The 111,458-nt window shown below is 63.6% G+C and carries 106 protein-coding genes, 1 tRNA gene and 1 pseudogene (2 of these 108 only partly in view); 54 read left to right on the top strand and 54 right to left on the bottom strand.

Going from position 1 to position 111,458, the window contains the following annotated elements; genetic code table 11:
- Both ACIGJE_RS20830 and ACIGJE_RS20825 read left to right on the top strand, forming a co-directional pair.
- Window positions 1–912, top strand: partial view of a thymidylate synthase gene (locus ACIGJE_RS20830; RefSeq protein ID WP_367623204.1) — the 3' portion only. It extends 42 nt beyond the left edge of the window; only the last 912 of its 954 coding nucleotides appear in the window; its start codon lies beyond the left edge, outside the window; it ends in the stop codon at window positions 910–912.
- 10 nt (window positions 913–922) lie between these two features.
- Complete coding sequence (locus ACIGJE_RS20825) at window positions 923–1,432, top strand: dihydrofolate reductase (protein WP_415081556.1); 510 nt, start codon at window positions 923–925, stop codon at window positions 1,430–1,432.
- Between the two features lie 124 nt (window positions 1,433–1,556).
- Here ACIGJE_RS20825 and ACIGJE_RS20820 read toward each other — a convergent pair whose 3' ends face one another.
- On the bottom strand, window positions 1,557–2,627 hold the full coding sequence (locus ACIGJE_RS20820; RefSeq protein WP_311941563.1) for a YwqG family protein: 1,071 nt from the start codon (window positions 2,625–2,627) through the stop codon (window positions 1,557–1,559).
- Window positions 2,628–2,953: 326 nt separating this feature from the next.
- Between ACIGJE_RS20820 and ACIGJE_RS20815 the strand changes: the two genes are divergently transcribed.
- The 6 genes from ACIGJE_RS20815 to ACIGJE_RS20790 all read left to right on the top strand — a co-directional run bounded on the left by ACIGJE_RS20815 (window position 2,954) and on the right by ACIGJE_RS20790 (window position 9,883).
- The gene (locus ACIGJE_RS20815; RefSeq protein WP_311941560.1) at window positions 2,954–4,717 is read left to right on the top strand and encodes an acetolactate synthase 3 large subunit; all 1,764 of its coding nucleotides are present in this window, start codon (window positions 2,954–2,956) and stop codon (window positions 4,715–4,717) included.
- Between the two features lie 129 nt (window positions 4,718–4,846).
- Window positions 4,847–5,383 (top strand): acetolactate synthase small subunit, encoded by a 537-nt coding sequence (gene ilvN, locus ACIGJE_RS20810; RefSeq protein ID WP_202908416.1) that lies wholly within the window; start codon window positions 4,847–4,849, stop codon window positions 5,381–5,383.
- A 149-nt stretch (window positions 5,384–5,532) separates the two neighbouring features.
- A complete protein-coding gene (ilvC, locus tag ACIGJE_RS20805; RefSeq protein ID WP_311941555.1) occupies window positions 5,533–6,552 on the top strand; it encodes a ketol-acid reductoisomerase in 1,020 nt (339 codons plus the stop codon).
- A 140-nt stretch (window positions 6,553–6,692) separates the two neighbouring features.
- Window positions 6,693–7,988 carry an MFS transporter gene (locus ACIGJE_RS20800; protein WP_415081560.1) on the top strand — a complete coding sequence of 432 codons (1,296 nt, stop codon included), beginning with the start codon at window positions 6,693–6,695 and terminating at the stop codon, window positions 7,986–7,988.
- Between the two features lie 260 nt (window positions 7,989–8,248).
- Window positions 8,249–8,518, top strand: coding sequence for an usg protein (locus tag ACIGJE_RS20795; protein WP_068282234.1), 270 nt, complete (start codon window positions 8,249–8,251; stop codon window positions 8,516–8,518).
- Window positions 8,519–8,575: 57 nt separating this feature from the next.
- The gene (locus ACIGJE_RS20790) at window positions 8,576–9,883 is read left to right on the top strand and encodes a class I SAM-dependent methyltransferase (protein WP_311941549.1); all 1,308 of its coding nucleotides are present in this window, start codon (window positions 8,576–8,578) and stop codon (window positions 9,881–9,883) included.
- Between the two features lie 27 nt (window positions 9,884–9,910).
- Here the strand turns inward: ACIGJE_RS20790 and ACIGJE_RS20785 are convergent, their stop codons facing one another.
- Entirely contained in the window at window positions 9,911–11,170 is a 1,260-nt protein-coding gene (locus tag ACIGJE_RS20785) for an FAD-dependent oxidoreductase (RefSeq protein ID WP_483678634.1), read from the bottom strand.
- A gap of 321 nt (window positions 11,171–11,491) precedes the next feature.
- On the opposite strand from ACIGJE_RS20785, the gene ACIGJE_RS20780 reads away from it, so the two are divergent.
- The 4 genes from ACIGJE_RS20780 to ACIGJE_RS20765 all read left to right on the top strand — a co-directional run bounded on the left by ACIGJE_RS20780 (window position 11,492) and on the right by ACIGJE_RS20765 (window position 15,997).
- Window positions 11,492–12,529: a sugar ABC transporter substrate-binding protein gene (locus ACIGJE_RS20780; RefSeq protein ID WP_149251383.1), complete on the top strand. Its 1,038-nt coding sequence runs from the start codon at window positions 11,492–11,494 to the stop codon at window positions 12,527–12,529.
- Window positions 12,530–12,754: 225 nt separating this feature from the next.
- Entirely contained in the window at window positions 12,755–14,281 is a 1,527-nt protein-coding gene (locus tag ACIGJE_RS20775) for a sugar ABC transporter ATP-binding protein (RefSeq protein ID WP_311941539.1), read from the top strand.
- Between the two features lie 81 nt (window positions 14,282–14,362).
- Window positions 14,363–15,406, top strand: coding sequence for an ABC transporter permease (locus ACIGJE_RS20770; protein WP_394308094.1), 1,044 nt, complete (start codon window positions 14,363–14,365; stop codon window positions 15,404–15,406).
- 273 nt (window positions 15,407–15,679) lie between these two features.
- Window positions 15,680–15,997 carry a putative hemolysin gene (locus tag ACIGJE_RS20765; protein ID WP_415081567.1) on the top strand — a complete coding sequence of 106 codons (318 nt, stop codon included), beginning with the start codon at window positions 15,680–15,682 and terminating at the stop codon, window positions 15,995–15,997.
- 78 nt (window positions 15,998–16,075) lie between these two features.
- On the opposite strand, the gene leuA is transcribed toward ACIGJE_RS20765, so the two are convergent.
- On the bottom strand, window positions 16,076–17,782 hold the full coding sequence (gene leuA, locus ACIGJE_RS20760) for a 2-isopropylmalate synthase (protein WP_483678633.1): 1,707 nt from the start codon (window positions 17,780–17,782) through the stop codon (window positions 16,076–16,078).
- A gap of 382 nt (window positions 17,783–18,164) precedes the next feature.
- Here leuA and ACIGJE_RS20755 point away from each other — a divergent pair, with 382 nt between their 5' ends.
- Window positions 18,165–18,422, top strand: coding sequence for a hypothetical protein (locus ACIGJE_RS20755; protein WP_415081571.1), 258 nt, complete (start codon window positions 18,165–18,167; stop codon window positions 18,420–18,422).
- Window positions 18,423–18,431: 9 nt separating this feature from the next.
- Here ACIGJE_RS20755 and ACIGJE_RS20750 read toward each other — a convergent pair whose 3' ends face one another.
- From ACIGJE_RS20750 to pdxY, 3 genes are all read right to left on the bottom strand, one after another.
- A complete protein-coding gene (locus ACIGJE_RS20750) occupies window positions 18,432–19,136 on the bottom strand; it encodes an NUDIX hydrolase (protein WP_415081573.1) in 705 nt (234 codons plus the stop codon).
- Complete coding sequence (locus ACIGJE_RS20745; RefSeq protein WP_415081575.1) at window positions 19,129–20,031, bottom strand: PhzF family phenazine biosynthesis protein; 903 nt, start codon at window positions 20,029–20,031, stop codon at window positions 19,129–19,131. The genes ACIGJE_RS20750 and ACIGJE_RS20745 overlap by 8 nt, the downstream gene beginning before the upstream one ends.
- A 175-nt stretch (window positions 20,032–20,206) precedes the next feature.
- A complete protein-coding gene (gene pdxY, locus ACIGJE_RS20740) occupies window positions 20,207–21,055 on the bottom strand; it encodes a pyridoxal kinase PdxY (RefSeq protein ID WP_311945013.1) in 849 nt (282 codons plus the stop codon).
- Between the two features lie 245 nt (window positions 21,056–21,300).
- Here pdxY and ACIGJE_RS20735 point away from each other — a divergent pair, with 245 nt between their 5' ends.
- Window positions 21,301–22,311, top strand: coding sequence for a S1C family serine protease (locus tag ACIGJE_RS20735; RefSeq protein WP_394309425.1), 1,011 nt, complete (start codon window positions 21,301–21,303; stop codon window positions 22,309–22,311).
- Between the two features lie 29 nt (window positions 22,312–22,340).
- Here ACIGJE_RS20735 and ACIGJE_RS20730 read toward each other — a convergent pair whose 3' ends face one another.
- The 7 genes from ACIGJE_RS20730 to ACIGJE_RS20700 all read right to left on the bottom strand — a co-directional run bounded on the left by ACIGJE_RS20730 (window position 22,341) and on the right by ACIGJE_RS20700 (window position 31,802).
- Entirely contained in the window at window positions 22,341–23,237 is an 897-nt protein-coding gene (locus ACIGJE_RS20730; RefSeq protein WP_415081580.1) for a hypothetical protein, read from the bottom strand.
- 393 nt (window positions 23,238–23,630) lie between these two features.
- Window positions 23,631–24,467, bottom strand: a complete 837-nt coding sequence (locus ACIGJE_RS20725; RefSeq protein WP_367623192.1) for a methyltransferase, TIGR04325 family — start codon at window positions 24,465–24,467, stop codon at window positions 23,631–23,633.
- A gap of 321 nt (window positions 24,468–24,788) precedes the next feature.
- The gene (locus ACIGJE_RS20720) at window positions 24,789–25,532 is read right to left on the bottom strand and encodes an outer membrane protein (RefSeq protein ID WP_415081584.1); all 744 of its coding nucleotides are present in this window, start codon (window positions 25,530–25,532) and stop codon (window positions 24,789–24,791) included.
- 435 nt (window positions 25,533–25,967) lie between these two features.
- Window positions 25,968–26,762: a 5-deoxy-glucuronate isomerase gene (gene iolB, locus ACIGJE_RS20715; protein WP_311945137.1), complete on the bottom strand. Its 795-nt coding sequence runs from the start codon at window positions 26,760–26,762 to the stop codon at window positions 25,968–25,970.
- A gap of 129 nt (window positions 26,763–26,891) precedes the next feature.
- The gene (gene iolE / locus ACIGJE_RS20710; protein ID WP_415081587.1) at window positions 26,892–27,782 is read right to left on the bottom strand and encodes a myo-inosose-2 dehydratase; all 891 of its coding nucleotides are present in this window, start codon (window positions 27,780–27,782) and stop codon (window positions 26,892–26,894) included.
- Window positions 27,783–27,890: 108 nt separating this feature from the next.
- On the bottom strand, window positions 27,891–29,717 hold the full coding sequence (gene iolD, locus ACIGJE_RS20705; protein ID WP_415081781.1) for a 3D-(3,5/4)-trihydroxycyclohexane-1,2-dione acylhydrolase (decyclizing): 1,827 nt from the start codon (window positions 29,715–29,717) through the stop codon (window positions 27,891–27,893).
- A gap of 165 nt (window positions 29,718–29,882) precedes the next feature.
- Complete coding sequence (locus tag ACIGJE_RS20700; RefSeq protein ID WP_311935516.1) at window positions 29,883–31,802, bottom strand: bifunctional 5-dehydro-2-deoxygluconokinase/5-dehydro-2-deoxyphosphogluconate aldolase; 1,920 nt, start codon at window positions 31,800–31,802, stop codon at window positions 29,883–29,885.
- A gap of 375 nt (window positions 31,803–32,177) precedes the next feature.
- On the opposite strand from ACIGJE_RS20700, the gene iolG reads away from it, so the two are divergent.
- Window positions 32,178–33,164, top strand: a complete 987-nt coding sequence (iolG, locus tag ACIGJE_RS20695; RefSeq protein WP_415081589.1) for an inositol 2-dehydrogenase — start codon at window positions 32,178–32,180, stop codon at window positions 33,162–33,164.
- A gap of 132 nt (window positions 33,165–33,296) precedes the next feature.
- Here the strand turns inward: iolG and ACIGJE_RS20690 are convergent, their stop codons facing one another.
- Window positions 33,297–34,130 (bottom strand): MurR/RpiR family transcriptional regulator, encoded by an 834-nt coding sequence (locus tag ACIGJE_RS20690; RefSeq protein ID WP_311935512.1) that lies wholly within the window; start codon window positions 34,128–34,130, stop codon window positions 33,297–33,299.
- A 173-nt stretch (window positions 34,131–34,303) separates the two neighbouring features.
- Complete coding sequence (locus tag ACIGJE_RS20685; RefSeq protein ID WP_311935511.1) at window positions 34,304–34,501, bottom strand: hypothetical protein; 198 nt, start codon at window positions 34,499–34,501, stop codon at window positions 34,304–34,306.
- A gap of 172 nt (window positions 34,502–34,673) precedes the next feature.
- On the opposite strand from ACIGJE_RS20685, the gene ACIGJE_RS20680 reads away from it, so the two are divergent.
- Window positions 34,674–35,816, top strand: a complete 1,143-nt coding sequence (locus ACIGJE_RS20680) for a Gfo/Idh/MocA family protein (RefSeq protein ID WP_311935509.1) — start codon at window positions 34,674–34,676, stop codon at window positions 35,814–35,816.
- Between the two features lie 72 nt (window positions 35,817–35,888).
- Here the strand turns inward: ACIGJE_RS20680 and ACIGJE_RS20675 are convergent, their stop codons facing one another.
- Together ACIGJE_RS20675 and ACIGJE_RS20670 are read right to left on the bottom strand one after the other, a co-directional pair.
- Window positions 35,889–36,362 carry a hypothetical protein gene (locus tag ACIGJE_RS20675; protein ID WP_311935507.1) on the bottom strand — a complete coding sequence of 158 codons (474 nt, stop codon included), beginning with the start codon at window positions 36,360–36,362 and terminating at the stop codon, window positions 35,889–35,891.
- A 286-nt stretch (window positions 36,363–36,648) separates the two neighbouring features.
- Complete coding sequence (locus ACIGJE_RS20670; RefSeq protein ID WP_311935505.1) at window positions 36,649–37,209, bottom strand: GNAT family N-acetyltransferase; 561 nt, start codon at window positions 37,207–37,209, stop codon at window positions 36,649–36,651.
- A gap of 839 nt (window positions 37,210–38,048) precedes the next feature.
- Here ACIGJE_RS20670 and ACIGJE_RS20665 point away from each other — a divergent pair.
- Window positions 38,049–38,975 carry a PfkB family carbohydrate kinase gene (locus tag ACIGJE_RS20665; RefSeq protein ID WP_311935503.1) on the top strand — a complete coding sequence of 309 codons (927 nt, stop codon included), beginning with the start codon at window positions 38,049–38,051 and terminating at the stop codon, window positions 38,973–38,975.
- A 270-nt stretch (window positions 38,976–39,245) separates the two neighbouring features.
- On the opposite strand, the gene ACIGJE_RS20660 is transcribed toward ACIGJE_RS20665, so the two are convergent.
- The 3 genes from ACIGJE_RS20660 to ACIGJE_RS20650 form a co-directional block, all read right to left on the bottom strand.
- Complete coding sequence (locus ACIGJE_RS20660; RefSeq protein ID WP_311935501.1) at window positions 39,246–39,584, bottom strand: hypothetical protein; 339 nt, start codon at window positions 39,582–39,584, stop codon at window positions 39,246–39,248.
- A gap of 181 nt (window positions 39,585–39,765) precedes the next feature.
- Window positions 39,766–40,515, bottom strand: a complete 750-nt coding sequence (locus ACIGJE_RS20655) for an arginyltransferase (RefSeq protein ID WP_367623185.1) — start codon at window positions 40,513–40,515, stop codon at window positions 39,766–39,768.
- A 114-nt stretch (window positions 40,516–40,629) separates the two neighbouring features.
- Complete coding sequence (locus tag ACIGJE_RS20650; RefSeq protein WP_367623184.1) at window positions 40,630–41,967, bottom strand: branched-chain amino acid ABC transporter permease; 1,338 nt, start codon at window positions 41,965–41,967, stop codon at window positions 40,630–40,632.
- Between the two features lie 195 nt (window positions 41,968–42,162).
- Here ACIGJE_RS20650 and ACIGJE_RS20645 point away from each other — a divergent pair, with 195 nt between their 5' ends.
- On the top strand, window positions 42,163–42,444 hold the full coding sequence (locus ACIGJE_RS20645) for an Rdx family protein (protein ID WP_068298899.1): 282 nt from the start codon (window positions 42,163–42,165) through the stop codon (window positions 42,442–42,444).
- A gap of 9 nt (window positions 42,445–42,453) precedes the next feature.
- Here the strand turns inward: ACIGJE_RS20645 and hemB are convergent, their stop codons facing one another.
- Entirely contained in the window at window positions 42,454–43,491 is a 1,038-nt protein-coding gene (gene hemB / locus ACIGJE_RS20640; protein WP_311935494.1) for a porphobilinogen synthase, read from the bottom strand.
- Between the two features lie 247 nt (window positions 43,492–43,738).
- Here hemB and ACIGJE_RS20635 point away from each other — a divergent pair, with 247 nt between their 5' ends.
- From ACIGJE_RS20635 to thiL, 9 genes are all read left to right on the top strand, one after another.
- The gene (locus ACIGJE_RS20635) at window positions 43,739–44,146 is read left to right on the top strand and encodes a DUF6163 family protein (RefSeq protein ID WP_068298904.1); all 408 of its coding nucleotides are present in this window, start codon (window positions 43,739–43,741) and stop codon (window positions 44,144–44,146) included.
- A gap of 291 nt (window positions 44,147–44,437) precedes the next feature.
- Window positions 44,438–45,682 (top strand): L,D-transpeptidase family protein, encoded by a 1,245-nt coding sequence (locus ACIGJE_RS20630; RefSeq protein WP_483678632.1) that lies wholly within the window; start codon window positions 44,438–44,440, stop codon window positions 45,680–45,682.
- A gap of 179 nt (window positions 45,683–45,861) precedes the next feature.
- Window positions 45,862–47,157: a serine hydroxymethyltransferase gene (gene glyA / locus ACIGJE_RS20625; RefSeq protein WP_311935489.1), complete on the top strand. Its 1,296-nt coding sequence runs from the start codon at window positions 45,862–45,864 to the stop codon at window positions 47,155–47,157.
- A 143-nt stretch (window positions 47,158–47,300) separates the two neighbouring features.
- Complete coding sequence (gene nrdR / locus ACIGJE_RS20620) at window positions 47,301–47,777, top strand: transcriptional regulator NrdR (protein WP_311935487.1); 477 nt, start codon at window positions 47,301–47,303, stop codon at window positions 47,775–47,777.
- A 118-nt stretch (window positions 47,778–47,895) separates the two neighbouring features.
- Window positions 47,896–49,035 (top strand): bifunctional diaminohydroxyphosphoribosylaminopyrimidine deaminase/5-amino-6-(5-phosphoribosylamino)uracil reductase RibD, encoded by a 1,140-nt coding sequence (ribD, locus tag ACIGJE_RS20615; RefSeq protein WP_415081600.1) that lies wholly within the window; start codon window positions 47,896–47,898, stop codon window positions 49,033–49,035.
- Window positions 49,036–49,038: 3 nt separating this feature from the next.
- Window positions 49,039–49,674: a riboflavin synthase gene (locus ACIGJE_RS20610; RefSeq protein ID WP_415081602.1), complete on the top strand. Its 636-nt coding sequence runs from the start codon at window positions 49,039–49,041 to the stop codon at window positions 49,672–49,674.
- A gap of 152 nt (window positions 49,675–49,826) precedes the next feature.
- Entirely contained in the window at window positions 49,827–50,354 is a 528-nt protein-coding gene (locus ACIGJE_RS20605; RefSeq protein WP_082980224.1) for a 6,7-dimethyl-8-ribityllumazine synthase, read from the top strand.
- The gene (gene nusB, locus ACIGJE_RS20600; protein ID WP_367623179.1) at window positions 50,351–50,812 is read left to right on the top strand and encodes a transcription antitermination factor NusB; all 462 of its coding nucleotides are present in this window, start codon (window positions 50,351–50,353) and stop codon (window positions 50,810–50,812) included. The genes ACIGJE_RS20605 and nusB overlap by 4 nt, the downstream gene beginning before the upstream one ends.
- A 14-nt stretch (window positions 50,813–50,826) precedes the next feature.
- Complete coding sequence (gene thiL, locus ACIGJE_RS20595) at window positions 50,827–51,813, top strand: thiamine-phosphate kinase (protein ID WP_415081605.1); 987 nt, start codon at window positions 50,827–50,829, stop codon at window positions 51,811–51,813.
- Window positions 51,814–51,981: 168 nt separating this feature from the next.
- Here the strand turns inward: thiL and ACIGJE_RS20590 are convergent, their stop codons facing one another.
- Window positions 51,982–53,529 (bottom strand): esterase-like activity of phytase family protein, encoded by a 1,548-nt coding sequence (locus tag ACIGJE_RS20590; RefSeq protein WP_483678631.1) that lies wholly within the window; start codon window positions 53,527–53,529, stop codon window positions 51,982–51,984.
- A gap of 409 nt (window positions 53,530–53,938) precedes the next feature.
- Between ACIGJE_RS20590 and ACIGJE_RS20585 the strand changes: the two genes are divergently transcribed.
- The 4 genes from ACIGJE_RS20585 to ACIGJE_RS20570 all read left to right on the top strand — a co-directional run bounded on the left by ACIGJE_RS20585 (window position 53,939) and on the right by ACIGJE_RS20570 (window position 60,095).
- Window positions 53,939–56,089: a sodium-translocating pyrophosphatase gene (locus ACIGJE_RS20585; protein WP_311935473.1), complete on the top strand. Its 2,151-nt coding sequence runs from the start codon at window positions 53,939–53,941 to the stop codon at window positions 56,087–56,089.
- 95 nt (window positions 56,090–56,184) lie between these two features.
- Window positions 56,185–57,093: a LysR family transcriptional regulator gene (locus tag ACIGJE_RS20580; protein ID WP_394308129.1), complete on the top strand. Its 909-nt coding sequence runs from the start codon at window positions 56,185–56,187 to the stop codon at window positions 57,091–57,093.
- 86 nt (window positions 57,094–57,179) lie between these two features.
- Window positions 57,180–57,620: an NIPSNAP family protein gene (locus tag ACIGJE_RS20575; RefSeq protein WP_483678630.1), complete on the top strand. Its 441-nt coding sequence runs from the start codon at window positions 57,180–57,182 to the stop codon at window positions 57,618–57,620.
- 201 nt (window positions 57,621–57,821) lie between these two features.
- A complete protein-coding gene (locus tag ACIGJE_RS20570; protein ID WP_415081612.1) occupies window positions 57,822–60,095 on the top strand; it encodes an FdhF/YdeP family oxidoreductase in 2,274 nt (757 codons plus the stop codon).
- A gap of 28 nt (window positions 60,096–60,123) precedes the next feature.
- Here ACIGJE_RS20570 and ACIGJE_RS20565 read toward each other — a convergent pair whose 3' ends face one another.
- Window positions 60,124–60,717: a TetR/AcrR family transcriptional regulator gene (locus ACIGJE_RS20565; RefSeq protein ID WP_415081614.1), complete on the bottom strand. Its 594-nt coding sequence runs from the start codon at window positions 60,715–60,717 to the stop codon at window positions 60,124–60,126.
- A gap of 305 nt (window positions 60,718–61,022) precedes the next feature.
- Here ACIGJE_RS20565 and ACIGJE_RS20560 point away from each other — a divergent pair, with 305 nt between their 5' ends.
- From ACIGJE_RS20560 to ACIGJE_RS20550, 3 genes are read left to right on the top strand one after another with little or no spacing between them, the layout of a single operon-like run.
- Window positions 61,023–61,520 carry a (2Fe-2S)-binding protein gene (locus ACIGJE_RS20560; protein WP_311935463.1) on the top strand — a complete coding sequence of 166 codons (498 nt, stop codon included), beginning with the start codon at window positions 61,023–61,025 and terminating at the stop codon, window positions 61,518–61,520.
- Entirely contained in the window at window positions 61,517–62,575 is a 1,059-nt protein-coding gene (locus ACIGJE_RS20555; protein ID WP_483678629.1) for an FAD binding domain-containing protein, read from the top strand. The genes ACIGJE_RS20560 and ACIGJE_RS20555 overlap by 4 nt, the downstream gene beginning before the upstream one ends.
- Window positions 62,568–64,832 (top strand): xanthine dehydrogenase family protein molybdopterin-binding subunit, encoded by a 2,265-nt coding sequence (locus tag ACIGJE_RS20550; protein WP_415081619.1) that lies wholly within the window; start codon window positions 62,568–62,570, stop codon window positions 64,830–64,832. The genes ACIGJE_RS20555 and ACIGJE_RS20550 overlap by 8 nt, the downstream gene beginning before the upstream one ends.
- A gap of 144 nt (window positions 64,833–64,976) precedes the next feature.
- Here ACIGJE_RS20550 and ACIGJE_RS20545 read toward each other — a convergent pair whose 3' ends face one another.
- From ACIGJE_RS20545 to ACIGJE_RS20515, 7 genes are all read right to left on the bottom strand, one after another.
- Entirely contained in the window at window positions 64,977–66,608 is a 1,632-nt protein-coding gene (locus ACIGJE_RS20545; RefSeq protein ID WP_415081621.1) for a phytoene desaturase family protein, read from the bottom strand.
- A 126-nt stretch (window positions 66,609–66,734) separates the two neighbouring features.
- A complete protein-coding gene (locus ACIGJE_RS20540; protein WP_367623169.1) occupies window positions 66,735–67,391 on the bottom strand; it encodes a MerR family transcriptional regulator in 657 nt (218 codons plus the stop codon).
- A 307-nt stretch (window positions 67,392–67,698) separates the two neighbouring features.
- Window positions 67,699–68,016, bottom strand: a complete 318-nt coding sequence (locus tag ACIGJE_RS20535; protein WP_105862006.1) for an integration host factor subunit alpha — start codon at window positions 68,014–68,016, stop codon at window positions 67,699–67,701.
- A 255-nt stretch (window positions 68,017–68,271) separates the two neighbouring features.
- Complete coding sequence (locus ACIGJE_RS20530; protein WP_415081624.1) at window positions 68,272–69,249, bottom strand: beta-ketoacyl-ACP synthase III; 978 nt, start codon at window positions 69,247–69,249, stop codon at window positions 68,272–68,274.
- Window positions 69,249–70,322, bottom strand: a complete 1,074-nt coding sequence (gene plsX / locus ACIGJE_RS20525) for a phosphate acyltransferase PlsX (RefSeq protein WP_311935449.1) — start codon at window positions 70,320–70,322, stop codon at window positions 69,249–69,251. Before plsX ends, ACIGJE_RS20530 begins: the two co-directional genes overlap by 1 nt.
- Before the next feature lie 245 nt (window positions 70,323–70,567).
- Complete coding sequence (locus ACIGJE_RS20520; RefSeq protein ID WP_367623168.1) at window positions 70,568–71,107, bottom strand: AAA family ATPase; 540 nt, start codon at window positions 71,105–71,107, stop codon at window positions 70,568–70,570.
- Between the two features lie 142 nt (window positions 71,108–71,249).
- Window positions 71,250–72,614 (bottom strand): L-serine ammonia-lyase, encoded by a 1,365-nt coding sequence (locus ACIGJE_RS20515; protein ID WP_415081627.1) that lies wholly within the window; start codon window positions 72,612–72,614, stop codon window positions 71,250–71,252.
- A gap of 147 nt (window positions 72,615–72,761) precedes the next feature.
- On the opposite strand from ACIGJE_RS20515, the gene ACIGJE_RS20510 reads away from it, so the two are divergent.
- Window positions 72,762–72,837 (top strand) — tRNA-Thr (locus ACIGJE_RS20510).
- Window positions 72,838–73,029: 192 nt separating this feature from the next.
- Here ACIGJE_RS20510 and ACIGJE_RS20505 read toward each other — a convergent pair.
- Entirely contained in the window at window positions 73,030–73,467 is a 438-nt protein-coding gene (locus ACIGJE_RS20505; protein ID WP_311935441.1) for a VOC family protein, read from the bottom strand.
- An 896-nt stretch (window positions 73,468–74,363) separates the two neighbouring features.
- On the opposite strand from ACIGJE_RS20505, the gene ACIGJE_RS20500 reads away from it, so the two are divergent.
- Window positions 74,364–74,948: a TetR/AcrR family transcriptional regulator gene (locus tag ACIGJE_RS20500; RefSeq protein ID WP_311935439.1), complete on the top strand. Its 585-nt coding sequence runs from the start codon at window positions 74,364–74,366 to the stop codon at window positions 74,946–74,948.
- Between the two features lie 43 nt (window positions 74,949–74,991).
- Here the strand turns inward: ACIGJE_RS20500 and ACIGJE_RS20495 are convergent, their stop codons facing one another.
- The 5 genes from ACIGJE_RS20495 to ACIGJE_RS20475 form a co-directional block, all read right to left on the bottom strand.
- Window positions 74,992–75,522: a metallophosphoesterase gene (locus ACIGJE_RS20495; RefSeq protein WP_367623166.1), complete on the bottom strand. Its 531-nt coding sequence runs from the start codon at window positions 75,520–75,522 to the stop codon at window positions 74,992–74,994.
- A gap of 72 nt (window positions 75,523–75,594) precedes the next feature.
- Complete coding sequence (gene thrS, locus ACIGJE_RS20490; protein WP_415081747.1) at window positions 75,595–77,547, bottom strand: threonine--tRNA ligase; 1,953 nt, start codon at window positions 77,545–77,547, stop codon at window positions 75,595–75,597.
- 64 nt (window positions 77,548–77,611) lie between these two features.
- Window positions 77,612–77,911, bottom strand: a complete 300-nt coding sequence (gene yidD / locus ACIGJE_RS20485) for a membrane protein insertion efficiency factor YidD (RefSeq protein WP_415081749.1) — start codon at window positions 77,909–77,911, stop codon at window positions 77,612–77,614.
- Between the two features lie 43 nt (window positions 77,912–77,954).
- Window positions 77,955–78,284 carry a hypothetical protein gene (locus tag ACIGJE_RS20480; protein ID WP_311935428.1) on the bottom strand — a complete coding sequence of 110 codons (330 nt, stop codon included), beginning with the start codon at window positions 78,282–78,284 and terminating at the stop codon, window positions 77,955–77,957.
- Between the two features lie 360 nt (window positions 78,285–78,644).
- On the bottom strand, window positions 78,645–79,082 hold the full coding sequence (locus ACIGJE_RS20475; protein WP_311935426.1) for an iron-sulfur cluster assembly scaffold protein: 438 nt from the start codon (window positions 79,080–79,082) through the stop codon (window positions 78,645–78,647).
- 146 nt (window positions 79,083–79,228) lie between these two features.
- Here ACIGJE_RS20475 and folE point away from each other — a divergent pair, with 146 nt between their 5' ends.
- From folE to hisI, 3 genes are all read left to right on the top strand, one after another.
- Window positions 79,229–79,876 carry a GTP cyclohydrolase I FolE gene (gene folE / locus ACIGJE_RS20470; protein ID WP_311935424.1) on the top strand — a complete coding sequence of 216 codons (648 nt, stop codon included), beginning with the start codon at window positions 79,229–79,231 and terminating at the stop codon, window positions 79,874–79,876.
- A 148-nt stretch (window positions 79,877–80,024) separates the two neighbouring features.
- Window positions 80,025–81,656 carry an NADP-dependent glyceraldehyde-3-phosphate dehydrogenase gene (locus ACIGJE_RS20465; RefSeq protein WP_483678628.1) on the top strand — a complete coding sequence of 544 codons (1,632 nt, stop codon included), beginning with the start codon at window positions 80,025–80,027 and terminating at the stop codon, window positions 81,654–81,656.
- 40 nt (window positions 81,657–81,696) lie between these two features.
- Window positions 81,697–82,107, top strand: coding sequence for a phosphoribosyl-AMP cyclohydrolase (gene hisI / locus ACIGJE_RS20460; RefSeq protein WP_483678627.1), 411 nt, complete (start codon window positions 81,697–81,699; stop codon window positions 82,105–82,107).
- Between the two features lie 6 nt (window positions 82,108–82,113).
- On the opposite strand, the gene ACIGJE_RS20455 is transcribed toward hisI, so the two are convergent.
- The 3 genes from ACIGJE_RS20455 to ACIGJE_RS20445 form a co-directional block, all read right to left on the bottom strand.
- Window positions 82,114–82,452, bottom strand: coding sequence for an ArsR/SmtB family transcription factor (locus tag ACIGJE_RS20455; protein ID WP_311935419.1), 339 nt, complete (start codon window positions 82,450–82,452; stop codon window positions 82,114–82,116).
- Window positions 82,439–82,885 (bottom strand): SRPBCC family protein, encoded by a 447-nt coding sequence (locus ACIGJE_RS20450; RefSeq protein WP_311935417.1) that lies wholly within the window; start codon window positions 82,883–82,885, stop codon window positions 82,439–82,441. The genes ACIGJE_RS20455 and ACIGJE_RS20450 overlap by 14 nt, the downstream gene beginning before the upstream one ends.
- A gap of 72 nt (window positions 82,886–82,957) precedes the next feature.
- On the bottom strand, window positions 82,958–84,262 hold the full coding sequence (locus tag ACIGJE_RS20445; protein ID WP_394308156.1) for an MFS transporter: 1,305 nt from the start codon (window positions 84,260–84,262) through the stop codon (window positions 82,958–82,960).
- Window positions 84,263–84,373: 111 nt separating this feature from the next.
- Here ACIGJE_RS20445 and ACIGJE_RS20440 point away from each other — a divergent pair, with 111 nt between their 5' ends.
- Entirely contained in the window at window positions 84,374–84,976 is a 603-nt protein-coding gene (locus tag ACIGJE_RS20440) for a class I SAM-dependent methyltransferase (protein WP_483678626.1), read from the top strand.
- Between the two features lie 140 nt (window positions 84,977–85,116).
- Entirely contained in the window at window positions 85,117–86,013 is an 897-nt protein-coding gene (locus ACIGJE_RS20435; RefSeq protein ID WP_483678625.1) for a cation diffusion facilitator family transporter, read from the top strand.
- 16 nt (window positions 86,014–86,029) lie between these two features.
- Here ACIGJE_RS20435 and ACIGJE_RS20430 read toward each other — a convergent pair whose 3' ends face one another.
- The 4 genes from ACIGJE_RS20430 to ACIGJE_RS20415 all read right to left on the bottom strand — a co-directional run bounded on the left by ACIGJE_RS20430 (window position 86,030) and on the right by ACIGJE_RS20415 (window position 89,069).
- On the bottom strand, window positions 86,030–86,506 hold the full coding sequence (locus ACIGJE_RS20430; RefSeq protein WP_483678624.1) for a DUF2867 domain-containing protein: 477 nt from the start codon (window positions 86,504–86,506) through the stop codon (window positions 86,030–86,032).
- 113 nt (window positions 86,507–86,619) lie between these two features.
- Window positions 86,620–87,324: a L,D-transpeptidase gene (locus ACIGJE_RS20425; RefSeq protein ID WP_483678623.1), complete on the bottom strand. Its 705-nt coding sequence runs from the start codon at window positions 87,322–87,324 to the stop codon at window positions 86,620–86,622.
- A gap of 397 nt (window positions 87,325–87,721) precedes the next feature.
- On the bottom strand, window positions 87,722–88,639 hold the full coding sequence (locus ACIGJE_RS20420; protein WP_311935405.1) for a hypothetical protein: 918 nt from the start codon (window positions 88,637–88,639) through the stop codon (window positions 87,722–87,724).
- Window positions 88,640–88,670: 31 nt separating this feature from the next.
- Window positions 88,671–89,069, bottom strand: coding sequence for a transcriptional regulator (locus tag ACIGJE_RS20415; RefSeq protein ID WP_483678622.1), 399 nt, complete (start codon window positions 89,067–89,069; stop codon window positions 88,671–88,673).
- Between the two features lie 108 nt (window positions 89,070–89,177).
- Between ACIGJE_RS20415 and ACIGJE_RS20410 the strand changes: the two genes are divergently transcribed.
- The 4 genes from ACIGJE_RS20410 (at window position 89,178) to rpsI (ending at window position 92,410) form a co-directional block, all read left to right on the top strand.
- Window positions 89,178–90,392: an MFS transporter gene (locus tag ACIGJE_RS20410; protein ID WP_415081761.1), complete on the top strand. Its 1,215-nt coding sequence runs from the start codon at window positions 89,178–89,180 to the stop codon at window positions 90,390–90,392.
- Between the two features lie 291 nt (window positions 90,393–90,683).
- On the top strand, window positions 90,684–91,262 hold the full coding sequence (locus ACIGJE_RS20405; protein ID WP_311935399.1) for a nitroreductase family protein: 579 nt from the start codon (window positions 90,684–90,686) through the stop codon (window positions 91,260–91,262).
- A gap of 208 nt (window positions 91,263–91,470) precedes the next feature.
- Complete coding sequence (gene rplM / locus ACIGJE_RS20400) at window positions 91,471–91,932, top strand: 50S ribosomal protein L13 (protein WP_311935397.1); 462 nt, start codon at window positions 91,471–91,473, stop codon at window positions 91,930–91,932.
- A gap of 4 nt (window positions 91,933–91,936) precedes the next feature.
- On the top strand, window positions 91,937–92,410 hold the full coding sequence (gene rpsI, locus ACIGJE_RS20395; protein WP_068289830.1) for a 30S ribosomal protein S9: 474 nt from the start codon (window positions 91,937–91,939) through the stop codon (window positions 92,408–92,410).
- 56 nt (window positions 92,411–92,466) lie between these two features.
- Here the strand turns inward: rpsI and ACIGJE_RS20390 are convergent, their stop codons facing one another.
- Window positions 92,467–93,522: a LacI family DNA-binding transcriptional regulator gene (locus ACIGJE_RS20390; protein WP_415081764.1), complete on the bottom strand. Its 1,056-nt coding sequence runs from the start codon at window positions 93,520–93,522 to the stop codon at window positions 92,467–92,469.
- Window positions 93,523–93,818: 296 nt separating this feature from the next.
- Between ACIGJE_RS20390 and ACIGJE_RS20385 the strand changes: the two genes are divergently transcribed.
- Together ACIGJE_RS20385 and ACIGJE_RS20380 are read left to right on the top strand one after the other, a co-directional pair.
- Window positions 93,819–94,001 (top strand): hypothetical protein, encoded by a 183-nt coding sequence (locus ACIGJE_RS20385; protein ID WP_311935390.1) that lies wholly within the window; start codon window positions 93,819–93,821, stop codon window positions 93,999–94,001.
- Window positions 94,002–94,258: 257 nt separating this feature from the next.
- On the top strand, window positions 94,259–95,404 hold the full coding sequence (locus ACIGJE_RS20380; protein WP_415081767.1) for an AAA family ATPase: 1,146 nt from the start codon (window positions 94,259–94,261) through the stop codon (window positions 95,402–95,404).
- A 27-nt stretch (window positions 95,405–95,431) separates the two neighbouring features.
- On the opposite strand, the gene ACIGJE_RS20375 is transcribed toward ACIGJE_RS20380, so the two are convergent.
- Both ACIGJE_RS20375 and ACIGJE_RS20370 read right to left on the bottom strand, forming a co-directional pair.
- Complete coding sequence (locus ACIGJE_RS20375) at window positions 95,432–95,830, bottom strand: (R)-mandelonitrile lyase (RefSeq protein WP_311935386.1); 399 nt, start codon at window positions 95,828–95,830, stop codon at window positions 95,432–95,434.
- Window positions 95,831–96,010: 180 nt separating this feature from the next.
- Window positions 96,011–96,529: a PRC-barrel domain-containing protein gene (locus tag ACIGJE_RS20370; RefSeq protein ID WP_367623159.1), complete on the bottom strand. Its 519-nt coding sequence runs from the start codon at window positions 96,527–96,529 to the stop codon at window positions 96,011–96,013.
- Window positions 96,530–96,715: 186 nt separating this feature from the next.
- Between ACIGJE_RS20370 and speB the strand changes: the two genes are divergently transcribed.
- The 4 genes from speB (at window position 96,716) to ACIGJE_RS20350 (ending at window position 100,979) form a co-directional block, all read left to right on the top strand.
- Window positions 96,716–97,699, top strand: a complete 984-nt coding sequence (speB, locus tag ACIGJE_RS20365; RefSeq protein ID WP_415081770.1) for an agmatinase — start codon at window positions 96,716–96,718, stop codon at window positions 97,697–97,699.
- Window positions 97,696–98,769: a phosphoribosylformylglycinamidine cyclo-ligase gene (gene purM / locus ACIGJE_RS20360; RefSeq protein WP_483678621.1), complete on the top strand. Its 1,074-nt coding sequence runs from the start codon at window positions 97,696–97,698 to the stop codon at window positions 98,767–98,769. Before speB ends, purM begins: the two co-directional genes overlap by 4 nt.
- On the top strand, window positions 98,766–99,401 hold the full coding sequence (purN, locus tag ACIGJE_RS20355; protein ID WP_311935377.1) for a phosphoribosylglycinamide formyltransferase: 636 nt from the start codon (window positions 98,766–98,768) through the stop codon (window positions 99,399–99,401). Before purM ends, purN begins: the two co-directional genes overlap by 4 nt.
- Before the next feature lie 78 nt (window positions 99,402–99,479).
- Window positions 99,480–100,979, top strand: a complete 1,500-nt coding sequence (locus ACIGJE_RS20350) for a hypothetical protein (protein WP_483678620.1) — start codon at window positions 99,480–99,482, stop codon at window positions 100,977–100,979.
- 1 nt (window position 100,980) lies between these two features.
- Here ACIGJE_RS20350 and ACIGJE_RS20345 read toward each other — a convergent pair whose 3' ends face one another.
- From ACIGJE_RS20345 to ACIGJE_RS20310, 8 genes are all read right to left on the bottom strand, one after another.
- Window positions 100,981–101,394 (bottom strand): DUF3592 domain-containing protein, encoded by a 414-nt coding sequence (locus ACIGJE_RS20345; RefSeq protein ID WP_311935373.1) that lies wholly within the window; start codon window positions 101,392–101,394, stop codon window positions 100,981–100,983.
- Between the two features lie 226 nt (window positions 101,395–101,620).
- Complete coding sequence (locus ACIGJE_RS20340; protein ID WP_311935371.1) at window positions 101,621–102,067, bottom strand: DoxX family protein; 447 nt, start codon at window positions 102,065–102,067, stop codon at window positions 101,621–101,623.
- Between the two features lie 93 nt (window positions 102,068–102,160).
- On the bottom strand, window positions 102,161–102,625 hold the full coding sequence (locus ACIGJE_RS20335; RefSeq protein WP_311935369.1) for a tetratricopeptide repeat protein: 465 nt from the start codon (window positions 102,623–102,625) through the stop codon (window positions 102,161–102,163).
- A 33-nt stretch (window positions 102,626–102,658) separates the two neighbouring features.
- Window positions 102,659–103,633 carry an MBL fold metallo-hydrolase gene (locus tag ACIGJE_RS20330; protein WP_311935367.1) on the bottom strand — a complete coding sequence of 325 codons (975 nt, stop codon included), beginning with the start codon at window positions 103,631–103,633 and terminating at the stop codon, window positions 102,659–102,661.
- Between the two features lie 159 nt (window positions 103,634–103,792).
- Entirely contained in the window at window positions 103,793–104,611 is an 819-nt protein-coding gene (locus ACIGJE_RS20325; protein ID WP_483678619.1) for an inositol monophosphatase family protein, read from the bottom strand.
- Complete coding sequence (locus tag ACIGJE_RS20320; RefSeq protein WP_367623151.1) at window positions 104,608–105,342, bottom strand: FadR/GntR family transcriptional regulator; 735 nt, start codon at window positions 105,340–105,342, stop codon at window positions 104,608–104,610. The genes ACIGJE_RS20325 and ACIGJE_RS20320 overlap by 4 nt, the downstream gene beginning before the upstream one ends.
- A gap of 163 nt (window positions 105,343–105,505) precedes the next feature.
- Window positions 105,506–107,386: an autotransporter outer membrane beta-barrel domain-containing protein gene (locus ACIGJE_RS20315; protein WP_483678618.1), complete on the bottom strand. Its 1,881-nt coding sequence runs from the start codon at window positions 107,384–107,386 to the stop codon at window positions 105,506–105,508.
- Between the two features lie 566 nt (window positions 107,387–107,952).
- Complete coding sequence (locus ACIGJE_RS20310; protein WP_367623149.1) at window positions 107,953–108,612, bottom strand: GntR family transcriptional regulator; 660 nt, start codon at window positions 108,610–108,612, stop codon at window positions 107,953–107,955.
- A 161-nt stretch (window positions 108,613–108,773) separates the two neighbouring features.
- On the opposite strand from ACIGJE_RS20310, the gene dctP reads away from it, so the two are divergent.
- The 3 genes and pseudogenes from dctP to ACIGJE_RS20295 form a co-directional block, all read left to right on the top strand.
- Entirely contained in the window at window positions 108,774–109,814 is a 1,041-nt protein-coding gene (gene dctP / locus ACIGJE_RS20305; protein ID WP_367623148.1) for a TRAP transporter substrate-binding protein DctP, read from the top strand.
- Between the two features lies 1 nt (window position 109,815).
- A pseudogene (locus ACIGJE_RS20300) lies at window positions 109,816–110,331 on the top strand (TRAP transporter small permease); the annotation flags it as partial.
- Window positions 110,332–110,427: 96 nt separating this feature from the next.
- On the top strand, window positions 110,428–111,458 hold the 5' portion of the coding sequence (locus ACIGJE_RS20295; RefSeq protein WP_367623430.1) for a TRAP transporter large permease. The gene runs 313 nt beyond the window's last position; the window shows 1,031 of its 1,344 coding nt (coding positions 1–1,031); its start codon is at window positions 110,428–110,430; its stop codon lies beyond the right edge, outside the window.

Raw genomic sequence — 111,458 nt, 5'->3', positions numbered from 1 at the left:
CTCGACCTCCTCGACCGCGTCTGGCGCGAGGGCACGCCGCGGGTCGACCGCACCGGCGTCGGCACGCGCGCTCTGTTCGGGCAGAGCCTGCGTATCGACCTGTCCGACGGCACGCTTCCCCTGCTCACCACCAAGCGGGTGTCCTGGAAGACGATCGTGCGCGAGTTGCTGTGGTTCCTCGACGGCGGCACCAATATCCGGCCGCTGCTGCAGAACAAGGTGACGATCTGGACCGATTGGCCGCTCGCCAAATATCGCAATGCAACCGGCGAGGCGATCAGCCAGGAGGATTTCGAGGCGCGGATCGTGGCCGACGAGGCCTTCGCCGAGCGCTGGGGCGACCTTGGCCCGGTCTATGGTGCGCAGTGGCGCCATTGGCCGCTCTTCGTGCCGACCGATGTCGAAGGCGAGGAGGGGCTCTATCGCCGGGACCCGAAAGGGATCGACCAGATCGCGCGGCTGGTGCACGACATCAAGCACAATCCGACCTCGCGACGGCTGATCTTCACCGGCTGGAACGTGGCCGAGCTCGACGGGATGGCGCTGCCACCCTGCCACACCACCTATCAATATTTCGTCGCCGACGGGAAGCTCTCCGGTCTGTTGCACCAGCGTTCCTGCGATGTCGGCCTCGGTGTGCCCTATAACCTCGTCACCGCTTCGCTGCTGATCCGCATGCTGGCCCAGCAATGCGACCTCGAGCCCGGCGAGTTCGTCTGGTTCGGCGGCGACGTGCATGTCTACCAGAACCATGGCGATCTCGTGCGTGAGCAGTTGAGCCGCACGCCCAAGCCCTGGCCCACGCTGCGCTTTGCCCGCAAGCCTGCCTCGATCCTCGACTACAGATTCGAGGATTTCATCGTGGAAGGCTACGAAGCCCATCCGGCGATCTCCGCGCCGATCGCGGTGTGAACGGCAAGCCATGAGCGTTCCCGTCATCATGGTCGCCGCGATGGCCCGCAACCGTGTCATCGGCGTCGACAACGGGCTGCCGTGGCATATGCGCTCGGATCTCAAGCAGTTCCGGGCCGCCACCATGGGCAAGCCCCTGATCATGGGTCGCAACACCTATCAGTCGATCGGACGCCCCTTGCCGGGGCGGCGTACCATCGTGGTGACGCGCGACCCCTCGTTTCAGCCCGAGGGAGTGGACGTGGTTGATAGTCTGGAGGCGGCTCTCAGGCGCGGACAGCAGGTCGCGACCGAGATGAAGGCCGACGAAGTCGTCATCGCGGGCGGAGCCGCCATCTACGCCCAGGCCCTGCCACGGGCCAGCCGCCTGCTGCTCACCGAACTCGACCTGGAGGCGCAGGGTGACGCCGTCTTCCCCGCACTGCCGGCCGGAGAATGGCGCGAGGTATCGCGCACGCCCCACCCGCGCGGCGAGGGCGACGATGCCGGTTTCGAGGTGGTGGCGTGGGAGCGCATCTGAGTCTGCGACGTCACCGCCAACTTGAGTTGGGGTCTATGGCCGGAAATAACTGACGCTCTACCCCTGTCATGCCCGGCGATGACAAAGGTCGAGCTAGCTCGTTTCGTTCATGGACGGGTGAATCCTAGGTCTGCTGGTAGACGGCGACCACCTCATCGAAACGGCGCTGTTCGAGATCTTTTCGGCGCATCAGGAAGTAGACGGTGCCTTCGCCCCAGGCGCCGGCGCTCCAATCGGCGAGGTCGAGCTGGAACAGCAGTACCCAATCATGGGCTGCCGCCATGACGGCGGAGCGTTCCTTCTTCCATTCGTCCGACGACAAATGCTGCTTGCCGAATTGCGAGACAATGACGGCATCGTAGCGGGGATCGTCCTGTTCCGGCTGCGGGCTGCCCAGGAGTTGCTGCCGGTGCCAGCGTCCTGCCGGCTTGAGCTTGCCGCCGGCGGTGAGCGCCTCGCCATAGGCCTCCTCGAAGCTCTGTCCGTTCTTGCCGCTTTGCGTTCCTTCGGCCGCCGAATAGGCGGCATTGAGTTTGGCCGATGCCTCCATCTCGATGGCACTGGGATCGGGCAGGCTCAGACTGGCACGCAGGGTCATGCCGCGTTCGGGGGCTTCATAGTTGCTGCCTTCCGCCTGCGATGGTTCAGGCAGTTTGTACTTGGCCCGGTTTTCAGCGGCGTCGCGGCGCGCCTTCTCAGCCGCCCGCGCCAGGTCTTCGGGCATGGCCAGCGTGGCGAGCTTGTTCCGCGGTGCCCGATCCCAGATCACCTTGGCCGGCCGCTTGCCGGTCTCCCATGGTCCGACGGCAAGATCGTAGAAGAACAGCAGGCGCCCGTCCGGGGGAAGGGGAGAGGCGGCATTGCCGAGGCTGGCGGCCTCCGCGAGATCGATCTGGGCGATGAAGGTGTAGGGCAGGCCTTGCGCCAGATGCCGCCGCATTTCTGCGCCAGCTTCCGCATTGCCTTGGCTGGCGATCGCCTCCGGATCAGCGGGTGCCGGCGGACGAGGCCAGGCCGAGCCTGCGGGCAGGTCCGGCCGGCCACCGAATTTGGTGTCGCCGACCACGATCCGTTTGCCGGGCGCCACCTCAAAGACCAGGGTCGGCACCAGCGCCTCGACCAGCATCTCAATGCGCGGCGTGTCGAAATAGGCCTGCAAGGCCAGCCTTGCATCCTCGGGGCTGTCGAACATCATGTTTCTCTCTTGATCGGGGCTTGCCGCTGCGGGCGAGGCGGAGGACGGCAATGAAAGACTAGCTTTGCCAGATGTTGCGCAACAATTGCCAATTTCTGCAAATCAGCGCTTGACCGCCCGAATGCCAACCCTTACAACCCCGTAACTTTCGAAAATTGGGAGCGCGATCTTGCGCAACATCCTTATCGTAGGTTTGGCGTTGTCGGTGGAGCGGGGTTAGCCCGAATCTCCTACGATGACGCACATGGGCCCCTCGAGGGCCTTTTTTATTGCCCGAAACACAAGCGAACGATATTCGAAGCTCGAAAAAGCCAAGGAAAAAGGCGATGTCGACGAAGCAAATGACCGGCGCGGAAATGGTGGTGCAAGCCATGATCGACCAGGGTGTGGACACCTTGTTCGGCTATCCCGGCGGTGCGGTCCTGCCGATTTATGACGCAATCTTCCAGCAGGAACAGCTTCGTCACATTCTCGTCCGGCACGAGCAGGCCGCCGTCCATGCCGCCGAGGGTTATGCGCGTTCCACCGGCAAGGTGGGCTGCGTGCTGGTGACCTCCGGCCCCGGCGCCACCAATGCCGTGACCGGCCTGACCGACGCCCTGATGGATTCGATCCCGCTGGTGTGCATCACCGGCCAGGTGCCGACCCATCTGATCGGCTCGGATGCCTTCCAGGAGGCCGACACCATCGGCATCACGCGCCATTGCACCAAGCATAATTACCTGGTGAAGCGCATCGAGGACCTGCCGCGCATCCTGCACGAGGCTTTCCTGATCGCCGCAAGCGGCCGTCCCGGCCCGGTGCTGATCGACATCCCCAAGGACGTGCAGTTCAAGGTGGGCGAGTATTTCAAGCCGACCGACAACATCCACAAGACCTATCGCCCGCGCCTGGAAGGCGACCAGGACAAGATCAAGGCAGCGGTGGCCTTGATCGCCGGCGCCAAGAAGCCGGTGTTCTATACCGGCGGCGGCGTGGTCAATGCCGGCCCGCGGGCCACGGCGCTGCTGCGCGAATTCGCCAAGCTCACCGGCTACCCGGTGACCTCGACCCTGATGGGCCTGGGCGCCTTCCCGGCGGCGGATCCGCAATGGCTCGGCATGCTGGGGATGCACGGCACCTACGAAGCCAATCTGGCCATGCATGATTGCGACGTGTTGATCAATATCGGTGCCCGCTTCGATGACCGTATCACCGGGCGCATCGATGCGTTCTCACCGCACAGCCGCAAGATCCACGTGGATATCGATCCCTCCTCGATCAACAAGAACGTCAAGGTCGATATCGGCATTGTCGGCGACAGCGCCCATGTGCTGGAGCAGATGCTGGCGGCCTGGCGCGAATTGAAGCCGACGGTCGACAAGGCGGCCTTGGCAAGCTGGTGGGATGAGATCGCCGCCTGGCGCGGCCGCAAGTCGCTGGCCTATCGCGGTTCGGACGAGACGATCAAGCCGCAATATGCCATCGAGCGCCTCTACCAGCTCACCAAGGATCGCGACGTCTACATCACCACCGAGGTCGGCCAACATCAGATGTGGGCGGCCCAGCATTTCCATTTCCAGGATCCCAACCGCTGGATGACCTCGGGGGGCCTCGGCACCATGGGCTACGGCTTCCCGGCCGCGATCGGCGTGCAGCTCGCCCATCCGGATGCACTGGTGATCGACATAGCCGGCGAGGCCTCGATCCAGATGATGCTGCAGGAGATGTCGACGGCGGTGCAGTATCGCCTGCCGGTGAAGATCTTCATCCTCAACAACGAATATATGGGCATGGTGCGCCAGTGGCAGGAACTCCTGCATGGCGGACGCTATTCGGAAAGCTATTCGGCGGCCTTGCCCGATTTCGTCAAGCTGGCGGAAGCCTATGGCGGGGTCGGCATCCGCTGCACCAAGCCGGGCGATCTCGACGCTGCGATCAAGGAAATGATCGACACGCCGCATCCGGTCATCTTCGACTGCCATGTCGACAAGTCGGAGAACTGCTTCCCGATGATTCCGTCGGGCAAGGCACATAACGAGATGATCCTGGGCGACGCGGCCATCGACATCGGCAGCGTGATCGACGCCAAGGGCAAGCAACTGGTGTGATGATTTTCCTCGGACCGCCGGCATCTTGCCGGCTCTTGGAACCATCGGGTTCGAAGAAAAAGAAAGAGCCGGCAAGATGCCGGCGGTCCCAGGAGCGCTCCACCGCCCCACATCCATCTGGAACCCCCAATGACCGGATCCGCCTATTTCATGGCCTCGACGGCCGAGACGATCGTGACCCACACCCTCGTGGTGGAGGTCGACAACGAGCCGGGTGTCCTAGCCCGCGTCGTCGGCCTGTTCTCGGGCCGTGGCTACAACATCGAAAGCCTGACGGTGTCGGAGACCCAGCATGCCGAGCACGTCTCGCGCATCACCGTGGTCACCACCGGCACCGCCAGCGTGATCGAGCAGATCAAGGCGCAGCTCGACCGCCTCGTTCCCGTCCATAAGGTCGTCGACCTCACCTTGACCGGCAAGGCCCTTGAACGGGAGCTCATGCTGATCAAGGTGCGCGGCAAGGGCGAGGCGCGTAGCGAGGCCCTGCGCATCGCCGACGCCTTCCGGGCCCGGGTGATCGATGCCACCGTCGAGAGCTTCGTGTTCGAATTGACCGGCAAGGGCGAGAAGCTCGACCAGTTCATCGAGCTGATGCGCCCGATCGGCCTCGTCGAGGTCTCGCGTACCGGCATTGCCGCGATCGCCCGCGGCCCGGAGCCGCTCTAGGCCCTTCTTTCCATGCGCCAACAGGGCGATGGGCGCAAGAAATGAAGCCCATCGCGCTTTTTCTCATCACAAACATTGCTTCAAACCCGATGTCGGGCTATTCGCCCGCATCATTTCCCCATCATGAACTGTCTGAAGGACAAGGGACCATGCGCGTTTACTATGATCGCGACGCCGATCTGAACCTGATCAAGACCAAGAAGGTGGTGATCGTCGGCTACGGCTCGCAGGGCCGTGCCCATGCGATGAACCTCAAGGATTCGGGCGTCAAGGAGATCGCGATCGCGTTGCGCCCGGGCTCGACCACCGCCAAGAAGGTGGAAGCCGACGGCCTCAAGGTCATGACCGTGCCGGACGCTGCCAAGTGGGGCGACCTCCTGATGATGGCCACCCCCGACGAACTGCAGGCCGACATCTATCGCGACGAAATTGCTCCCCATATCAAGGACGGCGCCGCGATCGCCTTCGCCCACGGCCTCAACGTGCATTTCGGCCTGATCGAGCCGAAGAAGACCGTCGACGTCATCATGATCGCGCCCAAGGGCCCGGGCCACACCGTGCGCGGCGAATATGAGAAGGGCGGCGGCGTGCCCTGCCTGATCGCCATCCATCACGATGCCTCTGGCAACGCCCATGACATCGCGCTCTCCTATGCCTGCGGCGTGGGCGGCGGCCGTTCGGGTGTGATCGAGACCAACTTCAAGGAAGAATGCGAAACCGACCTGTTCGGCGAGCAGGCCGTGCTCTGCGGCGGCCTGGTCGAGCTGATCCGTGCCGGCTTCGAGACGCTGGTAGAAGCCGGCTACGCGCCCGAAATGGCTTATTTCGAGTGCCTGCACGAAGTGAAGCTGATCGTCGACCTCATCTATGAGGGCGGCATCGCCAACATGAACTACTCGATCTCCAACACGGCCGAGTGGGGCGAATATGTCACCGGTCCGCGCATCATCACCGACGAGACCAAGGCCGAGATGAAGCGCGTCCTCAAGGACATCCAGACCGGCAAGTTCACCTCCGACTGGATGCAGGAATATCGCTCCGGCGCCTCGCGCTTCAAGGGTATCCGCCGCCTGAACGACGCTCACCAGATCGAAGTGGTCGGCGAGAAGCTGCGCGGCATGATGCCCTGGATCAGCAAGGGCAAGCTGGTCGACAAGGCCCGCAACTAAGCTTTCGAAAGTATTGTTTTCCGAATACTGAAGTGTAGCAATCCTGTCTCCCGGTTCATTTGAATCGGGAGACGGTCTGGACAGTGTCGTCATCACACTGTCAAATGTCATACCAAACCGCTTAAACGGAGATATTGGGTATGACGATCGAATCATCGGCCGGGATTCTCGTTTCTGATCGCAAGCGACTGCACGCCATTGTTGCGGCGACCATCGGCAACGGCCTGGAATGGTTCGACTTCACCGTCTACGGTTTCTTTGCAGCCCTGATCTCGCGGCAGTTCTTTCCCAAGGAAGATCCGCTGACCGCCATCCTTCTGACCGTCACGGTCTATGGCGTCGGTTTCTGCATGCGACCGGTCGGCGCCATCGTCCTCGGTGTCTATGCCGATCGTCATGGCCGCAAGGCCGCCCTCACCATCACCATCCTGACCATGGCGCTCGGCACGGCCTTGCTCGGCTTTGCGCCGACCTATGCGCAGGCCGGCGTGTTCGGAGCGGTGGTGCTGATGCTGGCCCGCCTGATCCAGGGTTTTTCGGCCGGCGGCGAAGTCGGCAGCGCCACTTCCTATCTGGTCGAATATGCCAGGCCTGCCGAGCGAGGCCTGGCGGCGAGCTGGCAGCAGACCAGCCAGGCGCTCGCGGTGGTGCTGGGCGGGTTGTGCGGCGTCGCCATCACCCAGTTCCTGCCGCAGGAAGCGGTGGAGAGCTGGGGCTGGCGCGTGCCGTTCTGGTTCGGCCTGCTGATCGGGCCGGTGGGGCTCTATATCCGGGCCCGCCTCGACGAGACGCCGGTCTTCTCGGCCGAGACCACGCGCAAGAGCGCGAGCCCCTTGTTCGAGACGCTGAGTGCCCATGGCCGCGGCGTCGCCTCCGGTTTCGGCGTCACCATCCTGTGGACTGTCTGCACCTATGTGCTGCTGTTCTACATGCCGCTCTATGTCGAGAAGTTCCTGAAGATCCCGGCCAAGGACGCTTTCATCTCCACCACGCTCGGCGGCATCGTGCTGATGCTGGGTTGCCCTATCGCCGGCCGGCTGTCGGACCGCATCGGCCGCAAGACCCTCCTGCTCATGGCGGCCATCGCCATCGGCATTCTGGTGATACCGTTGTTTGCCTGGCTCAACGCCAATCCGACGCTGCCGGTTCTCATCGCCGTGCAGGTCGTGCTCGGCCTCCTGCTCGCCGCCTTCACCGGCCCCGCACCGGCGCTGCTGGCCGAACAATTCCCGGCCGCCTTGCGCTCGACCGGCCTGTCGCTTGCCTATAATTTCGCCGTGGCGCTGTTCGGCGGCTTCGCCGCCTTGATCGTGACGCTGCTGATCGAGAGGACCGGGCTCACTATCGCGCCCTCCTTCTATGTGGCGGCGGCGGCGCTCGTCAGCGTCCTGACCCTGGCCACCATGCGCGATCGCACGGGGCAGGCGATCGACTGAGGCGAAAAGATCTCTTGCCCGTAGCCGCAGGAAGGGCTCCGATTTGTCCTTGCCGGGTCAAGCCCGGCGAGGACAAAGGTCGTGCAAACTCGAAGGCGCTTAGGCGAGCTGCCTTGTCCCGGCTTTAATGCTTTAGCAGCACTCCCGTTCATTGAGTGATAAGATATTGATTCTTATGGATTAATTCCAAATTCATGTTGCCATTTTCTTAAGGTTGCGGTGCAATCATGCTGTCTCCAATCACCATGGAGGTGACGGAAATGGTGTCTGTTGCGTTTCGGCGTCAGTTGGAAGGGTACGGCCTCACCACGGCCAATATTCTCTATCGTCTGCCGGACCATCCGGCCTTGCTGCAGGCCTATGTCTGGCAGGAATACGATCTGGCTCCAGCCTTTCCGGAGTTGCACAAATTCCTGGGGTTTTGGCGCGACAAGCTGGAAGGGGCGCTCCATTCGGTCACGGTCTGCCATAGCGGGCTGATCAAGCCGGCGGAGCTGCGCGCGATCGGGCAGGAGTTCCGTATCCACTGAGACGCTGGCAAGGCCGGCAAATCACGGTATAAGGCCTCCCAATCGTGCGGAGGCACCGTGGACAAATATCTCAATGCCGCCAAACGGCTGATCTCGCATCTGGCCGATCAGCTGCAGGCCGACCTTGCTGTCGAATTGTGGAACGGCGAGGTCGTGCCGCTCGGCCCGAAGGCCCGCACGGATCTGCGCCTCAAGATCGCGGACGCCGATGCGATCACCCGGCTGGTGCGGCGGCCGCACGCGCTGTTCGACCAGCTCATCCAGCTCTTGGCGGATGGCAGCCTCACCATCGAGGGCGGCACGCTTCTGGATGTCGCCGAACGGCGCGGAAGCATGAACACCAAGGGCCTGTTCAAGCGCCTGAGCAAGCTGCAGCTCGCCCGTGGCCTGTGGCCCTTCGTCACCCGTTCCCTGCCCAAGCAGGGTGCCGGTGAAAAACATGATTTCGCCGGCAAGATCGAGGACAAGGTCGAGAAGGGCCGGGACGACAAGCCGCTCGTCCAGTTCCACTACGACCTGTCGAACGAGTTCTACGGCCTCTTCCTGGGCCCGACCATGGCCTATACCTGCGCCTATTGGCCGAGGCCCGAAACCACGCTCGACGAAGCGCAGACGGCGAAGTTCGACATGATCTGCCGCAAGCTGCGGCTGCAGCCGGGCGACCGCTTCCTCGACATCGGCTCGGGTTGGGCTGGACTGATCTGCCATGCCGCCCAGCACTATGGCGTCACGGCGCACGGCGTGACCCTGGCCCAGGAGCAGTTCGATTTCGCCCAGGAGCGCATCGCCCGCCTCGGCCTGCAGGACCGGGTCACTGTCGAGCTCAAGGATTATCGCGACCTGACCGGCAGCTACGACAAGGTCGCCTCCATCGGCATGTTCGAACATGTCGGGCTCGACAATCACGAAGCCTATTTCAGGAAGATTCACAGCCTGCTGCGGCCGCGCGGGCTCTATCTGCACCATGCCATTGCCCGGCCGGCCAAGCGCGACATGAAGAAGTTCCGCAAGAAGCGGCCCGAATTTGCGGCGCTGACCCGCTACATCTTCCCCGGGGGCGAGCTCGATACCGTCGGCATGTCGTCCAACGGGCTGGAGGGCAACGGCTTCGAGGTGCATGACGTCGAGGCCTGGCGCGAGCACTATGCCCGCACCACCAAGGCCTGGGCCGAAAATCTCTATGCAAGGCGCGACCAGGCTGCGGCCGAGGTGGGCGAGGCCAAGACCCGGATCTGGCTGCTCTACCTCGCCGGCTGCTCGCTGGCCTTCGAACGATCTGCCGTCGGCATCTTCCAGACGCTTGCCTCGCGCAAGGCCAAGGGACCTTCCGGCCTGCCGCCGACGCGCGAGGATCTCTACAGATAGATCTCCGGGACAGGTCGCCCGGGGCGATCAGGCCTCTTGTCGATTGACGGCGATGGGGAACCGCTCTGCGGTCGCACGGCCGGCAAGATCTTCGGGCCGGCTCCAGGAGAACGGGCCCGTCTTGAGACCGGCGAGGGTCTTGACCATTTCGGAGCGCAGCCAGGGTAGCCGGCCCATCGGGCCGAAGGCGAGGTTCCGCACCGGTCCTGTCAGCCGCGAATGCGACTGGAAGAACTGGGTCAGCACGGTGCTGGCCATCTGGTAGAAGCGGATGTGGCCACGGCGCTGCGCCACGAAAGCGGGCAGGGCGTCATCGATATCCCGGTGCAGGCTGAGAGCGTCCGCCAAGGCGGCCGCATCCAGCAGCGCCATGTTGGCGCCCTGGCCGAGCTGCGGGCTGGTCTGGTGCCAGGCATCGCCGATCAGGACGAGGCGCCCTTTAACCGGATCGGCAACGGTCAATTGGGCATAGCGCGCCGGCGTCAGCTGCTCGTGCCGGGTGAATTGCCGCGTCAGCGTCGCTGTTTCCGGCCAGATCGCGGTGACCTCGGCCCGCCAAGCGGCGAGATCGGTCTCGCTCCAGCGATCGAGATCCTCGACCGGCATGCTCCAGAAGAAGGCATTGAGCGGGGTGGGATCATGGGGCAGGCGTCCCACCGGCAGCACGCCGATCATGAAGCGCGCCGTTCGGTAACGCTGCTGCAGGGCGTCGCGGCCGAAGCCGGTATCCCCGGCCACGCCCCAGACCGCGCCATGCCGATAAGGCCGCCGCTGCGGTGCGCCGAGCCTGTCGCGCAGGCTTGAGCGGGCGCCGCCGGCATCGACCACCAGATCGAAGGGGCCGTGTCGCCGTCCGGCCGAGTCCTCGAGCACGGGCCGGTTCTCGATGCTCTCGATGCCGGTGATGTCGGCTGATTGCTCCAGGGCAATGTCGCGCGCTTCGGCCGCCGCCATCAGCAAATGGAACAGGCTGGCCCTGTGAATGCCGATCCCGTGGAGCCCGGGGAGCAGCTCGTCATAACGCCGATCGAAGATCAGGGGCCCCGTCGGGCCGCAGCGTCCGTACAGGCGCTCGATTCGGCTGCCCAGGGCGGAGGCACCCTCGCGCAGGCCGAGGCGATCGAGCACGGCCAAGCCCGTCGGCTGCAGCAAAAGCCCGGCGCCCACCGGTTTGGCCTGCTCGAAGCGCTCGAACACCACCACGCGGTGGCCTGCATCGGCGAGACAGGAGGCTGACGCCAGACCGGCGACGCCCGCGCCGACGATGGCAATGGAAAGCTTGACCATGCCCATGACCGTACTGTGGCCGAATGGGTCTTGCCACCGGGCTGCGGTACCGGTCCACAGCGCTCGCCAGCTTGAAGAAACTATCCGGTCAAAAGAATAGCGGTTGTCAATTGTCGGAACAAACATAAGATGGTGTCAGCGCAGCGGATTCAACCGCCTGCGCCAGGCTCGCAAAGAGCCGCATCGGTGCTGTGCGCCGAAAGCAATATGCCGGAGCGCTTTGCGATTTGGTGGAATCGCCGGGAATCGCAAGGACGCGTCGAAACAAAGGGTGAGAGCAAACAAGCGTTCTGAACACGCTTTGCTCGAGGGAGGAAATGGATGCCTAAGGACAGGACGCCGCATACGCGGCGCGATTTTATTCGTTCTGCTTCGTTCTCCGCCGGCGCTGCCGCGGCCCTATTCGGGGGATTCGGCCTCGATCCGGCCTTTGCCGCCGAGGCCGCGAAGGTGGCCGGCCGCTCCGAAAAGCCGCTCAAGGCGGCCTTCTCCAACGCGGGCCTGCAGGCGACCTGGTGCGCCCAGGGCAAGGAAGCCGCCGAATATTGGGGCAAACTCTTCAATGTCGAGGTCACCTGGTTTGACGGCCAGCTCGATGCGGTCAAGCAGCGCGCCGCCATCGACAACATGGCCTCCCAGAAATGGGACTTCGTCGCCATCCAGGCCTTCGGCATCGGCACGCTAACCCAGCCGGTGCAGAAGATGATCGATGCCGGCATTCCCGTGATCGACATGGACACGCTGATCGCACCGCTCGACAAGATCAACGTGCACAGCTTCCTCGCCCCGAACAACGAGTTCATGGGCGCGTCGGTCACGCAGGCCCTGTGCAACGCCATTGGCGGCAAGGGCAAGATCATCATGACCCAGGGCGCCCTCGGCCACACCGGTGCCCAGGGCCGCGCCAGGGGCTTCGAAAGCGTGGTGAAGCAGTTCCCCAACATCGAGGTGTTGGATACGCAGCCCGCCGACTGGGACGTCACCAAGGCAGCCCGCCTATGGGAGACCTACCTGACCAAATATCCGCAGATCGATGCGGCCTTCTTCCACAATGACGACATGGCGCTCGCCGCCTACAACATCATGAAGGCGCGCAACCGTACCGACATCAAGATCGGCGGCGTCGATGCCATGCCGCCAGCCATTTCGGCCGTTGCGGACGGACGCATGTTCGCCACCGTGCGCAACCCGTCCTGCCGCATCCATGGCGGGGCGATCGTCGCCGGTGTCGCGGCCGTGGTCGGTGGCGAGAAGACCGGCGAAGGCGGCATTCCCAAGAATGTCGTCACCGACGGTCCCGTTGTCACCAAGGACAATGCGGCCGGCATGCTCTGGATGGAAAAGCACTATCTGATCTGAGGTCGGCGTGCCGGTTTGAACGAACAAGCCGGAAGAATGGTGGGAACCTCCACTTTTTGTCATCACCGGGCTCGTCCCGGTGATCCAGGGCCACGGACCCATCGGGTTGCGGTATCTGGATGCCCGGGACGAGCCCGGGCATGACAAAAGTGGCGTTTCTCCCGAATTGGCCGCGACTTTTCGATTCCAGTCCGAAACCAAGCACACCACGGCTTTCCGAGAGGCATGATGGCGCCAGACGACAAGCAATCGACGGCCGATGCGCCTCCGCGCCTGAAGATGACCGACATCTCCAAGTCCTTTGGTGGCGTGGCGGCCCTCAAGGGCGTGGATTTCACGCTGCGGGCCGGTGAGATCCACGGCCTGGTCGGCGAGAACGGGGCGGGCAAGTCGACGATGATGAAGATCATCGCCGGGGTGCACACCGAATATCAGGGCAGCCTGGAGATCGATGGCAGGCAGGTGCATTTCCGCTCCGCCCATGACTCCCTTGCCGCCGGCATCTCCATGGTCCATCAGGAACTCTCGATCGTTCCCGATCTTACCGTCGCCGAGAATGTCTATCTCGGCAAGCAACCGCTCAATGCTTTCGGCCTGGTCGACTGGCCGGCCATGGTGAAGGGCGCGCGCGAGCAGTTGCGCAATCTCGGCATCGACGTCGATCCGCGCATGCGCATCGGGGCGTTGCCGATCGGCCTGCAGCAATTGATCGAACTCGCCCGCGTGCTGTTCTCAGGCGCGCGCATCATCATCCTCGACGAGCCGACATCGGCGCTTTCGCCGCCGGAGGTGCAGCGGCTGTTCGAGGTGCTGCGCAAGGTGCGGGCCGACGGCCGCAGCATTGTCTTCATCTCGCATTTCCTCGACGACATCCTGAGCATTTCCGATGCGGTGACGATCTTCCGCAACGGCCGCCACGTCATCTCCCATTCGACCGAGGGCATCGACAAGAACTGGCTGATCGAACACATGATCGGCCGAGGCCATGAGGGGCTGGAGGAAAGCTATTCGGGGTCGATCGCCTTGCCGGCAAGACCGGAAGGCGCGCCCGTGCTGGCGACGCAGGGCCTCAGCTATGGGCGGGCCTTTGCCGACGTGACGCTCGACGTTCGTGCGGGCGAAGTGCTCGGTGTCTACGGCTTCATGGGCTGCGGCCAGCTCGAATTCGCCCGCGCGCTGTTCGGCAAGCTCAAGCCGGCCCAGGGGCATATCGAGCTGGAGGGCAAGGCCAGGACCCTGCGCAATACGGCGCAGGCGCGCGAGGCGGGTATCGCCTTCGTGCCGGAGAGCCGACGCTCGATGCTGTTCCATCATCAGCCGCTCTATCGCAACATCTCGATCAGCATTCTCGAGAAGATCTCGCGGCTCTGGCTGAAGCCGGGCGTGGAGCGCAAGACCGCGCAGGGACATATCGAGGCCCTGCATATCCGCCCGCCCATGGTGAACGCCCTGCTTGGCTCGCTCTCGGGCGGCAACCAGCAGAAGGTTGCCCTCGCCAAATGGCTGACCCACATGCCCAAGGTCCTGATTCTGTCGGAGCCGACCCGCGGCATGGATGTCGGCGCCAAGGACGATGTGGTGAAGATCGTGCGCGACCTGCGCGACAAGGGGCTCGCGGTGATCGTGGTTTCGGCGGAGCCTGAGACCGTGCTCTCGCTGGCCGATCGGGTCGTGGTGATGAAGAAGGGACGGATCGTGCGCGAGTTCGCAGCCGAGACGATCTCGAAGGACAAATTGCTGGAAGCGGCCTGACGGAGTGTCAGCCTCCGGCTGACATTTCTTTGGCTTGTCGGCCGGAGGCTGGCACTCCAGATCGGTTAGGAGTTTTGAGGAATGAGCACACCGGTTCAGGATGGCAGCCAGGCGCAGTTTGCACGCCAAGGCCTTGGCGCGATCTTGCGCAACCAGATGCGCAACATCGCGCCTTTCGCCACCTTGCTGGCGTTGGTGATTTTCTTTGCAGTGGCGAGCCCTTCCTTCCTCTCGCTCGACAATCTGGCCAATATCCTGGTGCAGATCTCGGTGACGGGCATCATCGCCGTCGGGCTGACTTTCGTGATCCTGTGCGGGGAGATCGATCTGTCGGTCGCCTCGGTCGCCAACGTCACAGGCGTGGCGGTGGCGTTCTTCACGGCGCAGGAATCCTATGTGAACATCGCCAACGCCAATTTCATCATGCCCGGCGGTGTGGCGATCGTGCTGGCCTTGGTGGCCTGCGCGGCGCTGGGGCTGGTGAACGCCTTCGGCTTGACGCGGATCGGCATTCCCTCCTTCATCATGACGCTGGCGATGATGCAGATCGCCGACGGTATCTGTGCGCTGCTGCTGCGGGGCCAGATCGCCTATGCGGTGCCGGACCTGGTCTCGACACTGGGCTCGGGCAGCGTCGGCGGTCTGCCCTGGATCGTCATCGTGCTGGCGGTCTTCCTCGGCGTTGGCCATATCGTGCTGACCTATACGCGCTTTGGCCGCTACATCTACATGGTGGGCGGCAACCGCGAGGCAGCGGAATTCTCGGGCATCAACGTCAAGATGATCCTGGCCAGCGTGATGGTAATCGCGGCTCTATGCTCGGGTGTGGCGGGCATGGTGGGCGTCGCCCATTTCGGCAGCGCACAGCAGAACGAGTTCACCGGCTATCTGCTCGATGCCATCGCGGCCGTCGTGGTCGGAGGTACCAGCCTGTTCGGCGGACGCGGCGGCATCGGCAACACCATCGTCGGTCTGTGCGTGCTCGGTGTGCTCAACAATGGCCTCGATCATGTCGAGATCGACAGCTTCCTCAAGATCCTGATCCGCGGCGTCATTCTGTTGATCGCACTGATCATCAATGTGTACGCACAGCGCCTGCGCGATGAGAGCGCCACGGCAGGATAGAGGATTTCCGAATAGCGCAGTAATTCCATCATGGCCCGCTATTTGCGGGCCATGTCCTATTATATTGTCTCTAGGGTAGATCTGTGGGCAATTCGGATATTCGGGGTTCAAGATCGAGAGAAATAGGATATAGGTAACGGTGGGGGCGCTTCAGAGACTGTCCCCTGACCGGAGCGTCCCAGGATGATGCGGACGCTGTTCGCATCGTGCGCTGCTCCTCATGCGGCACGGACACGCTCCTCAATCCATCCATCGAAAAGCACTGGAGGTACCATGCAGAAGATGTTCTATCCGCTGGTATTCGCCTGCCTCATCGTGACGGGGTGTGTCTCTAACCAACAAGATCCGATGGCGGATCCGCAGGCGGCCGGCATGGCAGCACCGCCGACGCCCGGCATGGCGACGCCACAGGCGCCCGGCATGGCGAATCCGGCCTCGACCTATTGTGCGCAGCAGGGCGGCAGGTCCATCCCCGTGCAGTCGGCGAGAGGCCAACGGGCCGATTGCCAGCTGCCGGATGGCCGGCGCGTCGACGAATGGAAGCTCTATCGCAGCGCCAACCGGCAGCCGCAGGCGACCCTACCTCAGTAAGGGCGGTTTTTCCTGACTTCAGCAAGAAAGAAGCCGGCCTCAGGGCCGGCTTCCTTTTTGTGGCAAGCAGGTTGCCGATCAGCGCTTGAGGATGCGGTTCACACCGGAAGTCACAGCCTTGAGGGCCGATTTGGTGGTGTCCTTGTCGATGCCGACGCCGAACAAGGTGGAGCCGTCGGCAATGCGTAATTCGACATAGGACACGGCCGCCGCATTCGCACCAGAGCCCATGGCGTGCTCGCGATAATTGGCGACATCGAAGTCGAGACCGCTCTCGGCCCGCATCGCAGCTACGAAGGCATCGATCGGGCCGTTGCCGACGCCGGTGATGGTCTTTTCGACACCTTCATCGCGAATGCGCGCGGTGATGGTTCGCTCCTCGCTCTCCGTGTCGCCGACGATCTGGTGAGAGAGGAAAGCGTAGCGCCCGTTGTCGATATATTCGCGGGTGAAGGCATTCCACAGCCGGTCGGCGCCGAGCTCGATGCCTTCGCCGTCTGCGATGCCCTGCACCACCTTCGAGAACTCGACCTGCAGCAGGCGCGGCAATTCGATGCCGTGTTCCTTTTCCAGGATATAGGCGATGCCGCCCTTGCCGGATTGCGAATTGATGCGGATCACCGCCTCATAGGAACGGCCGAGATCCTTCGGGTCGATCGGCAGATAGGGCACTTCCCACACCGGCGAGGTCGCCGTCTCGATTGCCTTGAAGCCCTTGTTGATCGCGTCCTGGTGCGAGCCGGAGAAGGCTGTGAACACCAACTCGCCGGCATAGGGATGGCGCGGGTGGATCGGCAGCTGGTTGCAATGCTCGGCCACGCGCACCAGGCCGTTGACGTCGGAGATGTCGACCTGGGGATCGACGCCCGACATGATCAGGTTGCCCGCCAGGATGACGAGGTCGACATTGCCGGTGCGCTCGCCATTGCCGAACAGCGTGCCCTCCACACGGTCCGCCCCGGCCATCAGGCCGAGCTCGGTCGCCGCCACGCCGGTGCCACGGTCATTGTGCGGATGCAGCGAGATGATGACGCTGTCGCGATTCTTGATGTTGCGCGACATCCATTCGATCTGGTCGGCATAGACGTTGGGCGTCGACATTTCGACCGTGAGCGGCAGATTCAGGATCAGCTTGTTGTCGGGGGTGGGCTGGTAGACGTCCATCACCGCCTCGCAGATCTCCTTGGAGAAGTCGAGTTCGGTGCCCATGAAGCTCTCGGGCGAATATTGGTGGCGGATATTCGCCTCCATGCCCAGTTCCTTGGTGAGCTGCATGATCAGCTTGGCGCCGTTGACGGCGATGTCGCGGATGCCGGCGCGGTCCTGGCGGAAGACGATGCGGCGTTGCAGCTCGGAGGTCGAGTTGTAGAGATGCACGATGGCGCATTTGACGCCTTTCAGGCTCTCGAAGGTGCGGCGGATCAATTCCTCGCGCGCCTGCGTCAGCACCTGGATGGCAACACCGTCGGGAATGCGGCCCGTCTCGATCAGGAAGCGAACGAAATCGAAATCGGTCTGCGAGGCCGAGGGAAAGCCGACCTCGATCTCCTTGAAGCCCATGCCGACGAGCGTGTCCCACATGCGCAATTTGCGCTCGTGGCCCATCGGCTCGATCAGCGCCTGGTTGCCGTCGCGCAAATCGACGGCGCACCAGGTCGGCGCCTGCGTAATGGCACGGGAGGGCCATTGGCGGTCCGGCAGGTCGATCGGCGGCCACGGCTTGTATTTGGCGGCGACGTCAACCTTGGGAGCGGAAAACTGAGAAACCTTGCCTGCATATGTCATGTCGAAAACTCTTAGCCAAAGAAAGGGGCGGCGAGGCTAGTCGACCGCGATCGTATTCCCCTGAGCGCCCAGGCTGAAGCCCGGCCGGCCCTCAGGGGCGGCTAAGGAGGAGGCCGGAAAGGAGGGCGAGCGCGAGCGCCGGCGCCGGATGCGCAAGCGTCTCGAATTTGGCGGGCGATATCGCCACGGCTCGATCCCTTTCCTGTGATGGCCCGGAGCCATCAGGTGCAAGGGCTTGTACAGTGCTGTGATGGAGGGGGCAAGGGGAAATGCCGCGACGGGCACGACGCCAAAATGCCTTTGCGGTGGAGAGGTGGATGCAAGGACTTGAGAGCGACGCGCTTGCCTGCGATCACAGGACATCAACCAATGGACCTACCCGATGCGTTTCCTGATCTGTCTCGCCCTGCTGGCGATCTCGTCATCGTCGGCCTTGGCCGCTTCCTGCTCCGAGCGCATTGCCTTCGTGCAGCGCGTCATCGACGGCGACGTGAAGACCGGTTTTGCCGACAAGAAGGTACATGATGCGATGAGCAAGGATCTGGCCGACGCGGGCCAGGCCTGCCGCGCCGGCGATGACGCCAAGGCCCAGGCGCTGATTTCCTCGACGCAGCGCCGCCACGGCTATCCCGTTCGCTAAGGCGTGCCGTCAGGTATCGAGCCGATGCGCCAGATAGGCGCATTGGAAGGCCGGCATGCGATCGGCGCGGATGTCGGCCGATGACGCAACGACATGCATGCGCTCGAGTTCCGGCCTCTCGTCTTCGGCCAGGAAGCGCTCGATCCCGTCCTTGAGCTCGACCGAAGACAGGGGTGATCGCACCGATTTCATCAGGGCGATGCGCGGGCCGTGGAAAACAGCGGTCCAGCCGGAAGCGATTTCGACGTCGGCCGTGGTGACCCCGGTCTCCTCCTCCAGTTCGCGGGTCACGCTGCCGGCGAGATTGACGATATCGCCATCGAGGTCGGAGGGGTCCGGGGTGCCGGCCGCGAAATAGATCGCTCCGGCATTGGAGGTATGCTCGGCCATCTCGCCGAGCAGGAAGGCGCCGTCGGCGGCCTCGAGCGCGGCCATGGCGAAACAGTTCCACCGGGCCTCGCCCGGCATGCCGAAATCCCGCCAGGCCAGGAAGCTGGCATAATCGGTCATCAGATAGGCGCCGCTGAACCGGCGTCCCATGATCTGCCAGCGATGCAGCAGCAGGATCTTGCCATTGAAGCTCGCCGGCTTGGCCTCGATCACCTTCTGCCAATGCGCTCTTATCGCTTCGGCATTCTCCTCGGCGAACCGCCAGGGCCGTTGCTCCAGGCGGCAATCGATGGCGTCGAGCTCGACGATCTCCGGCTCAGACATGCAGGCTTCCCTCGCTGACGATCACGGCTGCGCCGCCGATCGAGGCTCCGGCCAGACGCGTGCCCTTGATGGTCATGGTGAGGTCGATCAGGGAAGGACGGCCCATTTCGAAGCCCTGCTCGATGCGGAAATGCCGAGTGCCGTCGGCGAGATCATCGAAACGGGCAATCACGCCGGTGAGCCCGGCCACGGCCGACCCGGTGGCGGGGTCCTCGGGGATGCCATCGCCGGGCGAGAACATGCGGGCGTGGAAGCTCGATCCGGCCTGGGCGGTCTGGCGCGTATAGGCATAGGCCGCGCCAAGGCCCTCCTGGCCGAAAGCCTCCGTCCACAGGCTGGTATTGATGCGGATGTGTCCCATGGCTTCCAGCGACCGGACAGGCACGAACGTATAGGGGAAACCCGTGCCGAACACGGTGGGATGGTGGTTCTCGAAACCGATCTGATGTTCGCTCAGGCCGAGCGCTTCGGCGATCAGGTTCGTGGCTGCCGGTGCGCCACGCTCGGTCGGCAGGGCCGGAATGTCGAACCGGGCATAGGCGCTGCCATCCTTGAGCGAGACCGCACAGGGCACGATTCCGATCTGCTCCTCCAGCCCGAACAGATAGTCACCCGGCTTGCGGTCATGGTCGAGCAGTGCCAGGAGCACGGCCGTGCCAACGGTAGGGTGCCCGGCGAAGGGCATTTCGAGGCCCGGCGTGAAGATGCGGATGCGGGCTCGATGACGGCCGTCGTCCGGTGGCAGGACGAAGACAGTCTCCGACAGGTTGAATTCGCGTGCGATCTGCTGCATCGCGGGGGCATCAAGTCCCTCGCTATCGAGCACCACCGCGAGTGGGTTGCCGGCCAGGGCACGGTCGGCGAAGACATCGAGCGTATAGAAACGACGGGGCATCAGAAGGTTCCTCGCAAGGCAAAGGGATGAAGGACCGTACCTGTAGGGCAGGGCTCTGCGCGCGGACGATCCGGCGGAAACGAAAACGTCTTCCAGAAAAGCTGATAGCCTTTTCGATCAAGAAAACGCGTCAAAACAGAGAGTTAGAGCAACGTGCGAGAAGTCGCATTTTGCCCTATACCGCGACGACCTCGAAGCGACGGCTCGGCGTCACGAATTCATCCTGGGCCGCCACGGTGAGGATTTCCCGCGAGCCGGCCTCGGCGGTGCGCTTGAGCAGGCCGTAGATCGAGGCGCTGGCAAGGTCCAGCGCTTCGGCTGCCGAGCCCGAGCGTTTCCAGTGCAGGTTGAACAGTGCGGCGATCGCGTCGCCCGCTCCATTGATGTCGAGCCCCAGCCGGGGCGTGCGCACCCTGTAGAAGCCGTTGCCGTCCGAGGCCAGCAGGTCGATGGCGTCGTCCGGCGTGTCGTCGGTGTCGAGGGAGGTCACCAGCACCACCTTGGGGCCGACGGCATGCAGGGCGGTCACCGCGGCCTTGGCATCGGCGAGCCTGCGTACCTCCCGCCCGGCCAGATATTCGAGCTCGAAGCGGTTGGGGGTGATGACATCAGCGGCCGGCACGGCCTGGTCGCGCATGAATTCAGGAATGCCCGGCCTTACGAAGACACCGCGGCCGATGTCGCCGATCACCGGATCGCAGCAATAGGTGGCGGCCGGATTGGCGCTGCGCACCTTGTCGACGGCGGCGAGAATGGCGTTGCCGATATCGGAAGAACCCATATAGCCGGAGATCACGCCATCGCAGAGGGGCAGGACACCGCGCTCGGCCAGGCCCTCGACCAGTTCATCCACCATGGTGCCGTCATAGACCCGGCCCTTCCAGGCACCGTAGCCGGTGTGATTGGAAAATTGCACGGTATGGATGGCCCAGACCTCGCAGCCCAGGCGCTGCATCGGGAAAACCGCCGAGGCATTGCCGACATGGCCATAGGTGACCCAGGACTGAATGGACAGGATGTTCATGGTGACTCGGACAAGCACACTGAGGGACCAGCACAACAGACGAAATTCGAGCCGAGCGCAACGGTCCGTCGATGCCGCCGGTCATGATCATTTTTGATCGTTTCGATCAAGCGCAGCTATGCAAAGCCAAGGGAACCCGCTTTTCCGCCATGCCGGGGGCGGGGGGAAGGGGACTTTCCGCAAGGCGGCGGCATTCCCATATCGGTGCTCAGTATTCAATTTCTTTGTCTTGGGTCGATACCATGTTGCTCGACGATACACCCTCCGTGATTTTGGACGAGGATACGCATCCTCAACAGACATCATCCCTTTCCACGCCCGAAGACGGGCTGTTGCTTGACGCCTATTCGAACACCGTCATCGACGTCGCCGAACGCGTGGGTCCCGCCGTCGTGAAGCTCGACATCCGCAAGGGCGGCAAGCCGGCAGGGTCCGGCTCCGGCGTCATCCTTTCACCGGACGGCCTGGTACTCACCAACAGCCACGTCGCGCAGGGGACCGCCCGCGTTTCGGTGCAAACCCAGGATGGCCGTCATTTCGATGCGCGCCTGATCGGTGATGATCCCGATACGGACCTGGCCCTCGTCCACATCGAGCAGCCGGTCAGTCTGCCCTCGGCGCGGCTCGGCAATTCCAGCCTGTTGCGGCGCGGGCAGGTGGCGATCGCCATCGGCAACCCTCTCGGCTTCGAGGCCACGGTGACGACCGGGGTGATCTCCGCACTCGGACGCTCGCTGCGCGCCAAGAGCGGGCGGTTGATCGACGACGTGATCCAGACCGATGCGGCGCTCAACCCGGGCAATTCAGGCGGCCCCCTCGTCTCCACGCTCGGCGAGGTCATCGGCATCAACACGGCCGTGATCATGGGCGCGCAGGGGATCTGCTTTGCGGTGGCGTCGAACACGGCGAGCTTCGTGATGGGGCAGCTCATCCGGCATGGCCGCGTGCGGCGCGCCTCCATCGGCATTGCCGCCCAGCAGGCGGTGATCGCCCGCCGCGTGCAGATGGCGGCCGGCATCGATCAGGGCGTCGGCGTGATGATCGCCACGGCCGAAGCCGGTGGCCCGGCGGACAGTGCCGGACTGCTGATGGGCGATATCATCGTCGCCCTGGACGGACGCCGCGTCGCTGCGGTGGACGATCTCATCCGGCTGCTCGGCGAGGAGCGGATAGGCAGGTCGACGCGCTTCGACGTGTTGCGCAACGGCAAACCCCGCTCCCTCGACGTGATGCCGCGGGAGCGGCAGGGATCATGAGGGCGGCAGGCCGCCTGCGCTGATCCGCCTCAGCGTCCCGACACCTGCCTGACGACCTTGCGTACGCTTCGCAATGTCGGCGTGACAACCTGCATGACGGCGGCCTTGGCCCGATCGGCGCTCGGGCTGGGACCCGGGCGCTGCGGATGCATGCCGATGGCGCGCAGATAGCGATTGGCAGCGCGGACGCGCCCGCGCCCACGGCTGGCATTGGTCTCGAAGGAGAAGGCGTAGGAGATGCTGCGCACGCCGCCGGTCCGCACCCAATGGGGGGCATCCTGCGGCTGATGGAAGCCGCGGCCCGGCTCGAGGTCGAAGACATGCTCCTGCTGGGGGTCGCAGCCTTCGAGATCGAGCTGGCCGATATTCACCGTGCCCCTGACATAGAAGCGTTCGAGATCGCTCTCCTCCACCACGTTGGGCGGGAAGACGTGATAATGCTTCGGCCCCTCGATCTGGAAGAAATGCGTGATTTCCGGATCGAAATGGAAGGGTGTGGTGGATGCGGCCGAGGAAATGAAGAGGGCGGATTCGAGCCGTGCGATCCTCTCGTCGCCCAGGCCGCCGCGGAGTGCGGTGACCTTGCGGAAGAGCGTGTCCAGCAGGTCGCGAAAACCGGAATCGTGGTTCTCCAGGCGTTTCAGCAGGACGCGGGCGGGTGCATTGCCCAACTGCGCCAGGACCTCGTGCGGCCTGGCCCGGTTCTGCTCGACGTCATAGAACTTCGTGCCCGGTGTCGGCGCCGATCCCGCGATGAAATAATCCTGCGGGCTGTCGGCATAACGCTCGGCCAGAGCCGCCAGCGCGTCGGGCTGGAACATCGGCAGGCGATGAAGGCCGTGCTCGAAGGCAAGGGGTACGCGATCGTAGGCGGCGCGATAACCATCGGCATCGAGGGTGATGAGTTCGTCGGCGGAAAGGCTCATGGCCGGGACCATTCGTGAAAAGAAGACATGCACTAATTTTGAAAGTATCTTGCTTATTGCGATCGACGGTTACAAGCTGGGAAAAATGTGAAGTGTAGCGGTCTTAGTGGATAGGTTTGGATATACTGAGGGTACTCCGAATTGTACGGAGGGGGTTATCCGAACGTAAGACAGCCCTTATTTGGTCGGTTGCAAGACCCCTGCGATGGGGCGCCGTCTACTTCTTTTGGCGATTGGAGGCGGGAATCGCCTCACAAAGGCGGAGCTTCGCCGCCGCAGGCACGAGGGGGCTGCCATTCCGCGAAGGGGACGATTTTGCAGTTTGGCCAAGCCTGTTCCTTCCGGTCGAGCCACGGCACCGATCAGGAGGAACAGGCGGGGCTCGAACGCTGCTCAGGCCTGCCGGCGCAAATAAAACCCCTCGAAATAGGTCAGTGTGCGCTCGGGATGGAAGGGGATTTCGGCCTGGAGCTCAGGCACCAGCCAGCGATCCTGCAGGCGATAGCCACGCGCCTCGAAATAGGCCAGGAACTTCGCGCGATTGAACAGCCGGCACGGGATGACGGAGGATACGTGGTTCTGGGCCGTCCAGGCATCGGGGGCGTCTGAGATCGGAATCTTGTTGATCAGAATATGTTCGGGCAAGGCCGGCACCGTGTCCAGAATGCCGGGCCCCTGCTCGCCGAAGGGATCCGGCAGATATTGGATCATGCCCAGCATGAGCATGATGTCGGGGGCTGGCGCCTCTGCCAGTTCCGACCCGAAGCTGATCATGGTGGAGCCGAGCCTCGCATGGCGCTGCCGCCCGCGCTCGACCATGTCGGGCATGTCGACCACATGCCAGCTCAGGGGCGGCTTCAGGAGGCCATAACGCTCGCATAATTCATAGAAGATGCCGCCGGCGCCACCGAAGTCGACCACCGTGCTGCCCGGCTGGAGGAGCTTCGACAGCCACAGCATGACGGCGAATTGCGAGGTCTGGAACAGGGTTGGGGCTTCGACTTCCGCATCGCGGACCAGCAGTTCGGCGAGTGTGTCGTCATGCCAGCCGACCTTGCCGATATTGGCAGAAAAGCGCTCGGCTTCGGCGTAGCTGCCGAAGAGCCCGTAGAAAAGATCCATCCGGCCGGCCCAGACATGCCGGAGGTAGAGTCCCTTCAGGAAGGGCAGTTTCCCCAGCCAGGCGCCAATGGCGCTGTGCATCATGAGGGCCTTGAAGAGCTGTTTCATGGAAGTCCTGGCGGTAGGGGTATCATGCTGGCGATCCCGGGTGTCGAGTTTCGACGTCACCACGGACGAAGCCATGCCTTCATACTGTAGTCGGGCCCGATTTGCTTCATCTCGATCGGAGCATGAAGATTAATTGCGTGCAATGAAAGTGGATCGTCGTCGATCATCATGTCGGCTTGAATAGTGTGAAAGCCGATAGGGGCAATGGATTGGAGCCTACCCCAATTACCAACGCGCAAAAAGAAACGCGCCGACGTCGTCGGCGCGCATCAATTCCTCCTGGCTTTCGCTATCAATGGATAGCGAGGAGGGCAGGGCCGATCAGAACTTGTAGGCGAGGCCCACGCGGATCGTGTGGGTCTTCAGATTGATCCGGTCGTTGAACCTACCCTCCGCGGAGGCGGCGTAGTCCAGATAATCCTTTTTGCCATAGTCGGTGTAACGATACTCGACACGCGCGATCAGATTGTCGGTGACGGCATATTCGAGACCGGCGCCGATAGTCCAGCCAATATGGGTGCTTGAATAACGCAGTGAGCTGTCGACTCTCCACGTGGGATTATAGTCGTACTTCCCGAAGGCAACACCGCCGGTGATGTAGGGCAGGAAACGGTCGATGGCGTAGCCAACCCGCAGACGGGCCGAGCCATCCCATTTCAACTTTGCTTCCTGCGTTGTGGCAGTGATGGGTACGACGCCGGGTTCGTCAAAGTTCAGATTTCCCCTGGCGTGTGCTTTGCCCTTTGCGGAATCATAGTTGATGTCGCCTTCGAGGCCGACAACCAGATTGTTCTCGAACTGATAATTGTAGCCGGCATAGACGCCGGCGGTGAAGCCCTTGGCGTCGATCTTACCCTTGTAATCCCACAAACCATCTGAAATGCGGTAGTTGGAATAGTCGGACTTGCCCCAATTATAGCCGGCCTGAACGCCGCCGTAGAAGCCGGTCCAGGAATAGGGGGCTGCCACTGGCGCGATCGGTTCGACGGGCTGCGGAGCGAGATCAGCGGCGTAGGCAGCCGTTGAGGAAAGCAGGATTGCCAGAGCTGCGGCAGAAATTTTCATGGCTACATGTCCTAACAACATTTTCCGAATAGTGACGTTTCTCGGACGTTGAGTCTGTAACAAGAAAGCCACACTGGGTTCATTTTTATAGATGCCGTGGAGATGGCGGTATATAATTGCCATTCTACGATGCTTGCAATTGAAAATTCGGGGAGTATGTCCTAGCTTTAGGTGAAATAAAGCTCATTATTTAGAAATATTAACCTTCAATTGGTTCCAAACGACTTATGGAGACGTAGACCTTGCTATCGATGGGGGAGGGGTTTTGAGCCCAAGCGGACAGAGGCTCTACCTCGAAGGTATTATGTCAGTATCTTTTTGTCGGTGAGTATTCGAACCTACCGTCATCGTGAAATAGCAAAAGGCCCGCGAGCTTGGAGCTGGCGGGCCTGGGAAGAATGGATCGTCGGCTGGGAAGTATCGGTCGAGTGAACCTCAGGCCTGGACGAGCCAGGCGTGGTCCGGATCGTTGTGGAATTTCCAGATGCGCTTGGGACCAGCCATGACATTGAGATAATAAAGGTCATAGCCGTGAGCGGCACCGACGGGGTGATAACCCTTCGGCACGAGCACGACGTCACGATCTGAAAAAGCGATCACTTCGTCCAGCGAGCGGTCGTCCGTATAGACGCGCTGGACACCATAGCCCTGCGCCGGGTTGAAGCGGTGATAATAGGTTTCTTCCAGCTGGCTCTCTGCGGGCAGATTGTCCTGATCGTGCTTATGGGGCGGATAGCTCGACCAATTGCCGGAGGGGGTGATCACCTCCACCACAAGCAGGCTCTCGGCCGGTTCCCATTCGGGCAGGATGTTGCGGACATGGCGCGTGTTCGAGCCCTTGCCGCGGGTTTCCTGCCCGACCTGGTCGGGACCGATCACGCGAGCCGGCAGCGCACCGGTGCCCGGTGCCGCGCAGACGGCCAGTTCGACGGGGGTTTCAGCCCTGACCTCATAGTTCGAGCCGGCGGGAATGTAGACCGACCAGGGCGCTCCTTCGAAGGGATTGCTGCGCTCGCCCAGCACGCCGAAATCCTGGCTGCCGGCCTTGATCGAGGCCTTGCCGGCCACCAATACCAGGCAGATCTCGGTAGCGCCCGTCTCGGCGCTCAGGCTTTCGCCGGCCGCAAGCTCGTGGACTTCGAAACCGACATAGGTCCAGCCGGCCGATTGCGGCGTGACCTGGTGGATACGCGAGCCGGACTTGCCAGGCTTGAGGAGAAGTTTCGACATGATGGCCTCCTCGGGCTCATTGCTGCCGGGGCGTTTTCCTGAAAAGCCGATCGACTTTTCGATCGGAAGAACGCATCGAACCACAGGGTTGGAATAAAAGCGCGTCTTTTGCCAAAACGCGCGCTCTCGTCAGGCTGCCTTCAATCCCGTCTCGCCGAGCACCTTTCGCAGATGCGCATAGCCGGCCTTGGCATAGGTCAGCGGATTGGCCTTCTTGGGATCCTGTTCGGCCTCGACGATGACCCAGCCGGAATAGCCCTGGAGTTCGCGGAATACGCTGGCAAAGTCGATCATGCCGTCGCCGGGAACCGTATAGACACCGGCGAGCACACTATCGAGGAAACTCCAATCCTGCGTATCCGAACGCGCCCTGACCTCGGCTCGCACATCCTTGGTGTGGACATGGCTGATGCGGCTGCGATAGCGGCGGGCGAGATCGGCAGGATCCGAGCCGCCCCAGGTGGCATGGCCGGTGTCGAGCAGGAGGTGCACGGCGGGGCCGGTCGCCGCCATGAAGGCATCGATGTCGGCCTGCGACTGCACGATCGTGCCCATGTGATGGTGATAGTCGAGCTGCAACCCCTCGGCCTTCAGCAGCTCGGCATAGGCGGTGATGCGGCGGCCGTATTCGGCCCAGTCCGCGGACGCCATGACAGGGCGTTGCGACAGCGGTTTGGCCTTGTCGCCGTGGATGGCGTTGGAGGTCTCGGCCACGATGAAGACGCTGGTGCCCATCGCCTTGAGCAGGTCGATATGGGCACGCGTTGCCGCGAACTCGGCGTGCTCGTCCCGGGTCAGCAATTCGATCGAGTGCCAGCCGCCGACACAGGCGAGGCCGAAGGGGGCAAGGGCTGCCTTGAGCGCGTTCGCCTCGCGCGGAAACTTGTTGCCGAGCTCCATGCCCTCGAAGCCGACTTCCCTGGCCTCGGCCAGGCAGGTTTCAAGCGGGGTGTCGCCGCCGATTTCGGGCATGTCGTCGTTCGACCAGCCGATGGGGTTGGCGCCAATACGGATAGGCATGGATAGGCTCCAGGAATATTGGGTTCGGGGGCGGGTCTTCAGACCCGGCATTCTTATGGGTGGGAGTCGGGGAGAAGGCGGGTCTGAAGACCTGCCCCCCGGTGATGCTCAGTCGCCCACGCGCTGTAGGGCTTTTTTCTGGACATAGGCCGCATGGGCCGCCTCGACCTCGCGGCGCTGGGAAACCTCGGGGACGGCAACGTCCCACCAGGCCCCGCCCGCATCGGTTGATTCCAAGGGATCGGTATCGATCACCACCACAGACGTGCGGCTGTGCCCGCGCGCGGCAGTGACGGCAGCCTCCAGCTCGGCCAGGCTCTTCACCTTGACGGCGTGCGCGCCGAGGCTGGCGGCGTGGGCGGTGAAGTCGATGTCCGGCAGCACGTCGTGGCGGGTGTCGCGCAGCAGGTTATTGAAGCTCTCGCCGCCCGTTGCGCGCTGCAGGCGGTTGATGCAGCCATAGCCCCGGTTGTCGAGCACCACGATGGTCAGCTTGGCGCCGGCCATGATCGAGGTGGCGATTTCGGAATTGGCCATCAGATAGGAGCCGTCACCGACCATGACGATGACCTCGCGGTCAGGCTCGGCCATCTTCACGCCGAGCCCCCCGGCAATCTCGTAGCCCATGCAGGAATAGCCATATTCCATATGATAGCCGCCGGGCGCGCCTGCCTGCCAGAGCTTGTGGAGCTCACCGGGCAGGCCGCCGGCGGCGCAGACCACGATGTCGGTGGGCTTGCCGACCCGCTGCACGGCACCGATGACCTGGGCGTCTGAGGGCAGTTCGGCATTGCTGGCGTCGGTGTAGCGGCTGGCCGTCTTCAGCCATGCTTCGCGGCCTGCGATCGCCTTGTCCGTCCATGACGTCGGCGCTTTCCAGTCGCCGAGGGCATGCGAGAGCAGTTCCAGCCCGACCTTGGCATCGCAGACCAACGGCAAGGCGCGGTGCTTGCTCGCATCGAAAGGCTGGGTGTTGAGGCCGACGATGCGATGCGTGTCGGCCTTGAACAGAGCCCAGGAGCCGGTGGTGAAATCCTGCAAGCGGGTCCCCACGGCCAGCACCAGGTCGGCTTCCTCGGCCACCACATTGGCAGCACCGGTGCCGGTGACGCCGATGGCGCCCATGCCGAGCGGGTCGTCCAGCGCGATGGCGCTCTTGCCGGCCTGGGTTTCACCGATCGGAATACCATGTTTGGCGGCAAAGGTGGCGAGAGTGCCTTCAGCCTGCGAATAGAGCGTGCCACCGCCGGTGACGATCACAGGCTTGCGGGCGGCCTTCAGGGCGGTGACCGCGGCGGCCAACTCGTCTTCGTCGGGGCGGGTACGCCGGCTCGTCCAGACTCGTTCTTCGAAGAAGGAAGCGGGATAGTCATAGGCCTCGGCCTGCACGTCCTGGCATAGCGCGAGGGTCACCGGCCCGCAATCGGCCGGATCGGTGAGCACCGTCATCGCCCGTGCCAGGGCCGGAATGATCTGCTCGGGGCGGGTGATGCGGTCGAAATAGCGCGAGACGGGCCGGAAGGCATCGTTCGGGGTGACGGTGCCGTCGCCGAAATCCTCCAACTGCTGCAGCACTGGATCCGGCCGGCGATTGGCGAAGACGTCGCCGGGCAGCAGGAGGAGGGGCAGGCGGTTGACATGGGCAACCGCCGCGGCCGTGACCAGATTGGTGGCGCCCGGCCCGATCGAGGTGGTGCAGGCCATCATGCGGCGCCGTCGCATCGCCTTGGCATAGGCGGTGGCGGCATGGGCCATCGACTGCTCGTTGTGGGCACGATAGGTCGGCAGGGTCTCGCGCGCCTGGTAGAGGGCCTCGCCGATACCGGCGACGTTGCCATGGCCGAAAATGGCGAAGACACCAGCGAAAATCGGCACCGTCTGCCCGTCGACGACTGTCTTCTGAGCGGTGAGGAAGCGGACCAGGGCCTGGGCCATTGTGAGACGGATGGTTGCCACGAAATCTCTCCCTGAGCATATTGGACTCAACTGTCAATATGGTTGAGTGGCCTGCTCCAAATGTCTTTGTCGAGAAGTGGAGGCCCCTTGCGGACCTCGCTTGGAATGCCGGACCATAGCCAGCGCGAAGCTGCTTCGCGAGTGCTATTGGGCCGCCGCAGCCTGTCCCGAGGCACTCTCCCAGGCCTGAACCAGCCTGGCGAAACGCGTTGCCATCGCGTCGACCGCATCATCGTCGCTGAGAGCCCCGCGCAGCCAGGCACGGGCCGGTTCATTGAAGATGGTGCGTCCGACGGCGAAGCCCTTCACCATCGGTTCACTCGCAGCCACGGCGAAGGCAGCCTCGAGGTCCTCCTCCGGTGCTTCCAGGCCAAGCAGTACGATGCCACGGCAGAGCGGATCGTTACGCTCGATCACCGCGGCGACGGCGCGCCAGGCCGCGGCGGTCTTCAGTGGCTCCAGTTTCCACCAGTCGGGTTTGATGCCGAGGTCGTAGAGGCGCTGCACCACGCTCGATACCGTGTCGTCTTCGAGTGGACCATGCTTGCCCGCGATGATCTCGATCAGCAATTCGCGGCCCACCGTGCGTGCAGCCGCGTGAAGACGCAGCAATTGGCGCTCCTGCTGCTCCTTGAGAGCAGGGGGGTCGCTGGGATGATAGAAGCAGAGGCACTTGATCGTGTGTCCGACCGGCCATTCGATCAGGCTGGTACCGACATCGGGGCCACCCTCGAATTCCAGGGGGCGGGAGCCGGGAAGCTCGACCGGCCTGCCGATCCAGAAGGGGTGATCGGCCGCGCGGAACAAGGCTTCGCGGCCATAGATGCCGTCGATCAGCATGCCGAAGCCGGGCCGCCCACCTGCGATCCTGGCGGCAGCTTTGACCGCCAGGGCCTTGAAGGCGGAGATACGCTCTCGAGATACGCCGATTTCGTCCGCCATCGCTTCCATCTGAGCGCGGTGGTCGACGGCGAGCGCCATCAGCCCCTCAGCGGCCGGGCGGCGGGTGGTGGCCCAATGGATATGGTTGATGGCAGCATCCTTGCGCAAGGCCCGTTCCTTGCTGCCATGTTCGAGGAAATAGCTGAGTTCGGTGAAGGTCGGGATCTCGGGCGAGCAGAGCAGGCGGGAGACCGCGAAGGCACCGCTGGCATTGGCATAGGCGCAGGCGGTTTCGAGCGGCTCGCCGCGCAGCCACCCGCGCAGGAAGCCCGACAGGAAGGCGTCGCCAGCACCAAGGACGTTGTAGACCTCAACCGGAAATCCCGGCCCGCGAATGCCGTCATCCAGGCTGGCCGGGATGGCACCGGGAAAGACGACGCAGCCCATCGGGCCGCGCTTGCAGACGATGGTGCCGTCGGAGATGGAACGGATGCGCCGCAGCGTCTCGAGCGTGTCCTCCGAACCGCCGGCAATGGCGAGTTCTTCTTCCGTGCCGACGATCAGGTCGCAATCGGGCAGTATAGTCTGCAGATGCTGGGTGACGTGATCGGCCTTGATATAGCGCTCCTCGCCCGCCCCATGTCCGGCGAGGCCCCAGAGGTTGGGCCGGTAGTCGACGTCGAACACCACCTTGCGGCCGTGCTTCTTGGCAAGGCGGATGGCCTTGCGCTGGGCCGCATCGGTGTTGGGCTGGGAAAAATGCGTGCCGGTGACCACGATGGCGGCGGCAGAGGCGATCAGGGCCTCGTCGACGTCGCTTTCGTCGAGCGCCATGTCGGCGCAATTGTCGCGGTAGAAGATGAGAGGGAATTGCTTTTCGTCGCGCACGCCGAGGATGACCAGCGCGGTAAGGCGAGCGGGATCGGTGTGGATGCCTTCGGTCGCCACGCCCTCGCGCTGCATCTGCTCGCGGATGAAGCGTCCCATCGCCTCGTCGCCGACCCGGGTGATCAGGGCCGATTTCAGGCCGAGGCGCGCCGTGCCGATGGCGATGTTGGCGGGGCAGCCGCCCACGGCCTTGGTGAAGGAGGACATGTCCTCCAGCCTGCCGCCGACCTGCTGGCCGTAAAGATCCACCGAAGCGCGGCCGATCGTGATGACATCGAGTGCGGGCGTGCTCATGCTTGACCTCCAGACAGACGGACCGGCCCGCCATGGAACAGCGGATGCACAAGGCAACCGCAACGGGCGGAAACGGCCGGCTCTAAACGTTTCCTCTTGGCGACTGCGTGCCGGCCTGTCGCCTTGTTGTTGTCTCGCGCGTCGGCGGGCCTTGCGGCGGTTGCTTCATCCCTTCGATCGGCGCTTCAAAAATGAAACATATATTCTATTATGTTGTCAATATAGAATAAAAATGCCATATTTTGACGTGAAGCCTGTGCCGCCGCCCGCTTTTGCGTGCATGGCCGCGATTCGGTGGCATGGCGCGATGGTTGACGATTATCCTACAGCAAACAGGCCCGGTCCTCGGGTCAAATCAAACGATTGGGGAGAGAAATGGTTCGTCTCGCAGTTCTCGGCGCTGGCCGCATCGGCAAGATCCATGGTCGCAATGCGGCACTGCATCCGCAGGCCAGACTGATTTCGGTTTCCGATCCGCACGGGCCCTCCGCCGAGGCCCTGGCGGCCGAGACGGGCGCCCGCGTCAGCACGATCGACGAGGCCATCGCCGCCGCCGACGTCGACGCCGTGCTCATCTGCACGCCGACCAACACCCATGCCGATCTGATCGAACGGGCCGTGCAGGCCGGCAAGGCCGTGTTCTGCGAGAAGCCGGTCGATCTGTCGTCCGACCGGATCCGCCACTGCCTCGCCGAGGTCACCAAGGCCGGCAAGCCCCTGATGATCGGCTTCAATCGCCGCTTCGATCCCAATTTCGCCACCCTCAAGCACCGAATCGCCGAGGACGCGATCGGGGAGGTGGAACTGGTCACCATCATCTCGCGTGACCCGTCGCCGCCGCCGGTCTCCTATATCGAAGGCTCCGGCGGGCTCTTCCGCGACATGATGATTCACGATCTCGACCTTGCCCGTTTCCTGCTGGCCGAGGAGCCGGTGGAGGTGCACGCGGTCGCTTCGGCCCTGGTCGATCCAGCCATCGGCAAGGCTGGCGACGTCGATACGGCCGCCGTGCTCCTGAAGACGGCGTCGGGCAAGATCGCGCAGATCTCCAATTCGCGCCGCGCCACCTACGGCTATGACCAGCGCATCGAGGTGCATGGCTCCAAGGGCCTGATCCGCGCCCACAACGTGCCGAAGACCACTGTCGAGGTGGCGACCGGCTCCGGTTTCCTGGCCGATCCCGTGCAGGATTTCTTCCTGCAACGTTATGCCGAGGCCTATCGTCTCGAGATGACGGCCTTTCTTGACGCCATCCTGGCGGGCAAGTCGCCCAATCCCTCGGGCGAGGACGGTCTGAAGGCCCAGATTCTGGCTGATGCCGCCACGCAGGCGGCCCAGACGGGGATGACGGTGAAAATATAGGCCGGTTGGATTTGCCTTGGAGCGCGGACGTCCCTGGGCACTCAAGAAGTGCCGGACGACCCGCCTTTCATGGCAAGCCGAGCGTTGGCAAGCGCGGACGAGGACCTCCGCGCTCCCAGGGGACACCCCTTGTCAGTCGCGCCCCTTATGTTCGGCCGTGCCCACGGCCAGCGTCATGGCCAAAGCGAAGGTCGCCGCCAGCGAACGGAAGGCACCATGATCGGCTTCTTCCACATCCAGGCGAATGCGGGCGAGGCGGGCCAGGGGGCTTGCCGGGCTGTCGGTAATGGCCAGGATGGCATTGCCGCGCTGATGCGCGATCCCAGCCAGTTCGACGGTGTCGGGCGAGTAGGGGTTGTAGGAAATCGCCAGCACCACGTCCCTGGGCCCCGCCAGCGAAATCTGCTCCTTGCCGAGCTGTCCGACATGGTCGACCAGCGCGCAGCGCTGGCCCAGATTGCCGAAGGCATAGGCGAGATAGGCCGCCACCGGGAAAAGCCGGCGGGCTGCGACCAGATGGATGATGTCGGCACCGGCAAGCAATTCGATCGCCGCATCGATCATTTCGGGATCGGCCGACGCCCGCAACCGCTCGATCGACAGCGTGGCTGCGTCGGCAAAGCCGTTGAGCAGCGGCGCCGACAGGGAGCCCTCATTCGCTTCGGTCCGCAGCAGCGCCACGCGCTGGCGATAATCGGGAAAGCGCTGTTTCAGCCGGGCGAGGAAGACCTGCTGCAGATCGGAAAAGCCGGAATAGCCGAGCGTCTTGGCGAAGCGCACCAGGGTCGAGGCCTGCACGCCGGCATTCTCTGCCACCGAGGCGGCGGTGCCGAGGGCGACCTCATCGGGATGGTCGTTGGCGAAATGAGCCACTTGCCGCAGGCGTTTGGGCAATTGATCGATGCGATCGGCGAGGCGCGCGGAAAAATCGGTAAAGTCGCGCGTCTCGTCCTCAGCCATGGCCATGTCCCGTTCCAGAAGCGGGGCAGTGTGCTCGCTGCCCTCCCTATCATTGACACCCTACCGGTGGTGCCACGCGGCAGCGATGCCGGATCGTGCCGCAAAGGCACGCCCAACGGAAGGGTAGTGCAACTGGAAAGACCGCGAAACCCGTTTCGCAATCGCGGATGTGGATCGGCTCAACACCGGCGCGTGTGCGGATCGATACCGTCGGTTGTCGGCTTCTCCTCATCCCGATCGCGTGGCGCGTCGGTGGAGGGCGGCGGCGTGCGCCGGGCCGGATTGTCGATGATGCGGGCAATCAAGGCCGCGATGATGCCAGTAAACAGCATGGCAGTTGTCCCCTTGGCTGCGACGGCGAACCGCGGAGCCAGCATGGATATCCTTTCTTTCCCCGAGAGACGGCAGCCCGCCCGCGGTGAGTCGAATCGATCTGTGCCGATTTTGATGCACTGCAGCATACAACAAATCTGTGCTGCGTCGCACAATGAAATGGAATGACGGCCATACCAAGGCGGTATGGCGAATGGACATAAAGGGAGAGCAGTGATGAACGCGTTGGCCAAATCGGATGGCAAGGGGCTCGGTGTTGGCCTGATCGGCACGGGATATATGGGCAAATGTCACGCCTTGGCGTGGAATGCGGTCGCCTCGACCTTCGGTGACGTCATCAGGCCTCGTTTGGTCGCGCTTGCCGAGGCGTCCGCCGATCTCGCCCGCACCAAGGCAATGGAACTCGGCTTCGCGACCTCGACCGGAGACTGGCGTGAACTCCTGGCCGACCCGCAGATCGACGTGATCTCGATCACCACGCCCAACCGTTTTCATGCCGAGATGGCGATCGCGGCGCTGGAGGCGGGCAAGCATGTCTGGTGCGAAAAGCCGATGGCGACCGTCTTTGCCGACGCGCAGGCGATGCACGCCGCCTGGCGCGGCAGCGGCAAGGTGGCGGTGCTCGGCTACAACTATATTCAAAATCCCGCCATGCGCCTGATCCGCAAGCTGATCGGCGAGGGGGCGATCGGCGTCATCAATCATGTCCGCCTGGAGATGGACGAGGATTTCATGGCGGACCGGCAAACCCCCTTTGCTACCCGCAACGAGGCCAGCGCCGGGTACGGGGCCCTCGACGATTTTGCCGTGCATCCCCTCAGCCTGCTGCGTTTTGTTCTCGGCGGGGTCGCCGAAGTGTTCGGCGAGATGGCAAGGCCCTATGCGGACCGTCCCCACCCCGATGGCGGCAGGCGAGCCATCGAGAACTATGACATCGCCACCGCCTTGCTGCGCCTGGAGAGCGGCGCTTCGGGGGTGCTCACCGTCAATCGCGCCGCCTGGGGGCGCAAGGGGCGCATCCAACTGCAGATCTTTGGCGATGCCGGCGCCATCGTGTTCGATCAGGAACGCTTCAACGAGGTGCAGCTTTTCCGCCGCGAGGGCAACGAGGAAACCCAGGGGTTCCGGACCATTCTCAGTGCGCCGGTGCACAAGCCCTATGATCGCTTCATTCCGGCGCCTGGCCACGGGCTTGGTTTCAACGATCTGAAAGTGATCGAATGCCGCGAACTGATCGCCCGCATCGAGGGCGAAAAGGCCTCGGTGTTCGACTTCGACGATGGCCTTGCCATCGAGCGTACCATCCACGCCATCGCGGACAGCTTTGCCAAAGGCCGCTGGGTGGAAGTGAAGGCTTGAACGCCTTGCATCAGCGGTAAAAGAAAACGGCCGCGGAGGGTATCCGCGGCCGCATGATGAAGAAGAAGAGAATTAACCTTTCAGCTTCTTGTTGCATTCGCTGTAGTAGCCGCCGCCCTTCTGAATCCATTTCAGGCCGCCATTGCCGTTGTTGGCCTTGTTGGCATTATACTGGTCGAGGCAGGTATGCATGCGCTGCTTGCCGGCCGATTCCTTGGCATATTTCGGATCGATGGCCGACGGGAACACGGCGCTGCCCGAGGTGGCGGCGGTCGGAGCCGGCTTGGCGGCCGGAGCCGGTTTGGCAGCCGTCGTCGCGGCGGGAGCTGCAGGTGCTGCCGGCGCGGTGGCAGCCGGCGTTGCTTCCGTGCCGCATTGTGCCTTGCGGAAGTCGTTCCAGGTCGCGCCGTTCAGCGTGTTCGCGGTCTTTGCGGCCTGATATTTGTCGCTGCACTCCTTCATGGTGAGCGCCTGCGCTGGCGCAGCAAGCGCGACCGCGCTGGCGATCAGTAGTCCGGTACCAATGATGGCGGAACGAAGCATCATTCTAACTCCCTCATTTTCGGCGGATATTGCCCGCCGCCGACTCTGGATAAGCCTCAGCCGGAATGCCTATTTGTGTGATCAGGAATACGGCGAAGGTACGGCACACCCTGGTGATAGACCGAGTCTGCCAAAGAAAAAAGAGGAACCTTCATCAGCTCGGATCAGTTTCCATTTCGGCAAAAGCTTGCCGGCGCTTCACGCCGGCAAGCTTTTCTGATCGAATTTCAGTCAAGGTTTTGCTGTCCTTAACGTCATCAAGGAGAACAAGCCGTGGTTTCACATCGCATCATGGCGTCGGTGCGATGACTCTGCGCCTGCGAAAGATCGCAACGGGGGAACCCAGATGAATGGACTGGCGCAGATATTCATAGCCGCATTTGAGGGCGACACGCTGGGAGTGGATGTTGTCGGGGCTCGTCATGCAGTTGGTATGCGGCAGATCGATATGGCCGTCGAACCAGTTCAGCACCGCCTTGGCTGCCTCGGTGGCATAGCCCTTGCCATGGGCCGCGCCGATCAGGGAGTAGCCGAGTTCGGGTGTGCCTGAGAATTCAGGCTCCATGTCGCGCTCGAAATTATGGATGCCGACTTCGCCCAGGAATCGCCCGTCCGTCTTGTCGGTCACGATCCAGAAGCCGAACCCCATCCAGAGCCAGTGGCCGGCATAACGCAGCATGCGGGTCCAGACTTCCTCGCGCGGATAGGGGGATTTGCGCACATAACGAAGCACCGCGGGCTCTGCCCACATGGCCGTGACGCTCTCCAGATCGCCGGGTCTGTGCGCACGCAAAATCAAGCGCGACGTCTCGATGGTGGGAGCGACGGTGAATGCCGACAGAAGGGGCATAGGTGAACTTTCCTCGATCTCATCCGTGCGATCGGTCGTATTGATAGGTGCAAAATGCGTGTTGGGTCCCTTCGACAACTCGGAGGGCGGTTGGTTAGTCAGGTAGGCGATAGTCCTAGCTCCTGGGTTGGGGCTGTTGCGAAAGGCCCGCATGCCAGCTACGCACTCGCGTCGCTGGAGGCCGGTTGGCGCGCTATATTGCACCGCAACAAACGGTGAATTTCCTTAGGTAGCGATGATCCTTGTCAGTCTCATTGCCAGATTGCACATCTGCTGTCGGGCGTTTCCTGCCTGTCAAAAGCGCCGGGAGACCCATCGGATACCGACCCAAAAGGGTCTTGCCGAAATCGGTTTCAGCCACAGCGCCATTGCGAGCCCGGTCCGTCGTGATTGACCAGACACGGTGGTCGGATGCCCGATTCGAGCCACCCGGTTGCCCGACATGCGAAAGCCCGGCCGCGTTTGCGTGGACCGGGCTTTTCATTGCCTCACGAAGAGCGCAAGCGACCAAGTCCGCCGGTAAGTTGTTACAGCAGTGCGAGGCGAGCGCTTTTGTCCATAGCTGCAACATGCGCTCTTCCTCGATCCTCCCGAACGTTGGTCCGACAACACCAGCACGAGCGTGACGCGGGTGTTATATCGGTACGGAAGCTGACGTTTGGTCAGGCTTGCCAAGCCGCCCTGATCATGGTTCGCGCCGCTTCGGTGCCCGCCAGATGAGCCGATGGCCATATTGTTTTGTCTGACAAACTGGCTTTATATCATCGCGAGGAAACAACCCATAAGGTCCGCCTGCAGAACGCTTCGGGCGGCGAAGACAAGCGATCATGCAAGAGCCGATGAGAACGAGGGGAGCCGTCATCTGCGTCGGCACCACGACGGTGGACCAGGTGCTGGAAATCGATGAAATGCCGCGGCAGGCCATCAAGGTCACGGCCCGGCACCATTTCAAGCGGGGAGGCGGTCCGGCCGCGACGGCCGCGGTCGCCTGCGCCCGCTTGCAGCAGCCGGTCGAATTGTGGAGCCGTTTGGGTGACGATGCCGAAGCGGCTTTCCTATGCGAGCGCCTGCGCCATCACGGCGTCGGGATCGACGGCGTGAAATGCAGCGGGGAGATGGATACCATCTCCGCCGTGGTGATCGTCGATCGGCAGGGCGAACGGCTCATCGTCGGTCACGATCACACCGACCTGCCGGCCTCGCCGGCCCATCTGCCTTTGCAGGACATTGCCAAGGCGGGCGCGGTGCTTGCCGATATCAATTGGCACGAAGCCTCTTTTGCGGTGCTGGATGCGGCTGCTGCCGCGGGCGTCCCGTCGGTGCTCGATGCGGAAGTGACCGATCCGGCGCGGCTGTTGGAGCTGGCACGACGCGCGAGCCTGCCGGTGTTCTCGGAGGATGGATTTGCGCTTGCCAGCGCCGGGGCGCAACCGGATGCGAAAGGCTGCGAAGCGTTGTCTCGGCGCCTTGGCGGCACCTTTGGCGTCACGTTGGGCGCACGGGGCTCGCTATGGTGGGTCGACAGCAGGCTGACCCTGGTGCCGGCTTTGCCGGTGAGTGTGCTCGACACCACCGGTGCGGGTGATGTGTTTCATGGTGCCCTGGCCGCCGGGTTGGCGGAGGGGCGGTCCGTGATCGATGCTGCTCGATTTGCCAGCGCGGCCGCGAGCCTCAAATGCGGCCTCGGCAATGGCTGGGACGGCATGCCCGAAAGGCGAGCCGTGGTGGAAGCGGCAGCCAGGCTGGATGCGCGCCTGGTCTCTTGAGGCAGGGTGCGGGGGCAGCAACGGCGCTCTCAGTCAAAACGGTGCCGTCAGGCGCGGATACCAGGTTCGGCGCGGCATTGCAGCCTGACAAGCCGCGCCTGGCCGGAGCGTCCGCAAAGCCTCCATAGGCGTCTTGCCTACGCGATATGGGGGCTTGCCTGGGGCACCGTTTCCGAATGTGAGCCAATTACGCAGGACACCGGTGGCTCGGCCGGATAGGGGAAGAGGGGCGGTTATACGCTACCGCCCCCTGGAACTCGTTTGGTGGGCTCAATAATTGTCCCAGCGGCGTTCGCGATAATAGGGGCGATCCCAGCCGCCATGGCGGGGACGGTAGCCATCGCCCCAGCCCCAGCGGGGACGAGGACCCCAGCCACCGCCATAGCCATACCCGCCGCCATAGCCATAGTAGGGACGGCGGACTGGGACGCAGCGGCCCCAGCGATTGGGCTGCCAGCCAGGGCCACAGCCCCAGCGGACATCCTGGACCAGCGGCGAAGCGCCTGGCGTCGCCGGAGCGACGTTCATGGCCGAGGACGTGCCGACACTGGCCATCAGGCCCGTCAGCGCGAAGGAGGCCGCAATCATGGTCTTGCCGAGAAGGTTCATCGGTTACCTCATTGAGGGGGCTCGAGCTCGTAGGAACTCAAGGAGCAATGAGGACACGATGCCAGTTCCTGCCTGAACGAGGCGCGAACGCCCTGGTCATCTGACGTTCAGAAACATGATGGCGGGGTGACGGATCGTGGAGATTCTTGGCGTGACGCCCCGTCACCAAACGCCACGGCCGCTATTTCTCGACGCGATCCCAGCCATTGGGGCCGAGCCGTTCCTGCGGCAGGAAGCGCCCCTTATAGGCCATCTTGCGCGATCCCTCGACCCAATAGCCCAGATAGAGATAGGGCAGTCCCATCGCCTGCGTACGGGCGATATGGTCCAGGATCATGAATGTGCCGACGCTGCGTGCCGCCATGCCCGGCTCATAGAACGAGTAGACCATCGACAGGCCGTCGGCCAGCACATCGGTGAGCGAAACGCCGACCAGCGGACCCTCGCCTTGCCGGTTCAACGGCAGGCCGGCACCGGATAGCCGGTACTCGACCAATTGCGTGTTCACATGGGTATCCTCGACCATCATCGCATAGTCGAGCACCGTCATGTCGGCCATGCCGCCATCGGCATGGCGCTGGTCGAGATAGGCCCTGAAGGTGGAATATTGTTCCGAGGTCGGCGTGGCACTGCGCATTTGCGAAACGACGTCGCGATTGTCGGCCTGCACGCGGCGGAAAGATTTCGTCCTGATGAAATCGGCAACCGGCACGCGCACCGAAACGCAAGCCTTGCAGTTTTCGCAGGCCGGCCGGTAGGCAATGGTCTGCGAGCGGCGGAAGCCGCCATGGCTGAGCACATCGTTGAGGCGCGCGGCCCGTTCACCGATCAGGTGGGTGAACACTTTGCGTTCCTGCTTGCCCTTCAGATAGGGACAGGGCGATGGCGCGGTCAGATAGAATTGCGGTGAGTCGCGTATTTCAATGCTCAACGCCATTCTCCATGCATGAAGGCGAAAGCTACCACCGGGCGCCGCGTCTCGCCAGAGTCCTGCTGGCGGGCGAGATCAAATTATCGCGCCCGGCGTCGTTTTTGAAGCCGGTCGTCAGACCTGCCGGGGCGTGGCATCGGCAAAGCCGAACAGCCCGCCCGGACGGAAGATCAGCATGAGGACAAGAAAGGTCATCACGGCCACGTCCCGGTGCTCGATCGGAAAATAGGCCTGCCAGACAACCTCGAACAGGCCGAGCACGAGGCCGCCGAGCAGCGCCCCTTCGATCGAACCGATGCCGCCGATGACGGCTGCGACCAGGCCCTTCAAGCCGATCATGGCTCCGCCATAAGCATCGGCTCCGCCGTAATAGACGGTCATGATGAAACCGGCGAAACCGGCCAGCGCGGAGGCGAGGCCGAAGGTCAAGGCCAGCATGCCCCGGCTCGAGATCCCGACAAGGTTGGCCATCAGGGCATCGTCCGATATCGCGCGCCAGCGCCGGCCGAGCTCGCTGCGGTGCATCAGCACGACGACGGCGATGGCGACGATGGCCGCGGCCGCACCGATCGACATCTGCATGACGGTGAAATGGACGACGAAATCGCCCGATCGCACCACCGGCAGATAGGGACTGGTGACCGGCGGTGCCCAGCGATCATTGGGACCCTGGGCGACGCGCATCGCCTCGCGCATGACCGATGCCACGGCCACCGTTGCGATCAGGATGGTCTGGCCGCGCCGGAAGGCGAGGGGGGCGAAGACCAGTTTTTCCACGATATGACCGGCGAGAACCACGAGGCCGACCGCAGCCGCGAACACGACGACGAGGTCCAGGGCCGGAGAGCGGGAGCCGAGCGCCAGCATGATCAGCATGATCGAGACGCTCATCACGCCGCCGAGCGTGGCGAAATCCCCGAAGGCCAGGTTGATGCGCTGGACCAGGCCGAAGACGAGGGCATAGGCCACTGCGATCAGCATGGTCATGGCCGTGGTCGGCACCCCGTTGCCGAGACTCTGCACCAGAAAGGCAATGCTGCTGGGGACCTCGGGTATATCGGCTATGGTTTCACCGGGGCCCGGATCGGCAAGGGCGGCCTCGGGGCGTTCGAGCCAATAGCGCTTGAGGAGGTGGAGCTTCCAGGCAGCAAAGGCTCTGCCGTCCGCGGCCAGGGCACTCAGCTCGATGAACCGGTTATCCGGCGGGCTCGGTCCGAAGGCGCAGAACACGCTGTGATTGCTGCTGCGTCCCTGGTGTAGCGTCCGATAGTCGATGCGGATCTTGAACGGTGGCGAGGCAGGGGTAACGGCAGTGACCGTAAGTCCGTCTGCGTCGAGCGCCACGGCGGGCAATGTCTGCCGGCAGATGCGGATTTCCTGCGGGTCGAGGCTGTCGCGACAGGAAGCCAGGCACAAAGTGACGAGAAGCAAGGCGATGACACGATGGATCAAGGGTGCCGCCTGAATCTTCGCGCCACACCGGTTGACCCGATTTTTATGTCGGCGCTGCCTGCAAGCAGATTACAGGCTTGCCGCGATTCGGACAGCAAACCCGGCCGTCCCGGGTGAGGGGCCACTCAATCGCGAGCTTTTCCTGAGGCGGCGGCGGGGATATCGTCGAATCCCTTTCCTGTTTCGAGACTCGTGATGCGTGACGGCAAGCCCAGTGTGACCATCGTTTATTGTCGGCAATGCCAATGGCTGCTCCGGGCAGCCTGGATGGCCCAGGAACTGCTCTCGACCTTTTCGGAAGATCTGGGCGAGGTTACGCTGGTGCCGGCCACCGGCGGTGCCTTCCGCATCGAATATGAGGGCCAGGAGATCTGGGAGCGCAAGCGCGACGGCGGCTTTCCCGACGTGAAAGCTCTCAAGCAGCTGGTGCGCGACCGGCTCGATCCCGATCGCGATCTCGGCCATATCGATAGGTAGGCCGGCCTGCTATCTGCCGCGCAGATATTCGGCGGCGCGCGGTGCGAAATAGGTGAGGATGCCGTCGGCGCCGGCACGCTTGAAGGCGGTGAGGCTCTCGATCATCGCCTTTTCGCCGTCGATCCAGCCGTTCTGGGCGGCGGCCATGATCATCGCATACTCACCCGAGACCTGATAGGCGAAGGTCGGGCGGCCGAAGCTCTGCTTGAGGCGGGCGACGATGTCGAGATAGGGCAGGCCGGGCTTGACCATGATCATGTCGGCGCCTTCGGCGATGTCGAGCTCGGCCTCGCGTACAGCCTCGTCCGAATTGGCATAGTCCATCTGATAGGTGCGCTTGTCCCCCTTGAGCGCGCCGGAGGAGCCGACCGCCTCGCGGAACGGGCCGTAGAAGGCCGAGGCATATTTGGCCGAATAGGCCATGATCTGCACGTCGAGGAAACCGGCGGCATCGAGTGCGGCGCGGATGGCGCCGACGCGGCCGTCCATCATGTCGGACGGTGCAATGATATCGGAACCGGATTCGGCCTGGACCAAGGCCTGGCGCACCAGCAGGGCGACGGTCTCGTCATTGAGGATGCGTCCTGCTTCCAGCAGCCCGTCATGGCCGTGCGAAGTGTAGGGATCGAGCGCCACGTCGGTCAGCAGGCCGATTTCGGGCACCTTGGCCTTGATGGCGCGGCAGGCCCGGCAGGTCAGGTTCTGCGCGTTCAGGGCCTCGCTCCCGGTGGGGTCGCGCAGCGAAGGATCGGTGTAGGGGAAGATCGCCACCACGGGGATGTCGAGGGCGGCGGCCCGCTGCGCTTCCTCGACGGCGATGTCGATGCTGACTCGGTCGACGCCAGGCATCGCCGCTACGGGGCTCCTCAGATTCTCGCCTTCCTGCACGAAGATCGGCCAGATCAGATCATTGGTGGTGAGCACATTCTCCTTCACCAGCCGGCGGGCCCATTCGCTCTTGCGGTTGCGGCGCGGGCGCTCGACGAGGTCGAGACGGTCCGAGGCGGAGGCGAGGGCGGGCTTGAGCGGGGTGACGGAGGAAGGCATGGCAGTCTCTTCGAAATGAACTTTGGAAAGGTTCTATCACATCCGGTGCAGCGGAGGCATGCCGTCATGTCACACCCCGGCAGCGGCAAATGCAGGGGCTCGATGGTCAAAAACCGGGGAGCACCCGCGAGATGGCGGGCATTCCTCGTCCCCTTCATCGGCCAGGCTTCGATCGCCTCCATGCGGCCGGGTGATTTGCCCTCGGCTCCTTGCACGGTTAGAAGGACCGACAGCAACGAGGCACGACATGAGCGATATCGAGTTTGACCGCGACGGCCCGCCCTATGGCGCCTACCTGTTGTGGTTCATGCGTGCCGTCGCCGTGCTGTGGATGGCCAAGGGCATCATCCATTGGTGCCTGATCCTTGGGATCGGGCAGGCCGATCCGGATCGCTTCCTCGGCATGCCGGTCCTCACCCAGAGTGCGGTGATCGTGTTCGCGGTCTTCGATCTGGTCGCGGCCGTCGGCTTGTGGATGGCGGCGACATGGGGTGGGGTCATCTGGCTGATCGCTTCCGGCAGCTATTTCATCATCTCGCTGTTCCGTCCGGAGATCTTCGGCCGGCAATATGCGATGATGACGACGATCGGTGTTCTGATCCTGCTCTATGTCGGGCTGGCCTTTCTCGCCTCGCGCGAGCGGCGCCATCCGTGAGAGGCGACGACCGGATTGTTGCAACTTTGTCACGCAGGCGCGATTCGCGCTCACATGGCGGTGATCGTGACGGGCCTTGCCACATTTGTCCCGGTTTTGCCGCTTTCTGGCGATAGGGCATTGCGCAAGTTTCGTATACCGGGATCGCAAATGGCCGGTGACGAGGTCTGATTTTGGTCTCGGTTCGTTTACCTCTCCCGTGTAAAGAGCTCGGCTAATTCACGGCCGCAGGAAATTACCGGTACGGTAGGTGCGTGGCGCAAGCGGGCTTTGCTGCAGGATTAGAACAAGATGTCTGACTATTCTCGTCGTGGTTTTCTCTCCACTTTGGCCCTCGGGGCCGCTGCGACCGCCTTGGCGCGTCCGGCTGCCGCGCAGGATTATGGCCTCGGCCAGATGGAGATGAAGGAACGCTACGATTCCGTGGCCAGCCCCATCGGGCAGGCCAGCAGTTCCTCGCCCACTTTCTCGGCCTACACCTTGCAGGCCACGCAGAATGCGTTGCAGAAATATAGCGAAATCGCGGCCCAGGGCGGTTGGCCCCAGGTGACCGGCAAGGGCCGGCTCCAGCTTGGTTCGCGCAGCCCCGACGTCGTCTCGCTGCGCCAGCGCCTGATCGCCTCGGGCGATCTGGCGCCGTCGCTCGGCGGTTCGCCCGTCTTCGATTCCTATCTCGACGGTGCGGTGAAGCGCTTCCAGTCGCGCCATGGCATCCTGTCCAGCGGCGTCGTCGGCGATACCTCGCGCGCCGCCCTCGCCATTCCGATCGATGTCCGCATCAAGCAACTGCAGATGAACATCGTGCGCCTGCGCTCGATGGGCAATCTGGGCAGCCGCTACATCATGATGAACATTCCGGCGACCGAGCTGGAAGCGGTGAACAACGGCGCGGTCGAGCAGCGCCACTCCACGGTGATCGGCAAGCCGGACCGACCCTCGCCGATCCTGTCGACCGTGGTGCAGAACATCAATTTCAACCCCTATTGGACCGTGCCGCTCTCCATCATCAAGAAGGACCTGATCCCTCTGATGCAGAAGGAGCCGAGCTACCTGGCCGATCACCATATCCGCATCTTCAATCCGCAGGGCCAGGAGCTCACGCCCGAGCAGATCAACTGGAACACCGACGAAGCCACCAAGATGCGCTTCCGGCAGGAGCCGGGCTTCGGCAATTCGCTCGGCCAGGTGCGCATCAACATCGCCAACCAGTATGGCGTCTATATGCACGATACGCCCTACAAGTCGGTGTTCGGCTCGGACTACCGCTTCGATTCCTCGGGCTGTGCCCGTGTGCAGGACGTTCGTGAGCTGGTCGCCTGGATCCTGCAGGGTACCGAATATACTCGCGACCGCATCGATGAAGTGATCCGTTCGGGCGCCCAGACGACGGTGAACCCGACCGCCAAGGTGCCGGTGTTCTGGGCCTACATCACGGCCTGGGCGACGCCGGAAGGCCTGGTCGAGTTCCGCGACGACATCTACAACAAGGACGGATTCGCCTCGCTCTCCGTGGTCACCAAGGAAGAGCAGGGCTGATCGGGGCGCCGTCCCCTCCGACCTGAAAGAGATTGACAGCGCCGCAGCCTCGTCTGCGGCGTTGCTGCGTTTGGAGCCCGCCTTTCCAGCCTTGGCGCAACTTTGGTCGCTTGCAGACATGACTTTGCGGTGCAACTCCGTTATGTCGTCTGCCTCTTCTCCAACGAGGCCCTGCCACGATGAATGACGCTCGCTCCGCCGCCCTGTCGAACAGCTTCTTCGCCGCCGATCTGCATTCCGCCGATCCGGAGCTGGCGCGTACCATCGATCTCGAATTGGGCCGCCTGCGCGACCATATCGAGCTGATCGCGTCCGAGAACATCGTTTCGAAGGCGGTCCTGGAGGCTCAGGGCTCGATCATGACCAACAAATATGCGGAGGGCTATCCGGGCCGCCGCTATTATGGCGGTTGCGAATTCGTCGACATGGCCGAGAACCTGGCGATCGAGCGCGTCAAGAAGCTGTTCGGCTGCGCCTATGCCAATGTCCAGCCCAATTCCGGCAGCCAGGCCAATCAGGGCGTGTTCCTGGCGCTGATGAAGCCGGGCGACACCTTCATGGGCCTGAACCTCAATGCCGGCGGCCACCTCACCCATGGCTCGGCGGTCAACATGTCCGGCCGCTGGTTCAACGTGGTGCCCTACAATGTGCGTCCCGACGACCAGCGCGTCGACATGGACGAGGTCGAGCGCCTCGCCCATGAGCACAAGCCCAAGCTGATCATCGCCGGCGGCTCGGGCTATGCCCGCCATTGGGACTTCGCCCGCTTCCGTGAGATCGCCGATGCGGTCGGCGCCTATTTCTTCGTCGACATGGCCCATTTCGCCGGCCTGGTCGCCGGCGATGCGCATCCCTCGCCGTTCCCGCATGCGCATGTGGCGACCTCGACCACCCACAAGACCCTGCGCGGCCCGCGCGGCGGCATCATCCTCACCAATGACGAGGAGATCGCCAAGAAGGTGAATTCGGCCGTGTTCCCGGGCCTGCAGGGCGGACCGCTGATGCATGTCATCGCCGCCAAGGCCGTGGCTTTCGGCGAGGCGCTGCGCCCCGAGTTCAAGGCCTATGCAAGCCAAGTCGTCGAGAATGCCGCCGCCCTGGCCGCCAATCTCAAGAGCAACGGCTTCGACATCGTCACCGACGGCACCGACAACCATCTGATGCTGGTCGATCTGCGCCCCAAGAACCTCACCGGCAATTTCGCCGAGAAGGCGCTGGAGCGCGCCCACATCACCTGCAACAAGAACGGCATTCCCTATGATCCGCAGAAGCCGATGGTGACCTCGGGCATCCGCCTTGGGACGCCCGCCGCCACCTCGCGCGGCTTCGGCGTCGAGGAGTTCCAGGAAGTCGGCGATCTCATCACCGAGGCGCTGGAAGGCCTGGCCAAGAACGGCGCCGACAACAATGGCGCAGTCGAAGAAGCGGTACGCGTCAAGGTCAACAAGCTGACGGGCCGCTTCCCGATCTACTGATCGCTGCCGGGAGAGCGGATATCTCAGCCACATGTCTGCATGTTGCGACGTCCGCTTCTTGGAAACGCATCGCGTGCAGTATAGGAAGTGCGGACATCGCGACATGCGAGCACGTCGGATGTCCGCACTCCCAGGAATAATCCATGAAATGCCCCTATTGCGGTGCGCCCGACACGCAGGTGAAGGACAGCCGCCCCACCGATGACGGAACCTCGATCCGCCGCCGCCGCGTCTGTACGGACTGCGGGGGACGGTTCACGACCTTCGAACGCGTGCAATTGCGTGAACTGACGGTCGTCAAGCGTTCGGGCCGCAAGGTTGCGTTTGACCGCGACAAGCTCTCGCGCTCCATCACCACGGCACTGCGCAAGCGCCCGGTCGATGAGGAGCGCATTGAGCGGCTGGTCAACGGCCTGGTTCGGCAGATCGAGAGCCTGGGGGAAAGCGAGATCACCTCCGAGCAGATCGGCCGCATCGTCATGAAGGGGCTCAAGGCCCTCGACGATGTCGCCTATGTGCGCTTCGCCTCGGTCTATCGCAATTTCAGCGAGGCCAAGGACTTTACGGCTGTTCTCGATGAATTGAGCATCGAGGACGAGACGCGGGTGGACGAGGAGTGAGCTCTGCCGGTCCATGTGGGCGCGGCATTCCCGTGTCGCGCTTGCATGACGCATGCGGCAAGCCTATCTGCTGCTTCGAGCCCCCTTGCCGGTTTGATGCTTTCCCGTGACTTTCGCCATGCCTGTCTCCGCCATCGATGCCCTGCGGCGTGACGAACGCTTCATGCGGGCGGCTCTGGCGCTGGGCCGGCGGGGACTTGGCAATACCTGGCCAAACCCGGCCGTCGGCTGCGTGATCGTCCGCCGGGTCGGCGACGCCGATATCATCGTCGGCCGGGGCTGGACGCAGCCGGGTGGGCGGCCCCATGCGGAGACGCAGGCGCTGGCCGAGGCTGGAGCACTGGCCAAGGGGGCCACCGCCTATGTCACCCTCGAACCCTGCTCGCATTACGGGCGCACCGGCCCCTGCGCCGATGCCCTGGCGCGCGGCGGCGTTGCGCGTGTCGTCGGAGCGCTGCGCGATCCGGACCCGCGCGTGGGCGGGCGCGGCTTCGACATGCTGCGGCGCTATGGCCTCGAGGTTCGCGAGGGTGTGCTGGCGGACGAGGCCTTCCAGGCCCATGTCGGGCATATCACGCGCGTGACCTTCGGCCGGCCCGGAGTCACCGTGAAGATCGCGGTCTCCGCGGACGGCAAGCTCGCCGGTCCCGGCGGGCGCCCGGTTCGCATCACCGGCGAAGAGGCGAGTGCCCATGTGCACCTGATGCGGGCCCAGAGCGATGCGATCGCGGTCGGGATCGGCACAGTGCTCAAGGACGATCCGATGCTCACCGTGAGGTTGCCCGGCATAGCTGCCCAGTCGCCGGTGAGAATCATCTTCGATTCAAGGCTGCGGCTCCCGCTCTCCTCGCGGCTGGTCGAGACGGCACGCGAGGTGCCGGTATGGGTCATGGCTCGCGCCGACGCCCCCGTCGAACCGGAACGGGACCTGGTCGAGGCGGGGGTGGAGGTGATGCGGATCGGCTGCTCGGCCCTTTCGCCCAGCGGGGGAGCATCCCTCGATCTCGGCGAGGCCTTGCGCTTGCTCGGCACACGGGGCGTCACCCGCCTGCTGGTCGAAGCCGGCCCCCAGCTGGCTGCCGGCCTGGTCGAGGCCGATCTCGTCGAGGAGTTCGTGCAGTTCACCTCGCCCGAACCGATCGGGGAGGGGGTGACGGCCCTGACATCGCAGCTTCAGGCGAAAATTGACGGGCAATTGCCCAATCTGGCCGCTCGTATGGTCGGCCGTGATACCATGACCATTCAACGCAGGAACTGAGCCATGTTCACCGGCATCATCACCGACATTGGCGAGATCGTCGCGCTGGAGGACCACGGCTCCGCCAAGCGCATCACCATCGCCTGCTCCTATCCCGCCGACACCATGACGGTGGGCGCCTCCATGGCGGTGGCCGGTATCTGCTTTACCATGACCAGTCTGGCCCTGCGGCCGGGGGGCGACACGCTCTTCACCGTCGATGCCTCTTCCGAGACGATCGGGCGCACGACGCTCGGCGCCTGGCGCGTGGGGCATAAGCTCAATCTCGAGCGGGCGCTCCGGATCGGGGATGAACTCGGCGGACATATCGTCTCCGGCCATGTCGATGGGGTGGCGACGGTACTGGATCGCAAGGACCAGGACGGCACCTCGCAGTTCACCTTCCGCGTGCCTGCCGCCCTGTCGCGCTTCATCGCCCAGAAGGGATCCCTGGCGCTCGACGGCACTTCGCTGACCGTCAACAAAGTGGAGGGGCAGGATTTCGGCGTGATGATGATCCCTCATACCCTCTGCGTCACCACCTGGGGCAATGCCGAGGTGGGCGATACTGTTAACATCGAGATCGACACCATGGCGCGCTATGCCGCGCGGCTGGCGGATGTCGGGACCGAACGTTGGAGTGATCGCGCCGGAGGCTGAGACAGGCCGCGCCCCGCCATGCTTCGCGGTCACATCCCTCCTGCTCAAAACCGGCTTTCCCTTTTCGACACGATGCTCTAGGAACGCCGTCAATCCAACAGCATTCAGGCGGCGCGTGTAGAGCCTGCCTTTCCTCTGAGACGAGAATTCCCATGGCCGGTCCCAGGCGTGTTTCCAGTTCCTCCGCCCCTTCCTTCGAAAATACCGAGTCCGGCTTCGGCGGTCCGCTACCGCCGCATATCCTGATCGTCGAAGCCCGGTATTACGAAGAGATCGCCGACGGGCTGCTCACCGGCGCGACCGGCGCCATCAAGGCGGCTGGCGGCAGCTTCGACGTGCTCACCGTGCCGGGTGCTCTTGAAATCCCCTCGGCCATCGTGATGGCTCTCGACGCCGCGGTACAGCGCGGCCGTGCCTATGATGCGGCAATCGCCCTGGGCTGTGTGATCCGCGGCGAGACCACCCATTACGACATCGTCGCCGGCGAGAGTTCGCGCGCCCTGATGGACATCTCGGTGCAGCGCGCCTTGCCGCTCGGCAACGGCATCCTCACCGTCGAGAATGACGAGCAGGCCCGGGTTCGCGCCAGCATTTCGGAAATGAATAAGGGTGGCGGCGCCGCCGATGCCGCCCTGCACATGGTTGCCCTGAAACGTCGCCTGCATGGGGTCGAGGCATGAGCCGCGCCCAGAAACGTTCTGCTGCCCGCCTTGCCAGCGTGCAGGCGCTCTACCAGATGGACATCCGCGGCACCAATGTCGTCGAGGTGCTGGCCGAATTCGAGAACCACTGGATCGGCCAGGAGATCGACGGCGTGGAATATTCGCCGGCCGAAGAGAGCTTCTTCCGCGACATCGTCGGCGGGGTCGTGCGCGAGCAGCGCAGCATCGATCCCAAGGTCGACCAGGCGCTGGCCGATGGCTGGCCGCTCAAGAGGGTGGATGCCATCCTGCGCGCCATCCTGCGTGCCGGCGTCTATGAATTGCTGCATCGCAAGGACATCCCGCCGAAGGTGACGATCTCCGAATATGTCAGCGTCGCGCATGCCTTCCTCGATCGCGAGGAGGCCGGCATGGTCAACGCCGTGCTCGACAAGATCGCCAAGGCCGAACGCAACGACCATCTCCAGGCTTCCTGAGCATCAGTCCTCGCATGGCGCGGCTCACCGAAGACCAGTTGATCAGCCGCTTCTTCGCCCCGCTCGCGGCCCATCCCGGTGCGCGCGGGCTGACGGACGACGCTGCGACGCTGAGTGTGCCGCCTGGCGAGCATCTGGTGGTCACCACCGATGCGCTTGTCGCCGACATTCATTTCCTCGCCGACGATGATCCCGATCTCATCGCGCGCAAGGCCTTGCGCGTGAACCTGTCCGACCTTGCCGCCAAGGGCGCGCGGCCGCATGCCTATACGCTCTGCCTTGCCCTGCCGCCGGGTTGGCGTGAGGACTGGCTGCAGCGCTTCGCCGAGGGCCTGGCGGTCGACGGCAAGGAATTCGCCTTTGCTCTGCTGGGCGGCGATACGGTCAAGACCACGGGGCCGTTGACGATCGCCGTCAACGCCTTCGGCCTGGTGCCCTCCGATCGCATTCCGCGCCGCGACGGCGCGCAGCCTCGCGACATCCTCTATGTCAGCGGATCCATCGGCGACGGAGCTCTGGGTCTGCTGGCACGTCGCGGCGCGGCTGCCTTGGTCGGGCTTGCAGAGGTGGAGCGCGATCACCTGGCCAGGCGCTACCTCCTGCCACAGCCGCGCACGGCGCTGGCGCCGGCGGTGCTCGCCCACGCCTCGGCCTCGATGGATATTTCCGATGGCCTCGTCGGCGATCTCGCCAAGCTGCTGAGGGCTTCCGGTGCGTCGGCCGATGTCGAACGCGATGCCGTGCCGCTTTCGCCAGCCGCGCAGGCAGCCTGCAAGCTTGACGCGACGTTGCTGGAAACGGCCCTAACGGGAGGGGACGACTACGAGATCCTCTGCGCCGTGCCTTCCGGGCAACGCGCCGCTTTCGAAGCGGCAGCGCGGAAGTCCGGGGTACCAGTCAGCCCGATCGGCGTGGTGACATCGGGTCATCATGTTCCGAGATGGTTCGACAGTGAGGGCAACGACGTCCGGTTCGCCCGAGGCAGTTTCAGTCATTTTTGAGGGGCTGTCCCTCTCCCGATTCGGGAGAGGGAGCCGCAGGCGTTGTGTTCCGCCTTGTTGTCGTGCGCTTCGCCCGACCGTTATCAACCGCGACGCCGATGCTCCCCTCTCCCAGGTTCGGAGAGGGGTCGGGGGTGAGGGCAACTACCCCCACTCTCATCGATGCCCTTATTTCCCTGCCAAGGCCTTGGCCAGATCTTCCGGCAGGGTCAGGCGATAGGCCAGCACCAGCGTGTCGTTGGTGAGGCCGGCGTCGTAGCTCTGACCCTTCATCACGCCTTTCCTGGTGAGGAAGTCATTGTCGTTGCCGACGAACAGGAAGGCATCGTTTGGCGCAGCCGGGTCGAGGGCGGGCACCAGCGTCATGGCTTCCCATTTTTCCGACAGGGTGAGATCGTTGGACTTGGCATTGTCGATGTTGAGGCCGAACTTGCCGAGCTGGGTGGCGTTCAACAGGTTGACCAGCACCTGGGAGCGGGCCGGGGTGATGGCGGGATCGAGGACATTGCGGTCGTCCTTGGCGGGCGCGATCGGCTTGGTGCCGGTTTCATAGTCCGTGCCGGCCAGATTGGTGGCGCCGCTGGTGTCGACCACCAGGATGGCCTTGAACATCTCCGGATTCTTGCAGTCGCAGCCATGGCCGGCGCCGTCGCGGGCGAGCAGAAGGAAGCGGTGGTCGTCGAGCGCCACCATCTCGCTTTGTGCGGCCGTGCTGTCGATCTTGCCGTCGCCTTTCTTGGAATAGACCGGCAGTTCGATCGCGTAGACGGCCTTGGGGGTCTTGGGCAGCGGGTCCGAGGCGACGTCATAGACGTAGATCCGCGTGGTGGCACGGTTCGCCTGGTTCTTGCCGGCCGAGCTGTCCTGCAGCGCACCGCTTTGCAGCACGGCGTAGAGGGTCTTGCCATCCGGCGTCAGCGAGATCGCTTCCAGGCCCTGATTGTTGCGCCGGCCGGTGTCGGGCGCTTCCATCGAGGTGAAGTTGATCTTGCCCTTCTTGGTGGGAACCAGGGCCGGGCCGGGCGGGATGAGGCCCTTCAGCTTGCCGTCCGGTCCGAACAGATAGACGGCGGCAGCATATTCATCGCCGACATAGAAGCTGCCATCGGAACGATAGGCGATCGACTCGGCGTCGAAGGAGAGGGAGCCGGCGCCAAGCGCTCCGGCCGGCGGTACGGGCAGGGTATAGCCGTTCATTTCGACGGTGTTGTCGGCGGGATCGGCCCCCGTCGTCGGCTTGCCGTCGAGGCCGGTGAGGAAGACGCCCTTGCCGTCGAGCGGCTTCAGTTCGATCTGCGACTGCGAGGTGACGGCGGTAGGCAGGGCAGGGCCGGAATAGGGCGTGAAGGCGAAGTCGAAGGCGAGGACGCGGCCCTGATAGTCAAAGAACAGGCCCTTGTCGGGATTGTTGTAGCCGCGGTCCGGCAGGGAGCGGAGCTGGCCCTTATAGCCGGTGGCGGTCTTGCTCCAGCTCTTGGGATCGATCGCCATGGAGGAGAAGGAGCCGAGCGTGTCGCCCTTTTCGTCCTTGAGGTCGGCACTCAGCCGGCCGACGCCGACCAGGCCATGATTGACGAAGCTGCCGCCGGCGAAATCGATCTTCTCTTCGCCCGGGGCGGAAGAAACGAAGGGCTCCTTGATGGCAAGGGGCTCGGCCATTGCCAGCGTCGGCAGAACCGGGAGGGTGGTGAGAAGGATGGTGCGAAGAAGGCGCATGGAAATCTCGCTCGGTGGCCAGAACACAGACGCGCCTCAGCGAAAACGCGTCTTTGCTCCCGGTCATTGTTGTTTCGACGTGTCTTCGCAATTTTCAGCAATATGGCCGAATTGCGAAACGCTTCAGCGTGGACTTCCTTGGCAAGAGCCGATGACAGAGGCGTGACAGTTTTCCGGCGGGTGACGCACCAAGAGGATCTTCGAAAGAACTTGCCGCGAACGCACGGCGTCGGTTGCGCTGCCCGTATGATTTTGGCAGCATCGCGGCAATCCGGACAATCAGACGGCTCCGGTGGGAGGATTCGCCGCACCTGCAATATCCTGACCTTCGATACGAAGGGCAGGGGTCGTTCGTTCGTGCGATTTGTTCAGTGGCTTGTGCGAGTAAAGAACAAGGAACATTTAGTCCATGCTTTCTCTGTGGGTCATTATTGCGTGCGGGGCGCTTTCCCTCGTTTACGGAATCTGGGCATTCCAGTCGGTGATGGCGCAGCCCGCCGGCAACGCCCGGATGCAGGAAATCGCCGGTTTCGTGCGTGAAGGCGCACAGGCTTACCTCAGGCGCCAATACGTCACCATTTCCGGCGTCGGCATCATCATCTTCGCGCTGGTCGCTTATTTCCTCTCGATCCCGAGCGCCATCGGCTTTCTGATCGGCGCAGTGCTTTCGGGCCTTGCCGGCTTCATCGGCATGAACATGTCGGTGAGAGCCAATGTCCGCACGGCACAAGCTGCGATGAACTCGCTGGGGCAGGGGCTCGAAGTCGCCTTCAAGGCCGGTGCTGTCACCGGCATGCTGGTGGCCGGTCTCGCTTTGCTTGGCGTCGCCGTCTACTACTATGTGCTGACCGGCCCGATGCAGCTCTCCTTCGCCGATCCCAAGCAGGCGCGCGAGATCATCGATTCGCTGGTGGCTCTGGGCTTCGGCGCCTCGCTGATCTCGATCTTCGCCCGTCTGGGCGGCGGCATCTTCACCAAGGGCGCCGACGTCGGCGGTGATCTCGTCGGCAAGGTCGAGGCCGGCATTCCCGAGGACGACCCACGCAACCCTGCCACCATCGCCGACAATGTCGGCGACAATGTCGGTGACTGCGCCGGCATGGCCGCCGACCTGTTCGAGACCTACGCGGTCACCGTGGTCGCCACCATGGTGCTCGCGGCGATCCTGTTCGCCGGAACGCCGGTGCTCTCCAACGTGCTGCTCTATCCGCTCGGCATCGGCGCGGCGTGCATCGTCACCTCGATCGTCGGCACCTTCTTCGTCAAGCTCGGCGCCAACCAGTCGATCATGGGCGCGCTCTACAAGGGCTTCATCGCTTCGGCCGTGCTTTCGGTGGCGGGCCTGGCCGTCGCCACGCATTTCCTGATCGGCTGGGGCTCGATCGGCACCATTGGCGGCCATGACGTCACCGGCACCTCCCTGTTCGCCTGCGGCATTGTCGGCCTGGTGGTGACCGGCCTGATCGTCTGGATCACCGAGTACTATACGGGCATCGGCTACCGGCCGGTGCGCGAGATCTCGCAGGCTTCCGTCACCGGTCACGGCACCAACGTCATCCAGGGCCTCGCGGTCTCGCTGGAAGCGACGGCACTGCCCACCATCGTGATCGTCGCCGGTATCGTCGCCACCTACACGCTTGCCGGCCTGTTCGGCACGGCGATCGCCGTGACGACCATGCTGGGCCTCGCCGGCATGGTGGTGGCGCTCGACGCCTTCGGCCCGGTCACCGACAATGCCGGTGGCATTGCCGAAATGGCCGGCCTGCCCAAGGAAGTCCGCAAGTCGACGGATGCGCTCGACGCCGTCGGCAACACCACCAAGGCCGTCACCAAGGGTTATGCCATCGGCTCGGCCGGCCTCGGGGCGCTGGTGCTGTTCGCGGCCTATACCTCGGACCTTGCCTATTTCTCCTCGAATTCGGCCCAGTATCCCTACTTCGCCGGGGTGCAGCCGAACTTCTCGCTGGCCAATCCCTTCGTGGTCGTCGGCCTGCTGCTCGGCGGCCTCATTCCCTATCTCTTCGGCGGCATCGCCATGACCGCCGTGGGCAAGGCCGCTTCGGCCATCGTCGAGGAGGTCCGGCGCCAGTTCCGCGAGAAGCCCGGCATCATGCAGGGCACCGACAAGCCGGATTACGGCAAGGCGGTGGACCTGCTGACCCGCGCTGCCATCAAGGAGATGCTGATCCCCTCGCTGCTGCCGGTGTTGTCGCCGATCGTGATCTATTTCCTGGTGCTGTGGATCACCGGCTCGAAGTCGGATGCCTTCGCCGCCGTCGGCGCCATGCTGCTCGGCGTGATCGTCACGGGCCTGTTCGTCGCCATCTCGATGACGGCGGGCGGCGGCGCCTGGGACAATGCCAAGAAGTCGTTCGAGGACGGTTTCATCGACGCCAACGGCACCAAGCACCTCAAGGGCTCCGAAGCCCATAAGGCCTCGGTGACCGGTGACACGGTCGGCGATCCCTACAAGGATACGGCAGGCCCCGCCGTCAACCCGGCGATCAAGATCACCAACATTGTCGCGCTGCTGCTGCTGGCCATCCTGGCCCATCACTGAGCTTTCGCGATAGTCTATGGCGGGTGAGGGAGGGCAATGCCCTCCCTCTTTCGTTTTGAAACAGGCCGGCACCACGGCCGCGATGGTTCTGACCGATGATCGAGACGCGCCTCCTGCACCAGTTCGTCGTCCTCGCCGAGGAACTGCATTTCCATCGCGCGGCCGAGCGCCTGCATATGGCCCAGCCGCCGCTCAGCCAGGCCGTGCGCAAGCTCGAGGAGAAGGTCGGCGCCCGCCTGTTCACGCGCAGCAATCGTCATGTCGCCTTGACCGATGCCGGGGCCGCGTTTCTGGAGACGGCGAAAGCCTGCCTGGCAACCCTGGAGCAGGGAGCCCTGCGCGCACGCCGGATCGAGGCGGGACTGGCGGGCCGGCTTGCCATCACCTTTGTCGGCACGGCCCGCCGCGATCTGGTTCCGCTGGCACTGCGAACCTTCCGCTCCCGTTTCCCGGAGGTGGAACTGGTTCTGCGCGAGGCGACCACGGCCAAGCAGATCGAGGCCCTGCGAGGCAAACAGGCCGATATCGGCTTCATGCGCTGGCCGGGCGTACCGGCAGCCGATATTCGCTTCGAGCGGATCGAGCGTGAGCCGGTCCTGGCGGCCTTACCCGACGATCATCCCCTCGCAGCCGGTACAGCGATAAGGCTCGAGCAACTGGCCGGGGAGGATTTCATCATGACTCCTCGCGACGAGGGAGTGAGCTTCCATGACCAGTTGATCGCCCTATGCCGCCATGCAGGCTTCGAACCGCGCATCACCCAGGAGGCCTGCGAGATGCAGACCGTCGTCGGCCTGGTGGCAGGCGGCCTCGGGGTGGCGCTGGTGCCGGCCTCGGCCACCCAGGAGAACCGCAAGGGCGTGGCCTTTTGCCCGATCGTCACCACCGCACCGGATGAATTGAGCCACATGGACATGGTTCTCGGCTGGCGCGCCGATATCGCCTCGCCGATCCGCGACAGCTTCATCGAAATCGTCAGCCGGTTGAGCACGTTTGATATGTGATAGCTATCAATCGATTATCTATAATATATTTTACAATGATCGCTGGGTGATCAAAATCGCTTCCGAGCTGAGCGGGAGCGGTTGCCATGAACCTTCAGACCACGGACCGACGCGATGTCCTGAAATGTGCAGCGGCTGCCATGACGGCGGCCTTTGCTCTGCATGCCGGCTCCAGCCATGCCCGAAGGAGCAGGAAACCAATGATCTATCAATTGCGCATCTATGAAATATTCGAGCACAACAAGGCGGCTTTCCATGCTCGCTTTCGTGACCATGCCGTCCGTATCATGAAGACCTATGGCTTTGATTTCGCTTCGCTATGGGAGACGACCACGCCGAAGAGAACGGAATTCGTCTATCTGCTGCGCTGGCCGGATGCCGAGACCATGAAAGCAAGCTGGGATCGCTTTATGGCCGATCAGGAATGGCAACGCATCAAGGACGAAACCGTGGCCCGTGACGGCAAGATGGTCGGCGTGATCGAAGATCGCGCCATGCAGGCTGTCGACTACGCGCCCTTGATCTGAGAGGCGGCAATTTCCCCTGACGCAGGCTCTCTGCCTACCTTTCCGACCGCGTCTTTCATGTCGGTTGACAGGATGGGGAGAACGCGCAAGCTGGATTGGGGTTGAGCCGAAACAACCCGGTATGCTCCTCGATATGCGAGGGCGGCCGGGTTGGCCGCGACCCGCGACGATCCAACGAGACTCAGAGGAGCGGAGGGATATATGGCCCGCAAGCGCGACGTTCCCGGGATCAGAGCCTATGACAGCCCCGCCGGCGGCTGGGGTGCCCTCAAGGCGACGGCAGCGGCCGTGCGCACGCAGATGGAAGTGCTCGAGGCGCCGCTGACCTTCCTGCGGATGAACCAGCCGGACGGTTTCGACTGTCCGGGCTGTGCCTGGCCGGACAAGGAGCACCGCTCGACCTTCCAGTTTTGCGAGAACGGTGCCAAGGCGGTGACCTGGGAGGCGACGAGCAAACGCGTCACGCCGGAATTCTTCGCCGATCACACCGTGACCGAGCTCCTGGGCTGGAGCGACTATCACCTCGAGAACGAGGGCCGCCTCACCCATCCGATGGCCTATGATTCGGAGACGGATACCTATCAGCCGATCGAATGGGACGATGCCTTCGCGCGGATCGCCGCCGCCTTGCGCAGCCTGCCCGATCCAAACATGGCCGAGTTCTACACCTCTGGCCGGGCCTCTAATGAGGCGGCCTTCCTGTTCCAGCTCTTTGCCCGCGAATATGGCAGCAATAATTTTCCCGATTGCTCCAACATGTGCCACGAGGCGACCAGCGTCGGCCTGCCGCAATCGATCGGCATCGGCAAGGGCACCGTCTCGCTGGAGGATTTCGACCATTGCGAGCTGATCCTCTCGCTGGGCCACAATCCGGGCACCAACCATCCGCGCATGATGGGCACGCTGCATGAATGCTCGCGCCGCGGCGTGCCGATCATCGTGTTCAATCCGCTGAAGGAACGGGCGCTCGAGCGCTTCGCCGACCCCCAGAACCCTGTCGAGATGGGGACCTTCGGTTCCACGCGGATCGCCTCGTCCTATTATCAGGTCAAGGTCGGCGCGGATGCCGCTGCCCTCAAGGGCGTCATGAAGGCCCTGGTCGAGATGGACGAAGCATCGGACAACAAAGTCCTCGACCACGATTTCATCGCCAATCACACACGTGGCTTTGCCGAGTTCGCTGCCGACCTCGCTGCGACGTCCTGGCAGGCCATTGAGGCCATCAGCGGCTTCAGCAAGGCCCAGCTCGGCGAGGTCGCGACGGCCTATGCCCGTTCGAACGCCACCATCGTCGCCTATGGCATGGGCATCACGCAGCACAATCGGGGCACTGCCAATGTGCAGCAGATCGCCAATCTCCTGCTGCTGAAAGGCAATTTCGGCAAGCCGGGGGCCGGCATCTGCCCCCTGCGCGGCCATTCCAACGTGCAGGGCAACCGTACGGTCGGCATCACCGAAAGGCCCAATGCTCCCTTGTTCGAGGGTATCGAGCGTACTTTCGGCTTCAAGCCGCCAAGTCATCACGGCCATGACGCGGTGGCCGCCATGGAGGCGATCGACGCAGGCAGCTCGAAGATCCTGATCTGCCTGGGCGGCAATTTCGCGGTCGCCATGCCGGATCCCGAGCGCAGCCATGCCGCCATGCGCAAGCTCGACCTGACGGTGCATCTCGACACCAAGCTGAACCGCTCGCAGCTTCTCATCGGCAAGCAGTCACTCATCCTGCCGGTATTGGGGCGGACCGAGCGCGACATGCAGGCGAGCGGGGCCCAGGCCGTGACGGTGGAGGATTCGATGTCGATGGTGCATGCCTCGCGCGGCAAGCTGCCACCGGCCTCCGAATATCTGCGCTCCGAGACGGCCATCGTCGCCGGCATCGCCATGGCGACGCTGCCCGACAGCAAGGTCTACTGGGCCGAGATGGTGGCCGATTACGATCTCATCCGCGATGCGATCGAGAATGTCCTGCCGGACTTCAAGGATTATAACCAGCGTATCCGCATCCCCGGTGGCTTCCGCCTGCCCTTGCCGCCGACCGAGCGCATCTGGCCGACCCCATCGGGCAAGGCCGAGTTCCTGTCCTTCAAGGGGCTGGAAGAGGATACAGCCAGCGCCGACGCCGACGTGCTCAAGCTGGCGACCATCCGCAGCCATGATCAGTACAACACCACGATCTACGGCTTGAATGATCGCTATCGCGGCGTGTTCGGCCGTCGTGACGTGTTGTTCGTGAATGCGGCGGATCTGTCCCGGCTGGGACTGGAGCATGGCGATCTCGTCGAGATCGAGACGGCGCTGCCATCGGGCGAGCCGCGACGACTCAAGCTTACCGCCATTGCCTATGATATCGCGCGTGGCTCGGTCGCGGCCTATTATCCCGAAGCCAATGGGTTGGTGCCCCTCGACTACAAGGATGAGGAAAGCGGGACCCCTTCCTACAAATCCGTGCCGGTGCGGATCCGGAAAACAGGCTGATGCACAAGAAGGCCAGCCGACGGGGCGCTCAACCCGCCTTCGCGGCCCCGACACACAGGCCGTCGACGAAAACGTCGACGAGCCGCTGCACGGCTTCCAGCCAGCCGGGATGGTCGCGCATGTAGCACATGCCCACCAGGGCCCGCAGCAGATCTTCCGGCGTCACGTCCGCCCGCATCTGTCCGGCGGCGACGGCCCGGTTCAGCAGGATGCCAAGCGCCGTGGTCAGGCGATCGAAGGAATAGGCATAGAGTTCGGACGGGGCGTAGGCAGCGAGTGCCAATGCCGTCAGCATGCCTTTCTTGGTCGCGACCAGCTGGACATTGGCATGCAGCCAGCGGCGGACCGCATCGACCGGCTCTGCATCGTCCTTCAGCTGCTCCGCCAATTCGCTGAGATGATCCACTTCCTGCCGATAGACCGCCTCGAATAGTGATTCGCGGGTGGGGAAGTGGCGGTAGAGCGTGCCGATGCCGACTTCCGCCTGCCTTGCGACCGCCTCCAGACTCGCTTCGGAGCCGCCTCTGCTGAAAACGGTCTTGGCAGCCGCCAGCAGCCGTTCCCGATTGCGGATCGCATCGGCGCGCGGCTTGCGTCTTGTTTTCTCGGTTTGCTCCACCATCTGAATTCAGCCAGCCTGCCCCTTGCAAAACGGAGGGACCCTCCGTATAAATACTGCATGAGCATCAAATCAGACAGATGCTCTCCAATCAAATCGATGCCCGATTCCCTTGGGCAGCCCGTTTGCATCCGGCCGCCCAGATTGTGTCTCGCGGCCTGAAGCCTGGAGTTCGACCCGCCTGGATCGTGCTCCTCCAGAGTCTCTGAAGAGACAAGCGCCTCCGATCCGAGAGAATCGGCCTCCCTCTAAGGCGCCTTGGCCTCGGCAGCCTGGACCGTCCAAAAATCAGTCGATTGGAGCAGTGCATGACTTTCTCCATCAGCCTCACCGTCAACGGTGAGCAACGTCACGTCGAACTCGACGATCCGAGGGTGACGCTTCTCGACCTCCTGCGGGAACGCCTCGATCTCACCGGTACCAAGAAGGGGTGCGACCGTGGTCAATGTGGCGCCTGCACCGTCCTGGTGGATGGCCGCCGCATCAATTCCTGCCTGGCGCTTGCCGTCAGCCATGATGGCGCGGAGATCGAAACCATCGAGGGCGTCGCCCAGGGCGAGCATCTTCACCCCATGCAGGCGGCCTTCATCGCCCATGATGGGTTCCAATGCGGCTTCTGCACACCCGGCCAGATCATGAGTGCCATCGGCCTGATCCGCGAAGGCCAGGCCGGGGACGATCCCGAGCGCATTCGAGAAGGCATGAGCGGCAATCTGTGCCGCTGCTCGGCCTATGCCGGCATCACCGAAGCGGTGCTGGAGGCTCACCATGTCCTCGCCGAGGGCGGACGGAGGAAATCGGCATGAAGAGCTTCGATTATGTGAGACCGTCGACGATTGCGGAGGCGGTCGCGGCGGCATCCCAGCCCGGTTCTGCCTTTCTGGCCGCCGGCACCAATCTCCTCGACCTGATGAAGACAAACGTTGTCAGTCCCGACCGGCTCGTTGACGTCACCCGACTGCCGGATCTCGGCGCGATCGACTGGCTGCCCGATGGGGGCGTCAGGATCGGTGCACTCGTGCGCAATGCCGACCTTGCCCATGACCCGGCTTTCGCAAGAACCTATCCTGCTGTCGCGGAGGCGCTGCTGTCCGGGGCATCGGGCCAGTTGCGCAACGCGGCGACTGTCGGCGGCAATCTGATGCAGCGTACGCGCTGCGCCTATTTCTTCGACTTTGCCGGCGCCTGCAACAAGCGTGCACCAGGCTCGGGCTGCGATGCCCGCGGCGGCGAGAACCGCCTGCATGCGATATTGGGCTGGAGCGAAGCCTGCATCGCCACCCACCCTTCGGATTTCTGCGTGCCGCTGGCGGCTTTCGGCGCCACGGTGGAAATCGAGGGCAGGGCAGGGCGGCGCGAGATCCCGCTGGGCGAGTTGCATCGCCTGCCGGGAGATACGCCGGAGCAGGATACGGCCCTCGAGCCGGGCGACCTGATCGTGGCGGTGCGATTGCCCGCCGACGCCGCCGGCTTTGCCGCTCATGCCCGCTATCTCAAGGTTCGCGAGCGGACATCCTATGCCTTTGCCGTAGTATCGGTGGCCGCTGCCCTGCGTCTCAGGGATGGGGTGATCGATGAGGCACGGCTGGCGCTGGGCGGCGTCGCGGCCAAGCCTTGGCGGCCGCTCGAAGCGGAGGCGGTTCTGGCCGGCGCCACCCCGGACGAAGCCGTCTTCCAGCGCGCCGCGCAGGTGGCTCTCGCCGAGGCGAAGCCCTCCGGCGACAATGAATTCAAGATCGAACTGGCGCGCCGCACGCTCGTGCGCGCCCTGGCCGAAGCGGCTACCGGCACGCCGGATCGTATCCCCGCTCTGCCAGGTTCCCCTTTCTCAACCCTCCCCGGAGCCCGTCGAGATGCCTGAACTCATTACGCCCGACCTCAAGCCGAACCAGGCTCCGGCGCATGTCCGGCACGGTTCCAATATCGGCCAGCCCCTGACGCGCCGGGACGGCGTCCTCAAGGTCACCGGAGCTGCGCGCTATGCGGCTGACAACCATCCCGCCGGCATGCTCTATGCCGTGATGGCGGTTGCGCAGATTGCCCGCGGCCGGGTTTCTTCCCTCGATGTCCAAGCGGCCAAGGCCCATCCGGGCGTGGTGGAGGTGATGACGCCGGACCACAAGCCGGCCTTGGCGCAGGATCCGGATGCCAAGGATCATCCCTTCATGTTCCGGCTCGACGTGCTGCAGAACGATCGCGTGCGCTATGCCGGCCAGCCGATCGCCGTGGTGATCGCGCAGTCGCTGGAGGCTGCGACGGAAGGGGCCGCGCTGCTGGCGCCGCGCTACGAGGCCGAGACAGCGCGGATCGGCCTCGATGGGGACAGCTTCGTGCCGCCGGCCGTTGGCGTCGGCAATCCGTCGCAAGCCGTGCATGGCGACATCGAGGCCGGCTTCGCCGGGGCGGACAGGAAGATCGAGGCGGTGTATGAGACGCCCGCCCAGTATCACAACCCGATCGAGCCGCACGCCATCGTCGCGCATTGGCAGGGCGACAGCCTGTCGATCGACACGCCCAGCCAGGGCATGGCGATGGCGCAGGGCCGCATTGCCGGTCTCTTCGGCATCGCACCCGACAAGATCCACATCCGCAGCCCGTTTCTCGGCGGCGGCTTCGGCTGCAAGGGTCTCGTTGCCGGGCCGCAGATCCTGGGCATCATGGCGGCCCGCCTCGTCGGACGGCCAGTGAAGCTCGTGGTCAGGCGCGACCAGATGTATGGGCCCGTGGGCCATCGCGCTCCGACCCGCCAGACCTTGCGGCTCGGGGTTGCCGGAGACGGGGCACTGACGGCGCTCGTTCATCACGCGCGCACGGCATCGTCCACCTTCGACGATTTCTTCGAGCCTGCTGCCGGCGCTTCGCATGCGCTCTATGCCAGCCCCGCCATCGCCACCACCTATGACGCCGTGCGCACCGATACGGGAACCCCGCTGTTCATGCGGGCGCCCGGCGAGGCCACTGGTTCCATTGCCCTGGAAAGCGCGATGGACGAAGCGGCCTGGGCAAGCGGCATCGATCCGCTGGAATTCCGACTCAGGAACTATGCGGAGATCGAGCCGACCACCGGCAAACCCTTCTCCTCCAAGGCCCTGCGTGAATGCTATGCCGAAGGCGCCAAGCGCTTCGGCTGGGCCGGCCGGCCGCTGAGTCCCCGCCAGATGCGCGACGAGGCAGGCTTTCTCGTCGGCTGGGGCATGGGCACCGCCATCTTTCCGGCCCTGATGTTCCAGGCCGAGGCGCGGGCCGTGATTCGGCGAGACGGTTCCGGTCTGATGGAAACCGGTGCGCATGACATGGGGCAGGGGGCCTGGACGGCTCTCGCCCAGATCGCTGCCGACGGCCTGGGCCTCGATATCGAGCAGGTGGAATTCCGGGCGGGTACCTCCGACCTGCCGGATGCCGGTATCGCCGGCGGCTCGGCGCATACCGCCACGGCTGGCGCGGCCATCCACGAAGCCGGCGCGGCGGTGATCGCCAAGCTGGCGGAACTGGCCGTAGGCGACGAGCGCTCGCCGCTGTTCGGTGCGGGCAATGCCGGCGTGATCGCCCGCGAGGGCCGGCTCTTCCGCCGGGACGACGAAAGCCGCAGCGAGAGCTATGCCGAGATTCTCGGCCGGGCCGGCCTGGCAGAGGTCGAGGCCAGGGGACGCGGCAGCGCCGATCCGGCATCGCAGGCAAGCTATGCCATGCATGCCCATGGCGCGGTCTTTGCCGAGGTCAAGGTCGATCCCGATCTTGGGCAGGTGCGTGTCAGCCGGCTCGTCGGCGCCTTTGCGGCGGGGCGGATCGTCAACCCGCATCTGGTGCGCAGCCAGTATCTGGGCGGCATGATCTGGGGCGTGTCCTTCGCCCTGCACGAGCATGCGGTTGTCGACCATCGCTCGGGCCGGATCATGAATGCGGATCTCGCCGAATATCACGTGCCCGTCAATGCCGACGTCCCCTCGCTGGAGGCCATCCTGGTCGAGGAGCACGACCCCCATGTGAACGCGCTCGGCATCAAGGGCGTCGGCGAAATCGGCATCACCGGTACGGCGGGCGCGGTGGCCAATGCCATCTGGCACGCAACCGGCAAGCGCGTGAGGAAATTCCCGATCGCCATCGAGGAGTTGCTGTGAGGTAGCGGTCATCCCGGACGCGCAGCAGCACGAAGTGGTGCAGCGCAGATCCGGGATCGCCCAAGGAATGGATCTCGTTCTCATTGCGGTCCCGCGTCTGCGGCGCACCACTTCGTGCTGCACCGCGCGCGGGATGACGGTGGACTACACCCGGTCGCAGAGCATTTCGCGGGCGGCGTTGTGGCCGGGGGCGCCGGTGACGCCGCCGCCGGGATGGGTGCCGGAGCCGCAGATATAGAGCCCCTTTATCGGCGTGCGGTAATCGCCGTAGCCGAGCATCGGCCGGGCCGAGAACAATTGGTCGAGCGACAGGGTGCCGTGGAAGATGTCGCCGCCGACAAGGCCGAACACGCGTTCGAGGTCGAGGGGCGTCAGCACCTGGCGCCCGAGCACGCTCTGCTTGAAGCCAGGAGCGTAGCGCTCCACCGTGTCGATCATCAGGTCGGCGACTTCCTCACGATGGGCATCCCAGCTCCCGCCGTTCGGCAGATACGGTGCCACATATTGGCAGAACAGGCTGGCGACGTGCTGGCCCTTGGGCGCGAGCGTGTCGTCGAGCGTTGAGGGGATTAGCATCTCGACGATGGGCTGCCGGCTCCAGCCGAGGCGGCGGGCCTCCAGGAAGGCATCTTCCATATAATCGAGGCTAGGCCCGATGATGATTCCGGCGGTGTGGTGGACGCCCTGTTCCTTGCCGGGTAGGGCAGTAAAGCTGGGTAATTCGGAGAGCGCGACATTCATGCGCAGCACGCCCGAGCCGCATTTGAAGCGGCGGATGCGCTGCAGGAAATCGGCCGGCACGGCTTCCTCGGGCACGATCTTGTCGAAGAGCAGGCGCGGGCCGATATTGGCCGCCACGGCCTTGGCCCGGATGACCCGGCCATCCTCCAGTTCGACGCCGGCTGTGACGCCTTTCTCTATGATGAGCCGGCGGACCGGGGCCTCCGTCTCGATTTCCGCACCGGCCTCGCGGGCAGCCTTGGCCATGGCCTGGGTGATGGCGCCCATGCCGCCGACGGCATGGCCCCAGGCGCCCTTCTTGCCGTTCACCTCACCGAAGACGTGGTGCAGCAGCACATAGGCCGAGCCCGGCGTCGAGGGGGCGGCATAGGAGCCGACGATGGAATCGAAGCCGAACAAGACCTTGGCTTCCGGGCTTTCGAACCAGCCGTCGAGATAGTCGCTCGCCGATTTGGTGAAGAGGTCGAGCAGCACGCGGCGATGATGCATGTCGAGCTTGGACAGCCGATGCCCCAGCTTGCCGGCGCGCAGCAATTCCGGCAGCGAGCCGAACCAGCCGTCGTCGGAGATGTTGGGCGGCGTCTCCAAAATGAGGTCGCGCAGCACGTCGGCAATGGTGTCGATCTCGTCGCAATAGGCCGGGAAGCGGGCGGCATCCTTCTGGCTGAACTTGGCGATCTCGCTCTGGGTGCGGCCTTCGCCGGAGAGGATGTAGCGTCCGTCGGGGAAGGGGAAGAAATTGGAGGCCTGGCGCTCGACTACCTTGAGGCCGTGACGCTCCAGCTCCATGTCCCGGATGACCTTGGGATTGAGCAGGCTCACCGTGTAGGAGGCCATGGAATTGCGGAAACCCGGATGGAACTCCTCCGTCACTGCGGCGCCGCCGACGACGGAACGGCGCTCCAGCACCTTGACCCGCCGGCCAGCTCGCGCGAGGTAATAGGCGCAGGTCAGGCCGTTATGGCCACCGCCGATGATGACCGCGTCATAGGGAGTGTTCGCGCTGTGGACCGCGGGCGAAGTTGCGTCAGCCAATTCCTCGAAGCCTTCTTGTTATGACGCAGCGGCTGGCGCCGCGGACGTCCCGTCGGCTCCTTCTTATGCCGCCTATGCCGCGCCTCCAAGAGGCGGATGTGGCACCTGCTGTGACGCTTCGGCTTCTCAGCCGCGGGCAGCTTCCAGGATATGCTTGCACTCGCCGAGTTCCAGCAGCACCGTCTGCAGCCGTCGGCGACGCTCGTCGCCCAGCGACAATCCACTGCCGCTTTCAGCCTGCGCGACCGGAGGCGGCGCGGGGCGCGGCTCGCTGCGCATGGGCGGTCCCGCGAGGGATGACAGCGGCAGCGAGGCCTGGACTGGCGGCGGCTCGTAAGCTTCGGACTCTTCGTCGAAGACGGGCTCGATCCGATCATCGCGCTCGTCATAGTCCCCGGCCGGATCACCCGGTGCAGGAGCCTCCGCCTCCGGCCATTCGGCCCGCTCACGGCGGCGCTCTTCCTCGTCCGCCCGCGGGATCACCGCGACGGGTGGTACATAATCCTCATTCTGCGCGCGGCCGATCTCGATCACATGCCGGTTGCCACGCTCCTTGAGGATGCGCTGCACGCCCTTGATGGTGTAGCCTTCGCCATAGAGATAGTAGCGAATGCCCTTGAGCAGATCGATGTCGTCAGGGCGATAATAGCGACGCCCACCACCGCGCTTCAGCGGCTTGATCTGGCTGAAGCGGGTTTCCCAGAAGCGCAGGACGTGCTGGGGCAGGTCGAGATCCTCGGCGACCTCGCTGATGGTGCGGAACGCGTCAGGTGCTTTTTCCATGCTGCCGGACTCCCGAGCGGAAAGCGGCGAATCGTGCCTTTCCCCTATCACTCGTCCGATTCTGTGATGAAAGACAAGCGTTTATCACTTGTTTCCAACCCAAAACTTCATCGGATGGTAGTTTGAAACCGTTTGAGGAGGAAAGAGATGCCCATTGCCGACAGGCGATGACGGCTGTCGCTGCGGGCCGCTTCAGGGATGCCTCGCCATGCGGGCGGCCAGCGCCGGCAGACCGGAATTTCCCATCTCGCAGAAAACAGGACTGATTAGTCCATTATTGATTTGGCTGGCCGAGGCCAATGCCCGACTAGTCGTCGGTGACGCCATCGACATTCTCGCCATTGATCTGGGCCTTGAGAATGTTGGAAGGCTTGAAGACCATGACACGGCGCGGGGAGATCGGCACTTCCTTGCCGGTCTTGGGGTTGCGGCCGATACGCTCGCCCTTGGAGCGCACGACGAAGGAGCCGAAGGACGACAGCTTCACCGTCTCGCCCCGTTCGAGGCAGCTCGAGATTTCATGCAGGACCATCTCGACCAGTTCCGACGACTCGGTCCGCGACAGGCCTACTTTCTGGTAAACCGCTTCGCAAAGATCTGCTCTTGTGACGGTATTTCCCGCCATCGCTTTCATGCCCCACGTTGGACAGGCTCCGTGAAGAGGCCACCTGTCTGTTATCCGTTCGATGCAGCCCGGAACGGCGGGAAGCCTGTCCCGCCACGAATCCGCCCCGCAAATCATCCCAGCAGGGCCGGCACTGAAGTCCCGACTCTATGTCACTGAAAACGCGAAGCTATTGACGAAATCGGTCAAGGTCAACCACCAATCGAAACCGGTGTTCGCTTCGACCTCGGTTCGGTAACCGTCAAATTCGTCAGACTACCAGCGGATCAGGGCCGCGCCCCAGGTGAAGCCGCCGCCCATGGCCTCCAGCAGGACAAGGTCCCCTCGCTTGATGCGCCCGTCCTTGACTGCCGTGTCGAGCGCCAGGGGAATCGAGGCCGAGGAGGTGTTGGCATGCTCGGCAACGGTGAGCACCACCTTCTCCGGCGGCAGGCCAAGCTTTTCGGCCGTAGCGTGGATGATGCGGGCATTGGCCTGGTGCGGCACGAACCAATCCACCGCGTCATAGGGCAGGCCGAGATCGTCCATGGTGTCGATGATGATCTGCGGCACCATGCCGACGGCAAGCTTGAAGACTTCCTTGCCGTCCATGCGCAGTTTGCCGACCGTGCCCGTGGTGGAGGCGCCGCCATCGACGAAGAGCTTCGATTTGTGCCGCCCGTCCGAGCGCAGCTTGGTGGCCAGCACGCCCTGATCGTGGATCGAACCGTCATTCATGGTGGCTTCCACCACCACGGCGCCGGCACCATCGCCGAACAGCACGCAGGTGGTACGATCCGACCAGTCCAGAATACGCGAATAGGTCTCGGCGCCGATGACGAGCGCATGCTTGGCCGAGCCCGAGCGCAGGAAATTGTCGGCGATGGAAAGCCCGTAGACGAAGCCGGTGCACACGGCCTGCACGTCGAAGGCAGCGCCGCCTGTCATGCCGATATTGGCCTGCACGGTGGTGGCCGTAGCTGGGAAGGTGTTGTCGGGCGTCGAGGTCGCCAGCACGATCAGGTCGATATCGGAGCCCTTCAGGCCGGCATCGGCCAAAGCGCGCTCGGCCGCCTTGGTGGCGAGATGCGAGGTGAATTCACCCTCTGCGGCCTGGTGGCGGGCGCGGATGCCGGTGCGCTGCACGATCCACTCGTCGGAGGTGTCGACGAGCTTGGACAACTCGTCATTGGTGACGCGTTTCTCGGGCAGATAGGAGCCGATGCCCCGGATAACAGAACGGATTGTCGCCATTATGCAGCGTCCGGATTGCTGGCGGCGGCCATCACGGCGCGGTGGTCGAAGCTCAGGCTTTCGGTGATTTTCGTCATGAGTTCTTGTTTCACCATATCATAGGCCAGATCGATGGCGGCAGCGTAGCCTTCGGCATTGGCGCCGCCATGGCTCTTGATCACGATGCCGTTGAGGCCGAGGAAGACGCCGCCATTGACACGGTTGGGATCGAGCTTTTCGCGCAGGGCCTGGAAGGCACCGCGGGCGAAGAGATAGCCGATGCGCGCCATCAGGGTACGCGACATCGCCGAACGCAGATAGGAGGCGATCTGCTTGGCCGTGCCTTCGGCGGTCTTGAGCGCGATATTGCCGGCAAAACCTTCGGTCACCACCACGTCGACGGTGCCCTTGCCGAGGTCGTCGCCCTCGACGAAACCATGATAGGTCAGGTCAGGCAGGCTGGTCTCACGCAGGATGCGGCCGGCCTCGCGCACCATTTCGAGACCCTTGACCTCCTCGACACCGACATTGAGCAGGCCGACGGTGGGGCGCTCCACGCCCAGCACGATACGGGCCATGGCCGCGCCCATCACCGCCATGTCGATCAGGGCGTTGGAATCGGCGCCGATGGAGGCCCCGACGTCGAGCACGATCGATTCGCCCCGCAGGGTCGGCCACAGCGCGGCGATGGCGGGACGGTCGATCTCGGCGAGCGTGCGCAGGCAGAAGCGTGCCATCGCCATCAGCGCGCCGGTGTTGCCGGCCGAGACGGTCGCATCGGCTTCATCCTTGTTGATGGCATCGATCGCCAGCCACATCGAGGATTTCTTGCGGCCATAGCGCAGGGCGTGGCTAGGCTTGTCGTCCATGCGGATGGCGACATCGGTGTGATGGACGCTGGAAACGGCCTGAAGGCGCGGGCGGGCGGCCAGCAGCGGGGCGATGGCGGCTTCATCGCCATAGAAGGAGAAGCTCAGGTCGGGATGGCGGGTCAGCGCCAGCTCGGCGGCCGGAATCACGACCGTGGGGCCGTGATCGCCCCCCATCGCGTCGAGAGCGATACGAATTTTCGAAGCCCGATTGTCGGAAGCCATGAAGTGTTCGGTTGCCCTGTTGCGTCTGGCCGCTGTGCACGGCGGGGGAGGCGCTGCGTTTTGCAGCAAAAGACCATGCACCACAAGAGTGTAGCGAAGGTTGACGGCCGGAATTTAGGCACGGCCAGGATGTAGAAGCCGTCGATTGACCGATTCTCACGTCAAAATCATGGTGAGGAAGGGCGCGATTGCAAGAAAATGCACGCTTGCCTCACTTCGCCCCGCAGGACACTTTCTCAGGCGCCTCAGGACGCCAGCCGGAACCTCCCGCCGGCAACGGCCTCGCGGACGGCCGCCAGCATGGCGGCACGATCCTGCCCTTCCGTCGCGATGACATGGCGCTCGAGCGCACCCAGATCGGAGAATTGCCGGTGCAGCGCGGTGATCGGCTCGGGGTCGCTCAGGGTGTCGCCGCCGCGCAGGCGGCAGCGCTCGATCGCAGCTGCCAGGAGCGGGCGCAGCACCACATAGTGGACCGGCAAGGCGAGCGCCCTGAACGGCGCCAGGAACCAGGGACCGACAATGCCGTCCAGGATCACGAAATAGCCACCACGAGCATAGGCTTGCACTGCACTGACCAGAACGTCGATTACCACCATATTCTGATGATGGGCTTCAGCCAGATAGGGCGCGATCGCGCCATTCTTGATGAAATGCCAGAAATCGTCGGCGTGCAGATGCACGGCCGGCGCGCCTGGTTCGGACGCAAGGGCTTGTGCCGTCGTGGTCTTTCCCGAACCCGGAGGGCCGGTGAGAATGAGGATCTGGCCTGCAAGGTCGGTCATTGGCTCAAACATAATTGGCGGACAAGGAAGGTCGCAGCCTTATTGAGCTTGCATCGAAGCGGCGCAAGTCTTTGTCATCGCCGTCACGGGGCATCGATTGCGCCTGGTTCGGAGCCGACCCCAGGAAGCGAGTCGATAGGCGTCAGCACTCCACCGCATTGACGGCGAGGCCCCCCTGCGAGGTTTCCTTGTATTTGGACTGCATGTCCGCGCCGGTGACGCGCATGGTGGTGATCACCTGGTCGAGGCTGACCTTGTGGGTGCCGTCGCCACGCAAGGCGAGGGAGGCGGCGGCGATCGCCTTGTTGGCCCCGAAGGCATTGCGTTCGATGCAGGGAATCTGCACCAGGCCGCCGATCGGATCGCAGGTCATACCGAGATGATGCTCCATGCCGATCTCGGCCGCGTTCTCGACCTGGGCGATATTGCCGCCGAGCGCGGCGGCAAGCCCGCCCGCCGCCATCGAGGCCGCGACCCCGACCTCGCCCTGGCAGCCGACCTCGGCGCCCGAGATCGAGGCGTTCATCTTGAACAACATGCCGATTGCGGCGGCCGTGAGCAGGAACTCGTCGGCGCCGGCCTCCGAATAGTCGCAGAAATCCCGATAGTAGCGCAGTACCGCCGGTACGATGCCGGCAGCGCCGTTGGTGGGCGCCGTCACCACCCGCCCGCCGGCAGCATTTTCTTCGTTCACGGCGATCGCGAAGAGGGAAACCCAGTCCATCACCTCGTGCGGCGCGCGGACATTGCGGCCGATATCGGTGAGCAGGCGATCGTGCAACGCCTTGGCGCGGCGCTTTACCCGCAGTCCGCCCGGCAATTCGCCCTCCTGGCTCATGCCGCGGTCGATGGCGGCATTCATGACGGACCGGATGCCGGCGAGCCGCTCGCGGATGGTGGCTTCGGGCTGGCTCGCCATTTCATTGGCGAGCACGATGCCGCCGATGCTCAGATTGTGCTCGACACCAAGGCGCAACAGGTCGGCGCTGCTGCCGAAAGGGTAGGGAACGTCCACCGTCGCCAGCGTCGCTGCGCTTTCCCCCTCGGCCAGCACGAAGCCGCCGCCGATGGAATAGTAGAATTCCGTGGCGAGGGCAGTGCCGCCCTCGTTCCAGGCCGTGAAGGACAGGGTGTTGGGATGGCCCTTGGGTTGCGTCTTGCGATCGAAGACGATGTCGCGGTTGTGCTCGAAGCTCATGGCCCGGCGGCCGCCGAGGGCGAGCATGCCCTTGCTGGTGGCGTCTTCGACGATCGCGGCGACGGTCTCTGGATCGACGGTTTCCGGTTCCTCGCCGGCGAGGCCCAGGATCACGGCGATATCGCTGGCATGCCCGTGACCGGTCCAGGCCAGCGAGCCGTAAAGCACGGTTTCAATCCGGTGGGTGTGGATGAAATGGCCCTGCTTGCGGAGCGACTGCACGAAGCGATTGGCGGCACGCATGGGGCCGACAGTGTGCGAAGACGAGGGGCCGATGCCGATCTTGAAGATGTCGAAGACACTGATCATCGGCGTTGAGTTCCCACCAAACTGTTGCAGCTGGACCCTCACAATCGAAACGCACCACCATCGAGTGGAGCGTAACAAATGTTACACCAACTTTCGTTGCACAGGAAACTTGCGCGAAGAGGCCCGAATTGCTACCCCAAAACCGACGCCGGTTTAGCTCAGCTGGTAGAGCAACCGCCTTGTAAGCGGTAGGTCGCGAGTTCAAGTCCCGCAACCGGCACCATCCTCCCCCTCAGTTTCAATTGTTCGGACTCTGCCGTTGTGCGGCTGGCGGAGGAATTTCGTTCTGGCGCAGGGTGATCCGACGCCACCTTCGGAATGAGCTCTTCGGTGGCGGTGACTTGCGATCCGTCGCCCGGCAAGTCGTGGCAAGGCTCAAAGGTGGATGGGGCGAAGGGCACTCTTGTCGGTGTCGTCAGCCGAGTTCCTGGGCAAGGCCGATGAGCAGCCCGCCAGGCCCGCGGATGTAGCAGAGTCGATACACGTCCTTATATCGGACGACGTCGCCTACGAGTTGCGCGCCGCGTCGACGGAGCCTTTCAAGCGTGTCGTCGATGTCATCAACGGTGAACATGGCGCGCAGATAACCTAGAGCGTTCACCGGGGCGTTGCGGTGATCGGCGACGACAGGCGGCGTGAGGAAGCGGGATAGTTCGAGCCGGCTGTGGCCGTCCGGCGTGCGCATCATGGCAATCTCGACGCGCTGATCGCCGAGCCCGGTGACCCGTCCGGCCCATTCGCCTTCGATCGTGGCCTGCCCTTCGAACTCGAGGCCGAGCTCGCGAAAGAAATCGATCGCCCCTGCGAGGTCATCGACGACGATCCCGACATTGTCCATGCGCTTGAGTGCCATGTGTCCAATCTACAAGGGGTCGTCCAGGCCGTAAACGCTTAAAACTGCGTGGGCGAGGGGGCGGTGCTCGGCGCAGCCTGGTATCTCGAACCTGATGGAGCATTTCAGTCGCGACCGATCGCATCGGGCGCCCGGGGGCGATGACGTGCCCGTCACTGCGCCGCTAGCGAGCAGCCTCATTCGCGCCGGGAGCCTTAGATGGCTAAATATAGCCCGGCCCGTTTTCAATCGAGACAGGCGCCGACAGATTTCCATCCGGGAAAACGGATCGGATCGAGTCTGCAGACCCCGCCGGATTTCGGTCGGGAAAGCACGAGTACATTGTTACCGCCCGGCAAGCGATAAGTATCGTCCTGTGTGGTTGTCGAGAGGAAGGGATGACAAAAACAAAGCGCCGCACCTGTTGGGGAGGTGCGGCGCCCGAATAGAAATCAAACTATGCAATATCGAACGGCGCAAACGCGCCTTCATCTACTCTTACGTGCTAACAATCGTTACCAAACTGACGATACGCTTGAACACTTACCGTGGAAAGTCCGCAATCCAATGAAACGATTGCCGTACCATCCATGTCGATGTTTATAAGACGCCTCGTCTCTAAATGCAAGAGATATGAAACGGGGCGTCTTGAAATTTTCGTGAGGTGGGGGACTGTGCCTTCCGAGCCGATCACGAACGGACAATCCCGGGCCTTGGCCGTTCCAGGCTGCCGTTTTGCTAATTTCCAGCCGTCGACACGGGAGGCGAAGCAGCCATGCAAGGTCAGGTTGATTGAAAACAAGCAGAAATGCGTTTATATATGAGACATTACGTCTAGATTATATTCTTGACATTTATAGGAGTTGTCGGTGGCCATTGCGCAGCAGGCGGCACGACCCGTCGGAAGACCGCGCTGCATGGAAACGCATAAGGCGATTTTGCATGCAGCGGCCGAATTGCTCGAACGCGCTCCCTATCGCGATATCTCGGTCGAACGCATCGCGGCTCTCGCCGGGGTGGGCAAGCAGACCATCTATCGCTGGTATGACAGCAAGGCCGATCTCCTGCTCGACGCCTATCTTGCCCGTTGCACCGAGGTGCTGCCGCCCATGGTCGCCGGCGGCGAGCCCATGGTGAATTTCCGCAACTATGTGCGCCGCCTGGCTGAATATCTCAACGATCCGATGATGGAAGGCGCCTCCAGGGCCCTGCTGGCGGAGGCGCAGTTCGAGCGTCCGTTCCGGGAGCGCTTCAGCGAGATCGTCATGAAGCGCCGCCAGGAAATCGCCCGGGCCTTCGTGATCTCGGCCATGCACAAGAAGCAGATCCGCGACGATGTCGATCCGGATACCGTGCTCGATCTGATCATGTCGCCGATCTTCCAGCGTTTTCATACCACCGTGACGCCGCCCGATGCGGCCTATGTCGACAAGATCTTCGACATGGTGCTGGCGGGGCTGGCCGTGCGAAACGAGCCTGCGGCCAAGGTTGCCGCCGAGTAATCCGGATCGACTGCGCAGCCCTTCCACCGCCGTCCTATAGACGTCAGGTCCCGAAGATCTGCTGACGCCCGTCCATCAGCGTGGCGACTTCCTCTGCCGCGAGAGGGGCGTAGCTGTGGCTGTCCACGCCGACATCGAGGCTGTAGCCGAAGGGCTCGCCGTCGAGGCGGCCATGCACATGCCCGAACAGATGCCAGGCGCCACGCCAGGCCCCCGGCCATTCGCGCATCGGGTAATGGCACATCACGATCGTCTGGCCTTTCCAGCGCAATTCCTTGATCTCGGTGATCGAACGCAGGCGCCCGGTCGACTCGAGCTTGGCCTGGTCGTCATGATTGCCGAGGATGAGATGGATCTGGCCGTTGAGGCGTTCCAGATAGGTCTCGGCCGGCTTGCCCGCGCGAAAGCTGAAATCGCCGATGTGATAGACCACGTCGTTCGGGGCAACCTTGCCGTTCCAGCGCGCGATCAAGGCCTCATCCATCGCCTCGACGCTGTCGAAGGGGCGCTTGCACAGGCGGATGATCGATTCATGGCCGAAATGGGTGTCGGCGGTGAAGAAGAGCTTGCTCACGGCATGGCCTGTTCCGAGGCGCCGGCCGGCAGGCCGACGCCCATTGCATGGGAGAGGAGGTCTCCCTCCGGTCTAGCGCCGCAGATCCGGCGGGGTCGCTTCCTTGACCAGTTCGGCGATTGCCTTGTCGAGCGGCAGCACCGACTGGGCCTGCGAGCCAAGGCGGCGGATCGAGACGGTGCGTTCCGCACCTTCCTTCTTGCCGAGGGCGAAGATCACCGGGGTCTTGGCGAGGGAATGCTCGCGCACCTTGTAGTTGATCTTCTCGTTGCGCAGATCGATCTCCGCGCGTAGCCCCGCCGCCCTGAGGGCCGCGACGACCTCCTGGGCATAATCGTCGGCGTCCGAGGTGATCGTGCACACCATGACCTGCTCGGGCGCCAGCCAGAGCGGGAAATGCCCGGCATGGTTCTCGATCAGGATGCCGAGGAAGCGTTCCATCGAGCCGCAGATGGCGCGGTGGATCATCACCGGTGTCTTCTTCTCGCCGTCCGAATCCACGAAGAAGGCGCCGAAGCGCTCCGGCAGGTTGAAGTCGACCTGCGTGGTACCGCACTGCCAGTCACGGCCGATGGCGTCCTTCAGGGTGTATTCGAATTTCGGGCCGTAGAAGGCGCCTTCGCCAGGGTTGATGCCGGTCTTGATGCGCCCGCCCGACTGCTCCTCGATCTGCTCGAGCACCCGCATCATCACCTCTTCGGCGCGATCCCAGAGCTCGTCGGATCCGACGCGCTTCTCCGGCCGGGTGGAGAGCTTGACCACGATCTCGTCGAAGCCGAAATCGGCATAGGTCGACAGGATGAGATCGTTGATCTTCAGGCACTCGGCCGCCATCTGCTCGTCGGTGCAGAAGATATGGGCATCGTCCTGGGTAAAGCCGCGCACGCGCATCAGGCCGTGCAGGGCGCCCGAGGGCTCATAGCGATGCACGGCGCCGAACTCGGCCAGGCGCATCGGCAAGTCGCGATAGGACTTCAGGCCGTGCTTGAAGATCAGCAGATGGCCCGGGCAGTTCATCGGCTTGATGGCGAAGACGCGTTCGTCCTCGGTCTCGTCGCCGGCGGACTTGGCCATGAACATGTTCTCGCGATACCAGCCCCAATGGCCGGAGATCTCCCACAGATGCTTGTCGAGCAGCTGAGGCGCGTTGACCTCCTTGTAGTCGGCCTTCAGGCGCCGGCGCATATAGGCGATCAGCTCCTGGAATATCGTCCAGCCCTTGCCGTGCCAGAACACCACGCCCGGGCCTTCCTCCTGGAAATGGAACAGGTCCATCTCGCGTCCGAGGCGGCGATGGTCGCGCTTCTCGGCTTCCTCGATCTGCTTGAGATAGAGGTCGAGCTCCTCCTGGTTGCGCCAGGCGGTGGCATAGATGCGGGTCAGCATCGGATTGTTGCTGTCGCCGCGCCAATAGGCGCCGGCCACCTTCATCAGCTTGAAGGCGGTGCCGATCTGGCCGGTCGAGACCATATGCGGGCCACGGCAGAGATCGAACCAGTTGTCCTGGTAGTAGATCTTCAGATCCTGGTCGACGGGGATCGCCTCGACCAGCTCGACCTTGAACTTCTCGCCCTTGTCGGCGAAGACCTGCCTGGCCTTGTCACGGCTCCATATCTCGCGGGTGAAGGGAGCGTTGCGGGCGATGATCTCACGCATCTTCGCTTCGATCTTCGGAAAGTCTTCCGAAGAGAAAGGTTCGGCGCGATAGAAGTCGTAATAGAAGCCGTTCTCGATCACCGGGCCGATGGTGACCTGAGTGTCGGGCCAGAGCGACTGCACGGCCTCGGCCATGACATGGGCTGCATCGTGCCGGATCAGCTCCAGGGCTTCCGGGCTCTCGCGGGTGACGATCTCGATGCGGGCATCGCGACCGATCTCCTCCGCGAGGTCGGTCAGCACCCCGTCGAGCTTCATGGCGATGGATTTCTTGGCGAGGGATTTGGAGATGCCCTCGGCAACGGCCTTGCCGGTCACGCCGGCATCGTAGGAACGCTGATTGCCATCGGGAAAAGTCAAAACAGGCATAGTTTTCTCCAGGCTCACTCCTGCCAACCAAGCAGGTAAGCGATTTCAGGTGATATAGGAGAGGCTACTGCCCCTCATCGCAGGTAAAAGGCCGTCGGCGGCCATAGCGCCACGGTCTATACCAGCTCGCGTCGGCGGGCAATCGTTCCGGCACGGGATCGAGGCCCGATCCGCCCCAGGGATGGCAGCGGCAGATCCGAAACAAGCCCATCCATCCGCCCGCCCACACGCCATGGCGCTCGATCGCCTCGTCGGCAAATTCCGAGCAGCTCGGAAAATAGCGGCATTGTCGCCCGATCAGGGCCGACAACGTGACCTGGTAGGTACGGATGACGAGATGTGCGGCAGTGCGGGGCCAGGTCATGACGAGATGCGACAGGGGTGAGAGCTTCCGGCCGGAATCGAAATCAAAGCTCGAGGGCGATGTCGGTCTGGAAGGTCTCGACGATCTCGATCATGCGCCGGACCTGGTCGAAGGCCGATTGCAGCCTTTCCTCCAGCTCGATGAGTTCGTTGAGGGAGGTGACGGTGAACTTGGTTCCGCGCAGGAATTCGCTGCGCTTGAGGGAAAGACTACGGTCCGCCCAGATGGATTTATAGGCGAGCACCAGTTCGTCGGGATAGCCCTTGAACAAGGCGACGAGATCCTTGTCCGTCTCTATGCGACTATGAACCTCGAACTTCTTGCCGCCGATCAACCCCGACTTGACGTTTCGCCGCAGGATCAGTTTCAACATGGGCGCCCCCGTCTTTACCTAGAGCAAAGCGCGTTCAAGCGTGAACGACTATTTACTCTAACTCCTTGTTCTCAAGCCAATCCAAAGGATTGGCTAAGGCGTCTTTGCGATTCTTGGTGATTCCACCAAATCGTAAAACGTTCCGAACACGATGCTCATTTCCGGAAAAACCGGCAAGTTCAAGAGCAGAATGGGGCTTTTCCGTCATAATTCGCAAGGGGCAGGGCGAATCCTGAGGTCGTGGGCTTCCTGGCTGCTCCGGAAAATGCCCAAATCGGAGTGTCGACCTTCAGGTCGACATCATCCAACGGCTCCGTTTCCGAGAATGTCGATCTGGAGATCGACACTCCTTTTCGAGCCTTACTCCGCCGCCTTCGCTTCGATGCTGTCGAAAGCGGAGACCACCGCATCGAAAGTGAGCAGCGTGGAGGCGTGACGGGCCTTGAAGTCGCGCACCGGTTCCAGCACAGCAGCTTCGGCAAAACGGCCTTCGGGGGGCGGGCCGTTCTCCTTGAGCATGCGGCGCATCGCCTCGCGCGCCTGCCGCAATTCGTCGGCGCTCGCGCCGATGATATTGCGGGCCATGATGGAGGAGGAGGCCTGTCCGAGAGCACAGGCCTTCACGATATGGGCGAAATCGGAGACCTTGCCGTCTTCAACCGCCAGCTCGACCGAAACGGTGGAGCCGCACAGTTTGGAATGGGCCGTGGCTGCGGCATCTGCGCGCGGCAGATGGCCGATACGCGGAATATTGGCTGCCAATTCGAGGATACGTTTATTATAGACGTCGTCGAGCATGGGTGGACGCTTGATTGAATGCGCTTCGCTCTCAACTATATAGGCATGAATGGGTCGGTTGGGGAGGGGTGTTCTCCAGGCCGGTATGATCTAAACCCGCAAGGCCGATTTTTGATGATCTGCCTTGGCGGTGGGAGTAGCTTTTGATGGATGCACTGGTGGATAAGCCTGCGGCCAAGTTGGAACGCGACGACGTCGCCCGCACCCCTATGCCTCGCCCGACGCGCAAGGAGGCCGAAGCCGCCGTGCGGACGCTGATCCAATGGGCCGGCGACGATCCCGATCGCGAAGGCCTGATCGACACGCCCAAACGGGTGGTCAAGGCCTGGCGCGAGATGTTCAAGGGCTATGAGCACGATGCCGGCGAAGAACTCGACACCATCTTCGAGGAAGTCGGCGGCTATGACGACATGGTGCTGGTGCGCGACATTCCCTTCTACTCGCATTGCGAACACCACATCGTGCCGATCCTGGGCCATGCCCATATTGCCTATTATCCGAGCGGCGGCGTGGTCGGCCTCTCCAAGCTGGCACGCGTGGTGGAGATTTATGCCCGGCGCCTGCAGACGCAGGAGCATCTCACCGCCAACGTCACCCAGGCCATCGAGGAGCGCCTCAAGCCTCGGGGACTGGCCGTGATGCTGGAGGCCGAGCATATGTGCATGGCCATGCGCGGCATCCAGAAACAGGGCGTTTCCACGGTGACGACCGGCTTTACCGGCATCTTCAAGTCGGAGCCGCAGCAGCAGATGCACTTCCTGTCCCTGGTACAGCGCGCCTACAAAGCACGCTGAGCGACACCCGACGGCGGCACTGCTCGTCACGAGCGCTGTCGTTCGGCGTTCGAGCGTCTTATTCCCTTTATGAGTCGTGCTGCACGCTGGCGCGCGTGTGGCATGGATCGTGCACGGGTTGGGGCAGCCATGTCTCGAAGGAGTACCGATGATGCTGCAATCGACTGAGCTCAAAACGCTGTTCCCGAAGGCCGAGGACATTCCTGTCGAGTTTCGCCTTCCGGGCGAGATCCATCAGGATTGCGTTCTGGTGAACGGCGAGTTGCTAGCATGGACCGGCGAGAAGCAGAGCGTGATCTCACCCATTCACCTGCGCGATGGGGAAGGGCGCTTACTGCCGGTCACCCTCGGCTCGGTGCCCGTCGGCGGCATCCCGGAGGCCGATGCCGCGCTCGCGGCGGCGGTCGGCGCCTATGACAATGGCCGCGGCGCCTGGCCGACGATGCGGGTCGCCGATCGCATCATCTGCATGCTCGATTTCATCCGCCAGATGGTGGCGCGTCGCAGCGAGATCGTGCGGCTGATCATGTGGGAGATCGCCAAGTCATTGCCGGATGCCGAGAAGGAGTTCGATCGCACCGTCGACTATATGCGCGCCACCGTCGATGCCGTGCGCAATCTCGACAATGAGAATTCACGCTTCCAGATCGTCGAGGGCACCATCGGGCAGATCCGCCGCACGCCCCTCGGCGTCGTGCTGTGTATGGGCCCCTACAACTATCCCCTGAACGAGACCTTCGCCACGCTGATCCCGGCCCTGATCATGGGCAACACCCTGGTATTCAAGCCGCCGCGCTTCGGTGTCCTGCTGTTCGAGCCCCTTCTGGAAGCATTCCGCAGCGCCTTCCCGGCGGGTGTGGTCAATTTCGTCTATGGCAAGGGCGCGGAAATCGTGCCGCATCTGCTGGAATCCGGCAAGGTGAATGCACTCACCCTGATCGGTTCCAGCAAGGTCGCCGACCATCTCAAGAAGTTGCATCCCAAGACCAACCGCCTGCGCGCCATTCTCGGCCTCGATGCCAAGAATGCCGCCATCGTGCTCGCCGATGCCGATCTGGAACTGGCGGTGAAGGAATGCCTTGCCGGGGCGCTGTCCTTCAACGGCCAGCGCTGCACCGCGCTGAAGATGCTGATCGTGCACCGCTCCATCGTCGATCGTTTCCTGCAGCGCTTCACCGAGGAGCTTGCCAAGCTCAGGATCGGCATGCCCTGGGACAAGGGCGTCAGCATCACGCCGCTGCCCGACAGGGCCAAGGCCGAATACATGATGGCCTGCGTCGAGGATGCCGTAGCCAAGGGGGCCAGGGTGGTCAACGAAGGCGGCGGGGACGAGGTCGAGACATTGTTCCGGCCGGCCGTGGTTTATCCGGTGGCGGAGGGCATGAAGCTCTATCGCGAGGAGCAGTTCGGGCCGATCGTGCCGGTGATGCCCTTCGACGACATCGAGACGGCGCTGGACTACGTCATCACTTCCGAGCACGGCCAGCAGGTCAGCATCTTTTCGACCAGCGCGGATGACATCGGCACGCTGGTGGATCCGCTGGTGAACCAGGTCTGCCGGGTCAACATCAACTGCCAGTGCCAGCGCGGGCCGGACATCTTCCCCTTCACCGGCCGCAAGGATTCGGCGGAGGGTACGCTCTCTGTCACCGATGCGCTGCGGTCCTTCTCGATCCGTTCGATGATCGCCGCCAAGCAGACCGAGCCCAGCAAGAAACTGCTCGACGAAATCACGCGCAGCCACAAGTCGAAGTTCATCCATACGGACTTCATCTTCTGAGCCCTACGCGTTTCCCGCCACCCGTCCCATGAGTATCAGCATGACGACCTCGTTCCCTGCGCCCGGCGACAAGGCCTCCCTGGAAGAAGGCCTTGTCTTCACGCCGAAATTCGACCGCGATGGCCTGATCACGGTGGTGACGCTCGGTGCCGAGCATGGAGAGGTGCTGATGGTCGCGCATATGAATGCCCAATCCCTGGCCCGCACGCTGGAGACCGGCGAGGCCTGGTACTGGTCGCGATCGCGCCAGGCGCTCTGGCGTAAAGGCGAAACGTCAGGCCAATTGCAGCGCGTGGTGGAATTGCGCACCGATTGCGATCAGGATGCCCTGATCATGCGCGTCGAGGTCGGCGGCGATGGCGGCTGTTGCCACACCGGCCGCCATTCCTGCTTCTACCGTGTGGTCAAGGGCGAGGATGGCGGGCCGGCACGGCTGGTGATGGCGGAGTGACCGCCCTCATTTCTCCACGAAAGCCTTGAGCCGGGCGAAGGCGGCATCCCATTGTGCGGATACCTCGTCGAGGTAGGAGCGCGCGGCCTCGATCGGCTCGGGGCGGTAGGCAAACTGCGTCTCGCGCCCGACACGAAGGCTCGAGACCAGACCCGCTCCTTCCAGGACGTGGAGATGCTTGGTGATGGCCTGGCGCGTCAGGCGCGTATCGGTCGACAGTTTGGCGATCGATTGCGCCTGTCCGCTGCTGAGCCGGCCGAGCAAGGAGAGCCGGGTCGGATCTCCCAATGCCGCGAAAGTCGCCGCGTGATCCTGGGTCGGTGGAGCGATATCAAGTCTCGACATAGGCTTTGATGTTCTTCATCTGCTCTTCCCAGCCGCCATCATTCATCCGGAACGCTTCGGCCCGGCGGTGGGCGGGAATGGCACCGAAGCCCGACTCGATACCGATCAATTGAGTTCCCGTCGCCGTCGGGCGCAAATGGAATTCCACCAGGGTTGGGGTTTCCTTGGAATAGTCGACGTCCGGATCGACGGCGTAGGGATGCCAGGTGAAGGAGAACAGGCGAGGCTTGTCCATGCTGACGACCTTGGCTTCCCATACGACATGCTCATAGCCGGGATAGGTGATGCGGCCGCGCGAGATCTGGCCGGGCACGAAAGGCCCATCCAGCTTGACCCGGAACCAGGTGCCGAATTCCTCGTGATCGGTCAGGGCACGCCACACCCGCTCGATGGGCGCGTTCAGCTCGATGGTCTTTTCGATACGATCTGACATAATTGCAACCTCCTGGTTGCGCATCTATGTCAGATCGTAATGATTTATGCAACCTTTTGGTTGCTTAATATGTCAACCGGTCCGTTTCATGCTCAGCACGGCGAAAAAGCTGATGATCGCCGCTGCGCTGACATAATAGCCCACCCAGGGCAGGCCGCCCTGCTGCAGCAGGATCTGGGCCAGATAGGGCGCGAGCGAGGCGCCCAGGATGCCGCCGAGATTATAGGCACTGGAGGCGCCGGTGTAGCGCACCTTGGTGGGGAACAGGTCTGGCAGTAGGGCTCCGAGCGGCGCGAAGGTCAGTCCCATCAGCGCGAGCGACAGCGACAGGAAGACGAGGACCTCGAAGCTGTTGCCGCTGCCAAGCAGGATGGGCAGGCAGAAGCCCGAGGCCGCCGCCAGCGCGCTGGAGATCAGCAAGACGGGGCGAGCCCCGAAACGGTCGGATAAGGCGGCGGAGATCGGGGTGGCGATCGCCATGAAGATGACGGCAATGCAGAGCAGGCCAAGGAAATCGCTGCGGGAAATATGCAGCGCATTGACGCCATAGCCCAGGGCAAAGACGGTGGAGATGTAGAACAGGGCGTAGCACACCACGATGGCGAGGGAGCCCTGGATCAGGGGTACCCAATGGTCCCGGAGCACCTCGAGCAAGGGCACCTCGACGCGCTCGTTGCGGGCCATGGCCTCGCGAAATTCCGGCGTTTCGCTGATGGAGACGCGCAGATAGAGGCCGATCGCCACCAAAGCGGCGCTGATCAGGAAGGGGATGCGCCAGCCCCAGGAGAGGAAGCTTGCCTCGTTGAGGAACATCAGGAGGACCAGGAACAGGCCATTGGCCATGAAGAAGCCGATCGGCGGTCCGAGCTGGGGGAACATGCCGAACCAGGAACGCCGTCCCTGCGGGGCATTCTCGGTTGCGAGCAGGGCGGCACCGCCCCATTCGCCGCCAAGGCCGATGCCTTGGCCGAAACGCAGGATGCACAGCAGCAGGGGTGCCAGGAAGCCGGCCTGTTCATAGGTCGGCAGTGCGCCGATCAGCGTGGTCGACAGGCCCATCACCAGCATGGAGGCCACGAGCGTCGATTTGCGCCCGATGCGGTCACCGAAATGGCCGAAGAGGATCGAGCCGATCGGCCGGGCAAGAAAGGCGATGCCGAAGGTGAGGAAGGCGTTGAGGGCCTGTGAACCGGGCGCGGTCGACGGGAAGAAGGTCTGCCCGATCACCAGGGCAGCGGCCGTTCCATAGATGTAGAAATCGTAGAACTCGATCGTGGTGCCGACCAGGCTCGCCAGAACGATGCGACCTATTCCGCCCGGCACTGTCTGGGCACCACCGGAGCCTGCAGCCGAGTTGGCTTCAGCGTTTCCTGCCATGTTATTTTCCGTCTATTAATTGTGAAATATCGCGAGAGACCTGATTCGGCAGAAGGGCCGAAGCATTGGCGTTATCGCGCCGGGCGCCCGGAAGTGAAACAGGAAACGCAAATGTCTGCCAAAGATGATGTGACGATCGCTTTCTATGCTGAACAGGCGACTGCCTACACCATGCGGGGACAAGTGGCACAGAAACGGCGCCTCGATCAGTTTCTGTCTCATATCGCTCCGGGCGGAGCCATCCTGGAACTTGGCTGTGGTGCAGGACAGGATAGCGAATACATGCTGTCCAGTGGCTTCGACGTCACGCCGACTGATGGTACGCCGGAAATTGCGCATGCCGCCGCTCAGCGGCTCGGCCGGCCGGTCGATGTCCTGCTGTTCGAGGCGATCGACGCTGTCGGGATCTATGACGGTGTCTGGGCCAATGCCTGCCTGCTCCACGTGCCGCGCACCGATCTGCCCGCGGTCATCGGCAGGATCCATCGGGCGCTGAAGCCCGGCGGCGTTTTCCACGCCAGCTTCAAGGCCGGCGAGGCGGAGGGCAGGGACCAGTTCGGCCGCTATTACAATTATCCTTCGGCGGGCTGGCTCGAGCAGGCCTATCGGCCCGGCCCCTGGGAGAGCGTCGCGATCGAGGCCGCCAAGGGCGGCGGCTATGACAACAAGCCGACCGACTGGCTCTTCATCGTGGCCCGCAAGGCCGGACACTGACATAGCGCGGCGCGCCGATCATAGGGCACCGATAGCCGAGGCTATACTACTTGCTCTGGCCTTACGGCAGCTTCCGGGAGTAGGGACCTCGCATCGGCACAGACCTTTGCGGAGGCGCTGCGCATGAACCAGGAACCATCATGAATCGCGCCCAGAAAGCCGCCCTTGCCAGTGCCGGCGTCGGCCTCGTCGTTCTTGCGCTGAAGTTCGGCGCCTATTGGCTGACGGGCTCGCTCGCGCTCTATTCGGATGCGCTGGAGAGCATCATCAACGTGGTCGCGGCGGGCGCCGCCTTCATCGCGCTGCGAGTGGCCTCCAAGCCTGCCGATGGCGGCCATCCCTATGGGCATCACAAGGCCGAATATTTTTCCGCCGTGATCGAGGGCGTGATGATCGTGCTGGCGGCGATCCTCATCCTGATCAAGGCCTATGACGGCATTCTCGCACCCAGGCCACTGGATGCACCTGCATTGGGCCTGGCAGTGAATGCCGTGGCGACTGCGATCAATCTTGGTTGGGCGGTGACTCTGCTGCGCTGGGGCCGGACCTGGCGCTCGCCGGCCCTGGTCGCCGATGGCCGGCACGTGATGACCGACGTCTGGTCGTCCGGCGGTGTCCTGATCGGCGTCGCCCTCGTGGCCGTGACGGGCTGGCTGATCCTCGACCCGATTCTGGCGGCGATCGTCGCCGTCAACATTCTGTGGTCGGGCTGGGTGATGATCCGCGACTCCGTCTCCAGCCTGATGGATGCCTCCGCGCCGCCGGAAATCCTCGACCAGATCGCCAAGATCATCGCCACCCACAGCGAGGGCGCCCAGGAGGCCCACGATGTCAGGACCCGCCAGGTCGGCAGCGTCATCTTCATCGATTTCCATCTGGTGGTGCAGGGCACGATGTCGGTGACCGAATCGCATGCCATCTGCGACCGCATCGAACTGGCGCTCCGCCAGGCGATCGAGGGTGCGCGGGTGACCATTCATGTCGAGCCGGAGGAGAAGGCCAAGCACAAGGGCGTGCCCGTCCTGCTGGCCTCCTGAGACAAGTGCTCCGCGATCAGGTCTCGCGCGCCTGCCGCAGCATGGCGCGCACGATCACCCGGTGGAAAGGCAGCACGGCGGCGAGATAGGCGCGCCCGAGGCGGTTGTGGGTCAGGACGAGCGTGGTGAGCGTGACGCGCTGGCGCTCGAGGCGTGGCGATACGTCGACGATCACCCGAAAGTCGAGATGCCTGTCGTCGAAGCCGGCGACCAGCCGGTCCGGTGTCTGGCTGAGGACGGGAAAGATGCCGAGGACGCCCAGGCCCGCCGCTGAGGACGGCGGGCGGGTATGCAGGCCAAGGGGAGCGACGACGAGGTTCCTGAGAGCCAGAAGCGCAGCGATCCAGCGCGGTGAGCGGGCCATGATGCGCTCGGCGGCCCGTCTTGCGTCGAGTTTTGGCGGAGCCATGTCCAGCGCATAGGCGTCGGCGAACTGTGCGCCGGGAAGAAGGCTGGTGAGACCCGCGTCGGGCGTGACGGCGATGGTGTTCATGGAAACGATGCTCCACGCGCTCCAGGATCTCGGCAGAACGGAGCGATGACGCGGAGTATAGAGCCGCCGAGGACGAGGGGCGCGTGCTGCGATGTCGCACGCGCCCGCAATGCTCAGACCATGTCAGGCAGGGGAGCTTCTTCCGGCGCCGGTGCCGAAGGCAGCACGATGACCTTGGTGCCCGTCGGCACGCGGTTATAGAGATCGATGATGTCCTGGTTCATCAGGCGGACGCAGCCCGACGACACCTTGGTGCCGATGGTGGCCGGATTGGTGGTGCCATGCAGGCGATAGAGCGTGTCGCGGCCGTCGCGGTAGAGATAGAGCGCGCGGGCGCCGAGCGGGTTGTCGACCCCGCCGGGCATGCCGTTGCGATAGGGTTCGTTCAGTTCCGGATCGCGCCGGATCATGTCGGGCGTGGGGGTCCAGCGCGGCCATTCGGCCTTACGGGAGATGGTGGCTTCGCCCTGGAAATTGAACGCCTCGGTCTTGCCGACGCCGACGCCGTAGCGGATCGCCCTCCCGTTCTCCTGGACGAGATAGAGGAAGCGCTGATTGGGATCGACGACAATGGTGCCGGGCTGCTCCGCGGTCTCGTAGGGAACTTCGCGGCGCCAATATTTCGGCGGCACCTTGGCAAGGTTCACGGCCTGAACGGGAAAGCGATCATCCTCGATGCCTCCGTAGAGGGAGACATAGTAGGGATCAGGTGTAAAGGCCGCTTGCTGCAAATTGGCATCTCTCTGGCCACCTCTCGTTGCGCAACTGGCAAGAAAAAGCGGTGCGCCCAGAAGAAGTATGCGTCGCGTCAGTATCATCTCAACCCCGAATATCCAGTACCGTGTTCCAATGGCGGCTATCAGCCAGCAAATCTGAGGAGCGGTTGCTCCAATGAATTGGGCGATAGATGCGCATTGCGGCAGGATTGCGCATTGAAGCGAGACACAAGGACGTGATCGGCAAAAGCGCACGCAACTGTGATCGAATGGCAACAGAATTGCGCCTGGCAGCTGGTATTTCGCCTCTTCGGCCACTGTCCGTGCTTGGGGGCGGCGTGAAACAGCCGAAGACGCGGCCCTTGTCAGGCCCAGGGTGCTTGACCCGAGCATCCAGTGGCCCCGCTCTCTTCCTCATCCGGAAGGGGTTGGATTGCCGGGACAAGCCCGGCAACGACAAAGGTCGAGCCATTCGATGCGATTATTTCGCGCCGCACCCTCAGCGGGCGATCACCTCGACATCGCCATCATGGCCGGCCTTGACATCGAACTCGCGCGTATAGACCCGGCCTTCGTGGCGGGCCACCACGGTATAGTTGCCCTCGGCCAGGATCAGGGAGGGAAAGGCGCCGATGGATTCGCGGATGACGTCGCCGCCCGGCGTCAGGACCGACCAGGCCGTGTTGGCGATCGCCTCGCCCCCGGCCTGGCTCACCAGCTTCAGCGTCAGCGTCGCCGCCATCTGGTGGAAGGTGGCTTCCGTCAGTTTGCCGGCGCCGATCGAGATTTCGGCGGAGACGGTGGCGTTGGAATCGCCATAGGTGCATTCGACGAAATAGCGGCCCTCGGGCAGGCGCAGGATACTGGTGGCCGGAACGCCCTCGGCGATGAGGCGGCGCTCGCCGGTGGACTGGATCACCATGACGCGTGCGGTTAATTGCTCGGGCGGGATCGGCTTGTCGAGCACCGAGGCTTCGACCTGCAGGCCACCGGCCTTGATCACCAGGCCCTGCCGCACGGCTGCCTTGTCGACCTCGAATTCCTTGGTTGCAGCGGCGAGTCCATAGGCGGCATGCACGACGTAGCGCCCGGGTGCCAGTGAGAATTCGGGGGCTGGTTCGTCGGATTCGGCCATCTTCACCGCATCGGCCTCGCCCTTGCCGAGGCGGAATACCCGCCATTTCAGACCTGATGTGATCGGCGCGCCTTTTTCGGCAAAACTGGCGGAGAGTTCGACCTTGCGTGTGACGGCCGGTTCCTCGACCGCAGCCGGGGGCGCTGCCTGGGCAGGTGCCTGCGGCGCTGCCGCGGGGACGGCGGCAGGACTCGGCGGCGTCTGTGCGGCCGCGGGCACGGCCATCAGGGTGCCCGCCAGCAGGAGGACCGGAATCTTGAAGATCGAAGTCTTGGCAATCATGGCCGCCACGATTCACGGAAAGGCGGCGATTTCAAGCCCCATCTTCACCATGGTGTTCGCCACCGGCTACCTTGGGCGAGGATAGGGCATCGGGCAAGCCCTGGGCCTGGCGCTGGAGGCGCTCCGCCCGGGCGGCCGCCAGGATTGCGGCGAGCAGGCCGGGGAAGCGTGATTCGATGTCGTCGGCGCGTAGCGTGATCAGGCGATGCGTGCCCATTTGACGCGTACGCGTCAGGCCGGCCTCGCGCAGGCGAACATAGTGATAGGTCAAATTGGTCTTGGAACTCAGGCCGTTGAAGGCGGAGCAATTCTGCTCACCATCCTCGAAGAGGCCGAGGATGATGTCACGGCGAATGGGGTCGCTGAGCGCTTCGAGGACCGTCGTCAGTTCGATCTGGTCGGTCTCCGGATGAAAGATCGTCTTGGCCATGACAGGGAGATATCGACTGAAGCTCATTTGTTCAAGAGTCATTGAACTCATTGACAGGAGCGAGGGTGAGTCCATAAGTTCAATAATTATTGAACTTATGGACTCACCATGTATCGGACCCTGACCTGGCTCGCACTGGGTGCCTTTGCCATCGGCAGTGAAGGCTTGATGATTGCCGGCATCCTGCCGCGCATCGCCGAGGATCTCGGCATTCCGGTCGGCCATGCCGGTCACCTCGTCACCATTTTTGCGCTCGCCTACGCGGTCGGCTCGCCCCTCATCGCGGTGGCGACGGCGCGTTGGGAACGCCGCACCCTGCTGATCACGGCCATGGTGGTGTTCAGTCTCGCCAATCTGGCGGCAGCCTTCGCCACCGGCTTTCTCACCTTGGCAGCAAGCCGTATCGTCCTGGCATTGTCGGCCGGGACCTTCATGCCGGCTGCCTTTGCCTATGGGGCGATGTCGGTCGAGCCCGCCAAGCGCGGGCGGGCCCTGTCCTTCATCTATACCGGCATGACCGTGGCGCTGGTGATCGGCGTGCCCTTGGGGACCGCCATCGCCGCACATCTGGGCTGGCGGGCGACGTTCGGCATGGTCGCCGCCATGAGCCTGCTGGTACTGGCCGGCATCGTCCTGAAGCTGCCGGCCGTTTCGGGGCCGCCGGCGCCGAGCCTCGCCGATCGCCTGGCCGTGGCGCGCCGTTCCGACGTGCTCGAAGTCATCGGACTGACGGTCGTGGTCCTGGCCGGTGCTTTCGGCGTCTACACCTTCATCGGGGCCTATCTCGAGACCGTTCTGGGCGCTTCTCCTGAGGCGGTTGCCGGCTTCCTGATCCTGGCAGGCCTGGCGGGGGCCGCCGGCAACACGCTGGGCGGCCATGCGGCCGACCGCTGGAACCACCGGCGCTTCCTCACCCTCGTCCTCACGGTGCTGGTCGTGAGTTTCGGCATCCTGCCACTGATCCCGGCCTTCTTGCCGGGGCTGGCCGGCTGGATCGGCGCAGGCCTGGTGCTGGTCCTATGGGGGCTTTTCGGCTGGGCTTTTCCGGCGGTGCAGCAGGTACGCCTGCTCGCCATCGACCAGCGCCTAGCCTCGGTCGTGCTCGCCCTGAACGCCTCGGCGATCTATCTCGGCACCGCGGCCGGGGCGGCCGTCGGTGCCGTGGTGGTCGAACGCTATTCGGTTCAGGCCATCGGCTGGGTGGGAGCGGGCACCGAGGTGCTGGCACTCGCTTTCCTGCTGGCGACACCCTACCGCCCGGCCCGGGAGACGCCGGCGGGAGCGGAGGTCGGTGCCATCGCCCGCCAGGATGCGGCGGAATGACCCGGCCGCATCCCGATGAACGGGAGTGGACGACAATCTCCTTCTTATCAGAGAGATAGGCGCGATTGCGTGACGGCATCCCGCGATCGCCCGGTCGTAAAGATGGGGAGGACTCGGGCCGATCGCGCCGGAAGTCCTACCCAAGGCCTGTCGCAGGGCTTATGTGAGCGTTCGTCTCCTCGGGCAAGGCGCGTTCGATCAAAACGCCGCCTCGCTCCAACGCCGCGCCTGGACGCGGCTTTGCGATTTTCGGCGCAGGCGCTGGATCGCAATGCATTGGGAATGTACGCCATGGATGCCATCGAGCTTCTGAAGACCCGCCGGTCTGTGCCCCCTGCCATGTTGTCGGCGCCGGGACCGGACGCCGCCCAGCTCGAAACGCTACTGGCCATCGCCACGCGCGTGCCGGACCATGGCAAGCTTCATCCCTGGCGTTTCGTGATCTATCAGGGCGCTGCACGCGAGAAGGCAGGGCAGGTCGTCTATGACGCCTTCATGGCGGCCTGTCCCGATGCGGACGAAGCGGTCCGCAAGAAGGAATCGACGCGTTTTACCCTGGCGCCACTGGTGATCGGCGTGGTCTCCACCGCCGCCAACCATGTGAAGATCCCGCTCTGGGAGCAGGAGCTGTCGGCGGGCGCGGTCTGCGAGAATCTGGTGATCGCCGCCCATGCGCTGGGCTTTGGTGCGAGCTGGCTCACGGGCTGGATGGCCTATGACGAAAGGGTGCTCGCCAAGCTCGGCATCGGCTCGCATGAAAAGCTCGCCGGCTTCGTGCATATCGGCACGCCCAGGGAAGCCGTGCCCGACCGGCCGCGTCCCAAGCTCGAAGATCTCGTCACTTACTATGGTCAAAATGCAGGTAATTAATTACCGCATAAGTAAGTAGCTGTTTTTGAAGGGAAAATTCAGAAGCTTGCTTGAAATATCGCGTTGACGTCCATCAGGCTCTCGTGTAGAAGCTCCCCAACTCGGCGGCCCCAGTTTCCGTTTTGGAGACGTGGTTTGCATTTGCAAGCCACTATGCCGCCTTGTCGTTTTCAACCGTCGGATCGACAGCGCAACCATAGGCGACACCATGTCCACCTTTACGCTCAAGACCGCCGATATCGAGAAGAAGTGGGTCATCATCGACGCCAAGGGTCTGGTCGTCGGTCGTCTGGCTTCCGTGATTGCCATGCGCCTGCGTGGCAAGCACAAGCCGACCTACACGCCCCATCTCGATTGCGGCGACAACGTGATTGTCATCAATGCGGACCAGGTGGTGTTCACCGGCCGCAAGTACAATCAGAAGGTCTATTATCATCACACCGGCCATCCGGGCGGCATCAAGGAGCGCAGCGCCAGGTTCATCCTGGAAGGCAAGTTCCCCGAGCGCATCGTCGAAAAGGCCGTGGAACGCATGATCCCGCGCGGCCCGCTCGGCCGCAAGCAGATGCTCAACCTGCGCGTCTACAAGGGTACCGAGCATCCGCACGAGGCTCAGCAGCCCCAGGTGCTCGATGTCGGCGCCATGAACGCCAAGAATGTGAAGGGCTGATCCGATGGCCGATACGCTCAATTCGCTGCAGGCTCTCGGCGAGGCTGCTGCCGCCGCCGAAGCGCCCAAGCATGTCCAGAAGCTCGACGCCCATGGCCGCGCCTATGCCACCGGCAAGCGCAAGAACGCCATTGCCCGCGTCTGGATCAAGCCCGGCGCCGGCAAGGTCACGGTCAACGGCCGTGAACTGGCCGTCTACTTCGCCCGCCCGGTGCTGCGCCTGCTGATCCAGCAGCCGCTGACCGTCGCCAACCGCACCGACCAGTACGACATCAACATCACCGTTGCCGGTGGTGGTCTGTCGGGCCAGGCCGGTGCCGTGCGCCACGGCGTCTCCAAGGCCCTGACCTATTACGAGCCCGAACTGCGTTCGGCTCTGAAGAAGGAAGGCTTCCTCACCCGCGACAGCCGCGTGGTCGAGCGCAAGAAGTACGGCCGCGCCAAGGCTCGCCGCTCCTTCCAGTTCTCGAAGCGCTAAGCTTCAGGACAAGACTTACGAAAACCCCGCTTCGGCGGGGTTTTTTGTTGCCCCGTTCACGGCTTGGGCGGAGCCGTCGAGCCTCGGACCACGAGTTCCGTCGAAAATTGCTGCCGGCCGGTTTCGTCGGGCGTATCGAGGATCATCTCGACGGCGAGCTGGCCTATGGCTGCGATCGGCTGGGCGATGGTGGTCAGCGGCGGTTCGGAGAAGGCGCTTTCCGGCACGCCGTCAAAGCCGATGACCGAAACGTCCGCCGGCACCGACAGGCCCCTTTGCTGCAGCCATTCAAGGGCGGCGAAGGCGATGCGGTCCGACATGGCCAGCAGCGCGGTCGGCGGGGCAGGGGCCGCGAACAGCCATGCCATCGCCTTTTCGACATCGGCTTCCTCGTTCTGCGTTTCGAAGATCGGCACGCCGGCGGTATCGATGCCCTGCTCGGCAAGAGCGGCGAAATAACCGAGCACACGGTCGCGCGAACTCGAATAGACGGCAGTCTCGACCTCCCGCATGGTCGCCGGGCCGGTTCGGTCGTCGGCGAAAGGCATGGACAGGATGGCGAAGCGCTGGTGACCGAGGCCCGCCAGGTGGCTGGCTGCTGCCTTGGCACCGGCAAAATTGTCGACGCCGATGGCGGCGATGCTTTCGTCGCGCGTACCCAGATGCAAGGCGACGAAAGGCAGCTGGCGCTCGCGCGTCAGCTCGACCAGCCGCGGGCCCTCGTCGATGCAGAACAGGATGAAGCCGTCCACCAGGGCACTCTGTACATTCCAGGCGAGCTTCTGGTCATTCATGGCCGAGACCAGGGCGATGCCGGCCCCACGCTCGTCGCAGGCCTTGGAAATCGCCGCCATCATCAGGCGGGCGAAAGGATCCTCGAAGAAATAGGACAGGGGTTCGGCCGTGACGATGCCGAGTGCGTTGACCTTGCCGGCGCGCAGCAGGCGCCCCTTCGGATCTGGCCCACGATAGCCGAGCGAAGCAGCGATCGCCTCCACACGCTCGCGGACTTCCGGTCGCACCAGGCGCGGGCGGTTGAAGACGTTGGAGGCGGTGCCCTGCGACACGCCCGCCGCCTTGGCCACATCCGCGAGCCGTATGACCTTGTCCAAGGGCTTCTCCCATTGCGTTTGCGCGATGTTCGGCGAACCGGCGTGCTGCCGGACCGTGCGATATCGGGCTACCGGCTGCCCCGCCGTCCGACCGCTCCCTTCGATGGGACGGCGAAGTAATGCGTCCGACTGTAGCATGTCGTTGGATCGATTCAATTTTACTTGACCCATGGCGGATTCGCCGTTAAAGTTTGAATCGATTCAATATCTTGTAAAAGAGTTCTCTGCCCGCGGCTTGCGGGCTATTTTTGCATAGAATATTGAATCGATTCAATAAATTCAAATGCGGAGCACCCGTGATGATTCCCTCGAGCTATTTCTTCAAGACCGCCTATCGGCGTCGCTGGGAACAGCCGGTCTCGCCGGAAGCCACGCCGGCAGCCCAGCCGAACCGAGCCTGGTACAGCACCCTGGCAACTGCGATCAGCCAGTGGCGCGCGCCCAGGCCTTCCGGACGAGGCGGACGCAAGGATCGTTGAAGGCGCTGAGCTCCTTCGACACCATGTGAGGATCTCGCTCAGGCTGGACAGGGCCATGGCTCTGCGGCCGGTATTGGTGGACCGGAACGTCGCGATATCCGGAGAGAGCGGGAGACGATGCGTGGAAGCCTCCGAGCCCGCACCGCCACTTGGATTGCCTGCGTGGATAGGCATGTTGCGCTATGTGTGACGATGGAAGACGCTGCCCGAAACGGCTTCTATGGCAAGCTCGGCCCTTGTCGATTCGGAACCGTGCCATGTCCTTCAGCGTCCGCGATATCTGGTTCAAGGGCTATCGTTCGCTACGCTCCATCCATTTCGAGGTCGGCGAGCTCAACGTGTTCGTCGGCGCCAATGGCACCGGCAAGACCAATCTCTATCGCGGCCTGCAGTTGATCCAGGCAGCGGCTCAGGGCAGCTTCGCCCATGAGCTGGCACGCGAGGGTGGCTTGGCGGCGGCCCTGTGGGCCGGAATGCGCCCGCGGAACGAGCCCGCCCGTATCCATCTCGATGTCGGCCTGGCGAGCGATACCGCCCGTTATCGCTACCGCATCGAGGCTGGGCTGGTGCAGCAGGCCGGCGGCGTCATTCTCGGCACCGGCTTTCTCGGCGAGCCGCAGGTCAAGGTCGAGACTCTCAAATTCGGCCATCGCGGCCGCGAGCAGACGCTGTTGGAGCGCAAGGGGCCGGCCGTTAGCATTGCCGGCACTGATGGCAAGCGGCGCCCGTTCGGCGTGCCGCTGCTGGCCTCGGAAACGGCCTTGGCGACACTGCACGATGCCGATCGCCTGGTCGACATCGCTGCTGTACGCCGCGCCTTGCTGGAATGGCGTTTCTATCATGGGCTGCGCACGGACCGCGATTCCGCGCTGCGCCAGCCCTGCTATGCCGTCGCCACGCCGACCCTGGCCTCGGACGGTCACGACCTGGCGGCTGTCTTTGCAACGCTCGTCCATATTCGCGCCGACAGCGATGCCTTATTCGAAACCGTGGATGAAGCCTTTCCCGGTGCCCGCCTGGTGGTGCCGATGCCCGATCGCATGGCCTCCTTCGGCATGACCTTCCCGGACAATCCCAAGCGCGTCTACGAGGCGAGCGAACTCTCCGACGGCACCTTGCGCTATCTCGCGCTGGCCGGGGCCCTGTTGTCGGCCCGCCTGCCGCCCTTCATCGCCTTGAACGAGCCAGAAGCCAGCCTGCATCCCGATCTCCTGGTTCCGCTGGCGGGCATGATCGTGCGCGCCTCGCGCCGGACCCAGATCTGGCTGGTGACCCACTCACAGGCTCTGGCGGATGCCATCGAAACCCTCTCCGGCGTGCCGGCGCACCGCGTGATCAAGCGCGGCGGCGAAACCTGGCTCGAAGGCCTGCGGCTATCGGGGGATTTCGCCGAAGACGACTGAGGACGCCTGGGGCTCGATATGGCGTGCTCAGCGCGTAGCATATTGCTCGTCGCTGACCTGTTCGAGCCAGTCGACGGCCTTGCCGTCCAACTGCTCCTGGATGGCGGTATGCGTCATTGCCGTGGTGGCAGTGGCGCCGTGCCAATGCTTCTCGCCGGGCGCGAACCAGACCACGTCGCCCGGCCTGATCTCCTCGATCGGCCCGCCCTCGCGCTGAACCAGCCCGCAGCCTGATGTTACGATCAGGGTCTGGCCGAGCGGATGGGTATGCCAGGCGGTGCGTGCGCCAGGTTCGAAGGTGACGCTGGCGCCGACGGCGCGCGCCGGCTGAGGCGCGCTGAACAGGGGATCGATGCGGACGGTGCCGGTGAACCAGTCCGCAGGTCCGCGCCCGGAAGGCTGCGAGCCGGCCCGCTTGATGTCCATGATGATCCTCGTGAGGGATGGGAGGGGGCCTGATCTTAGCGGTGATGGCTGCATCGTCATAGTCCGTTCAGCCCCTCTTCCCACCAGGGATGGCGGGAAGAGGGGCGAGCCGGGAACAGCGGTGGGCATCAACCAGGGAGCCCGCGATCATGCCGAACCTTGCTGGCGTCGAAGGCCCGCCTATTGGGTGACGGCTTCCGACGCGTATTTGAATGCCGGCGCTGCTTCCAGCTGCTCCTTGGTCATCGCCAGCATGCCACGAGCCGGATAGTCCCGTACCTGGTTGACGGGCTGGGTCTCGGGAGTCCCAGGTGCTGCCGATGGCGTGCCCGCAGGTGCCGGCGCACCGGCGGCGGGTTGAGCGGGTGCCGGTGTTGTGTCGCTCCAGGTTATGGCGGTGTAGGGCAGGGCCACATTCTTTTCCCCGATACCCAGGAAGCCGCCGACGCCGATGACGACACCGACCACAGTGCCTTTCTTGTCGACCAGCACGTCGTTGACGTTGCCGACATTCTCATCCTTGGCATTGTAGATCTTCACGCCGACGAGCTGGCTGGCCCGGTATTGGCCGGGCTCGGCCTTGGTGACGAAGGAAACGGCGCCCGTCGGCGCGGGGGTTGTCTGCTGAGCCAAAGCCGCGGCGGGCAAGCCCAGCAAGGTGACGAGGGCGATGGTGTAAGTGGCTTTTCTCAGGATCATGGAAACCTCCTTTGATGAGCCGTTCCACCCTCCAAACCACACTGGCGATGCGATGTTCCGCGTCGGCAGGGCTAACCGTTGCGGTGCGAGGCGGGGTCCCGCCATCGGACATATTCCCTTTGTCACGCATTGCCCTTAAAGCCAGGGGCGATATTCGTTAAGTAAAGCAGCGCCAGAGGAGATCCCATGGCTGGCCCAACCGACGATCCGCTTCGCCCGCGCCCGACCGACAATGCCGTCTTCCGCAAGGAGGTGCTTGGCGGTGCCACAGAGCCGACCTATGGCGGCATCCTGTCCTTCATGCGCCGGCGTTATCAGCGTGACCTGGCCGGTATCGATGTCGCCGTCTGGGGCATTCCCTTCGATGCGGCCGTCTCCAACCGGCCGGGCGCCCGCTTCGGGCCGCAAGGTGTCAGGCGCGCCTCGGCGATCTTCGACGGCGACCCGCAATATCCTTTCCAGGCCGACCCGTTCGAGCAGCTCGCCGTGGTCGATTATGGCGATTGCTCCTTCGACTATGCACGTCACGGCGAGATCCCGGCCTGTATCGAGGCGCAGGCGCGCGACATCATCGACACCGGCACCATGCTGTGCTCGATCGGCGGGGATCACTATGTCACCTGGCCGCTGCTCAAGGCCCATGCCGCCAAGCACGGCCCGATGGCGCTGGTGCATTTCGATGCCCACCAGGACACCTGGTATGACGACGAGGGCCGTATCGACCACGGCTCCTTCGTGGCACGCGCGGTGCGCGAGGGCATCATCCGGCCAGATCGTTCCATCCAGATCGGTATCCGCACCCATGCGCCGGACGATTGCGGTATCGAGATACTCTACGGGGAAGACCTGGAGACGCTCAGCGTCGCCCAGGTGGTCGAGCGCGTCCGCCAGCGGGTCGGTGATGCCAAGACCTATATCACCTTCGACATAGACTGCCTGGATCCGGCCTATGCGCCCGGCACGGGTACACCGGTCGCCGGCGGTCCTTCGTCGCGTCAGGCCCTGATGATCCTGCGCCGGCTCGGCTTCCTCGACATCGTCGGCTGCGACTTGGTGGAGGTCGCGCCCGCCTATGACCATGCCGATATCACCTCGATTGCGGGCGCAACGGTGGTTCAGCATTATCTGGGCTTGATTGCTGAGCGGAAGCAGGGCAAAGCCGGGACATGAGCAACGAACGCAAGAATTCCCTGACCTATGCCGATGCCGGTGTCGATATCGATGCCGGCAATGCCATGGTCGATGCCATCAAGCCCCTCGTCCGGGCCACCCGTCGCGTCGGCGCCGATGCCGAGATCGGCGGTTTCGGCGGCCTGTTCGACCTCAAGGCCTGCGGTTTCAAAGATCCTGTCCTGGTCGCAGCCAATGACGGTGTCGGCACCAAGCTGAAGGTAGCGATCGAGACCGGCATCCACGACACTGTCGGCATCGACCTGGTGGCGATGTCGGTCAACGACCTGGTGGTGCAGGGCGCCGAACCGCTGTTCTTCCTCGACTATTTCGCCACCGGCAAGCTGGCTCCGGGGCAGGGCGTCGCCATCGTCAAGGGCATCGCCGAAGGCTGCAAGGATGCCGGTTGCGCCCTGATCGGCGGCGAGACCGCCGAGATGCCGGGCATGTATGCGGACGGCGACTACGATCTCGCCGGTTTTGCCGTCGGCGCGGTGGAACGCGATGCCATCCTGCCGCGTGGCGGCGTGGCCGAAGGCGACGTCATCCTCGGCCTGGCGTCCTCGGGGCCGCATTCCAACGGCTATTCGCTCATCCGCAAGATCGTCGAGCTTTCGGGCCTGGGCTGGGATGCGCCGGCGCCCTTCGCCGAGGGCAAGACGCTCGGCGAAGCGTTGCTGACGCCGACGCGCATCTATGTGCGGCCTTTGCTGGCGGCGTTGAAGGCGACGGGTACGGCCGTCAAGGCACTCGCCCACATCACCGGTGGCGGCTTCCCGGACAATATTCCGCGCGTGCTGCCGGATGGCATCGCCGCCTCCATCGACCTCTCCTCCTTCACGCCACCGCCTGTGTTCGGCTGGCTGTCGCGCACGGGCGGCGTCGAAGCCCATGAGATGCTGCGCACCTTCAATTGCGGCATCGGCATGATCGTCGTTACTGCCGCGGCAGATGCGCAAGCCGTGGAAGTGGCTCTCGGCGAAGCCGGCCTGCCGGCGTCCCGCCTCGGCACGGTGGTGAAGCAGGAAGGTGCCGAGCGGGTCGTCTATCGCGGCACGCTGACGCTATGAAGGGACGCAAGCGCGCCGCCATCCTGATCTCGGGGCGCGGCTCCAACATGGCTGCGCTCATCGAGGCTGCGAAGGACCCTGCCTATCCAGTTGAGATCGTTGCAGTTATCTCCAATCGCCCGGGAGCGCCCGGGCTGGCTCGGGCGCGTGAGGCCGGTATCGCCGCCGAAGCGATCGACCACAAGGCTTTTGGCAGCCGCTCCGATTTCGAGGCGGCGCTGGAAGCCCGGCTCGAAGCCCATGTCGTCGATCTCGTGGTGTTGGCGGGCTTCATGCGGCTGATGACGGCGCCTTTCGTCCAGAGCTGGACCGGGCGCATGATCAACATCCATCCGGCCCTGCTGCCGGCTTTTCCCGGGCTCGCCACCCATGAGCGCGCGCTCGAGGCCGGGGTGCGCCTGCATGGCTGCACCGTCCATTATGTCACGCCCGGCATGGACGAAGGGCCGATCATCGCCCAGGCGGCCGTGCCCGTGCTGCCCGGCGATACCGCTTCGGACCTCGCGGCGCGGGTGCTGCATGCCGAACACAAGCTCTACCCGGCCGCCCTTGCGCGCGTGGCGCGCGGCGAGGCGCCGGTCATGGGCGAGCGCGTCGAGATCGCACCCGGCGATCTCCTGTTCTGCGAGTGACATCTGCGGCTGCGTTGTCGCCCTATTAAAGCTCGTTACCGGCCCAGCCTTTTCATATGGAATTTTCGAGGAACCAGAATGTCGATCATCAACGGTGTCGCGTTTCGCATGAAGAAGGGAACGGCTTTGTCGTCAGCCGCTGCGTGCTGCGCCGTCTTGCTGGCTCTTGCGGGCGCCGCGCCGGCATTGGCCGAACCCGCCACCGCCGAAGGCGCGCGCAAGCTTACCGAGACATTCCAGTCCTATATCGGCTCGGTGCCGTTCGAGAAGGGCTTCATTGCCATCGCCCCTAAGGACGATGGCTATGACGTGACCCTCTCCTTCGATGGCAGCAAGCTCGACAATGCCAAGGGCAAGGGCGTCGGCGAAGTGGCCCGCATCAATCCCTATGTCGTGCGCCTGACACCGCAGCCTGACGGCAAATGGGCGGTAAAGAGCGGCCCGGCGCCCATCGCCGCGGCCTGGAGCCGGGAGCGGGAGGGCAACACGGAGACCGGCAGCCTGAATTTCGCTGCCTGTGCCAGCCAGGGCGTGTTCGCTCCCAAGCTGATGAGCTTCGAGACCTTGGTCGCCGGTTGCGACGGCAGCAGCGCGACCGTGCGCAACCATGATGCCGATGTCGACCTCTCGACCGGCAAGTTCGGTTTCGAGACTACCAGCAAGGCTGATGAGGCCGATGGCGTCGACGTCAAATTCGACAGCAAGCTGGAAGGGCTGAAGGGCAAGGTCCAGGACAAGAAGGTTCAGCAGTTCCCGGTTGCGTTCGAACTGACCGGCGGCCAGCAAACGCTTTCGGCGACCGGCATGCGCTTTACCGCGATCTACGATCTTGTCGCCTTCCTGCGCGACCACCCCTCCAAGGGGGAGATCGTGCTGGCGCAGGACGAGCTCAAGACCAAGCTGCGGACCGCATTGCCGTTCTGGCGGGAGGTTTCGAGCACCTCGAGCATAGAAGGGCTCGGGGTCAACCTGCCTTTCGGCCAGGTCAAGCTGGCCAAGGCGACCCAGGCTTACAGCCTCACCGGCTTGGTGAAGCAGGGCTATTATTCCGATGCGCTCGACTATTCCGGCCTCGTGATTCCGGATGTGGTGGTGCCCGAATGGGCCCGCTCGCTGATCCCGGCCCAGGCGAATTATTCCACCAAGCTGTCCTTGAACGGCCTCGACGGCATGGCGGACGTATTGATCCGCGGCCTCGATGCCACGCAGGATCCGCCCTTCAGCAAGATGATGGCCGTGGCGCTGATGACCCGGCTGCTCGATGGCGATCTCAACTACAAGGTTGATTTCAACGTCGCCGCGCCTGCCTATACCCTGAAGGGCGACGGCAGCGCGGCGGTCAATCCGGAGCCGACGGCTAGCCTTGCAGTGGCTGCTACCGGCTTCGATGCGGTGGTGGAAGGCCTCAGCAAAGCCGATGCCGAGGACGCGCGCAAGGCGGTGTTCTTCCTCTCCTTCGTGAAGGGGCTCGCCAAGGAAGAAGGCAATGGGCAACTGGTCTGGAACGTCTCCTACGACATCGTCACGCATAGCGTGAAGGTCAACGATCAGGTCTTCCGCCTGCCGCAGCCCGATTGAGTCAAACCCTGCCGGCGGTGCGCCTGCGGCCGATGATGGTCATGAGGCCGCCGACCAGCAGGAAGGCCGCACCGAGCAAGCCGGCAAGGCCTGCAAAGAACCAGCGCCCGAGCAAACCGTCGAGCGTGGCATCGGTCGGAATGGCCGGATTATAGGCGACGGTCACGCTGTCGCCTTCACGCAGGAACGAACTGCGCACGAGGTTGGTGAAGCGGATGACACTGCCCTGCGGTGTCGAGAAGCTGACGACCGGATAGGGATTGACCGAGACGATGGTGCCCGCGGCGGAGGCCGTGCGCGGGCTGCGCCATTCGTTCATGCCGAGCACCGGGGCAGCCAGCAGTCCGACGAAGCCCAGGATGAGGAAGGTACGCCCCACGACGCGCAGGGCTGTCGGGCCTTGCACACGTTTCACACTCACCATCATTTCGTTCCAGTCGCAATTCCGATGCCCGGGGTTTACGGCACTTGCGGCCCCTTGGGAACAGGCTGGCTGCGAGACCGGCTGGTTGCGGTCTGCTGGGAATGTGTTTTGTTCCGGTATTTCAGTTGCGATTCCATGTTCACGCGGTGAAGTAGCCGTCATTGCTTCGCTACGCTCGCAATGACGACAATCCGGGTTGGCAATCAAACGACACGCTCTAGAACAGGATCCGTCTCAAAGGACCAGGCACCGAGGGCATTTGCCGCAGCAGCCGATCCAGGGAGAATCCGCCGGATCCGGCAATCGACAGGACGAACATGCCGCCGGCGATGGCAAGGTCCTTCTCGAAATGCAGCAATTCATTCTGGCTCGAGAAGTCCATGTGGAAGAGCGTTGCCGTGGCGAGGCAGAACAGGCCGAGCATGATGGCACCGATGCGGGCGAACACACCCAAAGCGAGGGCCAAGCCTGCACCCAGTTGCAGCGCGATGACGCCCACGACCAGGGGGGCGCTGATGCCGACCACGGCCATGGCCTCAACGGTGCGCATGAAATGCAGCGCCAGGGTCGTGCCTTCGTGAATGAAGATCAGGGCAAGCAGCAGCCGGCCGGCGAGCAGCACGGCATCGGCGAGCCCTGGCTTGATCTTGCTGATTGGGGTCATTGCAGCCACCTCCGACGGAAGGAGGCCGGCAGGAGCCTTGGCGCCCGCCGGCTCGCACGTCATTTCGTCATCCAGGTCATTTCGTCACCCAGGTCATTTCGTCACCTTGGTGTCGATGGCTTTCTGCAGGTCTTCGAGTTCCTCGCAGCCCTGGGGACACAGCTTGCCGAGTTCCGACAATTGCACCTTGGCCTTGTCGACGTCGCCGGTCTCGACATAGAGCTCGCCGAGATATTCCCGGGCGGCCTTGTGGCCGGGCTGCAGTTCCAGCGCCTTGGTGTAGTAGGTGAGCGCCGTCTGGTAGTCGCCGGTCTTGCGCAGCGTGAAGCCGAGCAAATTGTAGACATCGGCCTGCTGGGTGTCTTCGGCCAGGCCCCGCAGTTCCTCCAGGGCGCCGGTATAGTTCTTGGCCTCGATCTTGGCCTTGACGGAGGTCAGGTCCGGCGCGTCGGTGGATTCGATGTTGTCGACGGCATAGGCCGGTATCGAGAGCAACGTGGTGGTGACCGCGGCCAGTGCCAGCGTGGCCACCGCGGTTGCGACTGCATATTTCAGCATGATTTTCTCTCCTGGAGGCAGGAATGTCGGGTTTCAGAGCTGTGCGGTCGGCGTGAAGCCATAGGCGTTGCCGTCCTTCACGAAGGTTCCGCTGCCGGGGAACGGGAAATGCGAGCCGCAGATCCGGATGTTGTCGGCGATCACCCGGTCGATGAGCTTGCGCCGGGTCGCGATGGCCATCGGGCCATCCTGGTCATAGGCGCCTTGCCAATCGGGATGGGGGGCGAGCAGAGCGGGCACATACATGATGTCGGCCGAGACCATGAACTGCTCATTGCCCGAGCCGACAAGATAGACCGAATGCCCCGGCGTGTGGCCGGGTGCCGACAGGATCCGGATGCCGGGCGCGACTTCCGCTCCGTCCTGCACCAGCTTCCAGTTCTTCCATTTCGGAAAGTTCTCGACGATGCGCTTGCCGGCGGGCCGCCGCCCTTCGGCGAGCTTCTCGACGCGCGACGGATCGGTCCACCAATTATATTCCGCAGCGCTGACGATCAGTTCCGCATTGGGGAAGATAGGCGCATTGGTGCCCTTTTCCATCAAGCCCCACACATGGTCAGGATGGAAATGCGAGATCATGATGGTGTCGATCGCCTTGTAGTCGATGCCGGCTGCGGCCATGTTGGCCGGCAGATGCGTGGCATTGGCCTGCCATTGCCCGACGCCCGAGCCGGCATCCATCATGATCAACTTGCCATTGACCTTGAGCACGACAACCGTGAGGGGGATCGGCATGAATTCGGTGGTCAGGCCGGCCTTGGACAAGGCTGCCTTGGTATCTTCCACCGAGGCGTTCTTGATGAAGGTCGGGTCGTGGGGCTTGCGCCAGATGCCATCATAGATGGCTGTCACCTCGATGGATCCGACCTTGTATTTGTAGAAGCCCACGCTGGGCTCGACCGCAGTCTGGGCGAGGGCAGGGGCTATGAATTCAAGTCTTCCCGCCAGGCCGAACGCTGCGGCTGCCGCCGCAGAACCCAGCACCGTACGGCGCGTCATCTTCAGCATTCTGGTCACTCCTGTTCAACGGCTCATGCCGGACGGCGGCACGGGCTGTCAGTGCCTCCGTTGAGTGACCAGACCCGGCGGCGTGCGGAATTATTCCCGCCCGCCGCAAAGTTTTTTTTAAAAAGCCTATGGGCGCGCTGAGGCCGTTCCGCGCCTGTTCTAGCGGGACGAGAGGAGTATCTCTCCGCGTGGTGTCGTCGCCGCCAGCATGAGATCCTGCAGGGATTGGCGAATGGAAGGGGTACAGGCGAGGACCTTGTGGTTCTCCAGCAGGCCGGGACCGTGCGGAAAATCGCTGGTCCAGCCGCCGGCCTCCTCGACCAGCAGCAGGCCGGCGAGAACGTCCCAGCTCTTGAGGGAAAGCTCACAGAAGCCGTCGATGCGCCCGCAGGCGACCGCTGCCAGTCCCATCGCCGCGGAGCCATTCTGGACGAAGGCATAGCCCTGGCCAAGCAGGTTGCCGATCAGCCCGAGATAGTCGGCGGCAGGATGTCGGAGCGAATATCCCGCATCGACAATCGCATCCGATGGGCCGCGTGCCGCTCGCACCCGGATGGGCCTGCCGTTGCAGAAGGCACCCTGGCCGCGCCGGGCGGTGAAGATCTCGTTGCTGACGGGATCGTAGACGACGCCGCTTTCCGTCCGGCCGTCGACGCAAAAGGCGATCGACACGGCGAAATGGGCGATGCCGCGGGCAAAGTTCAGCGTACCGTCGATCGGATCGATGACCCACAGATGGCGTGCGGGTGAGCCGCCGGTTTCCTCGGTCAGGATGCCGTCGGCCGGAAACGCTCCGGCAAGTTGATCGATCAGGAAACGATCGATTTCCAGATCGGCCTGGGTCACCGGATCGTGCCGGCCTTTTTCGGCGCTGGACAGGGCCTCGCCGGAGCGGAAGTAGTGACGCGCGATCGCCCCGGCCTGCCGGGCGCAGTCCTGGGCAAAGCGATGCCGCCGGTCGATGTCGTTGCCGGTCATGATTTCCGTTCGCGCCTTGCCACCAGGGAGCGCTTGACGTCCTCCTCCGCCTCGTCGAGCAGGGAGGTGATGGCCTTGGCGGTGGCGATCGGATCTCGTCTTGCAATGTTGTCGACGACGGCCTGGTGCAAAGCGAGCGAGTGGCTCTGGCCCCCGGGATTGTCGTCCGTCAGGCGGAAGCTGATCATCAGGGCTGTCTCGATCAGTGCTGCAAGCGAGCCGATCAATTCGTTGCCGGACATGCGCAAGATAGCCTGATGGAAGGCGAGATCGGGTATGGCGAAGCGTTCGCTGTCGTCGCCGGCCTGCTCCATCCGCGCCAGCAGGAGGCGCAACTGCGCGACCTGCTCCTCGCTGGCCCGCTCGGCCGCCAGGGCGGCGGCCATCGGCTCGATGGCACGCCGGAGCTCGAACAGGGAGCGAGCCTCCTCGGCCGTGGTTCTTGGTCCGTAGCGCCAGACCAGCACGTCGGGATCGAGGAAGTTCCAGTCTTCGCGGGCGCGAACGCGCGTGCCCACCTTGGGGCGCATCTCCACCATGCCCTTGTTGGCGAGCACCTTGACGACTTCCCGCAGCACCGTGCGGCTCACGCCGTGGGCGGCACTCCAGTCATCGGCATTGGGCAACTGGTCGCCCGGGGCGAGGTCACCCCGTACGATGCTCTGGCCGATGTCGTTGAGGAGGCGCGAATAGAGGCTGGTGCCGGTGGCGTTCCCTCCCAGAGAGCTCATGGGTGAAACCTTGGAAGGAAAGGCTGCATTCTTCATTCTATTCCTGTTAGCTGCGTATCACGCCGCTGATAAGCATCTTCGGACGATGGCGGTGAGGTGGCATGGCGAGCTTGCCTTGGTAAAGCCGCTGCGTCCAATCCCCACCGCCCTGGGATCCTTCAGATCACAGCCTCATGTCGAGATTGACCTTGAAGGCATGGCCCTGGGTGTGGCTGGCAAGCTGGCCCGAATAGAAGGCGCCCAAGGTTGTGTTGGGGGCAAGCGCGATGTCGACGCCGGCCTCGATCGCCAGCGCATCCTTGGCGAGCGGGGCGCCCGCTATCGTGAAGGACGAGCCGTTGTTGAAGGCGAGCTTTGCATTCTGGGTGGCGTCGTCGAAGGCGTGCTGCCAGCCGAGCGTGCCGCGCAGGGTCAGCGTGGTCCCGGCGAGGTCGAAACCGGTCGAGGCATGGAGGCCCAATGTGGTGTAAACGGTGTCTGCCGAACTCTTCTGGGCTGTCAGCGCGGCCGTGGTGCCGCCCTTCTCGGCAAAACCATTCGTGTCCAGATGGACATAAGCGAGATTGGCCAAAGGCTCGAAGGCGCTCCGGCCCAGATCGAAGCGGTAGCTGAGTTCACCGAAGGCCTGCGCCGTCGCGGCATCGTACTGCCCCGAAAGCCTCTCGCGGAAGGCCGGGAATACAACGTCGCGCTTGGTGTCGACATTATGCCAGCCATAGATGGCGCCGGTGCGAAAGCCGAGCTGTCCCCATTGCGTGCCGCCATAGAGGCCGAGCTGATAATTGTTGCTGGAACCATCGGAGGTTCGGGCAGAGACGTCGAAACTCGTATGGCTGTAGCCGGCGAGAACACCGAGACGCCAGTCCCCGACCGGCGCGTCGATACCGCCGATGAAACCGCCGCTGGTGCGATCGAAGGAGGCCGCGTCGCCCGAACCCTTGGCTCTGCCGGTGGCGGCGAAAGGCGTGCCCCAGACGACGATGCCGTCGGTGCTGCCCGTGGCGGCCCCGCCCGACGTTCCGGCGATACCGCCGAAGGCCGAGCGCAGGCGCCGGTTGGCGGCATCGCGCGGGTAGCGGCTGTCTTCGATGAAGGCGCCCTTGATATCGGCATGGATTTCGCCCGAAAGCGCATTCCCGTAGGGACGTACATAGCGGTAGAAGCCGATCGCAGTCTCGCCCGGATGGTTCGGGTCTTCCTCCCGGTTCAGGATATGCATCGACCAACCGTCGGGCGTGTTCTTGAAGACCAGGCCCTCGACCTCCTGCTCGCCATCGATCTTGAGATTGCCGATGAGTTCGACCTGGCCCGTCAGCAGATTGGCGCGGTAGATCAGCTTCTGGTCGTTATCGGTCGAAAAATACATCCAGCCATTGAAGATCTTACCCCCCTGTGCCTGATCGATGGTCTGCGACAAGGGAATGTATTTCTGGAACGACCAGTCCGAAAGGTTGTAGACGGCGAGTTCCGTGGCGTTCTCGTAGGCCATGCCGTAGCCGACGCCGTTCTTGGCGTCGACGGCCACCCAGCTGGCGACATCATGCGTGCCATGGGGAGGACTGAGGGCGAAGGCCTGGCCGAGATAGGTCAGTGTCTTGGCGTCGTAGATCGCGAAGACCGGCCTTTCATATTTCCCGTTGGTGGTCGGCGAGCGGTTGCTCGTATCGAGCGAGATGTAGAGCTTGCCATCGGCATAGTCGATGTCGCCGATATGGTTGAGCCCGATATCGGAATATTGCGAAGGGTTCTTCAGGGCATCCGGAATGGCGGGGGTAACCAGCAATTTTGGATCGAAGGCGCCGCTGGTCATTTCCAGGGCATTGGTGCCGGAAAAATACCAATTGGTGCCATCGGTGGTGACGCCTTGCCCGCGGGAGGCGTCTACGCCGGAGAACAGTGATTTCTCGACCATGATCCAGGGCTCGACCGCGAGGGCCGGCAGGCTGGCGGCGGCGAGAAGCGGAGCACAGACAAGGCAGGGCCATGCAAGCTTGCGGAACAGATCAGGCTGCTTCTTGGGCCTATCAAGGGCGATGGAGGACATGGTCTCGTTCTCTCGTGGGCAGGTTCTTGTGGTTGCGCGGCAGCGTTCGCCGGCCTGCAAGCCGGCGATGATGTTCGGATTGGGTAGGTGACGAGCTAGATCGGTCGGTGGCGGCTGCCGCCGGGCCATGGCCTCCCGATGGGCGCCGGACAATGGCCTCGCCCTGGATAATGGGAAGCAGATATGGAAGTCATGCCAGTATGGAAAATTCCATGCCGACGTGTGCCTGGTACAAACAAAGCATTCGCCTGCCGGTTCGTACCGTCATCCGCAGAGCGGACACTATGATCTCAACGAAATAGCGCGTTAAGCCTTGGATCCTGTCAATTGTAACTTATGCCTGGTCACGGGTTGGCCGCTTGGACACTTTTGCCCGATCAATTCGGCATGAGTCTCGACGGCGAGCGCGTTGTGGGCTTCATAGGGCCGGCTCGTGACATTAGTATGAATAATATGAAGAATAGCGATGGCCCGCCTGTGGATCGAGAGGACGGGCGGATACCCGCCCTGTCTGCCGAGGGCGACGGGTGCTGAAGGGGGGCGGGGATGGTGCTGAAACGCCGGATTTACTCGGCCGCCGCCCGGTTGAGCGAGGCGATCAGATCGGTGAAACGCTCGCCCTGCACCGCGACGTGATCATAAAGGCGCGTGGCGGCGAGGGCACTGTCGCCGGCCAGCAGGGCGTCGACGATGGCTTCGTGCTCGGCCAGCGAAGTGCGCATGCGGTTGCGTACGCGCAGTTGTAGCCGGCGGAAGGGAGCGAGGCGCTTGTGCAGGGCGGTGGCCTGTTCGGCGATGAAGTCGTTGCCGCTCGCCACATAGATGGCGCGATGAAAGCGCTCGTTCTCGTAGTAATAGACATCCATGTCGCCGCTGTCGGCCGCCTTGCGGCAGGCTTCCAGTGTCTCTTTCAGCGCGGCCTCGTCGCCCGGCAGCAGGCGGCGGGCAGCGAGGCGCCCGCAGATCGCCTCGAATTCGGCCATCAGGCTGAACATGTCGATCAGGCGCTTGGGATCGGGAGCACTGACGATGGCACCACGATGGGGGCGAATCTCGACAAGGCCGGCAGCCGCCAATTGCTGGAGAGCCTCGCGGATCGGCGTGCGCGAGACCCCGAACCGGGCTGCCAGCGAGACCTCGTCGAGCCGATCGCCGGGCTTGAATACCCCGGTGGCGATTTCTTCCTCGATCTGATTGCGCAGGCGCGTCGCGGGTTTTTCGTTCATGGCCGATATCCTCCGCAATTTCGTACGACTCCCGGGACAACGGAGTCAATCACGCAAAACTTGTATACAATTTTATTGTAACTGTTTCAAAACTGCAATAATGATGAATGCAACCGCAGGCGGAACCAGCCAGCCTCGGATGGATTGAAGAGGAAAACGCCATGTCACGTGCCTTGAGGCAGATGTCGCTTACCCGGAGGCAGATCCTGACTGCCGCACTTGCAACGCCATTGGTCATCCGGTCCGCCGGCGCTGCCCGCGCCGCCACCACGCTGAAGATGTCGCATCAATTTCCCGGCGGCACGGCGGAGCAGGGCGATTTTCGGGACCGTCTCTGCCGCATCTTCGCCGCCGAGGTGGACAAGCGCACCAGCGGGGCGCTGAAGTTCGACGTCTACGCCAATGCCTCGCTGATGAAGACCAATGCGCAATTCTCGGCCATGCGCCGCGGCGCCTTGGACATGTCGCTGTTTCCGGTCGCCTATGCAGGGGGTGAACTGCACGCCACCAATCTGGGCCTGATGCCCTGCCTGGTGACGAGCTATGAGCAGGGCGCCGCCTGGAAGAATGCCGAGATCGGCAAGGCGCTCTCCGGCATCCTGGAGGCCAAGGGCATCAAGATCATCGCCTGGGTCTGGCAGGGCGGCGGCGTCGCCTCCCGCGGCAAGCCGGTGCTGACGCCCGACAGCTCCAAGGGGTTGAAGATCCGTGGCGGCAGCCGCGAAATGGACCTGATGTTCACCGCTGCCGGGGCACAGGTCTCCACCATGCCCTCGAACGAAATCTATATCGGCATGCAGACTAGTGCGCTCGACGCGGCCGTGACTTCGTCGACCAGCCTGATCTCGTTCCGCCTGGAGGAACTCGCCAAATCGCTGACCTCGGCGCGAAAAGGCTCCTTCTGGTTCATGCTCGAACCGCTGCTGATGTCGAAGACCATCTTCGACGCCCTGCCGGCCGATCAGCAGAAGGTGCTGCTCGACGTCGGCGCCGAAATGGAAGGCTGGGCCACCAAGCAGGCGCAGCATGACGACGAGGAGGTCGCCAAGGTCTATGCCGCCAAGGGTGTCGAAGTAGCCGATTTCAGTGCGGCCGACCTCGCCGAGTGGCGCAAGATCGCCGAAGCCAGTTCCTGGAAGGATTATGCGGCGCGCTCGAGCGAAGCTGCGGAGTTGCTGAAGCTCGCACAGAAGGTGGCGTGAGATGGGCGGCTCGATCCAGCATGACGCCATCCTTGCCGCCGACGAAGCCGGCCCGGCGGAGCAGGCAGGTGGGGTGCGGCGGGTGTTCGGGATGGTCAACGCCGTCGCCTTCCGGCTGTCGGCCGTGGCTCTGCTGGCAGCGGCCATCGTCCTCACCTTCGGTGTCATCACCGGGCATGTGACGCGCCAGTCGGTGCTCTGGCAGGATGAGGTCACCATCTACCTGATCGCCGGCGCCATCTTCCTGTCGGCGGCCTCGGTGCAGGCGGTGCGCGGCCATGTCGGCATCGACATCCTTGACCATTGGTTGCCGGCTGCCGCCGGCACCAGGCGGCTGGTGGTCGATGCGCTGGTGCTGTTCTTCTGCGTGCTGTTCGCCTGGAAATCGGGCTCGCTGCTGCACGAAGCCTGGGTGGACGAGCAGACCTCGCATTCGGCCTGGGGCCCGCCTCTGTGGATTCCCTATTCCCTGCTGACGGCAGGCATGGTGCTGCTGGCTGCGCAGGTCGCCCTGCAGGTGGCTGAACGATCGCTTCCGGTGTGCATCATCGTGCTGCTCGCGGTGGTTGCCTTCGGCCTGTGGTCTCGGCCGCCGCTGCCGCTGCTGACCGGCCTGCCCCAATGGGGCATCGGCGTCGCCTACTGCGCGGCAACACTGATCGTGCTGTTCTCGGGCATGCCGATCGCCTTCGCGCTTGGCGTGGTGGCATTGACCTTCATGATTCTGTTCATGCCGGCGGCCTCGATCGACACGCTGGCACAGAATTTCTACGAGGAACTGGCCAATGTCATCATTCTTGCTATCCCACTCTTCATCCTGAAGGGGGCGGCGATCGGCCGTTCCAATGCCGGCAAGGACCTCTATTCGGCCTTGCATGCCTGGCTTTATCGCATTCCGGGCGGGCTGGGCGTTGCCAACACGGTGGCCTGTGGCCTGTTCGCCGCCATGGCGGGCTCCTCGCCCGCCACCTGCTCGGCCATTGGCGCCGCCGGCATTCCGGAGATGCGGGCTCGCGGCTATTCCGGTGGCTTTGCCGCCGGGATCATCGCGGCCGGCGGCACGCTCGGCATCCTCCTGCCGCCTTCGGTGACCATGCTGCTCTATGCGGTGGCGGCTGAGGTCTCGCTCGGCAAGCTGTTCCTGGCCGGGATCGGCCCGGGCCTACTCCTGATGACGATGTTCGCCGTCTACGCCATGCTGCACTACCGCAAGGAGAAACAGCAGGCCCTGGTCCAGGCCGAGCGCACCGGCATTCGCTCTGCCATCCTGCACGAGGAGAGCTATACCTTCGCCCAGAAGCTTCGCATGATCGGCTGGGTGGTGCCCTTCGTTTCCATCCTCGCCGGCGTGATGGTGGTGCTCTATGCCGGCTGGGCGACGCCCTCTGAGACGGCCGGCGTCGGCGCCGTGCTCGCCTTGGCGGTGATCTCGGCCATGTACGGTATCTGGCGGCCTTCCAAGGTGATGCCGATCCTCTCGGGCACGCTCAGGGAATCGACCATGCTCTTGATGATCATCGGCATGTCGCTGCTCTATTCCTATGTGATGAGCTATCTCCAGATCAGCCAGTCGGCGGCAGCCTGGATCATCAGCCTGAATCTGTCGAAATGGCTGCTGCTCACCGCCATCCTGCTCTTCGTGGT

The organism is Labrys sp. E2SS-1L (assembly GCF_057073705.1).
The sequence above is the reverse complement of the archived record's forward strand: the minus strand, read 5'-3'. Positions and strand labels throughout refer to the sequence as shown.

What these genes read in the sequence shown, in the direction of transcription:
- ACIGJE_RS20575 (WP_483678630.1), top strand. Translation starts at nt 57,180, where the DNA reads ATGAACCTTCAGACCACGGACCGACGCGATGTCCTGAAATGTGCAGCG.
- ACIGJE_RS20405 (WP_311935399.1), top strand. Translation starts at nt 90,684, where the DNA reads ATGGATGCCATCGAGCTTCTGAAGACCCGCCGGTCTGTGCCCCCTGCC.
- ACIGJE_RS20475 (WP_311935426.1), bottom strand. Translation starts at nt 79,082, where the DNA reads ATGCTCGACGACGTCTATAATAAACGTATCCTCGAATTGGCAGCCAAT.
- ACIGJE_RS20380 (WP_415081767.1), top strand. Translation starts at nt 94,259, where the DNA reads ATGTCCTTCAGCGTCCGCGATATCTGGTTCAAGGGCTATCGTTCGCTA.
- ACIGJE_RS20540 (WP_367623169.1), bottom strand. Translation starts at nt 67,391, where the DNA reads ATGGAAAAAGCACCTGACGCGTTCCGCACCATCAGCGAGGTCGCCGAG.
- ACIGJE_RS20560 (WP_311935463.1), top strand. Translation starts at nt 61,023, where the DNA reads ATGACTTTCTCCATCAGCCTCACCGTCAACGGTGAGCAACGTCACGTC.
- ACIGJE_RS20315 (WP_483678618.1), bottom strand. Translation starts at nt 107,386, where the DNA reads ATGTCCTCCATCGCCCTTGATAGGCCCAAGAAGCAGCCTGATCTGTTC.
- ribD (WP_415081600.1), top strand. Translation starts at nt 47,896, where the DNA reads ATGCCTGTCTCCGCCATCGATGCCCTGCGGCGTGACGAACGCTTCATG.
- ACIGJE_RS20350 (WP_483678620.1), top strand. Translation starts at nt 99,480, where the DNA reads ATGTCGATCATCAACGGTGTCGCGTTTCGCATGAAGAAGGGAACGGCT.
- ACIGJE_RS20820 (WP_311941563.1), bottom strand. Translation starts at nt 2,627, where the DNA reads ATGATGTTCGACAGCCCCGAGGATGCAAGGCTGGCCTTGCAGGCCTAT.
- ACIGJE_RS20325 (WP_483678619.1), bottom strand. Translation starts at nt 104,611, where the DNA reads ATGACCGGCAACGACATCGACCGGCGGCATCGCTTTGCCCAGGACTGC.
- ACIGJE_RS20410 (WP_415081761.1), top strand. Translation starts at nt 89,178, where the DNA reads ATGTATCGGACCCTGACCTGGCTCGCACTGGGTGCCTTTGCCATCGGC.
- purM (WP_483678621.1), top strand. Translation starts at nt 97,696, where the DNA reads ATGAGCAACGAACGCAAGAATTCCCTGACCTATGCCGATGCCGGTGTC.
- ACIGJE_RS20505 (WP_311935441.1), bottom strand. Translation starts at nt 73,467, where the DNA reads ATGGCACTCAAGCGCATGGACAATGTCGGGATCGTCGTCGATGACCTC.
- ACIGJE_RS20685 (WP_311935511.1), bottom strand. Translation starts at nt 34,501, where the DNA reads ATGCTGGCTCCGCGGTTCGCCGTCGCAGCCAAGGGGACAACTGCCATG.
- iolB (WP_311945137.1), bottom strand. Translation starts at nt 26,762, where the DNA reads ATGTCGAAACTTCTCCTCAAGCCTGGCAAGTCCGGCTCGCGTATCCAC.
- purN (WP_311935377.1), top strand. Translation starts at nt 98,766, where the DNA reads ATGAAGGGACGCAAGCGCGCCGCCATCCTGATCTCGGGGCGCGGCTCC.
- hisI (WP_483678627.1), top strand. Translation starts at nt 81,697, where the DNA reads ATGACGACCTCGTTCCCTGCGCCCGGCGACAAGGCCTCCCTGGAAGAA.
- iolE (WP_415081587.1), bottom strand. Translation starts at nt 27,782, where the DNA reads ATGCCTATCCGTATTGGCGCCAACCCCATCGGCTGGTCGAACGACGAC.
- ACIGJE_RS20320 (WP_367623151.1), bottom strand. Translation starts at nt 105,342, where the DNA reads ATGAGCTCTCTGGGAGGGAACGCCACCGGCACCAGCCTCTATTCGCGC.
- ACIGJE_RS20420 (WP_311935405.1), bottom strand. Translation starts at nt 88,639, where the DNA reads ATGATTGCCAAGACTTCGATCTTCAAGATTCCGGTCCTCCTGCTGGCG.
- ACIGJE_RS20550 (WP_415081619.1), top strand. Translation starts at nt 62,568, where the DNA reads ATGCCTGAACTCATTACGCCCGACCTCAAGCCGAACCAGGCTCCGGCG.
- ACIGJE_RS20680 (WP_311935509.1), top strand. Translation starts at nt 34,674, where the DNA reads ATGAACGCGTTGGCCAAATCGGATGGCAAGGGGCTCGGTGTTGGCCTG.
- ACIGJE_RS20530 (WP_415081624.1), bottom strand. Translation starts at nt 69,249, where the DNA reads ATGGCGACAATCCGTTCTGTTATCCGGGGCATCGGCTCCTATCTGCCC.
- nusB (WP_367623179.1), top strand. Translation starts at nt 50,351, where the DNA reads ATGAGCCGCGCCCAGAAACGTTCTGCTGCCCGCCTTGCCAGCGTGCAG.
- ACIGJE_RS20605 (WP_082980224.1), top strand. Translation starts at nt 49,827, where the DNA reads ATGGCCGGTCCCAGGCGTGTTTCCAGTTCCTCCGCCCCTTCCTTCGAA.
- ACIGJE_RS20770 (WP_394308094.1), top strand. Translation starts at nt 14,363, where the DNA reads ATGAGCACACCGGTTCAGGATGGCAGCCAGGCGCAGTTTGCACGCCAA.
- ACIGJE_RS20465 (WP_483678628.1), top strand. Translation starts at nt 80,025, where the DNA reads ATGATGCTGCAATCGACTGAGCTCAAAACGCTGTTCCCGAAGGCCGAG.
- ACIGJE_RS20535 (WP_105862006.1), bottom strand. Translation starts at nt 68,016, where the DNA reads ATGGCGGGAAATACCGTCACAAGAGCAGATCTTTGCGAAGCGGTTTAC.
- ACIGJE_RS20720 (WP_415081584.1), bottom strand. Translation starts at nt 25,532, where the DNA reads ATGAAAATTTCTGCCGCAGCTCTGGCAATCCTGCTTTCCTCAACGGCT.
- ACIGJE_RS20435 (WP_483678625.1), top strand. Translation starts at nt 85,117, where the DNA reads ATGAATCGCGCCCAGAAAGCCGCCCTTGCCAGTGCCGGCGTCGGCCTC.
- ACIGJE_RS20630 (WP_483678632.1), top strand. Translation starts at nt 44,438, where the DNA reads ATGTCTGACTATTCTCGTCGTGGTTTTCTCTCCACTTTGGCCCTCGGG.
- thrS (WP_415081747.1), bottom strand. Translation starts at nt 77,547, where the DNA reads ATGCCTGTTTTGACTTTTCCCGATGGCAATCAGCGTTCCTACGATGCC.
- thiL (WP_415081605.1), top strand. Translation starts at nt 50,827, where the DNA reads ATGGCGCGGCTCACCGAAGACCAGTTGATCAGCCGCTTCTTCGCCCCG.
- ACIGJE_RS20555 (WP_483678629.1), top strand. Translation starts at nt 61,517, where the DNA reads ATGAAGAGCTTCGATTATGTGAGACCGTCGACGATTGCGGAGGCGGTC.
- ACIGJE_RS20755 (WP_415081571.1), top strand. Translation starts at nt 18,165, where the DNA reads ATGCGTTTCCTGATCTGTCTCGCCCTGCTGGCGATCTCGTCATCGTCG.
- ACIGJE_RS20430 (WP_483678624.1), bottom strand. Translation starts at nt 86,506, where the DNA reads ATGAACACCATCGCCGTCACGCCCGACGCGGGTCTCACCAGCCTTCTT.
- ACIGJE_RS20795 (WP_068282234.1), top strand. Translation starts at nt 8,249, where the DNA reads ATGGTGTCTGTTGCGTTTCGGCGTCAGTTGGAAGGGTACGGCCTCACC.
- ACIGJE_RS20515 (WP_415081627.1), bottom strand. Translation starts at nt 72,614, where the DNA reads ATGATCAGTGTCTTCGACATCTTCAAGATCGGCATCGGCCCCTCGTCT.
- ACIGJE_RS20780 (WP_149251383.1), top strand. Translation starts at nt 11,492, where the DNA reads ATGCCTAAGGACAGGACGCCGCATACGCGGCGCGATTTTATTCGTTCT.
- ACIGJE_RS20675 (WP_311935507.1), bottom strand. Translation starts at nt 36,362, where the DNA reads ATGATGCTTCGTTCCGCCATCATTGGTACCGGACTACTGATCGCCAGC.
- ACIGJE_RS20455 (WP_311935419.1), bottom strand. Translation starts at nt 82,452, where the DNA reads ATGTCGAGACTTGATATCGCTCCACCGACCCAGGATCACGCGGCGACT.
- ACIGJE_RS20730 (WP_415081580.1), bottom strand. Translation starts at nt 23,237, where the DNA reads ATGAGCCTTTCCGCCGACGAACTCATCACCCTCGATGCCGATGGTTAT.
- ACIGJE_RS20580 (WP_394308129.1), top strand. Translation starts at nt 56,185, where the DNA reads ATGATCGAGACGCGCCTCCTGCACCAGTTCGTCGTCCTCGCCGAGGAA.
- ACIGJE_RS20585 (WP_311935473.1), top strand. Translation starts at nt 53,939, where the DNA reads ATGCTTTCTCTGTGGGTCATTATTGCGTGCGGGGCGCTTTCCCTCGTT.
- ACIGJE_RS20750 (WP_415081573.1), bottom strand. Translation starts at nt 19,136, where the DNA reads ATGTCTGAGCCGGAGATCGTCGAGCTCGACGCCATCGATTGCCGCCTG.
- iolD (WP_415081781.1), bottom strand. Translation starts at nt 29,717, where the DNA reads ATGGCCCAGGCCCTGGTCCGCTTCCTCACCGCTCAGAAGACAGTCGTC.
- ACIGJE_RS20425 (WP_483678623.1), bottom strand. Translation starts at nt 87,324, where the DNA reads ATGATACTGACGCGACGCATACTTCTTCTGGGCGCACCGCTTTTTCTT.
- ACIGJE_RS20445 (WP_394308156.1), bottom strand. Translation starts at nt 84,262, where the DNA reads ATGGCAGGAAACGCTGAAGCCAACTCGGCTGCAGGCTCCGGTGGTGCC.
- ACIGJE_RS20375 (WP_311935386.1), bottom strand. Translation starts at nt 95,830, where the DNA reads ATGGACATCAAGCGGGCCGGCTCGCAGCCTTCCGGGCGCGGACCTGCG.
- hemB (WP_311935494.1), bottom strand. Translation starts at nt 43,491, where the DNA reads ATGCCTTCCTCCGTCACCCCGCTCAAGCCCGCCCTCGCCTCCGCCTCG.
- ACIGJE_RS20340 (WP_311935371.1), bottom strand. Translation starts at nt 102,067, where the DNA reads ATGACCCCAATCAGCAAGATCAAGCCAGGGCTCGCCGATGCCGTGCTG.
- ACIGJE_RS20665 (WP_311935503.1), top strand. Translation starts at nt 38,049, where the DNA reads ATGAGAACGAGGGGAGCCGTCATCTGCGTCGGCACCACGACGGTGGAC.
- ACIGJE_RS20825 (WP_415081556.1), top strand. Translation starts at nt 923, where the DNA reads ATGAGCGTTCCCGTCATCATGGTCGCCGCGATGGCCCGCAACCGTGTC.
- ACIGJE_RS20335 (WP_311935369.1), bottom strand. Translation starts at nt 102,625, where the DNA reads ATGCTGAAATATGCAGTCGCAACCGCGGTGGCCACGCTGGCACTGGCC.
- ACIGJE_RS20370 (WP_367623159.1), bottom strand. Translation starts at nt 96,529, where the DNA reads ATGATCCTGAGAAAAGCCACTTACACCATCGCCCTCGTCACCTTGCTG.
- ACIGJE_RS20775 (WP_311941539.1), top strand. Translation starts at nt 12,755, where the DNA reads ATGATGGCGCCAGACGACAAGCAATCGACGGCCGATGCGCCTCCGCGC.
- nrdR (WP_311935487.1), top strand. Translation starts at nt 47,301, where the DNA reads ATGAAATGCCCCTATTGCGGTGCGCCCGACACGCAGGTGAAGGACAGC.
- rplM (WP_311935397.1), top strand. Translation starts at nt 91,471, where the DNA reads ATGTCCACCTTTACGCTCAAGACCGCCGATATCGAGAAGAAGTGGGTC.
- ACIGJE_RS20500 (WP_311935439.1), top strand. Translation starts at nt 74,364, where the DNA reads ATGGAAACGCATAAGGCGATTTTGCATGCAGCGGCCGAATTGCTCGAA.
- ACIGJE_RS20690 (WP_311935512.1), bottom strand. Translation starts at nt 34,130, where the DNA reads ATGGCCATGGCTGAGGACGAGACGCGCGACTTTACCGATTTTTCCGCG.
- ACIGJE_RS20565 (WP_415081614.1), bottom strand. Translation starts at nt 60,717, where the DNA reads ATGGTGGAGCAAACCGAGAAAACAAGACGCAAGCCGCGCGCCGATGCG.
- ACIGJE_RS20480 (WP_311935428.1), bottom strand. Translation starts at nt 78,284, where the DNA reads ATGTTGAAACTGATCCTGCGGCGAAACGTCAAGTCGGGGTTGATCGGC.
- ACIGJE_RS20800 (WP_415081560.1), top strand. Translation starts at nt 6,693, where the DNA reads ATGACGATCGAATCATCGGCCGGGATTCTCGTTTCTGATCGCAAGCGA.
- ACIGJE_RS20330 (WP_311935367.1), bottom strand. Translation starts at nt 103,633, where the DNA reads ATGCTGAAGATGACGCGCCGTACGGTGCTGGGTTCTGCGGCGGCAGCC.
- ACIGJE_RS20785 (WP_483678634.1), bottom strand. Translation starts at nt 11,170, where the DNA reads ATGGTCAAGCTTTCCATTGCCATCGTCGGCGCGGGCGTCGCCGGTCTG.
- ACIGJE_RS20765 (WP_415081567.1), top strand. Translation starts at nt 15,680, where the DNA reads ATGCAGAAGATGTTCTATCCGCTGGTATTCGCCTGCCTCATCGTGACG.
- leuA (WP_483678633.1), bottom strand. Translation starts at nt 17,782, where the DNA reads ATGACATATGCAGGCAAGGTTTCTCAGTTTTCCGCTCCCAAGGTTGAC.
- speB (WP_415081770.1), top strand. Translation starts at nt 96,716, where the DNA reads ATGGCTGGCCCAACCGACGATCCGCTTCGCCCGCGCCCGACCGACAAT.
- rpsI (WP_068289830.1), top strand. Translation starts at nt 91,937, where the DNA reads ATGGCCGATACGCTCAATTCGCTGCAGGCTCTCGGCGAGGCTGCTGCC.
- ACIGJE_RS20415 (WP_483678622.1), bottom strand. Translation starts at nt 89,069, where the DNA reads ATGGCCAAGACGATCTTTCATCCGGAGACCGACCAGATCGAACTGACG.
- ACIGJE_RS20725 (WP_367623192.1), bottom strand. Translation starts at nt 24,467, where the DNA reads ATGAAACAGCTCTTCAAGGCCCTCATGATGCACAGCGCCATTGGCGCC.
- ACIGJE_RS20590 (WP_483678631.1), bottom strand. Translation starts at nt 53,529, where the DNA reads ATGCGCCTTCTTCGCACCATCCTTCTCACCACCCTCCCGGTTCTGCCG.
- ACIGJE_RS20645 (WP_068298899.1), top strand. Translation starts at nt 42,163, where the DNA reads ATGCGTGACGGCAAGCCCAGTGTGACCATCGTTTATTGTCGGCAATGC.
- ACIGJE_RS20520 (WP_367623168.1), bottom strand. Translation starts at nt 71,107, where the DNA reads ATGACCGACCTTGCAGGCCAGATCCTCATTCTCACCGGCCCTCCGGGT.
- plsX (WP_311935449.1), bottom strand. Translation starts at nt 70,322, where the DNA reads ATGGCTTCCGACAATCGGGCTTCGAAAATTCGTATCGCTCTCGACGCG.
- ACIGJE_RS20450 (WP_311935417.1), bottom strand. Translation starts at nt 82,885, where the DNA reads ATGTCAGATCGTATCGAAAAGACCATCGAGCTGAACGCGCCCATCGAG.
- ilvN (WP_202908416.1), top strand. Translation starts at nt 4,847, where the DNA reads ATGACCGGATCCGCCTATTTCATGGCCTCGACGGCCGAGACGATCGTG.
- ACIGJE_RS20635 (WP_068298904.1), top strand. Translation starts at nt 43,739, where the DNA reads ATGAGCGATATCGAGTTTGACCGCGACGGCCCGCCCTATGGCGCCTAC.
- iolG (WP_415081589.1), top strand. Translation starts at nt 32,178, where the DNA reads ATGGTTCGTCTCGCAGTTCTCGGCGCTGGCCGCATCGGCAAGATCCAT.
- dctP (WP_367623148.1), top strand. Translation starts at nt 108,774, where the DNA reads ATGTCACGTGCCTTGAGGCAGATGTCGCTTACCCGGAGGCAGATCCTG.
- ACIGJE_RS20440 (WP_483678626.1), top strand. Translation starts at nt 84,374, where the DNA reads ATGTCTGCCAAAGATGATGTGACGATCGCTTTCTATGCTGAACAGGCG.
- ilvC (WP_311941555.1), top strand. Translation starts at nt 5,533, where the DNA reads ATGCGCGTTTACTATGATCGCGACGCCGATCTGAACCTGATCAAGACC.
- ACIGJE_RS20815 (WP_311941560.1), top strand. Translation starts at nt 2,954, where the DNA reads ATGTCGACGAAGCAAATGACCGGCGCGGAAATGGTGGTGCAAGCCATG.
- ACIGJE_RS20700 (WP_311935516.1), bottom strand. Translation starts at nt 31,802, where the DNA reads ATGAGCACGCCCGCACTCGATGTCATCACGATCGGCCGCGCTTCGGTG.
- folE (WP_311935424.1), top strand. Translation starts at nt 79,229, where the DNA reads ATGGATGCACTGGTGGATAAGCCTGCGGCCAAGTTGGAACGCGACGAC.
- glyA (WP_311935489.1), top strand. Translation starts at nt 45,862, where the DNA reads ATGAATGACGCTCGCTCCGCCGCCCTGTCGAACAGCTTCTTCGCCGCC.
- ACIGJE_RS20670 (WP_311935505.1), bottom strand. Translation starts at nt 37,209, where the DNA reads ATGCCCCTTCTGTCGGCATTCACCGTCGCTCCCACCATCGAGACGTCG.
- ACIGJE_RS20610 (WP_415081602.1), top strand. Translation starts at nt 49,039, where the DNA reads ATGTTCACCGGCATCATCACCGACATTGGCGAGATCGTCGCGCTGGAG.
- ACIGJE_RS20660 (WP_311935501.1), bottom strand. Translation starts at nt 39,584, where the DNA reads ATGAACCTTCTCGGCAAGACCATGATTGCGGCCTCCTTCGCGCTGACG.
- ACIGJE_RS20745 (WP_415081575.1), bottom strand. Translation starts at nt 20,031, where the DNA reads ATGCCCCGTCGTTTCTATACGCTCGATGTCTTCGCCGACCGTGCCCTG.
- yidD (WP_415081749.1), bottom strand. Translation starts at nt 77,911, where the DNA reads ATGACCTGGCCCCGCACTGCCGCACATCTCGTCATCCGTACCTACCAG.
- pdxY (WP_311945013.1), bottom strand. Translation starts at nt 21,055, where the DNA reads ATGAACATCCTGTCCATTCAGTCCTGGGTCACCTATGGCCATGTCGGC.
- ACIGJE_RS20310 (WP_367623149.1), bottom strand. Translation starts at nt 108,612, where the DNA reads ATGAACGAAAAACCCGCGACGCGCCTGCGCAATCAGATCGAGGAAGAA.
- ACIGJE_RS20570 (WP_415081612.1), top strand. Translation starts at nt 57,822, where the DNA reads ATGGCCCGCAAGCGCGACGTTCCCGGGATCAGAGCCTATGACAGCCCC.